The sequence below is a fragment of the Peribacillus aracenensis genome (genome assembly GCF_025175645.1).
In the GTDB taxonomy this organism is placed as follows: domain Bacteria; phylum Bacillota; class Bacilli; order Bacillales; family DSM-1321; genus Peribacillus; species Peribacillus aracenensis.
Genome location: NZ_JANZMJ010000011.1, coordinates 1 through 115,343, shown reverse-complemented (window position 1 = coordinate 115,343; position 115,343 = coordinate 1). Strand labels below are relative to the sequence as shown.

Genomic DNA, 115,343 nt, shown 5'->3' with positions numbered 1-115,343 from the left:
CTGGATAATGATTCAATTTGCTGAAGAAGGTGGCTATAACGGTCACGAATATAATAGCAGGCAGCAAGATTCCGAGAGCGGATGATATGGCTCCTGCTAATCCAGCAGTCGAATAGCCAACGAGAATGGCACTATTGGCTGTAACAGGTCCTGGGGACATCCCGGAAATGGCGATTATATCGGTAAATTGCTGCGACGTCAGCCATCCATGCTGTGAGACTTCCGATTCTATTACGGGAATCATGGCGTATCCGCCTCCGAACGATACAAAGCCGATAATAAAGAAGGTGCTAAACAACTCCCACAATTCCATCATTCTATCACATGCTTTCTTGAAAATTAGTTAGACCCTTTTTGATTTACCTATATGCCAGCACCCATGAAAGGTTCGAAATCATTTTCTTCTTTTGTCATATCTTTTCTGTCCAATTTGACATCGTATCCTAATTTTCTCTTGATGGAGATTGTTACAATACCCACTACAGCTCCTGCCAATATAACGATCACAGGGTGAAGAAAGAAGAGGACCGGAATTCCTGCTAATAAAATACAGAAAGTTGATTTGTCTACAACAGCCGTTTTTCCTATCTTGATAGCCGCATAGGCGATGATCGCTACTATGGAAGCTCTGATCGAAATGAATGCGGATTCTATCTTCGGATTATCCTGAATGAAAAAATACAAAATGCCTAGGAGCAGAACAATTAAAAAGGTAGGTAATGAAACACCGATCATGGCTGCCATTGCCCCCTTCATTCCGGCAATTCGATGGCCGATAAAGGTGGCGGAGTTAATGGCGACAGCTCCCGGTACGGACTGAGATAATGCAAAAACATCCGTAACTTCTTCGCTTTTCATCCATTTCCTCTTTTCGACCACTTCTTTTTCGATTAATGGGATCATCGCAAACCCGCCTCCGAATGTGACAGGTGCTATTTTAAAAAAGGTCCAAAATAAAAGAAAAAGAGTTTTCCATTGTCCTTTCATTGATATCAGTCACTTCCTTTGCCGCTAAGTTTAAATCTTATTACTAACATATCAAAGAAAAAGAAATGGGTAAATTGCAACAAAATCATCGGGTATAACAAAACGTTATACCCAGAAGATTTATCCGTTTTATAAAGAATGCCGCCAATAATTTAATAGCCTCACTTATTCAGGGATGCAGCACTCTTTTTTCATTTCACCATTTACCTTTATGATGCTATCATTTTAATGAACTATCTAAAAACATGGAGGTCGTTTTCTTGAAATTAGAAAATCTAAAAATGTTTTGTTTAGTGGTGGATGAAGGAAGCATAAGCCAGGCAGCGAGGTTAAGTTTCCTATCTCAACCCGCTGTAACAAGACAAATCCATCAACTGGAAAATTACTATAACACTTTGTTATTCGACCGTGAGGAAGGAAGGCTGAGAGTTACAGAGGCAGGAAAGTTGTTATACCCTTTTGCAAAAGCTATTGTAAATGACTTCAACCATTCAAAAGAAGTGATTCAGCAATCAACTGGCAAGTACAATGCAAACCTCATAGTAGGGGCATCCTTGACTATCGGTGAGTATTTGTTGCCGAGCTTGCTTGGAAGATTCAAAAAACAACAGCCTGAAATAAAAGTGACATTAACGATAAAAAATACCCCCCGGGTTCTGCAGGATCTTACAAACGATGTCATTGATTTGGCCTTGGTGGAAGGGCTTGTGGAAAACAGCGATTTTATTGTAGACAAGTTCGCCGAGGACGAATTGATATTGGTATGTCCATCCGACCACCCCTGGAAAGACAGAAAAGAAATTCAGCTTGAGGAATTGGGGAATGAAAGGATGATATGGCGTGAATCCATATCAGGAACACGGCTTATAGTAGAAAACATGTTAAGGGAGCATGGGGTTTTAGAAAAAATAGAAAGCTACATGGAGATTGGCAGCACACAAGCGATAAAAAGTGCGGTTGAAGCTGGACTTGGAATCAGCATTCTGCCCAGGTTGACAGTGGCCAGGGAATTGGAACAAGGCTTTTTGCGGGAAGTGTCAATTTCCAGAATAGATATAACAAGAAATTTATGGCTAGTCAGGAAAAACAATCGTTTTAATAAAATAGGGGTGTCTAAATTTGTTCATTTTCTTCAATAGGGAAGGAAAGCATTATCTTTTTTTATACACTAACCTTTCTTTCATATAAAAGAGATTTTCAATCGTTTTAGGTTAGACTATTTTGGATCGTTTTGTGGTAAATTTAAGGTGAAAGTAATTCTTTTAAGCAGGTGACAAAGTGTTAAAACTATTTTTTGAAAAAACAACTTCGAAAAAACAGGAGTTAAAAAAATTATATTTACTAATACATAAATATGGACCAATTAATAAAAATGAGTTAATCGAGATGACAAACATCAAAAAAACAACGTTAGTTCGTATGATAGATGAGCTTTTAAGAAACAATTTAATCAAGGAAAGCGGATTTGAAGAGACGTCAATTGGCCGCCCACCTATATTGTACGATGTGGAACAAGAAAGTAATTTTATCATTGGTATACACATTTCTAGAATGAAGACTAATGTTGTACTGGTGGATTTACGATACAATCAGATAGACCAAGAGTCGTTTGCCATGACCTCAATCCACACACCAGAATTTGTTATAAGGAAAGTGGAAAATATCATTCAAAGATTTATGGAAATGTTCGATATTGATGAGGAAAAACTTTTGGGAATCGGCATTGTCACAACCGGCCCTCTGAATCGGGATGATGGGATTATCTTGAAACCCGAATCGCTTCTCGAAGCAAACTGGGGTAATGTTAACATTGTGAAAATGATTCAGGAAAAATTCCCAGTAAGAGTAATACTGGAAAAAAGTTCAAATGCGGCTGCAACAGCTGAGTATCATGCGGCAAATTCTGTACATAAAAACATTCTTTATTGCATAAGTGGCGGCTGGGGCATGGATTGCGGGATCATTATGAATGGGGAAATTCTGCAGGAAAATTATGTGAGTACAAACGGCTATGGCCATATGATTATTGATGTGGATGGCAATCTGTGTTCCTGTGGTAAGCGGGGCTGCATTGTTGCATACACATCATTTAAAGGTATATTGAATGAATTGAATAAAGTAAAAGGATTAGTAGGAAACATGAATGACGAGCTTTTTCAGAAAGCATCGCTTAATGATATGATGGAATACTTTCTGCAAGGGGACAAAATAACTGAGGACGTAATAATACGCTCTTCCCAATATTTAGGGATTGGTCTTTCTAATTTAATTAATCTTTTCAATCCTGATTTGGTTATCTTAAATGGGCCGTTTATTTATGACTATAAGGATTATTTTATAAAAGTGATTGAGTATACGAAAAAAAATATTCAGAAAGAAAAAGAGGTGAAATTCACACAGGGGAAACTCAAAGAAAACGCGGCCGCTGTAGGCTCAGCCATTTTGATCTTTGATTCATATTTCCGGGATTAAAATATAACAGCTCGAAAAAAAGATTGATTTTTTGAAAAATTCAAGATAAAGTAGCAATACAGATTATTTAAAACCAAAATGGACTAAAGTTTATGGTAAACGTTAGTCCATTATATATATATGGCCACTTTAATCCATTTTGGTCAAAAATAAAAGAAAGGGAGAGGAATATGAATAACTCAGTAATTATGCTTGGTACAGGAAGTCCTAGATTAAATTCAGAAAGGATATCATCGGCCCAACTGTTAAACATGGGCAATTTGTCAATTTTGGTTGATTGCGGTGAAGGAGCAACGATGCAATTGGTTAAAGCTGGAATTCCTCCGCAGGAGGTGAAGTATCTGTTTTTTACACATCTACATGCTGACCATATTTTGGGATATGCCAACTTTTTAATTAGTGGTTGGGTTGAAGGGAGACGTGAACTGACCATTGTTGGTCCTTTAGGCACAAAAAAGATGCATGAATTGTTATTAGATATGCTGAAAGAAGATATTGCTTATCGCATGTCTCTCGGAAGACCTAGAGCAGGGATATACGATGTGACAATCATTGAAATTGAAGTTCCATCTACTGTCGCTTTAGATTTACCGATTGAAATTACCTGCGCCCGTATGAATCACAATGTCCCGACATTTGCTTACCGGTTCGAAAAAGATGGAAAATCAATTGTTTTTTCTGGTGATACGGCACCACCGACAGACGGTCTTGCCAAGTTGGCAGAGGGAGCTGATATGATTATTCATGACTCAGCTCTCACATTAATTGAGGATGATCAAATGGAAAATGCAGAAAAAATATGGGCGAACCTGCAAAAAGAACACTGTACACCTGCACAGGCTGCTTCAACGGCAGAAAAAGCTAAGGTCAATTCATTGGTATTAACTCATTTCCTGCCTAAGATGAACCCTAAGAAAGTACTAGCTGAAGCTGAGAATGTATTCAGTGGTGATATTTTTGTCCCGAATGATTTAGACGTAATCAAGTTTTAATGACTACCAAAAAGTTGGGTGAAACCCAGCTTTCAGGAGTTTTATAAATTCATCCGACAGAAAATTGACTGAATAAAAAGAGTATTTATTTGTAGCAGCCCTGAACTTAGGTGTTGATTATAAATATCATCCCATCCCTTTTAATTCAGTGAATTTTTCGTACACATCTATTTGCTCTTCCGAAAATAAAAAAGGTTCATTTGTTTTGTAAGCGCTTTAACGGTGTGCCGACAGAATTTCATATAGAAAGATAAAAATCTTGTTAATGAATTTTGTATTTTATGGGAGGGTGAAAAGGAGATGCGTTGGTGTGTATTAGTATTTTTATTTTTTACCATGGCCATTAACTTTGCAGATAAATCAATCATAGGATATGCTGCAGAATCTATTATGAGTGAATTTAATCTCACATATACACAGTGGGGGTTAATAGGAAGTAGTTTTTTCTGGCTCTTTTCAATATCTGGCATCTTAGGCGCAGCATGGTCAGATAGAATTGGAACAAAAAAAATTATTGCAGTAATGTTAGCAAGCTGGTCTATTTTACAATTTGGAGCGTTTGCCATTGCTGGCCTCCCTATGTTGGTTGCCTATCGCGTTTTGCTTGGTATAGGGGAAGGTCCCTTTGCTCCAACAGCTATAAGTCACGTAAGTAAATGGTTTAAGCCTGAATCAAGAGGTATGGCTATTTCAATCGTAAACGCTGGAAGTATGTTAGGAACCTTAGCATCAGCCCCTATTTTAGTTATGCTTATCGAAAAATTTGGATGGCGTATTGGATTTGCTTCTCTTGGATTACTCAGTTTGACTTTTCTGGTTATTTGGATGTTATTACCTGAAACTCATTCTTTAAAAGTGGATGTAAATCATGTAAAATTAGCTCCACCCAAATTTGCATGGTCAGAGTTCTTTGTCATTTTAAGGTCGCCCACATGCCTATTCACATTAATGGCAGCGTTTTCAGGTGTTTGGTTAACGATGTGGCTGGGACTATGGATGCCTAGTTACCTTACTAAAGTCGTAGAGATGAAACCGATGCAAATGGGATATACCGCATTGATTATTGGGATTGGCTCTATTATCGTATCAGTTTTTATTTCAACTCTTTCGGATCGTTTATATAAAAAGAATCACAATTTTCGGACATCACGTATATACTTAGCAGGAATTTCATTAATAGTAGCAGGCATGTTTCTTGCTTCCATCACGATTTTTCATTCCCCTATCTGGATAACAATCGCTCTTAGCATGGCTAAAGGCTGTGCTTATACAATTTTAGCGATTAGTCCTCAGGTATTAATGCAGTTACTGCCTGACCGTTCAGGATTAATGACGAGCCTTAGCACATCGTTTATGAATATAGCAGGGATGATTGGACCTGTTATCACTGGTGTGCTTGTCCAGTCAGCAGGAGAAAACGTATCGCTTGGTTTTGCATATTCCATCTTATTTGCCGCGGGCTTACTTCTAATTTTCGGAATCGTGTTCTCAATCTTCGTTAAACCAGATACAGGGTTATGTTATTCAAATGAATTAATAGATACAAAAGCAAAAACTTCTACAAGGTAAATAGTTAAAGGTTATGCAGTTTATAAAAGCTCTTCTCAATCGGGAGGGGCATTTTTGTATCTGGATATCCAGCTAACGCACCTTTTTTAGTAATGTATAACTAAATGGGCATTAGGAATACACTATAAAAATTATTGATATTTCTTTAACAAGAAAAACTATCGCATATAGTTCTACTTATATGCAAACTACATTGCTTAAATAGCCGAACAAAGGAATTTTATTATGGAAACAAGCAGTTTTTTTATATAAATAAAATTGAAGTTACTATTAGAAATAGGAAATATACTTAATGGTTAATTAATTATAAAATAAATTCATATTATTCTAAAAATTTTTATAATAAGAGAAAGTTTACTTCTTCAACACACGGAATATAGACATGATATCTGCTATTCAAACGAGAAAGGGGTATGATATGTCCAAAGTAACTTTTATTAAAGGCATTGTTTCCGTTCCCATTGTTTTTGCTATACTCACAGGATCTTCTGTTACAAATGCTTCATCTGATGAGCCAATGCCCGCAACATATGCAACTATTTCAGCAAATAAAGCATTTTATGAACAGTTGAATTTTAAAGACAAGGAAGATTTCAAGCATGCACATAAAGGATTCATTGCCCCCTTGAATATGAATCCAATAAAAAATTCAAAAGGTGACGTAGTATGGGATAGTAATCGATATTCATTCATCAAAGAAGATCAGCAGGCAAGTAATACTGTAAACCCTAGCTTGTGGAGACAGGCACAATTACAAAATATAACAGGCTTATTTAAAGTGGTAGATGGCGTTTATCAAGTTCGGGGTCAGGATTTATCAGTGCTTACCATTGTGGAAGGAAAAACAGGATTAATAGTTTTGGATACACTTTCTACAATTGAAACGGCCAAAGCAGCGATGGAGCTTTATTTTGAACATCGACCCAAAAAACCGGTAAGTGCCATTGTTATTAGTCATAGTCATGCGGATCACTTTGGTGGTATAAAGGGCATTGCTCAGTACGCTGAAAATCCAGCTAAGGTACCCATTATTGTTCCCGAAGGTTTTAACGATGAAGCGCTAAGTGAAAACATTCTTTTAGGTAATATAATGTCTCGCCGTGCAGGTTATATGTTCGGAAATCTTTTACCCGCAAATGAAAGAGGGTTTGTTACTTCTGGTATTGGCCCGGGATTAAGTAACGGAACTTTTAGCTATTTACCTCCAACAATGGAAGTAAAGGATGATATTCAAACGGTGGAAATAGACGGAATAGAATTTAAGTTTTTATTGACGCTGGATTCAGAAGCTCCATCTGAGATGCATTATTATATCAAAGATTATAAAACTTTAGTTGTAGCCGAAAACACCGGACACACGTTACATAACATTTATACATTAAGGGGAGCTAAAACCAGAGATACCTTGAAATGGGTGAAAGCACTTGATGAAACGGTCGATCTGTTTGGAAATGAAGATATAGATGCTATGGTTACCGCCCATACATGGCCCATATGGGGAAAAGGCCATGTTCTGGAGCAGTTGGAAAGTCAGCGTGATTTGTATAAATATATTCATGACCAAACGATACGATTAGCTAATTTAGGACTTACACCTGATGAAATCGCGGAAAAGTTAAAGCTTCCTGAAAAGTTGGATAAAGTTTGGGCCAATCGGGGGTATTACGGAACATTGAAACACAACGTAAAAGCGGTGTACAACTTTTATTTAGGATATTTCAACGGAAATCCATCCGACTTGGATACTTTACCACAAGAAGAATCGGGCGCTAAATATGTGGAGTATATGGGTGGGGAAAAGAAGGTCATTAAACAGGCAAAACTTGATTATAAAAAAGGGGAATATCGTTGGGTGGCTCAAGTCTTAAAGCATGTAGTCATGGCTAACCCCAAAAATACAGAAGCAAAAAATTTACTGGCTAATGCTTATGAACAATTAGGATACACTGCTGAATCTTCTGTGTGGCGTAATTTCTATCTAACCGGCGCAGATGAGTTAAGGAATGGTGTGGCAGACTCCAAGGGAACTGGCGGAATGATGAGTCTTGATACGCTGCTCAATATGCCAATGGATGATTTCCTGAAATTCTTGTCCATTAAATTAAACGGAACAAAAGCTGAAAATAAAATTATGACATTCAATTTGACATTGACAGATTCGAAAACCAATTACATGATCAATCTGGATAATTCAGTATTGAATTTCAAGAAAGGGAAAATGGCGTCCAACCCTGATGCAACATTAACATTAGATAGAATGACCTTTTATCAAATTGCTCTAGGACGCGAAGATTTATCTAAGATGGAAGCAGCCGGTAAAGTTTCCATTTCCGGTGATAAAAAACAGTTCGAAGATTTCCTGTCTTTGCTTGATCAATTTCAACCAAAGGTCAATATCGTTACTCCATAATAATCAATTACTTTATAGCATGATGGATCAAGTGACCAATGTTTCAACCCGCGAGTCTACTTATTAGTCTCGTGGGTTGAATGTATCTAATAATCTTGTAGGCATTCCAGTTTCGTTTTTTTAAATCATTATTGTCTTTTAATGAAAACGCTCCTACTAGTCACAGAACAAAAATCAATAAGTGAATAGTGAATTTTCAAGCTTTGCCATTTTGAAAAGAATTGTAAGCGCTTCCCCTATAATTGAAAAGTTTTGTGAAAATATAAAAGATGGAGTGATGAGGAATGCAGCTGTATGCAAGTAAGAAACGAAAATTAGTGATAAGCGGCCTTTTATTTGTTGGAATGATTTTAAGCTTTTTTGATCGCGTTGCCATAAATGTCGGAATTATTCCCATTGCGGATGAGTTTCATCTCAATACGTCCCAGACAGGTTTTTTAATTAGTATATTTTTTGTTAGTTACTCACTCATGCAACCGCTTGGCGGATGGATGACCGATAAATATGGAGCAAGGGTCATGGTAACTGTTTCTTTGTTTAGTTGGTCACTGTTCACTGTTATGTCTGGGTTTGCATGGTCATTCATGTCTTTATTATTCATTCGTTTTCTGTTCGGGTTAGGTGAAGGGCCTTTCTATCCTGCCAGTATGTCCACTATAAGAAATAACTTCCCGGAAGAAGAACGGGGCCGGGCAAATTCGTTTTTCCTGTCTGCCCAGAATATTGGCGGGATATTAGGTACTGCTCTTGCCGCATCGATGGTTGTAGCTTTCGGTTGGCGGGGCATGTTTACCATTGCCGGAGTTCTGGGGATATTAATTTCTTTTGGTATTTGGTTCATTCTAAAGCCTCAAGGAACTCAAGAGGTTAAAAAAGACAACCCGAAACAAAAAAAGGTAGCCCTGAAACTATTATTTAAAATCGAAAACATTTGGAAACTCATAACTTTCAAGTTTATCTCAAATATTATCAACTATGGGCTGATCACTTGGATGCCTATATATTTGGTTAAGGAAAAAGGGGTTGATTTAATAGCCGCAGGGGGTTTATTGGCAATCCCTTATGTTTTTGGTTTCTTGATGTTTAATGTTAGCGGTTGGCTTCTGGATAAGCATATGGCTAACCGGGAGAAGTATCTTGCTGCTGCAGGAGCTTTATTATCGGCAATTTTTCTCTTTCTAATGTCTAACGCCACATCCATAGCACTTTTCATCACTTATCTCACTCTTAACTCCATAGCGCTGTCTTTCTTTGGAACCGTTCTATATACGATTATCATAAAATACTCACCAAAGGAACTTACGGGCTCTGCCTCCGGACTTGTAACTTTTGCCGGTCAAATTGCAGGTGCGGTTTCTCCTTTAGCCCTCGGTTTGATTATCAGTTTGTTTAATGACTCTTATAATGCAGCTTTCCTGTTTTTGGTGATAATGGCGCTATTGGGAACCGTTGTTGCCGTTTCTATTAAAAATAATCGGGCACAGCCCGCTAAAGAATACGAGAAAACGACTACCATAGTATGAAACCGGCACTCTGCTTTTGAGGAGACAGTTCGAGATGTCCTGATTCTTCTTCTCTAAAATTGAAAGGGCTTTCTGTTCGAGGTATGATATGGGTAATAGGCTAGAAGGAGAATGAACAATGAATATAGAACAATTGGAATATATCATAAAGGTGGCCGAGGTAAACTCGATTTCCACTGCTTCAGAGAGCCTCCATATCTCTCAATCTGGAATCAGCATGGCCATTACCAGTTTGGAGAAGGAATTAGGTTTAAAAATCTTCAAGCGGTCACGGTTAGGAACCATACCTACTGAGGACGGAAAGGAAATCATCCAGAAGGCTCTTGAAGTATTAAGCAAATTGGAAGAAATAAGAGACAGTGCGCAAATACATTCAGATACGATGGAAAAAGAGTTACGCCTATCCTCTACACAGGGTTTATTTCTTACGGTTTTGCCTAAATCCTTGGCATTATTTAAGAAGAAGTATCCCGAGGTGAAAATCGTGATTGAAGAAAAAGGGGGACAAGAGATAACCGAAGAAGTACTGAATGATAAGATAGACATCGGGCTCTTGAACATTCCAAAGGTTAAGCCAAAAGAACATGAGTTGGAATTTCAACCTTTAATGGAAGCAAAAGTGATTGTGTCGGTCAGTAAGAATTCCCCTTTAGCCAACCGTAAAAGCATAACCCCACAAGAGCTAATGGACCAAAATCTGGTCGTTTACAATGGACCAAGAATGAAGGCGTTCATCAAAGTTTTTTTTGATCATTACGGTGAGATGAATATTTTGTTTTTCACAAATAATACGGAAATCATCAAAAAAACCGTCGCTGAGGGATTAGCCATTGCCTTTTCCTATGATATTGGAGTGAACAGCGACCCCTATTTCCTAAGCGGGGAACTTGTGGCCATTCCTTTGGTGGAGTTAGAAAATAATACAATGGAATTCGGTTATGTTCGCTCTAAGAAGCAGTATTTTTCAAAAGCTGCCAGGGAATTTATTAAATGTCTCGAATTCTATACTGCTCTTAAATATTAGTTTCCCATGATGAAGGGGAACTAATATTTTTTTATTTACATCAATTTTCCTTATATTAATATCACATATCATTATTTTACTTAAATATTATTTACATTTAAAATTAATTTTATAAGATTATAAATATTCGAACAGTATGACAAGAATCGAAAGATGAAAGGGGAAACTTATGGTAATAACGCAGGAAGAGAAATTAGAGGTACTTCAAGCAAAGTTGCAGGATTTCATTCAAGATGAATTGCTTCCATATGAACAGGAGCATGGATTGAACGCTGAAGAGGATATCCCGATGGAAGCCATTAAATGGGCAAGAAAACGATCCAGGGAATTGGGTTTTTACGGAATTAACCTCCCTGAAAAGTATGGTGGACAAGATGTTAGCTTAAAAGGATTATGCATGTTCAAGGAAGAATTGGCCCGTTCCGGAGCAGTGTTATGGGGGCAGGTTATCGGCGAGATTGGCGGGCCGCTAAGAATTGGTCAGATGTTGGAAAGCTTTACACCGGAGCAAATAGAAAAATATGTGATGCCCGTCGTGAAGGGGGAAGCGAGCTGCTGCTTTGCCCTTACAGAACCAAATGCCGGATCGGACGCCTTTGCTATCGAAACAACAGCCGTTAAAGACGGAAATGTTTATATATTGAATGGAAAAAAACATTTTATCAGTGCTGCACCCTATGCTGATTTCGCCATTGTCATAGCGAAAGAATCTCAGGAAGGAGAAAAAGAAAGAATCACTGCTTTCCTAGTAGATAAAAAAACACCCCAACATTCGGGGTTCGAACTAGGAGACATTCAAGTTCCCCTATCAGGAGAGCGCATACATGCTGAATTGAATTTCAATCAATGTCGAGTGCCTGCCGCCAATATAATTGGAGAACCAGGAAAAGGGTTGCTGCTCGGATTAAAGAGAATAAACACAAATCGCGCTTCCCATGCGGCCGGCTTTATCGGAATGGCTCAACACCTTCTGACTTTATCTATTGAGCATGCTAAAACGCGAATCCAACACGGCCGGCCCATTGGTGATTTTCAGGCAATTCAGCATATGCTCGCAGAAATGGCGACGGAAATCTATGCAGCAAGGTGCATGGTCTATGATGTGGTTGAAAAAATTGATCAAGGAAAAGAGGATCGCGCCGGTACGTCCATGGCAAAGCTGTTTGCTTCAGAAGTAAATAGCCGTGTGGCTGACAAGGCCATCCAAATTTTTGGCTCCAAAGGCTTGGTAAAAGGTCATCCTGTAGAAAAAATGTACAGGAGCGCACGGATGTATCGGATTTTGAGCGGAACCTCGGAAATTCAAAAAAATACAATTGCCAAAGCATTATTAAAAGGGTAAAACCTTTTTCGAAGGAGGAAAAAATACATGCTGCATAAGTTGACATTTCAGTCACTGTTGAATAAAGGAATGAAACGATTCGGCGAACTGCCCGCAATTACCTTGTTGCCAACCGGTGAAACGATAACCTACGACGAGTTATGGAAGAAAACAAACCTTATCTCTTCTTATTTACTTCGCTTAGGTGCGGGAAGGGGTGTCCGCATAGCGACCATCATTCCAAACAGTTTGGAAAGTGTGATGTTTGGTTTGGCCATCCAGCAATGTGGAGCTACCTTAGTGCCATTAAGTGAAAAACTGGGGAAACGAGAAATACAATTCATCCTTAAGGAAGCAAAACCAGAAGTGGTCATAATAGCTACAAAGACGCACTTTGACACCTTCTATGAGTATTTGGAAGAAATGAAGAAGGAAGATGTCCATGTCATTGGGCTTCCTGGCTTTACTATTAATTATCCAGAGGAGTTTGAACGGTTTCAATGGCCCGATGAAATAAATAATTTAGACTTGCCTTTAGCTGAAGCGGAAGACATTGCACTACTGTCATATACAGGCGGAACAACGGGTACACCGAAAGGCGTCATGCATTCCCAGAAGGGACTCGGCGCCGCCATGCTTTCTGCCGCTATCGAAGACCCACTTGACGACCGAGACCGAGTATTGCTAAGTACGCCTATTGTGCATTCAGCCGGTTCATTACTTTGGAGATCCCTTGTTTCGGGCGTCCATGTCTATGTGATGAGATCATTCGACGCTGCAGAATTCATACGGGCGATAAAGGAACATGAAATTACGACTACATTCATGGTACCGACCATGTTATACAGACTACTTGATCAGACAAAGAAGATGGAATATGATATGAGCTCCATGCGCAATATTTTCTACGGCGCATCACCAATTTCACAAAAGCGCCTTAAAGAAGCCTTTGAAGTATTCGGGCCCATTATGCGCCAGCAATACGGCATGACAGAATGTAATATTGTCATTACAAGACTATCGAAAAGCGCTCATGTATGGGCTTATCATAATAATTCGGAAATTTTGAAAAGTTGTGGAAAACCGTGCATGCTTACTGAAGTTCGATTGATTGATGAAGAAGGAAATGATGTAAAACCTTCCGAGCTTGGCGAAATTATCGTAAAATCGCCAGCGATGATGGCAGGCTATTATCAAAGACCTGATCTTACCCAGGAATCCATCCGTGATGGCTGGTTCTACACTGGTGATATTGGCAAATGGGATGAAAGCGGTTACCTTTTTATTGTAGATCGAAAGAAAGATATGATCATTTCAGGCGGGATGAACGTATATTCTTCAGAAGTTGAGCGGGTGGTGAACCTCCACCCTTCTGTTGCATTAAGTGCTTGCATAGGTGTTCCCCATCCAGATTGGGGGGAAGTAGTGTGTGTCGTTGCATCACTGCAAGAAGGGGTGAACTGTACTAGTGAGGAATTAATTGATTTCTGCAAACAAAAAACCTCAAAGTATATGGTTCCTAAAGTAGTCTATTTTCTAGATAAGTTTCCATTAACGCCGATTGGAAAAATTGATAAGAAAGAATTAAGAAAGATGTTTGCACAAGGTATCCTAACCATCTAGGAGAGGCAGAAAAAAGGATATCATAAAAGATTTAATTTCAACATTGAGACCAACAGCTAACCAGAATGTAAGAGAGAAAGGAATGCAAAATAAGCCTCGCACGTTAATCTGGAAACAGGTCGTGTGAGGCTTTTCTATATCCAGGTTGTTTTGATTAGGAATTTTATTAACGTTGTTACAGCGAATGTTAAATGAAGTGAGGATGAAAGATTTTTATCCAAAGGAAATAATATCGAAATAGTATATATTTCGATAGATTACACTAATTCATGAATGAAAAAAATAGTGTGTTAGGATATAATATATAATTGTATTGGAGATTCATTACGGAATTTCCTTTTTTTATGGCTTCATTTGTTTATCTCCCCAATGAATAGGGAAATAAATTATAGCTGTATATGTTTTGTAATAATAATTAGCGTGAAGTAGAGGGGTTTGTTTTAATGGAGATCTTAGAAAATTTTATTAGTGAGACAAATGATGTGTTATGGTCTTCCATATTGATCATCATGTTGATTGGATTGGGTCTTTATTTTTCCGTCCGCACGAAGTTTGTTCAATTCAGAATGATAAGGGAAATGTTCCGGCTATTGGGCGAAGGGGCCACTGCGGAAAAAAAAGGTGTGACATCCTTTCAGGCATTTTGTATTAGTACGGCTTCCCGGGTAGGAACGGGTAACCTTGCAGGTGTTGCCATAGCGATCACGACGGGCGGCCCTGGAGCCGTTTTCTGGATGTGGTTAATAGCACTGATCGGATCTGCTTCGGCTTTCATTGAAAGTACACTTGCTCAAATCTATAAGGTCAAGGATGGGGATGCATTCCGCGGCGGTCCTGCGTATTATATGGAAAAAGCATTGAATGCCCGCTGGATGGGCATCACTTTCGCTGTGTTGATTTCGCTGACATTCGGACTAGCTTTCAATTCGGTACAAGCCAATACGATTACAAGCGCATTCAACGAATCGTTTGGGATTGAAAAGTGGGTTACGGCTGTCATCCTGGCAATCGTCACGGCTGTCATCATTTTTGGCGGGATCAAAATGGTTGCAAAGGTCTCTGAGGTCATCGTTCCGATCATGGCAGGAGCCTATGTGATAGTGGCGTTGATTATCATCATCATGAATATTACCGAGTTACCGGGTATTTTTGTTCTGATCTTTGAAAGTGCATTTAATGGCATAAAAGAAGTGGCTGGTGGAGTACTGGGAGCAGCCATGATGCAGGGAATCAAGCGCGGCCTATTTTCAAATGAAGCCGGGATGGGTAGTGCACCTAATGCTGGCGCGACGGCAGACGTCAGTCATCCCGTCAAGCAAGGGCTCATTCAGTCACTAGGTGTTTTTGTCGATACGCTCATCATTTGCAGTTCGACTGCCTTCATCATTTTGTTTTCAGGTCTTTATACATCGAAGGAAACGGATGGAATCGTCCTTACCCAAAATGCCCTTGGAACGGCATTGGGATCTTGGGCGGGTATTTTCCTTGCCATCATTGTACTGTTATTCGCTTTTAGCTCCATTGTGGGCAACTATTATTATGGAGAGTCGAACATTGGCTTCATCAATGAGAATAAGTTTTGGTTAAACATCTATCGTATCGCAGTCGTAGGGATGGTGATATTCGGTTCTCTTGCCTCACTGGATTTTGTTTGGGGATTGGCTGACTTGCTGATGGCCCTTATGGCCATTATCAACCTGATCGCCATAGCATTACTAGGGAAGATTGCATTTGCTGCATTGGCGGATTATCAAAAGCAAAAGAAAAGTGGGAAAAACCCTGTCTTCCATGTGAACAATATTAAAGGCTTGAAGAATGTGGAATGTTGGGGTGACCCATCCGATAATGTGGATGTGAAGAAGGAAGCCTAAGCTCTCAATAAGCTTACATGTAAAGTCCTTGAAAGGGGATTTTACTTGTAAGCTTTTTTTGCCTTTTCCCCCCTTTTTTTATCATTATTGAATATTGCTTCAGTTTTTACACAAAATACCTATGTCTTAATACTGCTGTCAATGGATGATTCGACAATTTAAAAACTAGGAGTGAAAAAAATGGATAGCAAGCAATCAAAAAATGAATCTTCAGAAATTGCCGGAAGAATATATGATGTTAGTGATTATAAACGGGAAGATAATTTATCTTCTGGACTGGCTACAACACACGAACAAGTTTCAGATACTTATGCGGAAGGGGAGGTAAAAGCAGTCGTTGATGATGTGAACGGAAGAGATATTGAGCTTGCAAAAGAAAGAACTGAGGAAGAAAAGTAATAAATAATAAGATTTTTGGTTTTTTAGGAACAAGAATGATCTCCTGCTATTTTAAAGATTCCCTAGCTTTTGGAAAGAGGAAACAATAGCTAGGGGATGCTTAATTAATAAATCCTTTCAGTCTCCAACATTTGAAGCAATTCTTCCTTCGTTCTTGGGAAAAGGTCCCGTACTAAAGGTTCCCTTGATTGAAGAAGGGCTTGAAACATTTCAAAAACCCACGGCTTCTCCAGATGTGCCTGCTGCAAAACGTCTTCATCATGGAAAGCGGATACGGGATCCCCTTGGTATATGACCTTACCATCGTTCATGACAACGACTTCATCAGCCCATTGATATGCTAAATTAACATCATGAGTTGATAGGATTATCGTTTTGTGATGGTGGTGGATACTGTCAAGCAGAGCCATGATCTGTCTTGAGAAATAAGGATCCAATCCAGCTGTAGGCTCATCCAAGAGCCAGACATCAGGTTCCATGGCGAGTACCCCTGCAATGGCGACTCGTTTTTTTTGCCCGAGGCTCAAAAAATGGGTGGGTCTGTCTTTCAGTTCCGTTATTTCCGTTTCAGACATCGCCCAATTTACTTTCTCCTGGACTGTATTTCTATCCCATCCTAAATTCATCGGTCCAAACGATATATCCTGTTGTACATTAGCGGAAAAGAGCTGCGAGTCGGGATCTTGAAAAACAATCCCGACTTGTTTTCGTAATGATAATAAGGCTTTACGGTCATATTTCATTTTCTTGCCCTTAAATCTGATCTTTCCTGCCGTAGGTTGTAAAAGACCATTTAAATGGAGGAATAAAGTTGATTTGCCGGCACCATTATTGCCTAGTAATGCTATCTTTTTACCGTGTTGGATCGTTAGCGAAAGATCGTTTAAAGCAAACGTTCCATCCGCGAATTGATGGGTGAGGCCTTCTATATGAAAAATATGCTCGTCCATTCTTGGGTTGCCTCCAATTTACAAATATCCATTAATAAAGATTAAGCTTCCTAGTATTACAATCGCGATCAGCCAATTACGTGAGGAATAGGTGTAAGTATCCTCGATATAGGAAAGGTTCTCCTGATAGCCTCTTGCGTTCATGGCCATCGTCAAATGTCCAGAGCGCTGCAATACTCCTAAAAATAATGATGAGGTTAGTAATCCGAGAGATCGAATGCCTTTCCTTAACGAACCATACCCCAGCCGTGAAGCTTGTGATTGGTGAATGGCCAAAGCTGTCTCTAAAAAAATAAAGATGAAGCGATAGGTCAATTCTATTAAATCGACCAATAAGGAAGGCACTTTAAGTTTTCGCATCACCGATAGAATGACGGTAATGGGTGTAGTTAAGGTGAGGAAATATAAACAGCTGATGCTGCCTAATACGACAATGATCAAATCGATCACTGTTCCTATGCTGTCATCGCTGATGAATATCTGCCAGTTCCCGACCTTCCAGGACCACCATATATTCGAAAGCGAAGTAAATTTGCTTGTAAAAGAAAAAAGGATGGTAATGGTTCCTGATAGTATAAAAAATCCCGGTAATAGAAGTAATTTAAGATAATAAGAAAACGGGATTTTTGCCGCAAAAATGATTAAAGCGCTCATCACCGTAAAAGTGATGAGCGAAACGGTCATATCCCTTACCGTTAACGAAAATAGCAAAAGGGAGAGTGCAAAAACCATCTTTTCCAACGGATGTACATCCTTTAGCCCATTGAAATAGGCATATTTATCAATGAGTAACATGCTTCGATTTTCCGGGAATTTCCTGTTTGGTTTGCTTATTCCTTTGTTTCGTTACACCTATGAAATAACCAATGAAACCGGCTCCGATTGCAGCTTGCAGCGCAAATAATAAACTTTCGGTTTCCGCACCTGGCGGCTCCCAAATACTGTTGAACCATGGCTTGTATTCCGGCTGGATTTTAGTGATGGCTTCTTCAGCTTCTCCATCGGCACCGCCAAATTCCGTTCCTTGTTGCGTGATTAACGGTATGGTAGCAAGAACGACGACCAGGAAAAGCAGCAGTAAACTTTTTTTCATGTTAACGGGCCTCCTTAGATAAAACTCGCAGCAACTTCAATTCGCCTAGATTGTATTTTTTTAAGAAATTCATCACGACGACTGTCAATAACCCCTCACTGATTGCCAAGGGAATTTGGGTCAGGGCAAAAATCCCTGCAAATTTACTGAAAGAGGCCATGAATCCTCCTACCTCGGATGGAAAAGCAAGAGCAAGTTGAATGGAAGTTACCACATAGGTTCCCAAATCTCCAAAAGCAGCAGCCAAGAACACGGCAAGTGAAAAGGACCAACCCAATTTAGTTGCGCCCTTGAAGACGAAGTAAGCAATGAGCGGTCCGCAAACGGCCATGGAAAATGCATTGGCCCCTAATGTCGTCAATCCTCCGTGAGCCAGTAAAACGGCTTGAAATAATAGAACGATGGAGCCAACGACACTCATGGCCAATGGACCGAATAAAATGGAGCCCAGACCAACTCCGGTAGGGTGTGAAGAACTTCCCGTAACGGAAGGAATCTTTAGGGCGGATAAAATGAATACAAATGCACCCGATAGTCCAAGCATCATTTTTGTTTCTGGGTTTTCCCTTACTTTGGTTCTAATGGACCGGTAACCCAGGAGTAAAAATGGAAGCGTCACGGCCCACCAGAATATAGCCCATTCAATGGGTAAAAAGCCCTCCATGATATGCATGGCCATTGCCCGTTTTGGGACGAAAAGCAGTAAAATGACAAAATAAATGGTCTTCCAATTGGTTTTTTTCATTCTTTCTCCTTTCAAAACTTTTAATTTTTCTGATCAAACTTGAGAAGAAAGGCGCGCCCAACATAAAAAGCACTTCTTTCAAAGGAAAGAAGTGCGTAATGAACAGGAATTTTGCAGCATAAACCAACAATGGGCCTTTCTGCCTGATCCGCACACCCATCCTCGTAGGTTGAAACAGTTTCACGCTTCATGGCAGGTCTCCTGGCTTTGGTTCAATATCCCATTACATCCTTCCCATCTCATTTGACAGTGGATTAGTTAAAGTAATAGGACTCCCCTTTACAGTGGCGGGACCGCTCCGGATTTTCACCGGCTTCCCTTTTAAGCTGAATTCAAAAAAATTCAACACCATAAAACTTATGTAATTATTTAGAAAATTCTCGTATAGTGTACCATAAAGAAATAATTCCAGCTACACTATCTTTTTTTTTTGACTAAGTTTGTTGCAAGGAAAGGCTTGTTGACAGGATATGCACTATTAAACTTTTCTAAACAGTCGGAATAAACTATTGAATTTTGATAAAGTTGTTATATGATAGATAAAGTTAGTTAGAAATGTATAATAAAACCAAATATTTCATTTTAAAAGTGCCCTTGTGTGAATATACAAGGGATAATAGGGAAATCGGTGAAAGACCGATGCAGCCCCCGCTACTGTAAACGCTGATGAAATTGTCGATAGCCACTGGCATTGTTGCCGGGAAGGGACAAGGTAAAATGAAGCGTAAGCCAGGAAACCTGCTTTTAAAATTGCATGATACTTTTCGGAGGGAAAGGTAGAAGGACTATGACGATTTTAGGAGATTGGGCATTCTTGCCTGGGGCTCCTCATCCATATAGTTTTTTTAAACCTTGACTCTTATGTTAAGGTTTTTTATTTTGCCTTTTCCCTGAACGCAGGAGGAAGAAGATGACTACTTGGAACTTAATGGGTACAAATACACATCTGTTGATTTGTAATGGAAGCAGCTGTATGAAAAAGGGCGGGGAAGAAGTAACCCAGGCGATTCGCGATGAAATTACTTCCAAAGGACTGGACATGAAAATCCATACAACGAGGACACGGTGTAACGGAAGATGTAAAGATGCCTGCGTTGTGATTGCCTATCCTCAAGGAAACTGGTATCGAGTGGAGACGCCTGATTTCGGCCGCCAAATTGTCAGCCATATCGATGATGGGGAGTTTGTTCCACAAATGATCTACCAATTCAATGATGGGGAAATGATATCCAATCCCAATTTTCCTGCTCATACGGGTATTTCAAAGAACAAAGCGTAAAAGGAGATGTCTTAATGAGTACAAACGGTAAATTATTCGTCGTGGGCTTTGGACCTGGGAATTTTGAGCACATTACCAAACGTGCTGTCGAAGCCCTTCAAGAAAGTGACTACATCATTGGTTATAAAACTTATGTTGAACTCATTCAGGGACTGCTTACTGATCAAACGATTATTAGTACGGGGATGACTGAAGAGGTATCACGTGCTCAGGAAGCAGTGAAACAAGCGGAGCTGGGTAAGAAAGTTGCGGTAATCTCCAGCGGGGATGCTGGGGTTTACGGGATGGCTGGGTTGGTTTATGAAGTATTGATTGAAAAAGGCTGGAAAGAAGAAACTGGAGTGGGCATTGAAGTCATTCCTGGCATTTCTGCAATCAACTCTTGTGCATCTTTACTTGGGGCACCAGTCATGCACGATTCGTGTACAATCAGCCTCAGTGATCATTTAACTCCTTGGGAACTGATCGCTAAAAGGGTTGAAGCAGCTGCAATGGCGGACTTTGTCATTGCCCTGTATAATCCGCGCAGTGGCAGGCGGACGAGGCAAATTGTTGAAACACAGAACATTCTCCTTCGCTACCGTTCGCCCGATACACCTGTCGGGTTGGTGAAAAGTGCCTATCGCGATAGGCAGGATATTGTCATAACCAATTTAAAAGAGATGTTGAACCACGATATTGGAATGTTGACCACCGTCATTATTGGTAATTCATCCACCTTTTTATATGATGACAAAATCATTACACCAAGAGGCTATCAGAGGAAATATACATTGAATTCGGAAAAGCAACCATTGAGGCCGCATCAGCGTCTGCAAAAAGAAGCGGAACCGTGGGCATTAGATCAAGAAGCCTTCACCGAATCCTCTGGAGGAGTTGGATTACTTACAAAAGCACCTGAAAAGAAGCCAGCTTCCTTTGAAATGGCAATGGAAGCACTGTCAAGAGTCAAGGGTCAAACCGTTCAGCAATCCATTGAGCCGATTGTTCAGCAAAAAATGGAGTCGGTATTCGAACTTGCCGTTAGTCCAGGTGTGGCGAATAAACAATTCACTCCCAAACAAATGATGACACTTGCGGAAGTTGTCGGGGAAAAAGGCACGATGGAATACACGCCAAATCATAAAATCATATTAAAGATTCCGACAATGGATCCGGAAGTCATTACGGGGAAATTGCAGTCAGCAAACTTTCTATTGTCACCGATTGGAGATGTACTGACATTAAAAGCATGTGATTTCTGTGATGGTGAAAAAACCGAATCCATTCCTTATGCGGATGAAATACATCGGGTGCTTGGCGGAATGAAAATGCCAAAGGAACTTAACATCGGTTTTAATGGGTGTGGGATGGCTTGTTATAGTGCTGTGATGGATGATATCGGAATTGTCTTCCGAAAAGGGAAGTTTGACTTATTTCTTGGAGCTAAACCGGTTGGAAGAACAGCCCATCCAGGTCAGCCTGTTGCGGAAGGCATTGAACCGGAACAGCTTGTTGAACTGATTACCGATATTGTCGCAGAGTATAAGCAAAATGCCCATCCAAATGAGCGGCTTTTTAAATACTTCAAACGTTCGAAAAAGATACAGAATTTCTCTTATCAGGACATCGCTCCCAAAATAAACATAGAGCCTGCGCCTTGTGAAGACTAATCAAGAGGGGGAAAGTAAATGAAAGCAGTTTTGTTCGTAGGACACGGAAGCCGTTTGGCTTCGGGAAACGAAGAAGTCCTTCATTTTATTGAAAATATGATTCCAGCATTGGATGGGCGCTTCCTTGTAGAAACGTGCTTCTTGGAATTTGCGGCACCGAATATATCCAAAGGCATTGATAATTGTGTAAAACGAGGGGCTTCTGAAGTTATCGTCATACCGATCATTTTGTTGCATGCAGGACATTCGAAATTACATATCCCAGCTGAAATAGAGGATGGGAAAACAAAGTATCCAGAAGTGAAATTCACATATGGCCAAACGATCGGGGTCCACCCTGATATATTGACAATCCTGACAGACCGTCTTGAGGAAGCGGGATTCGATACATCTTCTGAACAGGCTGAGACAGCAATATTGCTGATTGGCCGAGGTGGCAGTGATCCTGATGCAAATAGTGATATATATAAAATTTCACGATTATTATGGGAAAAATTGAACGTAAAATGGGTCGAAGCAGCGTTCATGGGTGTAACGGACCCGCACGTTGACGAAGGTATTGAACGATGCATCCGCTTAGGGGCAAAAAAAGTAGTGATGCTGCCATATTTCCTCTTCACAGGTGTGTTGATGGAAAGAATGGAGGATATGCTGAAAGGCTATCAAGAGCAATATCAAGATCAAGAATTCATTTTGGCGAAGTATTTTGGATATCATCCAACATTACAGAACATTCTGCAAGAACGTGTAATTGAAGCTAGTGAGGGCAGATCAAGCGGGGCACGTGATTTGGAAAACTATCGTAAACATGTCGAGGAACATGGACATGCCCACCATCATCACCATCATGACCACGATCACGACCATGATCACGACCATCATCACAATCACGATGGGCAAGTGGTGGGGACGTCAAAATGATTTTGTTTTTGGCGGGTACAAGTGATGCAAGGGAATTAGCGATTGAGATGCAGCAGGTGGGATTCAAGGTTTTGGCAACTGTTGTAACCGGGTCGGCAGCTAAAAGTTTGCAAGATGCAGGCATATCCACCCGGATTGGCCGATTAACTGCAGAGGATATGACATCTTTAATCTCTGAAAAAGGTTTTCAGGCAGTAGTTGATGCAAGTCACCCATTTGCCGAAGAAGCATCCAAGAACGCCCTTAACGGAGCAAAGGCAGCAAATGTCCCTTATATTCGTTATGAGCGTGAAAGTCAACGGTTTCAGAATGATAAATTGATAGTTGTCCGTGATTATGAGGAAGCTGCCAAGCTCGCTGCTGTGAAACGGGGAGTCATCATGCTTACGACAGGAAGTAAAACCCTGGCCGTGTTCGCAAAAGAATTGGTAGGGCTAGAGAATACAAGAGTCATAGCGAGAATGCTGCCACGCATGGACAATATGGAAAAATGTGTGCAGCTGGGCATTGAACAAAAAAATATCGTTGCGATTCAAGGGCCATTTTCCAAAGAATTAAATAAAGCTCTATATGAACAGTATGGGGTCACATTGATGATTACGAAAGAAAGTGGCAAGGTCGGTGCGGTTGACGAGAAATTGGAAGCAGCGTTGGAATGTGGAATAGAGACGATCATGATATCGCGACCGGATGTTGACTATCAAAATGTTCATTCCAGTTTTGATCATGTCATCGCCGAGTTGAATAAACAACTAAATGAAAAATAGGAGGAATGCAAGATGGATTTTAAAACGGATTTTAAACCACTAACGGTAGATCCAGACAAAATATATGATTATAGCTTCTCAATCATTGCTGAAGAAATGGGCAATCATGATTTTTCTGAAGATGAATGGAAGATCGTCCGCCGGGTCATTCATGCTTCAGCGGATTTTGAATTGGGAAGAAGTGTCATCATCCATCCAAATGCCATTCAAGCTGGTGTGGAAGCCATTCGTAAAGGTAGACATGTCATTGCGGATGTGCAAATGATCGAGAGCGGTACAGGCAAAAAAAGATTTCAAAAACACGGCGGGGACGTTCATTGCTATATTTCAGATCCGGATGTGATGGTCGAAGCAAAACGGTTGAATACGACAAGGGCGATCATTTCGATGCAAAAAGCCGTTAAGGAAAATGAAGGGGGCATTTATGCCATAGGCAATGCACCTACAGCTTTACTTGAGCTCATTCGCCTTATTAAAGAAGGGATTGCAAAACCGGACTTAATCATTGGAATGCCTGTTGGGTTTGTTTCTGCAGCGGAATCTAAAGAGGAACTCGCTAAGATCACCGAGGTTCCATTCATTACGAATATTGGCCGAAAAGGCGGAAGTACTGTCACTGTTGCTGCATTGAACGCGATTTCCCTTTTAGCTGATAGTTAAAAATCATGGAAAAGAAAGTAAAAAAAGATCCATCACAAATGCGTCATGGGTATACGACAGGGGCATGTTCGACTGCCGTGACTAAAGCGGCATTGACTGCATTGATCACGGGGGATGCACTTGAGGAAGCGACGATTTCCTTGCCCATCGGGCGAGATGCCACTTTCACTATTGAGAAATATGATATATCGGAAAATGCGGTTAGTGCTGAAACGATCAAAGATGCCGGAGATGATCCCGATGCTACCCATCTGGCACATATTATCTCTACGGTCAGCTGGTCGGAGGCACCTGGGATTATCCTGGATGGAGGGATAGGTGTGGGGCGTGTGACCAAACCCGGGCTTCCTGTCCCTGTAGGAGAAGCGGCCATTAATCCTGTACCGCGCAAAATGATTTTAACCACTGTGGAACAAACATTGGAAGAATTTAAGATCAATAGAGGAGTGAAAGTCGTCATCTCCGTGCCAGCAGGTGAAGAAATAGCGAAAAAGACATTAAATGGCCGCTTGGGGATTGTGGGAGGCATTTCCATTTTAGGAACAAGGGGCACTGTCGTCCCTTTTTCCAGTTCAGCCTATATGGCAAGCATCGTCCAGGCTATCAGTGTCGCCAAAGCGAGTGGTTGCGAGCATCTTGTCTTAACTACTGGCGGGCGCAGTGAAAAGTATGCGATGGGCCTTCTCCAGGATTTGCCTGAGGAAGCCTTTATTGAAATGGGTGACTTTGTGGGCTTCTCACTTAAGCAATGTAAGAGACAGGGAATTAAAAAGGTATCATTGGTCGGCATGATGGGGAAATTCTCCAAAGTGGCCCAAGGTGTGATGATGGTGCATTCAAAAAGTGCCCCGGTCGACTTCGGTTTTCTATCGGAAATAGCCCAAAGCGTCGGAGCTGAAGATGATCTTGTTCTTGAAATCAAGAATGCAAACACGGCGTCCCAAGTCGGGGACATGATGTCAGCGATAAATAATTTTGATTTTTTTAATAAACTATGTGAATCCTGCTGTCACTCTGCCATAAAGCAAGTGAAGGGCGGAATTGAAATGGAAACGGCGATTTATTCGTTGAAGGGACAATTACTGGGAAGGGCTGTTGGAATTGAGTCAATCGATTAAATTAATCGGGATAGGGGATAACGGTCAGGAAAGCTTGCTGCCCCAATATATCCAATGGATAGAAGAAAGTGAAGTGCTGGTCGGAGGTGAACGGGTCTTATCGTTTTTTCCGAACTATTCTGGCAAGAAGATTGTCATAAAGGGCGGTTTGAAAAAGGTGGTGGAACAACTGCGGGATGAAACTCGTCCAACAGTTGTCTTAGCTTCCGGTGACCCATTATTTTATGGAATGGGAGGTTATCTTTCAAGCAAAATCAACATAGAGGTTTACCCATATTTCAGTTCAATTCAGCTTGCTTTTGCAAAAATGGGTGAAAGCTGGCAAGATGCCTTCCTAGTCAGTGTTCATGGCCGCAGTATGAAAGGTCTGGCCCAAAGGATAGATGGGAAAGCGAAAGTAGCTTTGCTTACTGACATCGAAAATAGTCCAAATCAACTTGCTAAATATCTCATTTCATTCGGAATGACTGAATACCGGGCATTTGTGGCTGAAAATCTTCAAGGAGAAACCGAAGACTCTGGCTGGTATGAACTTGAAGAAATGGTGGAGCGGGAATTCTCGCCGTTGAATGTCGTCATTTTGAAAAGAAAATCAGAAGGTCCAAGCTGGGCCTTGGGGATAGAAGATGAAGAATTTTCGCAGCGTAAGCCCGACAAAGGCCTCATAACCAAAAAGGAAATTCGGGTATTAAGCCTGCAAGCGTTGAAACTCAGGAAAAACAGCACCGTTTGGGATGTTGGGACGTGTACTGGCTCAATGGCAATTGAAGCGGCCAAGCTTGCATCCGAAGGCCAAATTTTCGCAATTGAAAAAAATGAGCCTGATTTAGAAAACTGTTATCAAAACCAGCATAAATTCCGTACAGATATAACGGCCATTCATGGAAAAGCTCCGCAAGGACTGGAAACTTTTCCGGATCCTGATGCGATCTTCATTGGCGGGACTGGCGGCGAAATGGCAGATCTCATCCATACATGCTGCAAACGACTGAAAGAAGGCGGCAGAATCGTTCTGAATGCTGCGACGATTGAGAATCTTTACAGGGCTAATGAGGCATTTGCTGAAGCTGGTTTTCACACTTCCATCATGCATGCCCAAATCTCCAGAAGTAAGCCAATATTGGGAATGAACAGATTTGTTCCGCTTAATCCTGTGTATATCATTACTGCACAACGAAAGGAAGACATGAATGAGTAATCTTGGTACATTATTTGGCCTTGGCGTGGGCCCGGGCGATCCAGAGCTTATTACAGTAAAGGCATTTCGCGTGATTCAGGAATCTCCGGTCATTGCGTATCCAAAAAAAAGAAAAGGGAGTAAAAGCTACGCCCATCGCATTGTTGAAGTTTACATTCGTCCTGAAGAGAAGGATATGCTGGGGCTGGTGTTTCCGATGACGAAAGATCAAGCGATTTTGGATCGGGAATGGAACGGAACGGTCGAAAAAGTTTGGCAAAAATTAAATGAAGGTAAAGATGTTGCTTTCGTTACGGAAGGTGATCCGCTTTTATATAGTACGTTCATACATATGATGAAATTGATGCAGGAGTTGCATCCCGAAGTCGAAATCAAGACAGTCCCGGGCATTTCTTCTTTTAATGGGTCAGCGTCAAGGCTGGGCATCGCTTTGGCTGATGGTGATGATCATGTTGCGATAGTTCCTGCAAGGGATGACTATGAAGCGATGAAGAAGGCGATCGAAGATCATGATGCCGTGGTGTTCATCAAAGTGGCAAAGGTCATCGATTTAATGATTGCCGTTTTAAAAGATTTGGACTTGCTTGAAAAGGCCTCGGTCGTAACCAAAGTCACTTCCGATGAAGAAGTGATTTGGAAAGTGAGTGAATTGGAAGGACTTGAACTAGAATACTTAACATTGATGGTGGTGAGAAAATGAAAATATATATTGTAGGCGCTGGCCCGGGTGACCCGGATTTGATAACTGTAAAAGGATTGAACATTCTCCAAACGGCTGATGTGATTTTATATACGGATTCATTAGTGAATGAAGAATTGATTGCTAAGGCAAAACCCGATGCCGAGGTGCTAAAAACGGCAGGTATGCATTTGGAGGAAATTGTTGGCATCATGGTTGAGCGTGTTAGAGAAGGAAAGATGGTTGCTAGAATCCATACAGGGGATCCTGCCATGTACGGTGCAATCATGGAACAAATTGTCCTTTTGAAGAAAGAGGGTATTGGTTATGAGGTGATCCCGGGCGTAAGTTCGGTATTCGCCTCGGCAGCTGCAATAGGAGCAGAGCTGACTATCCCTGATTTAACTCAGACACTCATATTGACGAGGGCTGAAGGACGTACGCCTGTTCCGGAATTTGAGAAGTTACGTGATTTGGCAAGTCACCATTGTACGATTGCCCTTTTCTTGAGTGCGACCTTGACTAAAAAAATCGTTAAAGAACTCCAAGAAGCCGGTTGGAAGGATGATACTCCGATAGCAGTCATTCAACGGGCAACATGGCCGGACCAAAAAATCGTCCGTACCACGTTAGTGAACTTAGATGATGATATGCGTCGAAATGGTATCCGCAAGCATGCGATGATTCTGGCTGGATGGGCGTTGGACCCAACCATCCATGATAAAGATGAATACCGATCCAAATTATATGATGCGAGTTTTACCCACGGTTTCAGAAAAGGTGTTAAGCCATGATCATTGAACTGAAAGAAGCGGAACTTGCTCCCATTAAACGGTCTCATACTTATGCGATCGTGGCGATTACAAAGCATGGTGTCGAGCTGGCACGAAAATTACATACCGTTTTTTCGAATTCCGATTTATATTACATGAGCAAGTTTGAAAAAGGGGACGAAGAGCAAAAACAGATCCAGCTTTTTTCGGGCAGTGTCCGTATGCTATTACCCGCTTTATTCAAGGAATATAAAGGAATCATATTAATTATTTCACTCGGTGCGGTAGTCAGGATGATTGCACCGATTTTGAAGGATAAGAAAACGGATCCGGGTGTCGTTGTCATTGATGATAAAGGGGAAAATGTCATCAGTGTACTGTCAGGGCATCTGGGAGGAGCGAATGAACTGACTAAGGAAGTTGCTGCATCGCTTGACGCAAGAGCTATAATCACCACGGCTTCGGATGTTCAAAAAACGATTCCTGTCGACTTATTCGGACAGCGCTTCGGCTGGATTTGGGATTCTGCAGAAAAATTGACGCCAGTGAGTGCGTCCGTTGTCAATGAAGAGCATGTTGCCGTTGTACAGGAATCAGGTGAACGGAATTGGTGGACTTATGAAACGGCATTACCCGAACGCATAATCGTATACCCATCCATTGAAGAAGCGCTTCAAGCAAAACCGCAAGCAGCGCTGGTCGTAACTCACCGTATTCTTAGCCAGTCGGAAAATGGGATCCTTGAAAATGGTATTGTATATCGGCCAAAAGTCATTGCTCTCGGTATCGGGTGCAATAGGGGAACAGAGGCAGCTGAAATTGAGCAGGTGATTGCAGAAACACTAGCGGAATTATCGTTTTCATTAAAAAGCGTTAAAGCGATCTGTACAATTTCCTTAAAGAAAGACGAAATCGGCTTGATTGAAGTAGTTGAAAAATACGGCTGGGAATTCGTGCATTATGAACCGGAAGAGCTTAATCAAGCCAAAATCGAAGCGCCATCGGAAACAGTATTTAAATACACGGGTGCATATGGTGTGAGTGAACCGGCTGTGAGGATTTATGCTAAAGCTGAACAATTGGAGCTGGTTAAGAAAAAATCGGGTAACGTAACCATTTCAGTTGGCATCATACCTTTTTAAGGAGGAGAAGCAAATATGAACGATAGAAGATTGGTAATTGCGGGTACCGGAAGCGGTGTCGGTAAAACGACATTGACCATCGGAATCATGGCAGCCCTCCAGAAGAAAGGCTATACTGTCCAAGGGTTCAAATGTGGTCCTGACTATATTGACCCTACTTATCATACAGCGGTTACAGGACGGATTTCACGCAATCTTGACAGTTGGATGTTCGAACATGACACTGTCCGGGAAATTCTTACCAAAGCAGGTACCGGATCTGATATATCGATCATCGAAGGAGTCATGGGCTTCTTCGATGGCAAAAGTCCTTTATCCAATACAGGATCGACGGCTGAAATCAGCATCATCACGCAAAGCCCTGTCCTGTTGGTAGTCAACTGTGCCAGCATGGCACGGAGTGCAGCTGCCATCGTAAAAGGATTTCAGGCCTTTTCGACCGGTCCGAATATCATTGGTGTCATTGCCAATCAAGTGGGAAGTGCGGGGCATTACAAAATTGTCAAATCAGCCATTGAGCAAGAATGCGATGTACCGGTGCTTGGTTATATGAAGCGGGAAATGGATATAGATATTCCAAGCCGTCATTTGGGTTTAATTCCAGCTATTGAACGCGGGGAACTAAATCCGTTTTTCGCTAAGCTTGCACAATTAGTCATGGAAACGATCGATATCGATCAGTTGTACCATTTATCCAAGACAAGCCCCGTTTCCAGTGGAAACTCAAATATATTTCAACCCCAAAATGAAAAGGAAGTGTGCATTGCCGTCGCAAAAGATGCAGCCTTCAATTTTTATTATCAGGAAAACCTTGAGTTGCTTGAAGCATTTGGGGCGACCATCAAGTATTTTTCTCCATTGAAAGGGGATGAAGTTCCATTGGATGCTGATGGTTTATACCTAGGAGGCGGTTTTCCTGAGGAGTTTGCAGCTGAACTTTCCGGTAATGTGGGTGCTATCAAATCCATCAGAAGCTCCATTGAAAAAGGGATGCCGACTCTAGCGGAATGTGGCGGTTTCATGTTTTTGAGCAAATCGATTGAAACGACTTCCGGAGAAACGCATCAGATGGCAGGCATTATTCCGGGCAGGATTAAAATGCAGAAAAAACTTGCAGCACTAGGGTATAGAGAAATTACAGGAACTCCAGGCAATTTTTTGATCAATGAAATGGAGCAGGCCAAAGGACATGAATTCCACTACTCGACATTTGAAGCCGATGATGAACTTACACATGCTTATGAAGCTAAAGGCAGATTCGGTTCGAAACAAGAGGGGTGTGTATTGGGTAACCTTGTTGCTGGGTATACGCACTTTCATTTTGCTTCCAATCCAACACTTGCAAAGAACTGGATTGATACTTGCTTAAAACAAAAAAACAAATCTGCCCATGAAACTATCGACAAGTAAAAGATATTTTTTGAAGATTAAGAGGAGGCGCGAGCATGAAACCGGGAAAAGTTCATCTGGTCGGTGCGGGTCCCGGAGATCCGAAACTGATTACGGTATATGGACTGGAATGTATCCAAAAGGCGGATGTCATTGCATATGACAGGCTTGTCAATCCAGAATTATTAACGTATGCAAAAGAAGATGCAGAACTGGTGTATTGCGGGAAATCACCAGGGAAACATCATCTCATTCAAAATGAAATACATGAACTTTTAGTAGAAAAAGCCTTACAGGGGAAAAACGTCACCCGTCTGAAGGGTGGAGATCCGTTTGTCTTTGGGCGGGGCGGTGAGGAAGCGGAGATACTGGCTGCTAACGGGATTGAATATGATATCGTTCCAGGAATCACAGCGGGAATCGCAGCACCGGCTTATGCGGGCATCCCGGTGACCCACCGTGATCATGCCTCAAGTTATGCGATTGTGACAGGCCATGGCCGTGATTACAAGGGGCAGGATAACTTGAATTGGCAGGCATTGGCTCAGGGCATCGATACCATCGCCTTTTATATGGGAATTGGTAATATGCCGTTTATCTGTGAAAAATTGATGGAGCATGGAAGGGATGGCAATACGCCAGTGGCTGTCATTGAATGGGGCACGACAGAAAATCAAAGGACGATTACCGGTACCTTGAGTTCGATTTCTGTGAAGGCTATAAAAGAAGAAATTCAAAATCCATCAATCTTTCTAGTAGGGGATGTCGTCCAATTAAGAGAAAAAATCCAATGGTTTGAAAGAGTGATTGAATCAGAGTCCATTATTGAAGGGAATGAGTCGGAATGTCCATCATTCAAGAACTGAAGGAACGCCGGGCAATAAGGAATTACGAAGAAAAAGAAGTGGAAGACCAAAAAATCAGGCAGCTATTGGAAGCGGCTACCTATGCCCCTAACGATAGATTGCGTGAACCTTGGAGTTTTTATGTAATCAAGGGAGAGGCGAAGCAGCGTTATGAAAGATTGGCAGAAAGGTATTTACATGAACGCTTCCCGACCAAACCGAAATTGATTGAAAGTTCACTGGAAGTTGTAAAGACGACACCGCTTATCGTGGTCGTGACTTCCGATATTTTGCCTGATGATCCGGATTCATCCGAAGACAATGTATTCGCTTCTTGTTGTGCCGTCCATTCGATGTGGCTTGCCGCAAAAGAACTTGGTCTCGGATTCGTATGGCGCACTAGAGGAGTGGGTCTTGTCAGGGATGAACGCCTGCACGAATTTATCGGTTCACCGGAAAACAAAAAAGTGATCGGCACCATTTTTGTCGGATACCCTAAAGGCGATCAACCGGTTCCTGCTACTAAAAGGACTTCATACATAGAAAAAACAGTTTGGCTATGAAAGTAGGTGAGTGAGTGGCACGCAGAGGATTAATGCTTATTTATACAGGTAACGGGAAAGGGAAGACGACTGCCTCATTAGGGGTGACTTTAAGGGCAATCGGCAGAGGAATGAATGTCAAATACCTTCAGTTCATAAAATCTCCAGAGCGTACATATGGGGAAGCATTGGCTTTGAAAAAATTAGGAGTTGAAATGGAACAGCTAGGAATTGGTTTTACATGGACCAAAACTCCAGAAGAGCATCGCAACGCATTATCGTTAGCATGGGAAAAGGCGAGACTGGCCCTTAGTGATCCCGGCATTGATTTACTTGTTTTGGATGAGTTGAACAATGCATTGGCGATTTCCAAATTCCCGATCGAAGATGTCTTGCCATTGACTGAAGTCATCGATGCGATTCGAAGTCGTCCCGCTCATATGCACATAGTCATTACCGGCAGGGATGCCAAGACAGAGCTTATGGAAATGGCCGATTTGGTTTCAGCGATTGAGGCGACCAAGCATTATTATGACGAGGGCATCGGCGCTGTCAAAGGATTGGAGTTTTAAGGGGGTGAATGTAATGAAGGCACGATCCATCATGATACAAGGAACGTCGTCTGATGTAGGGAAAAGTTTGATTTGTACGGCATTTTGCCGGGTATTTTCCAATAAAGGATTACGTGTCGTCCCATTCAAATCACAAAACATGGCTTTGAATTCTTATGTAACCTTGGATGGCGGTGAAATCGGACGGGCTCAGGGAGTACAGGCGGAAGCAGCAAGGATCACGGCAACGACCGATATGAATCCGATATTACTGAAACCAAAGCAGGATATGGTTTCGGAAGTCATCGTGCACGGAAAGCATTTTCTTGATATGAATGCAAAAAGCTATCGGTCCCAATTTGTCCAGGAAGCCATGCCGATCATCCGTAAATCGGTCAAAAAACTTCAAGAAGACTATGACATCATCGTACTCGAAGGGGCAGGAAGTCCGGCTGAAATTAACCTTAAGGACCGGGATATCGCGAATATGCGAATGGCTAAACTCACGGATGCGGCAGTCATTTTGGTGGCCGATATTGATCGTGGTGGAGTATTTGCCTCCATCATCGGCACACTTGCTTTATTGGATCAAGATGAACGAGATAGTGTAAAGGGGATCATCATCAATAAATTTCGTGGCATGCGTGAATTGTTGGACGATGGCATTGAATGGGTGGAAAAGGAAACCGGGATTCCGGTTCTCGGGGTACTGCCCTATCTAGACGTGAATATTGAAGCGGAAGATTCACTTGCCCTCTCTTCCTTACGTTTTAAAAAACCTAAAAAGGCAGAGTTCCCGATCGATGTAGCCGTCTTGAGATTTCCTCGGATCTCCAATTTTACTGATGTGGATCCTTTTTTTGATGAACCCGGAGTAGGTGTCCGCCTAGTAAACAGTGTCCATGAGTTAGGTAATCCCGATCTGGTAATTTTGCCTGGTACAAAAAACACGATGGAAGATTTAGAATGGTTGAATCGTATGGGGTTGGATCGGGCCATCAATGAATTGCGGAAACAAGGTACGATGATTTTTGGCATATGCGGCGGTTTTCAAATGCTAGGGACTAAACTTTTCGATCCTGATGCGGTCGAAGGTGACGGTGAGAACGCGTACGGGCTCTCGCTTCTTCCGGTGGAAACCGTTTTTCAGGCAGAAAAGAAAACGGTACAAATGGAAGGTGTCCTTTCTGCCGGGATAATGGAAGGTCAAATGAATCTTAACGGTTTCGAAATACATTTAGGCAGAACGACATTGAAGTCGCAAGTAAGGCCCTTTCTTTTATTGAAGGATGGAAGAGAGGATGGAGCCATTTCCAATGACAACAAGGTAATGGGAACATATCTTCATGGGATATTCCATAATCGCCTGTTCACTAGATTGCTAGTTAACCAAATTCGACGGAACAAGGGGTTGGAAGAAGTGAAGGAGAACGTCCAAAGCGACTCGGAGCGTAGGGAGGAAGCCTACAATCTCTTGGCTTCCCATTTGGAGGAAAACATTGATATGGATACCATCTATCAATGGCTGCAGCTGGAAACTGCAGGAAGTTAATGTTAATCAAAGCCCATTTATCTTCAAAAAAGCTCGATTTAGAGCTGCAATTCCTTTTATTTAGCCATAATAAGTGACAGGGGCATACAAGATATGTTATGTTGTCTTCTCTACATACTTTATACAAAATAAAAGGATGAGGTGTTCATATGAATAAAACAGAATTAGTGAGCAGTGTTGCAGCACAAGCTGAACTGACAAAAGACGAAGCAAAAAAAGTAGTGGATGCGTTGTTTGAAACAATCACGGCTACACTTGCTAAAGAAGAAAAAATCCAATTAGTTGGTTTTGGTACATTTGAAGTGCGCGACCGTGCTGCCCGTACAGGAAGAAACCCGCAAACTGGCGAAGAAATACAAATTGCAGCTAGTAAAGTACCGGCATTTAAAGCAGGTAAGGAATTAAAAGACGCTGTAAAATAAATGATGAACGACGAAAAAACCTGGCGAAGCAATGCTCGCCAGGTTTTTTATGTTTACAGTCATTTCAACTTACATCTTTAATGGAAAGATTAAAAAACGTTTTATCAACTGGTAAGCATGAAATTGTTTATATAGCACAAAAATTATAGTACTTATTAATAAGGTTTATACTTTGACTATGTTAGGCTAAATGAATAACAAGCTTTAAACCATAATAAAAGAGGTGAAAGATATGCTAAAGAAAATAATGAAAAAAATCAAACAACTTTCCCAAGGAAGCAGTGAGAGAAGACATGGTCATTATCGCCGAGGCAGCAGCAGCAGCAGAGGGTATAAAAGGTATCCCATGAGTGGAAGTGACCGCTACAAGAGAAAGGGGCGTGGCAGCAGCAGTTAATTCAATTTCTGTGACTTCAATGCAGCCTGCAGGTCCATTGAGATTTCTTTAATATCTGAATAAGGTTCTTGGATGCTTAATAATCTTTTCAGTATATGCACGGTTTCTTTTTCTAACGAAAGCTCTTCTGTCCAAGGAAGGGCCTTTTTACTTTTGGAATCATACGTCGTATAAAGTACATAAAGAAGTATTTCCCCCAAGTCGTAAAAATCCTGCCTTTTCAGCTCTAAAATGGAGTCTTTTGCGAGATCGGCCGTATTGATCGTTTTAGACAAACCAAAGTCTATCAAAATGGGCTGATGGTTCTTAAGTAAAATATTTGGTATACGTAAATCTTGATGGCAAATGTCATGGTCATGTAGATAAGCTACTAAACTGACCAGTTCAACCAGAAAAATTAGAGACTCTTTCTCATTGTATGTTAATTGATTCAAGAAAATATGGTCTTCTAAATTATCCCCTTCTATAAAATCCATCACAAAATAAACATTACCGTCATGTGAAAATTGCCCGTGAAATTTGGGGATGTTCGTGTGGTTTAACATTCGTAATATGATCATTTCATTTTTAAACTGTTTCAGCTCTTTTTTGCTGCGGCGTTTACTTTTCCGGAGCTGCTTGATCACTATATTTTCATTCATCTTCAAATCATTGCAAAGGTAAACAATACCGTAGCTTCCTTTACCGGTTACAGCTTTCACCTCGTAACGGTCATTCAAAACCACGCCTTGTTTTAAAGGAATATCCACAAAAAATTGGTAGATCTTTCTTAAGGAACGCAAAATTGAAACTTCCCTCACCACTTTCATATATTCGAGTCGAAATGACCAAAGCTGGAAATACGAATGATCATGGATAGTTTAACACTGATTTTTGTTAATGCGGTAATGAAAGTCTTTTTACGATAATTCACAATTGAAACGAGCTATTAAAAAAAATTCCTTAAATTTCATAATATGAAATTATATGATTTTTAAAATTATTAAGTTTACTATAATGAATTCATAATGAAAGAGTAGGAGGTGATAAGATGGATGAGCGCGAGTTGAGAAGTTGCTTTGGCAAATTCCCAACCGGAGTCACGATAGTAAGCTGGTTTGATGGAAGGGCATCACTGTGAATACATTTACCTAGGTTTCTTGGTTCCCCCGCTCGCTTAGTATCAATTCATAATGAAGCAAAAGCCTGCACTAGCATGAAAGATAAATCTTTTACCATTAATAAATTATCGGATGAACAAGAATCCATTGCAGGGCAATTTGCGGGCAATAAGCAGGAAACACTTTAAAGTGACTGGGAGAACAAGGGAAGAGTTTGAGGCAGGTGATCATGTATTGTTCATCGGTGAGATCCAGGAGTTACATTTCGAAGATTTGGAAGCGCTTACTTTCATCAAGGGAAAATGGGGTCTGCTAAACAACTTGTAAAATAAGGGGGTTTCTTATGGGCATTAAAACCGGTGAAGAATATATTAATAGAATTAAATCCAGAAAGCCAGAAGTCTGGCTTGGTGGAAGAGTGGTTGAGGATATTTATAATGAGCCAATTTTTAAGCAGCCGATACAAGAAATTGCGAGGTTGTATGACATTCAACATGACCCGGAATATCTAGATGAAATCACTCACATTTGCAAAGAAACCGGGGAACGTGTCAATAATGCTTTCTTATTCCCGAAGACATCGGAGGATTTGCAAAAAAGAAGTAAATTATTTGAAGTGTATGCAAGGATGACATATGGACTAATGGGGAGAACGCCGGACTTTTTAAATGTCGTGGTCACTTCCATGGCACATAACTCCTGGTTTCTTGATAAATACAACAAAGACTGGTCAAAGAACATCAAGGACTATTATGCCTATATTCGTCACAATGATTTATTCTTGACGCATGCAATCATTAATCCTCAAAATGATCGAAGCAAGCAATCTCATGAACAAAAAGAAACATATACCCACTTAGGGACCGTTGAGGAAAAAGAAGAAGGAATACTTGTACGCGGTGCAAAGATGTTAGCAACCCTGGCACCGATTACAGATGAGGTGATTATCTATTCTTTCCCAGGATTCACACCAGGCGATGAACGTCACGCGGTAGCATTTGCACTGCCGATCGATACGCCTGGACTGCGCATAATCTGCCGGGAACCAATGCAGGACGGAACACGCTCGATGTTTGACCATCCACTGGCCTCCCGCTATGAGGAAATGGATGCCCTGCTTGTATTCAATGATGTCCTGGTTCCTTGGAATCGTGTCTTCTTATACAACAATGTGGAGGCGGCAAACCGCTTGTATCCAATGACGGGGATCGCGGAACAGCCTGCTCACCAATCAGGCGTACGCGGATATATTAAACTGGCATTTGCCGTTGAAGTAGCTTGTAAAGTGGCAGACTCTATCGGAGTTGATGGATTCCTGCATGTACAGCGTGATTTGGGTGAACTTGTTCAATCCGTCGAAGTCATCCGTTCACTGCTTCGGGTAGCGGAATATGAGTACACGATTAATGATTACGGTGAGGCCCGGCCAAATCCCGATGCATTGGAAACGATTCGCGGCTTCCTTCCGGAGATGTATCCTCGTGCCATCGAAGTTATCCAGACCATTGGAGCCGGCGGGCTGTTGATGTCTCCGACAGGGGCCGACTTTGATAATCCGGAATTGCGCAGTGATATCGATAAATATTATGGAGGGCGAAGCGGGGTTTCGGCAGAAGAGCGTGTTCGGGTGTTTAAACTGGCTTGGGATTTATGCGGGGAAGCATTTGGACAGCGCCTCCTTCAATACGAACGCTATTACACGGGTGATCCAGTTCGGAAAAGAGCGATTTTTTATAATAAATATAAGAAAAACAAAAACTTTGCCATGGTCGATGAAGTGCTTAACAAACCGATGCAAGTAGCCATCGATGCGGTTAGCCAGTAACTTTAATAGTTGAATGGGGAGGGGGGACCGTCATGATTTCGTCTGTTGAGAAGCTGATAAAGATACTTGATTTATTCACAAATGAAGAACCCTCACTTGGAAATAAGGAAATAGCTGAAAAATTGAATATGAGTCCAAGCTCATCTCATCATCTAGTGAAAACGATGTGCAAGGATGGGATGCTGATCCAAGGCAAAGATCGAAAGTATCGGCTTGGATGGAAGTTGCTTGAGTGGAGCAGTAGAGTCATGTATCAGCAGGATATTCATTATGAAGCAGGTCCAATTATAAGTAATCTTGTCCTGCAATTTAGAGGTAATTCTCACATCGGTATGTTTCACGAAGGCGAAGTCAGGTTTGTGATGAAAATGTCGTCCCCTCACGCTGAGCATATGACCACATATATAGGAGCAAGAAAACCAGCTCATTGTACGAGCGCCGGGAAAATATTACTTGCCTTTAACCCATCCTTTATTCAGCCTACGCTGGCAAAAGGGCTATTGAAGCACTCAACTAACACGATTACTAGCATCAACCAATTGAATGAAGAGTTAAAGGACGTCCGCAAACAAGGATTTGCGATTAGTGATGATGAAAATGATTTTGGGTTATATGGCGTTGCAGCACCCATTAAGTCCTATAATGGCCAGGTTATTGCTGCACTTAACCTTGTCGGGGATCGGAATTATATGCTTGGGAAAGAAAAAACGAGAATTATTCAGTCGGTGATTCGTTCGGCACAAATGATTTCAAAACAAGTTGGTTATATGTCACTAATATAAATTTTTTGACTATTATGAAAATTTAAATGGGAGGTAGTTTATTTATGAAAGGACATGCTCAATCTTCAAAATTACAGGCTAGATCATTAAATCTCATGAAAGTTATTGAAGACAATAAAGATTTATTGAAACCGCCGGTTAATAACAAAGTGCTTTGGGAAGATTCCGAATTCATCGTCATGCTTCTGGGTGGTCCGAATTATCGGCGCGATTTTCATGTCGACCCTTCAGACGAGCTATTTTATCAGATAAAAGGATCCTGCTATGTAGAATGCATCAATCAAAGCGGCGAGCGTGAAGTAGTGGAGGTGAAAGAAGGGGAAATATTCATGCTGCCAGCTGACGTACCACATTCCCCTCACCGTGTACCGGATACTTATGGCATTGTCGTAGAGCGCAAGCGTGCTAAAGATGAGCTAGAAGATTTTGTTTGGTTCTGCGGGAATTGTAACCATGAGATGCTCAAAGCTACGATCCAATTGACAAATATTGAGGTCCAGGTGAAAGAGGCGATTGAGGCTTTCAACGGAAGTAAGGAACTTCGCACCTGTAGTGAATGCGGTCATGTCATGTTAGAAAACGTTGAGGCTTGGAAATGCGAATAGATTTCCATACCCATATTCTTCCGTTGGACCTGCCCGACTTAACCGGTAAATTTGGTCAGGGACGCTGGCCAGTGCTAGAGCGGAAATGTTCTTGCGGGGCAGATATCATGGTAAGCGGAAAGCTGTTCAGGAAAGTGACCGACCAGGTGTGGGACCCTGAAAAACGCATTCAGGATATGGATGCGGAAGGAGTCGATATGCAGGTGCTCTCACCTGTGCCAGTGACATTTTCATACTGGGCGCCAATTGACCAGGCGCTATACATGTCCCAGTTCCAGAATGATTTCATCGCCGAGACTGTGAACAGGCATCCAGACAGGTTCATCGGTCTCGGAACTGTACCGCTTCAGGATTTGAAAGTGGCAATCGGGGAAATGGAACGCTGTAAATTTGAGCTAGGCATGGCTGGAATCGAAATCGGTACTAACGTAAATGGAGAAAATCTGGATTCCCCTGTTTTATTGGAATTTTTCCAAATGGCTGAAAAGTGGAATGTCCCACTGTTTATCCACCCATGGGAGACAATGGCAAAAGACCGCACGGAACGGCATAACCTCATGTATACAGTGGCGATGCCGAGTGAAACGGCATTGGCGGCAGCAAGCATTTTATGGAGTGGCGTCATGGAAAAGTTCCCGGATCTGAAAATCTGTTTTGCACATGGCGGGGGCTCATTTCCATATATTTTACCGCGGATCGATCAGGGATGGGAAGTATGGCCTGATTTAAGGAAAACATCAATGCCGCCAAGCTACTATGCGCAAAAGTTTTATTTCGATTCACTGAACTATGATACCCGGAATATTCAGTATCTGATTGACCGTTTTGGATATAAGAAAGTGCTGATGGGTTCCGACTATCCATTTTTATTGAGAGAAAAGCCCCCAGGTCAAGTAATTGATGACACTCTAAATCTATCAGATGAAGTGAAAGCGAATCTTCTAGGGATAAATGCACTAAGATTTTTAAATTTGGAATCACGAGGGGAGAAGCATGGTAAAACAGATAAAAGCACCAGAACAAGTCCTTGAAGAACTTGGAATCATGCTTGAGCCGCCAAGGGAAGCGGTCGGTAACTACGTTAGCCACGTCCGGGTGGGAAATTTGATTTTCACATCCGGACAAGGTGTTGATGAATATCACGGCAAGCTTGGCAAAGAGCTGACGGAAGAGGAAGGGTATCAGGCAGCGAGGCAGTCAATGGTTAATCTTCTGAGGGTGCTGAAGGATGAGCTTGGAGAACTATCCAGAGTGAAGAAGGTAATCAAAATTCTCGGAATGGTTAATTCAGCCGAAAACTTCACAGGACAGCCCAAAGTATTGAATGGGGCATCAGACCTGCTTGTGGCCGTATTTGGAGAGAGGGGTAGACATGCCAGGTCAGCAGTGGGAATGGCCCAGCTTCCAAATAACACTGCAATTGAAATTGAAATGATTGTGGAAATACAAGATTGAGGCGCTTGAACTAAGCGGGTGTCTCAATAAAGGGAGAGGGATGTTTCATGCAAGCAGCAAGAGATAGGATAAATACAACTAAATCAATAGATTGCCGGCACTTTATTAACGGGGAATTCCTGGATCCAGATCAATCAAGGACTTTTGACAATATCAATCCCGCAACGGAAGAAATACTTGGATGGGTTGCAGAAGGAGGAAAAGAGGAGGTGAATCAGGCTGTTTCTGCAGCAAGACATGCGCTTAAAGGGCCTTGGAAATCTTTTACCGATAATGAGCGCTCTGCGGTTCTAAGGCGAATCGGCGATCTCATTTTGGAAAAGAAAGAAGAACTGACAATGTTGGAAACCCTTGATACAGGGAAACCATTTAGCCTTGCACTGGAAATGGATATCAAGCGTTCAGCTCACAATTTCCACTTTTTTGCGGACTATATCACTACACTTGGAAATGAATCCTTCAACCAGAACAATATTGCACTTCATTATTCCATTAGGCGGCCCGTCGGAGTGGTAGGGATGATCAATCCTTGGAATTTACCTTTGCTATTGTTGACATGGAAATTGGCACCATGCCTGGCAGCTGGCAATACAGCGGTTATGAAACCAGCTGAACTGACACCGATGACAGCGACAAAGTTAATGGAAATATGTAAGGAAGCGGGAGTTCCCGATGGAGTTATCAACCTTGTGCATGGATATGGTGTAAATTCAGCTGGAGCTGCTCTAAGTGAGCATCCGGACGTCGATGCGATAACATTCACTGGGGAAACGAAAACGGGAACGGCGATCATGAAAGCTGCCGCGCCCACGTTGAAAAAAATCTCTTTTGAACTGGGCGGGAAAAATCCGAATATTGTGTTTGCAGACTCGAATCTTGATGAAGTAATCGAAACGACATTGAAATCAAGTTTCATGAACCAAGGAGAAGTTTGTTTATGTGGATCACGAATCTATGTTCAGGAAGGATTGTATGACGAATTCCTTGAAAAGATGGTCGCGCGAACAAAAAAATTAAAAGTCGGGAATCCGTTTGATTCCGAAACGGAAGTAGGAGCTGTAATAGGAAAAGAACATTATAAAAAAGTGATGAGTTACATTGACCTGGCGAAAGAAGAAGGAGCGAAAATATTAACTGGAGGAAGAAGAGCCGGACAGTTTGACAAAGGTTTTTTCATTGAGCCGACAATTATTGCCGGAGTTACGCGTGAATCCCGTTGTGTACGGGAAGAAATTTTTGGTCCTGTGGTAACGGTCATGCCTTTTGAAACGGAAGAAGAAGTACTGGAGCACGCTAATGATACTCATTACGGACTGGGGGCAACGATCTGGACCAACGATTTAAGGAGAGCACATCGTGTCGCTTCTAAAATAGAGGCGGGCATTATCTGGGTGAATACCTGGTATTTGCGTGATTTGCGCACACCTTTTGGTGGTATGAAGCACAGTGGCATCGGCCGTGAAGGCGGGTCTCATAGTTTCGAATTTTACAGTGAACTGTCTAACGTCACGATTAAATTATAAAGAAGGTGGGTAGCAACATGAACGTTAGTTTAACAGAATGGTCTGCGAGGTTTTTGGAAGCGGAAAAAACTGGAATTTGGATTCCGGCCCCAACCAGTGAAATTCCGGATTTGGACGTGGAGGATGCCTACCAAATTCAGCTTGAAAGCATTCGAAGGAAAACCCAGTCCGGTTTGGAAGTATCAGGTAAGAAAATAGGCTTGACTTCAAAGGCTATGCAGGAAGTTTTGGGAGTGAATGAACCAGATTATGGGCATTTACTTGATGGGATGAAAATAGAAAATAATGGATGTATTTCGAGTCTGCGGTTGATCCAACCGAAAGTGGAGGCAGAGGTAGCTTTTATTTTAAAGAAAGATCTACATGGTCCCAATATTACGGTTGATGATGTAATCGAAGCCACTGATTATGTGGTTGCTTCAATCGAAGTGGTTGATAGCCGGGTGATGGACTGGAAGATTAAACTTCCGGACACTGTGGCGGATAATGCATCATCGGGTCTATATATTCTGGGAAATCGCAAAATTCATTTGAGTGATATCGACCTCCCTTCCATTCAAATGAGCCTATATAAAAATGGCGAATTCATGAATCAAGGAACAGGTGAAGCAGTACTTGGAAATCCAGCAACATGCGTAGCCTGGCTTGCAAATAAACTGCATGGGTTTAAAGGTTCATTGAAAGCGGGCGAAGTGATTTTGTCCGGTGCGTTATCCGCAGCAATCGAAGCGAGACCAGGTGACCGTTTTTCTGCTGACTTTGGAGAAAAACTTGGAAAGGTTTCGGTTAATTTTGAGTGAAAGGAGCCCAGCGGCCTTGAAAAAACTAAAAGTAGGCATTATTGGATCAGGGAATATCGGCACAGACCTAATGATGAAAATTCATCGGTCGGATGTTCTGGAAATGTCGGTTATGATTGGTATCGACACGGAATCAGAGGGTTTGAAGAAGGCTAGGATGCACGGGCATCATGTCATTGAAAATGGTCTGGAAGGTTTTTTGGAAAGGCCGGAACTTGCAGACATTTTATTCGATGCCACATCTGCGAAGGCACATGTCTTTCACTGCAAAGCCTTGAAAAAGATGAACAAAAAGCTGATAGATTTGACGCCTGCCGCAATCGGACCGTTTATCGTTCCTTCCGTGAATTTAAAAGAAAATTTGAATGAGGCGGTCGTTAACATGATTACATGCGGCGGTCAGGCGACAATCCCCATCGTTCATGCGATCAGTCAAGTGGCCCTGGTCGAATATGCCGAGATAATAGCGACAATATCCAGCAGGGGTGCCGGTCCGGGAACCCGTGCCAATATTGATGAATTCACCCAAACGACGGCAAGGGCCTTGGAACAGGTGGGTGGTGCGAAAAAAGGAAAAGCTATCATTCTGCTAAATCCGGCCGAACCGCCACTCATCATGAGGGATACCATTCATTGTCTGCTTCAATCGGATTCCTTTGATGTGGAAGAAATAACAACGTCCATAACTAAGATGGCGGAAAAAGTCTCTGAATATGTTCCAGGATATCGCCTGAAGACAAATCCAATATTTGATGGGAAACAAATAACAGTCCTTCTTGAAGTGAAAGGGTTAGGGGATTTTCTTCCCGTATATGCAGGTAATTTGGATATAATGACTGCTTCAGCTGTAAAAGTAGGGGAAGAGATCGCTAAAAGCCAATTCGAACAATTTGTTTGAAAAAGGTAATCGGAACTGTAAAGGTGGGGTTCATTTGCGTAAAGATGTATTGGTGACTGAAGTTGCATTGCGGGATGGGAGCCATGTAGTGGCACATCAATTCACTCTCGATCAAGTAAAGAACATGACTGGGAAACTTAGTGCTGCAGGTGTCCCTTATATTGAAGTGTCGCATGGAGATGGCCTGGGAGGATCATCCTTACAATATGGTTTTTCAAAAGTGAATGATATTGAATTGGTGGAAGCTGCTGTTGAAGCTGCAGGCAAATCGGTTATTTCAGTACTTTTAATCCCTGGAATAGGGACTATCGATCAATTAAGGGAAGCTGCACAAGTTGGGGCGAAAATGGCGCGGATTGCAACCCACGTAACGGAAGCGGATGTCTCGAAGCAACATCTGGAAGCAGCGAAACATCTCGGTATGGAAGCAATCGGGTTTTTAATGATGTCTCACATGGCATCACCGGAAAAACTTCTTGAACAAGCCCTTCTAATGGAATCCTATGGAGCGGATGCTGTGTATGTTGTTGATTCCGCAGGATCTTTTTTGCCCCAAGATGTGAAGACGCGGATCCGGTTATTAAGATCAAAGCTGAATATCGATATCGGTTTTCATGCTCACAATAACCTATCGCTGGCTGTGGCAAATTCGCTTATGGCAATTGAAGAAGGGGCGAATAGAATCGATGGCAGCATCCGCTGTCTCGGCGCAGGTGCTGGTAATACCCAGACGGAAGTGCTTGTTGCCGTTCTGGATAGGATGGGTATCCGTACCGAAATTGACTTATATAAAATGCTCGATCTTTCGGAGTTTGTTGGAAATACAATCATGCCCAAGCCCCAGGAAATAACAGACTCGAGTTTAATCATGGGTTATGGTGGCGTATACTCCAGCTTTTTATTGCATGCGAATAAAGCGGCAAAAAAGTATGGAGTTGATGCCCGGGATATTTTGATGGAGCTTGGTCGACAAAAAGTGGTTGGGGGTCAGGAAGATACCATAATTGAAGTGGCTGAGCAAATGGCGTTTCAGAAAGAAGGAACTTTAAGATGAAACTAGATCAACTAGCAAAACGGGTAGCCGAATCGCAAAAAAGCGGACGTGAAATGGATAAGCTTACATTATCCAATCCTGACCTAACGGTAAATCAAGCATATGAAATTCAGAAGTTGAGCATAAATGAGACGATCAATGGTGATAACAGATTCATCGGGTGGAAGATGGGCTTGACGAGCAAAGCCAAACAACAGCAAGTAGGGGTAGAGGAAGCAATCTATGGCAGGTTGACATCTGCAATGGAACTAACTAAACCAGTATTAAAAGTTGGGGAACTCATTCATCCGAGAGTGGAACCTGAATTTGCCTTTTTGTTCAAGTACGAACTGAAAGGTGCAAATATAACGGCGAAAGATGTCTGGCCGGCTGTAGAATGTGTATTTCTTGCACTAGAAGTTATTGACAGCCGTTATAAAAATTTTTCTTTTACACTTACCGATGTAGTAGCGGATAACGCATCCTCAGCAAAAATCCTGCTTAGCAATCAAGCTTATTCTCCGTACCACACGGACTGGGCTCAAGCAGAAGTTACGCTTTATCAAAATGGTGAAATGCAAAAGAGGGGTCTTGGAGAAGCTGTACTCGATCATCCGATTCACTCGATTGTGGAACTTGTAAAAATGATTAGCCGTGAAGGACTTTCCATTCAGGCTGGAATGATTGTATTGGTAGGCGGAATTACAGATGCCGTTTCCATAAAGGCAAACGATGAAATAATAGCAGATTACGGTGAACTAGGGAAACTGACATTGCATGTTATATCATAATATGGCAAAGGGGAGGGAATTAATTGCGTGAAGTTAATGCTTCGGAAGTGGTAGGTAACAGTAGATTTGGCCGTTTTCATTTAATGGTCTTTATGTGGTGTTTGTTTGCGATTACCTTCGATGGATTTGATATAGCCATGTACGGAGTGGGTTTACCCTTGATGATGGAGGAATGGAGCTTGACGCCCGTCGAAGCTGGCGGAATGGCAAGTTATTCATTGTTCGGAATGATGGTGGGAGCCCTTATTTTTGCACCCCTGGCGGATAAACTAGGGAGAAAAAGGGTGCTTGCCACTTGTATATGTATATTCAGTGTCTTTACATTACTTTCAAGTTTTGCCCCGAACCCTGCCTTTTTCACGGTTATGCGATTTATAGCAGCACTGGGAATGGGAGGATTAATGCCAAATGTCATCTCCTTAATGGCGGAATACTCACCCAAAAAGAATAAGGTGCTCATTGTAACCACCATGTACTGTGGTTATTCTATCGGAAGCATACTTGCTTCTTTAATTGGAATGTATGTGATGGAACAAATGAGCTGGAGGGTTTTGTATTGGATAGGGGCGCTTCCCTTACTGGCACTGCCATTCTTTATTAAACAATTTCCTGAATCGCTTTCCTATTATGTTATCCGAAAACAAGGAGCAAAGCTTGCTGGAATCCTGAATCGCATTGACCCAGACGGCGACTATAATGAGTCGGACGATTATGAGTTTGCCAAAGTCCAAGAAAGGGCAAAAGGCTTTCCAGTCAAGAAGCTCTTTGAAAATAAGCGTACTCTTAGCACTTTTGCGTTTTGGGTAGCTGCCTTTAATTGTTTACTTATGGTATACGGACTCAATACATGGTTACCCAAAATCATGCAGCAGTCAGGATACGGCCTTTCATCCAGTTTATCTTTCAATCTTATATCGGGAATAGGACAAATTGGCGGATCGATAATTGGAGGGTACTTAGTTGGGAAAATAGGCCATAGAAGAGTACTTGTATCCCTCTGTGCCATAGGTACGGTCTGTTTTATCATATTAGGGTTGACCTCAAATGTAGTAGCATTATATATTCTGATCGCTATTGGAGGTGCCTGTACAGTGGGCACGATGAATTTGGCCAATACGTATATATCCGAGTATTATCCGCGGGAGATAAGGACCACGGGGATAGGTTGGGCCTTGGCTTTTGGTAGAATTGGAGCGATTGTGGCCCCTACATTAATAGGATTATTGTTGGCTGCAAACTATTCGCCACAAAATGCATTCATGGCCTTCACAGTTCCGAGCATGGTGGCTGCCCTGGCGTTACTCGTTGTGAAAGAGAAGTATGGCAACTATGATAAACCGCAGATCGAGGAAAATATAAAACTAGAAACAACATCGAATGTATAATCGTGTTATTTAATAGATTGCCTATATGTCAGTGGACAGCATGCAGACTTTCCCCTGACATATAGGCGATTTTTGGTAAATAAAACAATTCACGAGTAAAACCACAAACGAACTCCCATTTTATAGTATTTGATTGGAAAGTTATGTATAGTTAGTATTATATTAAAATTGAATATTCTGAAAAAATAAGGAGCGGTGTTATGAGTTTAACAATCACTGATTTGTTCATTGGCCAGGTTGCTAGTATGCAGCGTACATTTAAAGAATCTGACGTAAAATTATGTAATGAATTAACAAAAGACTACAGTCCGATTTATCAAGTGAATAAAGAAGCATGGAAAAGTAATTTCAGCAAGCCGGTTGTACCTGGTTTGTTAACGGAAGGCCTTATCACTCAAGTGATCAGTGAAAAGCTCCCTGGTAGTGCCTGTATACTTTTACAAAAGGAATTGGTCTTTTATCATCCAGTACATATAGGCGACATGATTTCAGCGGAACTGGAGGTCATTGATATTAATTTGAATAGAGATTGGGTTACGCAAAAGGTGACTTGCTTTAATCAGGCAGGAATTGAAGTCATTAAGGGTCAAGTTGTAATCTTTGTTTTAAGTAATCAAGGTATTAGGTGATGTGAATGGAAAATGTTAAAAACGTCATAAGGAATTGGGGATCAATTGAAGTAGATGAAAATGGAAGAATTATAGGCGCAACTGCTGATTTTTATGAATATTTCATGATGATGCCGACTGATTTGATAGGAAAGTCCATTAAGAGAGTCATTCATACTTCTTCCAACTTTTCTTTGAAAGGTCTTGCCCACAAACATGTGTTTTCTGGTGTGATCAGTGGACACTCTTGTTTTATAAGGGTATTTCGACAAGAAGGTATTACTATTTATACCATAATCATCAGACAAGACGAACTGGAATACAACGATTTGGTGTATTTTGCCAAATCTTTGGAGGAGAATAAACCCAAGAAAAATTCCGTGGTTCAAAGTCGATATAGCTTCGAAGAGATTGTTGGAAAGAGTAAGGAGATAGAGAGGGTAAAAGAACTGGCAGCCAAAATAGCTGTAAGCAGTTCAACAGTCCTGCTTACAGGGGAAACGGGAACGGGAAAGGAACTTTTCGCCCAAGCGATCCATAGTTTGAGTACAAGAAAAGCACAGCCATTTGTGCCGGTAAATTGTGCCGCGATTCCAGATGAATTATTTGAATCGGAGATTTTTGGTTATGAAGCTGGCGCTTTTAGCGGGGCGAAAAAAGAAGGTAAGCCAGGAAAAATAGAATTAGCCCAAAATGGTACGTTGTTTTTAGATGAGATTTCTGAATTGCCTTATCAGGCTCAAGGAAAGCTATTACGAGTTTTACAGGAAAGGGAAGTGGAAAGACTAGGGGGGACGGGGACTAAAAATGTTGATATACGTATTATCGCGGCGACGAACAGAGATTTAAGAACCCTTATTCAAGAAGGGAAATTCCGCCAAGATTTATATTATCGACTTTATGTTTTTGAATTGAAAATTCCTACTTTAAGGGAGCGGCACGAAGATATTCTTCCTCTGGCATATCATTTCATCGAGCATTTCAATAACAAGTTAGGGTCCAATGTGAAAGAAATTGATCCTAAACTCCAAGATTGGCTTATCCAATATGATTGGCCTGGTAACATCCGTGAAATCAAAGCGATAATCGAACGCGGAATGAATATCGTAGATGGAGGGACTCTAACTCTGGATTCTTTATATTTTACACCTAATTTCATATTGGAGGTTCCCTCATCGATGGATAATTCTATGTCCGGTACGTTGGATGAAATTGTAGGTAATGCTGAAAAATCCGCCATTCAGCGAGCATTGAAAGATTCGGAAGGTGATCGTTCTTTAGCAGCTCAAAAGCTGAAAATTCATGTTGCTAGTTTATATAGGAAAATTGCCAAATACAAATTGAAATAGCAGTATCATCCAATGAAATGTAATCAGGTTAACCATTAGGGCACACTTATAAAGTGTGTGTTTTTTTGTGAAGTTTCGCAATTTTGCTTTGCAGAAATGAGAAAAAATGCAAAGATGCGAAAGGTTTTGGAAACTATAGCCAAAATTGTAGCGAATTCTAGTTGGCACACAACTTGCAATGATAGTTTGTCATGTAAGAGGTTTCATGTTTCGTAGAATGTTCTAAATATGGTTCAGATAAATTAGTAATTAATCAAGGGGGGAATGATGTGCTGAATTTTTCTTTTACGGAAGAGCAAGATTATTTTCGTAAAATATTGAAAGAATTTGCGAAGGAAGAGTTGCTTCCACATTATACAAAATGGGATCGCGAAGAGATTACTCCAAAACACTTATGGAAAAAGCTAGGAGGAATTGGCGTGAATGGCCTTCGGATTCCAGTGGAATATGGCGGAAGCGGTGCGGATTGTGTGACAACGGGGATAGCTGCTGAGGAGATAGGTCGTGGTGATTTCAATCTAACTTACGCGGTGATGTTGAATGCATTAATCGGTGAAATTATCAATAATCACGCTAGCGAAGAACTGAAAAAGGAGTGGCTTCCCCAAATTTCAAGTGGTGAAAAAATTGTTGGCATTGCCATTACGGAGCCTTCCGCCGGTACGGATGCGGGCGGAATTAAAACAACAGCTGTACATAAAGGAAATAAGTATGTGCTTAATGGAGAAAAGTCTGGAATAAGTTTAGCTATGTGTGGAGATGCCTTTGTTTTATTTGCAAAGACGGAACCTGAATGGGGAAATCGTGGGATAAGTGCTTTCATGGTACCTGCCGATATTCCGGGTGTAGAATGTAGAGGGTACACGGACATGGGGAATATCCCCATTGGAAGAGGTTCGATATATTTAACAAATGTCGAGATTCCGGAAGAGTATATGATCGGTCTTCAAAATAAAGGGTTTTCCCAAGTGATGAATGGGTTCGATTTAAGTCGGCTGTTAATAGGTCTGCAATGTGTGGGCACCGCTTCCCAAAGTATTGATGAAACCATCGAATATGTAAAAATCAGGCATTCATTTGGTAAACCGTTGGCGACATATCAAGGGGTCTCCTTCCCCCTTGTGACCCACCATACCCAATTAGAACTGGTTAAGTGGCAAGCCTACCGAGGCCTTTGGCTTCGTGACCAAGGGCTGAATCATAGTAAAGAATCGGCTTCCGTTAAGTGGTTAGGTCCTAAATATAGTGTAGAAGCTATCCATGAATGTTTACTGTTGAATGGTCATTATGCTTATACGAAGGAAATGCCTCTTGAGCAACGCTTGCGTGATGTGATTGGGTTGGAAATTGGTGATGGCACTGCTCAAGCCAATATGATGGTCATTGCAAAGGACATTATAGGAAAGGAGTTCCGTTCTCATTAATCCAATGGATTGGTATTTTTGCATTCTGTTGAATACGAAGAAACTGAAATTATTCACAGTCGTATTGGGTACCGATTAAGTTTGTAATTAACGGTGAAATGATGGGATACAAGGCAAATCACTAAGATAATGAAGGGAATGAAAACGATGGAATTAACAGATGTAATCTATGAAAAAAATGGTGGGATTGCAAAGATAACAATGAACAGACCTAAAGTTTATAACGCTTTTCGTGCCAGAACCATTCAGGAATTAATTTGGGCTTTCCGGGACGCTTGGGATGATAATCGTGTTGGTATCGTGATTCTGACGGGAGCAGGTGAGAAAGCATTTTGTGTAGGTGGAGATCAAAAAGAAAAGGGAGAAGAAGGAGGATATAATCATTCGGGTGGTTTAGGAGGCGGAATGGGACTGGAAATCGAAACGCTGCACCAAACGATCCGCAACATTCCTAAGCCGGTCATTGCAGCGGTTAATGGGTTTGCCATCGGAGGCGGGCATGTCCTGCATGTCATTTGTGACCTCACCATTGCTTCTGACACGGCAAAATTTGGCCAGAGTGGGCCAAAGGTCGGTAGTTATGATGCAGGTTTTGGTTCAGCTTATTTAGCACGAATTGTCGGAGAAAAGAAAGCAAGGGAAATCTGGTATTTATGTGAACAATATTCTGCACAAGAAGCAAAAGAAATGGGACTTGTGAATAAAATCGTTGCCTCGGAACAATTGCACGAGGCAGCAGAGGAGTGGGCAAGAAAGATCCTTGATAAGAGTCCTACTGCGCTAAAAATGCTCAAATATTCCTTTAATGCAGATAGTGCCAACATTCAAGGGATTTCTCAACTATCGATGGGCAGTTTAGCGATGTTTTACAATACAAAAGAATCGGAAGAAGGAAAAAATGCCTTCCTAGAAAAGAGGCCTGTAGATTTTAAAAAATTCAGAGGTTGATGAGGGGGATGAAAACTGGTGAAATTGGAGACGATTTTGACTCAGGAGTATGTGGGGGAATTTAAAGGCGTTTGGCCGAATCGTACCATCTTGGATTATTTGAATGATGCTATAGTAAAGCATCCAGATAAGATGGCTATTATCGATAAAAAAAGTAGTTTTACTTACAAACAGCTTGGTAAGTTGGTCGATCGGGTCGCTTTGGGTCTCTTGCATATAGGATTGGGTAAGGGGGATGTTGTCTCTTTTCAACTGCCTAACTGGAATGAATTTATAATCATGCATTATGCTGTTACAAGAATCGGTGCCATTAGCAATCCATTGATACCAATTTATCGAGATAGGGAAATTGGCTATATGGTTGGGATGGCAGAATCTAAAATGATTGTTGTACCAGAGTATTTCCGTGGGTTTTATTACCCTGACATGATTGAAAGACTAAGTCATCAATGGCCATCAATGAAACATATATACGTGATGGGTGACAGAGCGCCGAATGGGATGAAACTGTTCTCCTCTTTATTTGAGGAACCTTGGGAAGACCGGATGGATTCATCCATTTTGGATGAAATCACACTTGACCCCAATGATGTGACTGAAATTATCTTTACCTCGGGAACCACAGGAAGTCCAAAAGGAGTTATGCATACCCATAATACTCTTTGTATATCAACGAATTATTGGATTGACCGCTTACATTTAACATCCGATGATGTTCTTTTCATGGCGTCAACGTTCGCCCATCAAACAGGTTTTGGTTATGGAGTTAGGCTCCCTACACATATTGGAGGTACGGGAGTCTATCAAGACATTTGGAATCCGAAAGAGTTTATTGAATGGGTAGAGAGGGAGAAAATAACGTTTACGGCCGGAGCTACTCCTTTTCTGCAAGATACGGTTCAAATGGAGGGGATAGAAAGGTATGACCTTAATTCGCTACGAGTCTTCGTAGCTTTAGGTGCCCCGATTCCCAGGCATTTAGTAAAGGAAGCCATGGAAAAAGTCCCGTTCAAAATATTGTCAGGGTGGGGTCAAACGGAAGATGGCTTGGTAACCTTGACGAGACTTGAAGATCCAGAAGAAAAACTGACGAATACCGACGGAACTCCGTTTCCGGGAATGGAACTAAAGGTCGTAGATTTTGAAGGGGAGGTCTGTGCCCCGAATATAGAAGGCTCTTTATTAGTAAGGGGTCCGGCTCTTTTTGTCGGCTATTTTAAACGGATCGAGGATACTTTAGCTGAATATAGTGACGGATGGTTCATTACCGGTGATCGGGCATTCATTGATGAAGAAGGATATATTCGAATTTCTGGAAGAAACAAAGACATAATCATACGTGGCGGTGAAAATATTCCAGTCGCTTATGTAGAAAATGTATTGTATGAACACCCGGATATTTCTAGCGCTCAGGTTATTGCAGTTCCAGATTCCCGTCTTCAGGAAAAAGCATGTGCATGTATCAGCATGAAAACGGGGAAGAGCCCGATCACGATGGATTCCATGCAGGAATTTCTCTCGCAAAAGGGTTTGGCCAAACAATATTGGCCTGAACTTCTTGAAATAATGGATGACTTTCCTCGTACGGCAAGCGGGAAAATCCAGAAATTCCGGCTCCGGGAAATGATAAATGAAAAGTTAGTCGACAAGATATAAGCAGTTTAAATAAATCCATATTGACTAAATGGTGAAAGTGGAGGGAAATACGATGAATAAAAGAATCGCATTTATTACCGGTGCCGGAAGCGGAATCGGCAGAGAGATTGCAAAAAAATTGGCTTCTTGCAATTTTAACATCATCGTGGCTGATATAAATCATAAAAATGCTGAGGAAACGGTTTCTTTAATCGAAAATTCGGGTTTTGAAGCTAGGGCGATCCATTGTGATGTAACCAAATTAGAAAGTGTTAAAAAGGCCGTTGAAGAAACAGTGAATCATTATCATAAAATAGATATATTGGTTAATAATGCAGGCTGGGATAAGGTGGAACCTTTTTTAAAAAGTGATCCTAGCACTTGGAAAAGGATTATCGATATTAATTTACTTGGGCAGATCCATACTTGCAAGGAAATTTTACCTCTCATGATTGAAAATGGTTACGGAAAGGTAGTAAATATTGCATCTGATGCAGCTAGAGTAGGATCAAGTGGAGAGGCAGTTTATTCGGCTGCTAAGGGAGGGGTGATTGCCTTCACAAAAACGATAGCAAGAGAAATGGCACGTCACAAACTAAACATCAATTGTATTGCACCAGGTCCAGCAGATACACCTCTATTTCAAGAAATAGGCTCGTATAATGAAGGTATAGCAGGTGCCTTGGAAAAAGCGATTCCTTTTCGCCGGCTAGCTCAACCAGAGGACATTGCCAGTGCTGTTGCCTATTTCGTTTCGGAAGATGCAGGGTATATTACGGGGCAAACACTTTCCGTAAATGGTGGATTAACTATGGTCTAATCAATATAGTTGGGTGGTTATGCAAGATTGAAAGGCTAGTAAACCTAAAGCATTAGGTTGAAAATTTTTCTAAAACGTTTGACAATTGGATTTATCGTGTTAATATAAAGGCAAATGAAAATAAAATATACAATTTGTACCACTAGGGGTGCTTTATAGGTAAAAGTTGATTTTACCGCAGAAGCTGAGATTAGAGTATGACTTTAAGACCCTTAGAACCTGATCTGGTTTATACCAGCGTAGGGAAGTGGGGTCTGGAACGATACGTTTCTGTATTTTTTCAAGTACAACCACTTTCTTTACGTTTAAGAAAGTGGTTTTTTGTTTGCAAAAAAAAGGGGTGATAAAAGTTTTTTTCTGTAAGATTCATTGAAAAATACTATTTGGAGGTAATGGACATGAAGTTTTCAGAGGAAATCCGTCGGGAAGTTGATCATATTTGGGAAGCTAGTTTTAATCACCCGTTTGTTGCAGGAATAGGAGATGGCACATTGCCATTGGAATGTTTTCGTTTTTATGTCATGCAAGATGCCTATTATTTATCTCATTTTGCCAGGGTTCAAGCTTTAGGGGCAGTCAAAGCTACAGATTTACATACAACAAGCAGGCTTGCCGGCCATGCACAAGGAACATATGAAGCAGAGTTGAAGCTTCATGAGAATTTCTCTGAGAGATTAGGCATCACAAAAGAAGAAAGGGAAAATTTCAAACCCGCCCCGACCGCTTATGCTTATACTTCCCATATGTATCGTGCAGCTTATTCGGGACATTTAGGTGATGTTATTGCAGCCATCTTGCCGTGTTACTGGCTATATTATGAAATAGGTGAAAAGCTGCAAGGTTGCATACCCGAAGAGCCGATTTATCAAGAATGGATAGCGGCGTACGGAGGAGAGTGGTTCCGCACTTTGGTGGAAGAACAAATTGCGAGGCTTGATGAGATTGCTGAAAAAGTAACGGACGAAGATAAGGAGAGAATGAAAGAGCATTTTATCCTTAGCAGCCAATATGAATACTCATTTTGGGAAATGGCTTATCGTTTAGAGACATGGCCTGTGCACCAGGAAACACTGGAAGTATAAAGGAGAATGAAATAATGAAAAAAGGATTGAAATTAACGGATATATTAGTCACGATCGTGATTTCGGTAGCATTTGGAATCGTTTATATCCTTTGGGGTTCGATTTACTATTCCGCTAAACCATTAGGATTACATCTGGATCAACTTATTTATGGAATGTGGTTTATAGCTGGTCCCGTCGCCTTTTTAATTTTACGGAAACCGGGTGTGGCACTTTTGGCGGAGATTGCTGCAGCTTCCGGGGAATTCTTTCTAGGTTCTCCTTGGGGGCTGACCGTACTGTTATATGGGGTGGTCCAAGGTTTGTTCGCGGAACTGGTGTTCATGGCGTTCAAATATAAAAAATTCAATATTTCGGTGGCCGTTTTAGCTGCGGTAGCTTCCTGCCTTGCATCCGTACTAATGGATTTTGCATACGGGGAAATTGGTGCGCTATCTACTTGGAATCTATCTTTATTCATGATAGCGAGGTTTGTGGGTTCCATTTTCTTTGCAGGTATGACTGCCTATTATCTAGTTAAAGTCCTGGAAGCGACAGGAGTAACCAATCTTGTTCGTCCGGTTTCAAATAAAGATTATGCAGAACTGGATCAAAATTAGGTTGAGGGCCATGGAACCAATCATTTCTGTTGAGAAGTTAAGAATGAAATATCCCGGTGATGAATCTTTGATTTTCAAGGACCTATCCTTATCGTTTGATAAAGGAGAAAAGGTACTATTGTTGGGACCGTCAGGATGTGGTAAGTCCACTCTTTTGCAAGTGTTAAGCGGATTGATTCCGAATTCCATCGAAGTCCCGATGATAGTTGAAGAAATGAAATGCCCTTCTTCATGGGGGTATGTTTTTCAAGACCCTGATAGTCAGTTTTGCATGCCATTTGCCGATGAGGAAATCGCCTTCGTCCTTGAGAATCTTTCCGTCCCTAAAGATGAAATGAAAGGGAAAATCCAATATCATATCCGTAAAGTAGGATTGAACCTAGGCCATACAAGTATAGAAACATTATCAGGCGGGATGAAACAACGTCTGGCAATCGCTTCAGTATTGGCCCTTGAACCAGAAGTGATATTTTTGGATGAACCAACCGCCATGCTTGATCCAGAAGGAACAAAAGAAATCTGGGACTTGTTGAAGGAAGTTGGCCGAGACAAAACGGTTATAATCGTCGAGCATAAAATTGACCATGTTTTAGAATTCATCGATCGAATCGTGCTTTTTAATGATGACGGTCAAATCATGGCTGATGGTCCAAAAGACACCATTCTTTCACAATATAAAAATGAAATGAAAGAATATGGAATATGGTTTCCAGGTGTTTGGGATGAATATGTAAATGAGCATGCACCCATTCGTGAACACCAATTTACAGATGATTCACTCCTTATGTATGTGCAAGGATTTAGCGGTTTTCGGAATAAAGAGGAAAAAATCAAGATTGAAGAGCTGAAGGTTCGTTCAGGGGAATGGATTGTAATCAGGGGAGAAAATGGCGCGGGAAAGAGCACACTTTTGCATGCACTGATGCAGTTCATAAAAACGGATGGTAAGTATGAATTAATGGGGACCCCCATTAAAAGGGTGAAAAATCCAACAAATCATATGACGTTTGTCTTTCAAAATCCTGAGTTTCAGTTCGTTGCAAATACTGTATATGAAGAGATTGCCTATTCATTGCGGATTGACAAACGGCCTCAACAAGAAATAGATGAGAGTGTCCGTACATTGCTTAAAGTGTTCGGCCTCATGGCACATCGGGATAAACATCCGTTTCAATTATCAATGGGTCAAAAGCGTCGCCTAAGCGTAGCTGCTTCAATCGTAATAGATAAAAAAATCATTCTCCTTGATGAGCCGACCTTTGGCCAAGATTCGAAAAATACCTTTGCATTACTGGAATGGTTTGAGGAATATCGAAGGCGCGGAATAACAGTGATCATGGTAACTCATGACGATCATATTTCAAAAAACTTTGCTACCAGGATCTGGACGGTTAAGGACGGAAACGTAATAAGTGATGAAAACATTGCGCAGGCCGGATTTTTGGAGACTGAAGTTTTATCACTTTAAAAGGAGTGTCATGTAGATGAATGTTTCAAATACAGAAACATGGCTCCATAGAATTAATCCAAGCCTTAAACTTGGTGTACTGATTGTGTTATGCATCGTGGCGTTATTCATTCATGACCTGAATTATATGATGAATATCACCATTGGCGTATTACTTTTATTTTTGTTTTTTACCGGGCATTCGATAAAACGAATCTTACTTTTATCGATTCCCTTTTGTTTCATTTTTATATCCACCTCTTCCGCAATGATATTATTCGGGCAAGGTAAGACGCTCTGGTTTGAGTGGGGCCTAATATCGATAACGGAAGAAAGTTTCATGAGGGGAATACTTGTAGGCTTTCGAGCTTTGTTCTTTGCGGCCCTTGGTTTAACTTTTTCCTTAACGACAAGGCCAGTGAACTTGTTTTATTCGTTAATGCAGCAAGTGAAGCTTAAACCGAAATATGCCTATAGTTTCATGGCGGCATTAAGGCTGATTCCCATCATGATGGAGGAGTTCCAAACGATACGAAACGCGATGAAGGTACGCGGTTTCGAAAGGGGAAAAGGGATAAGATCGGTATATTTTAAGATGAAAGCCTATTCCATCCCGTTGTTATCCGGAAGCATCAGACGTGCTCACCGAATCGCGGTTGCGATGGAGGCAAAGCGATTTACAGACACTCGGAATCGAACATACTATTATGAATTTGGGTTTTCAAAAAAGGATCATGGTTTCATTTTGTATTTTATCATCCTGCTGTTGGCCGGCTTTTATCTATCGATTCAATTCCCATTAGTATCTATTTGATTTTATGAGATTGTAATTTTACTAGTTAGGGGTTCTTAGTATGAATGCACATGAATTGCATATTATTTCTACTGGGAAACAGCCAATTGAAAAGTTTGTCGAGATCGCTTCAAACATTCAGGAACATGTTGATTTCTTTTATCTAAGGGAAAAGCAAATGAGTGCATCGGAACTCTATCGAGCAGTGACCCTATTACATGATAATAAGATTCCGCTTTCTAAGATCGTCATTAATGACCGGATGGATGTAGCCTGGGTACACAAAGTATTTGGTGTGCAATTGGCTTTTCATAGTTTAGATGCGGGAGTCGTAAAAGGAGCTTTTCCAGGGATGAATATTGGCTGTTCGATCCATTCCATGGATGAAGCGAAAGCCGCATTCAGCAAAGGAGCCAATTACGCGATTTATGGACATGTTTTTGAAACGGATTCAAAAATCGGACTTCCTCCTAAGGGAGTTAAGGAGCTTCATGCAATCACAAGAAATGTCAATCTTCCGATAATTGCGATAGGCGGAATAACACCTTTCAATTGCCAAGTCGTACTGGATGCGGGGGCACGCGGAATTGCCGTCATGTCAGGTGTGCTTGAAGCTGAAAATCCGATTAAAGCCGTTAAAGAATATTCGAAGTCTTTGGGGAAGGAGACATAAGATGAATTCCATATATGATGCAATCATTGTTGGGGGAGGAGTAATAGGTGGATCCATTGCTTTTCAATTAGCCAAACGAGGCAAAAAGGTCCTTTTATTGGAAAAAGATAGACTCGCCAGTAAAGCATCCAGTGCTGCAGCCGGGATGTTAGGGGCACAATCCGAGTTGGATGCTGATAACCCGCTTTTTACATTGGCAAGCCAAAGCAGAGGGATGTTTCCTGCACTGGCGGAAGAATTAAAAGACATTAGTGGAATAGACATCGAATTAGTGAACAAGGGCATGTTTAAGGTGGCGCTAACGAATGATCAGGTAGCCGAGTTGAAGAACATGATCAGAGTCCAGCAAGATGCGGGACTTGAGGCTGAATGGCTATCCACTGCCGAAATGAGGAAAATGGAACCGCTTCTATCGGATGGGATTAAGGGGGGCATGTTCATTCCGAAGGATGGACAAGTTTCTGCCACTAGGCTATCGCTCGCTTTTACTGAATCTGCAGCTGCCCTTGGTGTAGACATAAAGGAATTCGTTCATGTCTCCGATTTAGTTACGGAAAACGGATGTGTGACGGGAGTGGTCACGAACATAGGTGGATTTTCAAGTGAAAATGTCATCGTGGCAGGTGGGGCTTGGAGTGCTTTTCTCCTTGAAAAATCAGGGATGGGACTCGACAGTTATCCAGTAAAGGGTGAGTGCTTTTCCGTCCGGACCGATCGTCCATTGCTTGAAAAGACAATCTTCTCACATGGCTGTTATCTTGTACCCAAAATTGGCGGAAGGATCATTGTCGGGGCAACGGTTAAAGCGAACACTTTCGATCAAAAGGTAAGTCTTGACGGGATTTCTACGTTAATAGAAAAGGCAACGCAATTGCTTCCGGCGATTAAAGGAACCGAATTGGAAAAGACATGGGCAGGTATACGCCCCCAAACTGGGGACGGCTTGCCGTACTTTGGTGAACATCCAGGATGCAAAGGACTTTTCATTGCAACGGGGCACTACAGGAATGGCATCCTGCTTTCTCCAATTACAGGTGTACTTATTGCTGATCTTTTAGAAAGGAAGACAAATGCCGAATGGTCCGATTTTCGATTGGATCGTTCGACACAGACTCTTTTTTCATAATGGAGGTGGATGAATTGGAATTGATTATTAACGGGGAAAAAATAAGGATTCCTGCTGATGAATCAACAGTTACAGGGCTTTTGCAACACTTTGATTTACATCAAAAAGTGGTGATCGTTGAATTGAATGATGAAATATTGGCAAAAGAAAGTCTAAGTGAAACAATTTTGTCAAATGGAGACAAGGTAGAGATTGTACATTTTGTAGGAGGCGGATGATATGTTAAAGATAGGTTCTTATGAATTTTCTTCAAGATTGTTATTAGGTACAGGAAAGTATCCAAACTTCGATGTTCAAAAGCAATCAGTGGAGGTTTCGGAGACGGAAATATTAACATTTGCGGTCCGGAGAATGAATATTTTTGAAGCCAGTCAGCCCAATTTTTTAGAAAAGCTTGATTTAAAAAAATACACACTCCTTCCCAATACAGCAGGAGCTAAAACTGCCAAAGAGGCAGTGCGCATAGCCCAACTTGCAAAGGCATCTGGCTTATGTGACATGATTAAGGTAGAAGTCATTGGCTGTCAAAAAACACTGCTGCCTGATCCGATTGAAACCTTAAAAGCTGCTGAAGAATTAGTGAAACTGGGATTCACCGTATTACCCTATACTTCTGATGACGTGTTGCTCGCTAAGCGCCTGGAAGAAGTGGGGTGCCATGCAATCATGCCTGGCGCTTCACCAATTGGCTCTGGTCAAGGCATTATAAACCCACTGAACTTACGCTTCATCATGGAACAATCTGAGGTACCTGTAATTGTCGATGCAGGGATTGGAACGCCCTCCGATGCGGCAATCGCCATGGAGTTAGGGGCGGATGGTGTATTGCTTAACACTGCTGTTTCCGGAGCAAAAGACCCCGTCAAAATGGCGAAAGCAATGAAACTTGCCATTGAGGCAGGTCGATTAGGGTATGAAGCAGGAAGAATCGCGAAAAATGATTACGCGATAGCAAGCAGCCCAGTTGAAGGATTGAGCATTGGATGAATGAACGTTATTCACGTCAAGAACTTTTTGGCCCCATAGGGGAAGAAGGGCAATTGAAAATTCGCAAAAAACACGTTTTGGTGATTGGAGCGGGTGCTCTCGGTACGGGAAGTGCAGAAGGTCTTGTACGAGCAGGAATTGGGAAGCTCACCATTGTGGATAGAGATTATGTAGAGTGGAGCAACCTTCAAAGACAACAGCTTTATTGTGAAGATGATGCTAAAAAAAGGATACCGAAAGCAGTGGCAGCAAAGAATCGTTTGACTGCGCTAAATTCGGACGTTATCGTAAAATCGCAAGTGGCGGATGTCTCGGTTGATGAATTGTCTAAGCTTGTTGAAGGCGTGGATCTAATATTGGATGCCACAGATAATTTCGATACCAGGATGCTTATAAACGATACTGCGCAAAAATATAATATACCTTGGATTTACGGGGCCTGTGTAGGGAGTTATGGGATAAGTTACACGATGATCCCAGAGGCGACACCATGTTTGAATTGTTTGCTGGAAACGGTTCCAATTGGAGGACTGACATGTGATACGGCGGGAATCATCAGCCCTGCTGTTCAAACGGTCGTTGCCCATCAACTGGCGGAAGCATTGAAAATCCTTGTGGAAGATTTTGAATCACTAAGAAACAAAATCGTTTCATTTGATCTTTGGAAAAATGAATATTCATCCATAAATGTAGCGCAATTAAAAAAAGATTCTTGTTTGTCATGCGGGGTAAATCGAACGTACCCCCATCTCTCCTATTCAAATCGAACGAAAACAGCCGTTTTATGCGGAAGGGATTCTGTACAGATTCGGCCGGCGATGAATCTTGATAGAGACTTAGCGGAAATCGAAAAAAATCTTCTCGCACAAGGTGGTAAGATCGTCAGGAACCCTTATTTACTTTCATTTACGATCGGAACCCATCGGTTGGTCGTTTTTAAAGATGGGCGGGCGTTGATTCATGGAACAAAAGATATTTCCGAAGCAAAAACGTTATATCATCGTTATATTGGCTGAACTGTAATCATGGAATGACAAAGACTTAAAACGCTAAAATCAGTGGCCCTTATAATAGGAAGAAATCGAAAATTCCTTTTGTGATTTATGTGCTTCACAAACATAAAACGAAAGCGGTGTCTGCCTTTTCCGGGCGGCACCGCTTTTTTTGGAACAATTATTTAAGCAGCCTACATATCATGACTGCTATTGTGCTTCTGACGGGAGTGCTGTCTATTTTTCACCTTATGAGAACCGCTTAACGGTGCAGGCTGACCTGGGTTATTTCCTTTAGGTGCATTTTTTCGAATATCTTTACCATCGTTTTTGTTCATGTGCGATCCCTCCTATCTCTTAAGATAATCAGTCCGTGAAATTTTATTCACATACATATATTTGCAAACCTCGTACATGCTATGGATGGACACTAAATAAGGAGCTGAACCAAATGCAGGATAAACAAGATAAGCGAAGGACTTTCCAGGAAGCCCAGCAAAGTTATCAACAAGTATTTGATGTATACTCATCGATTGAGAAGAGCGCACCGAATTACGGAACGGAATTGAAACATGTGAAGCAGGAAGTGAACGAGGCCTATCAGCAAATACAATCTGCACTAGTCACCGCTTCCGAACACCAGAAAGAACAATTGAAAAAATTCGAACAGGATATTCAGGCAATCGTCAATGAGGTCAATTCAGAGGACTATTGAGTGGCAGGTTCCATCATCGTGAGTATTTCGCGTTTCACTTATGCGTTTCCTGATTTTAGAATGGAATAGGCTTTTTGAAAAATGCAGTACATCTGCCATTTCAAAAAGCCTATCCGATTTAAAGCCTAGAAATGAGGGAAATCATTGGTTTTTCTTTCTTTTTTTATTATTTTGCCTTTGCATTTCCGATAATGGCGGTTCATTTCCCAGTTCATCATTGTAACCTGCTCCATTACCTTGCGCTTTTGCAGCATTCATACCTGGAATAACATGATTTGACTTTTGTTTTGTCATTTCGACACCTCCACCCATAGAATGCGATAATGTTGAATGATTATGTATGAAGTACTAATATGTTTTGCTGGAATAATTTATCAGGCTGCAAATTGGGGTATTTTCAATAAAATGCATATGGGCAAGGCTTCCTAAATGCATTTTAATATGTGGGGAATTTTTTTCTATAAGAGAAACTTATCAAAAACAATAACTTTCTTGTTATTTACTTATACTCATTTCTATATTAGTATTAAGTTGAAGGAAGAGTTAGGGTGGGAGAAGAGAGAGAAAATTCGACAAACTAACTTTTTTACTTATATTTATAGTAAACATGGTTTCAGTGAACCAGGTTTTACTTTTATGTGCAGAATAAGTTCTGACAGTTTAATAGGGGGTAATATTCATGACGAAAAATGACGTATACCAAGCGCGTAAGTCCTTTGAGATTGATGGGCAACGCTACAACTACTACAGCTTAGACGCTATTGAAAAAGCAGGGGACGGCAAAGTATCACGCCTTCCATATTCCATTAAAGTATTACTTGAAGCGGTACTTCGCCAAGTGGACGGAAGAGTAATCACAAAAGAACACGTTGCGAACCTTGCTAAATGGGGAACAAGCGAGCAACAAGATATAGATGTTCCGTTCAAACCATCACGTGTAATCCTTCAAGATTTCACTGGTGTTCCAGTTGTTGTTGACTTAGCTTCTTTACGTAATGCTTTCGCAGCACTTGGTGGGGACCCTGACAAAATCAACCCGGAAATCCCGGTTGACCTTGTAATTGACCACTCTGTACAAGTTGATAAAGCAGGTACAATGGATTCCCTTGATGCCAATATGGATCTTGAATTCGAACGTAATGCAGAGCGTTACCAGTTCCTAAGCTGGGCTCAAAAATCATTCAACAACTATCGTGCAGTTCCACCGGCAACTGGTATCGTTCACCAAGTCAACCTAGAGTACCTTGCAAACGTGGTTCATGCTGTTGAAACTCCAAACGGCGACTTCGAAGTATTCCCTGATTCTGTTTTCGGTACAGATTCACATACTACAATGATCAACGGTATTGGTGTTCTTGGTTGGGGTGTCGGCGGTATCGAAGCAGAAGCAGGCATGCTTGGACAGCCTTCTTACTTCCCAGTTCCAAAAGTGGTTGGTGTTAAACTGACTGGCGAACTTCCTAAAGGTACAACGGCTACTGACCTTGCATTGAAAGTAACACAAGTTCTTCGTGCACACGGCGTAGTTGGTAAATTCGTTGAGTTCTACGGCCCAGGAGTAGGATACCTTCCACTTGCTGACCGTGCAACAATCGCTAACATGGCTCCAGAATACGGTGCTACAGTTGGTTTCTTCCCTGTTGATGCAGAAGCGATCGATTACATGCGCTTAACAGGCCGTGATGAAAAACAAATTAAAGTGGTTGAATCATACTGCAAAGAAAATGGATTGTTCTACTCTCCTGAAAACGAAGATCCAGCATACAATGATGTTGTGGAAATCGACCTTTCAGCAATTGAACCAAACCTTTCAGGCCCTAAACGCCCGCAAGATTTGATTCCACTTTCTCAAATGAAAAAATCTTTCCATGACGCTATCAATGCACCTATGGGCAACCAAGGTTTCGGCATGGACAATTCTGAATTGGATAAAGAAGTAACTGTTAAATTTGCCGATGGTAAAGAAACGGTAATGAAAACAGGTGCGATTGCAATTGCTGCAATCACAAGCTGTACGAACACTTCTAACCCATATGTAATGCTTGGAGCGGGTCTTATTGCTAAAAAAGCAGTTGAAAAAGGCCTAACTGTTCCAGATTATGTAAAAACATCATTGGCACCAGGTTCTAAAGTTGTTACTGGCTACCTTCGTGATGCTGGTCTTCAACCATACCTTGACCAATTAGGATTCAACGTGGTTGGTTACGGTTGTACTACATGTATCGGTAACTCAGGTCCATTGGCTGACGAAATCGAAGCAGCTGTTGCTGATGCAGATCTACTGGTAACATCAGTGCTTTCAGGTAACCGTAACTTTGAAGGGCGTATTCACCCACTTGTGAAAGCAAACTATCTAGCTTCTCCTACTTTGGTTGTAGCTTATGCTCTTGCTGGAACTGTGGACTTTGATCTAAACAACGATTCACTTGGTAAAGACAAAGACGGTAACGATGTATACCTTGCTGACATCTGGCCTTCACAAGAAGAAGTTAACGCTGCTGTTAAATCAACAGTTACACCTGAGTTATTCCGTAAAGAATACGAAACAGTATTCAACGATAACAAACGTTGGAACGAAATCCAAACTAGCAACGAAGCGATTTATGCTTTCGATTCTAAATCAACATACATTCAAAATCCTCCATTCTTTGAAGGATTATCACCAGAACCTGGTTCAGTTAACCCACTTTCCGGTTTGCGTGTAGTTGGTAAATTCGGTGACTCAGTTACAACTGACCACATTTCTCCTGCAGGTGCAATCGGTAAAGATACACCAGCTGGTATCTACCTTCGTGAAAACGGTGTGAAACCGCGTGACTTTAACTCTTACGGTTCTCGTCGTGGTAACCATGAAGCGATGATGCGCGGAACGTTCGCAAACATCCGTATCCGTAACCAAGTTGCTCCAGGTACAGAAGGTGGATTCACAACTTACTGGCCAACAGGCGATGTAATGGCTATCTATGATGCTTGTATGAAATATAAAGCTGATGGCACAGGTCTTGCAGTCATCGCTGGTAAAGACTATGGTATGGGAAGCTCTCGTGACTGGGCTGCGAAAGGTACTAACCTTCTTGGCATCAAAACAGTCATCGCTGAAAGCTTTGAACGTATTCACCGTTCTAACCTTGCATTGATGGGTGTTCTTCCACTTCAATTCAAAGAAGGCGAAAACGCTGAAACGCTTGGATTGACTGGTAAAGAAGCGATCGCAGTTAAAATCGACGAAACAGTTAAACCTCGTGATATCGTAACAGTTACAGCTACTGATGAAGCTGGAAACGTAAAAGAATTTGATGTGCTTGTTCGTTTCGATTCCGAAATCGAAATCGACTACTACCGTCACGGTGGTATCCTTCAAATGGTATTACGTAATAAATTAAAAGGCTAATTTCAGCTTTTAGGAAGCGGTAAACCTACTTGTCAGGTTTACCGCTTTTTTGTGTGTCAAGTTTTTGAAACAAAGCGATATCATGATATGATTTGAATGAATTACACTTTTCCGGATGTCCTTTTATTGTTAAGATGGAATAGGGAAGTTGTTCTATTTCTGGGAATGGACTAATATTTGTATTGTAATGGGACTAGGAGGACGAGTATGCTTAAAAAAATTATTGCTTCGGTGGCCTTACTATCACTTATTACGGTAGCGATCGTGCAGGCAATGGATAATGAACCGAAGGGAAATGACGAAAAAGATGCTTTGGGCGGATTGGAAATTGGAGCTAAAGCACCGAATTTCTCCCTGAAAACTTTGGATGGGAAACAAGTTGAATTATCTGATTATAAGGGTAAAAAGGTAATGTTGAATTTTTGGGCAACGTGGTGTCCGCCTTGCAAGAAGGAAATGCCGGATATGGAGAAATATGCGCAGCAAGCTGGTGATGATGTGGTCGTCCTAGCCGTCAATATTGACCCCGAAAACGATGTACAAGCATTTGTAGAGGATAATGGAATTACTTTTACAATTCCTCTGGACAGTCAAAGTGCCAAGAATCCAGTGAATGAGCGTTACAGGATTCTTAGCATTCCAACAACTTACTTCATAGACAAAGAAGGCATTATCAGGAATAAGGTAATTTCAGCCATGCAACTTAAAGATATGGAACGAAATATAAATAGTATGCAGTAGTATGCAGTAAGAGAAACTTTATGAAGTACTTTCAGAATGGAAGAAATTAGCGTCACTTGGCACAGGCGGCGGTAAGGGAGCAGATATCTGAAAAACAACGGGAACGTTTTTTCAAAACAAAAAGGTGGGTCAATTGGCTTTTTACCGAAATTAGACTACAGTTGGACGGGACCTTTATGAGGTTCCGTTTTATCGTATGTTAACAAAGTTGTCAAAATTTAATTAGAAAATCTAAAAATTTAAAAAATTATGGTTATTATTTATGGAAAAAGGGTTAAAGTATAAAGAGTGGAGAAATGGAACTTAATCGGATTTAAAAATCTGATAATTATGACAATTTTAAGGACGGAAACCATATAGTCATAATTTTACGTTAATTTGGCAATACTGAATAGTATATTAAAATAAGTAGGTGAAAAGCATGAAAAAAAGAAAAAGGACATTTGAAGAATTAATAAAAGAAAACAAAAAGGAATTATTGATGGACGTTAAACAAATGGAGAGAATTGAGGAACGTCTTGAAAAAAAACATATGCAAAAGGCTGAATAAGTTTTGCAAGATATATTAAAAAGAGCCAGTGCCATTAAGGTCCCTTCAAAGTGCTGGCTCTTTTTTCATGGCTTTTTCAAAAACTGGCATTCATGAATTTCCTCTTTTTTATCCATGATAAGAGAAGGAGGCGATAGAATGGGTAATCCAAAAAAAGATTCCAAACACTTTAGACCGAGCCATTTAGGGACACAACCAATAGCAGCGGGTGGGAATAACGGTAAGAAAATGCAGGACAAATCCGGGAAACATCCTCAGGTCATTCAAACTAAAGGCGAATAATCAAGTTATACTAAAGTGATCGTAATAATATTATGTAAATAAAAAATCATGAGGTGAAAATATAATGGGCTCAAATAAACACAATCAGGATAACCGTTTGGATAATGTTGAAAAAATTCAGGATGCAATTCAAAATACAGAAGAAAACATAACCGCTGCAAATGAAACGTTATCATTCTCTTCAGGTGTGGAGAAACAGGCAATTGAGGCCAAAAATGACCGAAGAAGAAAGAGCATTGAAGGAATGAAGGAAGAAATGCAAGATGAGCAAGAAGCACGGGAAAGCGGTTATAGTAACGATAATATGTAAACAACTAAGTAAAGGGGAGAAAGAGGCGCAAAATCTTTCTCCTCTTTATTTTTAGTTTTTCATGGCAGGGGCAGTCAATCAAGACAGCTTAAATGAAAATTGCGCATTTGTTATGGTAGAATGTTTATTGCAATAGAAATGAAAGTGGGGAAACAAAATGTTCATAGCTGAAAACGAAATTGAAGTGCGGTATGCAGAGACAGATCAAATGGGTGTTGTTTACCATGCGAATTATTTGATATGGATGGAACTGGGCAGGACAAAGTTGATAAATGATTTAGGATTTCATTATGCTGATATGGAAGCGGATGGCATCATCTCACCTGTTATGGATATTCAGGCTTCGTATAAAACCCCGGTTAGATATGGTGATAAGGTAAAAGTTAAAACCTGGATTGAAAAGTATGACGGCTTACGGGTCATTTATGGGTATGAGATCGTTAATGGGAAAAATGAAGTGGCGGCTACAGGTCATTCTTCTCACGTATGCGTTAAAAAGGAGAGCTTCCGCCCAATATCCATTAAACGCATGTATCCTGAATGGCATGAGGCCTATGAGAAAAATAAAAAGCAGGATGAATTGGATTAATAATATTTATTGAGGTGATCAAGAAATGGCTTTTGGGATTAAACGGGGAGACGTAGTAGCCTGGAAGCAGAAAATAGATCAAGGTCAAATAGCTTTTTTAACTCATTATTGGCTGGATGACCGATTTCCTGGCTGCAAGACGGTTACTAAAGTGGGATGCAAAGATTTACTGCGTTTATCGGAGTGGGGTAAGAAATACGGTCTAAAAAAAGAATGGATTCACCACAGGAAGGATGGCTATTCTCATTTCGATCTTTTAGGGGACAAGCAAGCGGAAATTTTAAGGGCGGAAGATATAAAAGAGCGCCTGCTCGATTGAACAAGAAAAAACAGCAGTTAACACCGCTGCTTTATTGTCAGGCACTTTTTTCATAATGGAATTCTGGTTCAGTCAGTTTTTCATTAAAAGTAATGAGTAAATCATGATCATCAAAGTACCATAAATCTTTTTCTTCTACATAAAAATTAATTTCATTCATAGTTGTTACTGCTGCTGCTGTTTCAGGTTCTTCTTGCATGATACCTAATGAAAAGCCGCTTTGGACGGTACTATGCCCGCCATATCTTACATAAAAGCGCAAATGAGAGCCTTCTTGAAGCCCCAGCTCATCAATATACCACTTGGCTGCTTGATCGGAAATGGTCAGTTTCATACTAATTCTCCTTCCTAGAGGTTCGTTATTAAAGTATAAAGTAATTATGAAATAGATGCGAATAATGTGCGTTTCAGAAAGGAAACAACCATGGATATTATATATAATATTTGTTTCATAACTCGAAAAAGATCCAACGAAGTTGAAGTGTTGATGCTATTTCGCCAAAAGAATCCGAATAGGCATAAATGGAATGGTATAGGTGGGAAAATAGAACAAGGTGAAACCATCGATGAATCGATGGAACGGGAAATTCTTGAAGAAACTGGATTGAAGGTAAAGGGGATGGCCTTTCGAGGGATCGTGACATGGAATCAGACGGGCGGAATGTATGTTTACCGAGCTGAAGATGCTGGGGGCAGACTATCTGCCTGTGATGAAGGGGAACTTGCCTGGAAGCCATTTAAATGGGTTTTGGAGTCAAATGAAGTTGTGTCCAACATAAAGCATTATCTAAAAGATATATTACAGGATGAACCATCACTACAATTTGCCTGTACCTATGAAAATGAACACTTAATATCAGTCAAAAAGAAGCCATTGCCTGATTTTGCAAAAGAATTGATTTTTACCAATTGAAAACCGCCCAAGTGCGGTTTTTTGCCTATTTTGATGCCTGGAATATTCGGGGAATTGGTATAGGGTAAGCAAAATACGGAAAATTTTAAAGCTAAAAGCAAAATACCATCTGGAGATGCTGATTTGTGGAAACGGAGCTGCAAAAGGGAGTACGGAGATGAGATGTTTCGAACAGCTCAAACTGATGGTTAATTACATTATAAAAGATAGCGGCAGGTTTCCTTAGAAGGGCTGAAAAGGAAATATTTATACGGCGAAATTGGGTATTGCTCAGTTCAAAATCAATGGGCAGGATGGAGCGCCTTTGAAGATATACTCCGAAAGGCCGTTTCGCACACATATGAGTACGCACAAAAATAGCTGCAGATTCCTCTGCAGCTATTTTGTATTTTCTTTTGCTTCTGCTTCGGCAAGCTTTCTCAGCAAGACGGGTGTAGGCATATGCATGATTTGCTCTAAAGGCAAATTTAGTGACTTGGATAACTTTAATGCGGTTTCCGGTGATATTTGCAATGGTTTCATGGCACTTTCTCCTAACGGTATTTAATAGTTAGTTCCAGTGTAGCCTCTGTTCTACAATTATTCAATCCTTACTTGACCATTCATCCATTGCTTCCGTTAAGTAATGGATAGAAAGCGGTCAATATGTCAAAATGCAGAGCGCAACGCGCGCTGAACAATCACTTTGTTCCAAAACATTGGCTGAAGAGGGGCAGAATCTTATGCAGAGATCCTAACGGAAAAGATACAAACCTTGTTATCTTCATGAAAAATGTTGAAGAAAATCTCGTTTTATTAAACCAGTTTTTCCTAAGCATTACCGAGTTTGTTAAGCTTGTACAGGGTTTAGACTACCAGGCAAATTTACTATCATTGAACTCAGCCATCAAGGCGCCACGTGCAGGCGAACATGATGGATTTGCAGTTGTTTCAAATGAGGTCAGGAAACTTGCAGAACAGACTAAAAAAACGATAGCTGAAATAGATGCAATCGTGCAAACATCAAATAAATAAATGAAAGATTTTGTTGATTCCATCCCAAGGGTCAAGGAAGCGGTACAAGCAGGAGAGAAAGAATTGGAGTCAAGAGAAAATATTTTTAATGAAATGATCGGGGTTATCAAAGGGAATATAACCGATTCTGCAGAAAAGGAAATGGGAATTCAGGGATTAGTGTCAAACATTCCGGAAATCGGAAACGATACTGAAAAGGTTTCAAGGCATGCCGGTATCCTGAATCCTGAAAAACACGGCTAATGAATTGCAGAATGGAAAATAGGCCCATGCATAAGGGCCTATTTTCACTTTGATCTTACAACCACTTTACCTTCGGTTCAGTTTTATCGATAATTCGCTTGATGTTTGCGCGATGCCGATAAAAAATGAAGATCGTTATTAAACTGATTACAATAATGAGCGCCGGATCATCAATATGGAAAACTAAACTGTAGATGAGAGCAAGAAGACAAGCAATCATGGATGAAAGCGAGACATATTTGGATATGTATAAGGATATAAAGAAAATGATGACGGCAAAGACAAAAAACCAAGGTTCATAAGCAAGAATGACACCAGCAGAAGTTGCCACCGCTTTTCCGCCCCGAAAATTTGCAAAAATGGGAAACATATGACCGATGACCGCAATAACTCCGGCTAGCAATAAATGCATGTCCACGCCTAGCATATACGGCAGATAAGTTGCTAGGGTACCCTTAAGTATATCCATGATAGTAACGGTTAGCCCTGCCTTGACACCAAGTGTCCTGAAGGTATTTGTCCCGCCCAGATTTTTACTGCCATGCTCCCGGATGTCGATTTTGTAAAATGTTTTACCAATTATTAAACCGGAAGGAATCGAGCCGATCAGGTAGGCAGCCAGTATAGTGATAAATGTAAGCATTCTATTACCCTTTCTTTTAAGAAAAATCTTCTTTTTTTATCACGTTTAAGGGTCGATTAATCCCTTTTTCAAAAATAAACGTGTAGAAATAGCTAAAAACAGCCTTAAAATACCTGTTAAGCTTCTCTTATTGTAACATTTTCGTGACAAAATGGTACGGTTGTCCAAAAAAAATCCATTAAAAAAATGAATATTCCTTGATGAACTTACATCTTTTGATATACGTTAAGTTCATGAAGGGTGAAAGGTTTAGCCTTCCTTATTTTCGTCAATATAAATGAAGGATGCCTCTTTGTATAAATTGTTACAATACGTGGTAGTCTGTATGAACATAAGAAAGTTAAGTGAGTCATGCCTTTTCGAAACTTTTTCTTTCTTGTATAATGGTTTTTCTTAATAATGGTAATAAACAGCTTTTGTCTGTAGATACCTTTGTTAGGAATACTCTTTAGTCAAATATTACATTTTATTATAAAGGGGATTGAAATGAATGATAGAAAATCCGAGCAGGGAAGAAATGGGTAAGATGTTAAAAAAATCTAAGCGCATCGCTGTCGTTGGTTTATCTAATAACCCTGAGCGTACTTCTTATATGGTATCAAAGGCCATGCAGGAAAGCGGATATGAAATCATCCCGGTAAACCCTGCTATATCTGAAGTGCTGGGTGTAAAGGCAGTTAAAGCTCTGAAAGATATTGAAGGGCACGTCGATATCGTCAATGTTTTCCGCCGTTCAGAGTTCCTACCGGAGATAGCCAAGGAATTTGCAGAAATCGATGCAGATATCTTTTGGGCGCAGCTTGGGGTGGAAAATGAAGAAGCCTATAATTTTTTGAAAGAAAAAGGATATACTGTCATCATGAATCGATGCATAAAAGTCGAACACGCCCTTACCAAGTAATATGAAGAGCGGAACTTCCGCTCTTTTTTTAGGCATTGCTGTATCTTAATCGTAGAAAAAACTAAAAGGCAGCCATAGCGGGCACCGAGCGATCGGTAAATTTGGGCCATTAAAGCTTAATTTGATTAAAATAATAAAAGTATATTTGCCAAATGAAAAATTACCGCTACAATTAGAATGGTAGCTATGATACGTTTTGTTCCACACAAATGTGCAAACGCTAATAAAAAGGATAAATAATAGAACACTTGTTCTTTGTTCGGGAAAGTATTATACTTTTTATATGATATTAACGTATTAATGAATTTGTTAAGCTAGTGAGTCATTTCATTGCAGTATGATTTGGCCCGGAAATTGTGTTTAGTAAGGAAAGGGGAATTTCTGTGGCAAAGAAAGTAAAAACAATCGAGTACAATGATGATGCAATTCAGGTACTGGAAGGACTCGAAGCGGTCAGAAAACGTCCCGGTATGTATATCGGCAGTACTGATGCACGCGGACTTCATCATTTAGTGTACGAGATTGTAGATAACTCCGTAGATGAGGCTTTAGCTGGATATGGAGACCAAATAAGTGTGAAAATACATAAAGATAACAGTGTAAGTGTGTCGGATAAAGGGCGCGGAATGCCTATTGGCATGCATAAATTAGGTAAACCGACGCCTGAAGTCATTTTGACGATTCTTCATGCTGGAGGGAAATTTGGACAAGGCGGATATAAAACGAGTGGAGGGCTTCATGGAGTAGGTGCTTCGGTCGTTAACGCGTTGTCTGAATGGCTTGTCGTGACGATCAAAAGGGACGGGTTCATTTACGAACAACGTTTTTTCAATGGCGGAAAGCCAGAAACCACATTGGAGAAAATCGGTAAAACGAATCAAGCTGGGACCAAAATCCACTTCAAGCCCGATCCAAAAATATTTTCGGTGACGACTTTTAATTATGATATCTTATGTGAACGTCTTCGCGAATCGGCTTTTCTTTTAAAAGGCATGAAGATAGAATTGACGGATGAGCGTAACGACCATAATGAAATTTTTCACTATGAAAATGGAATTGAAGCGTTTGTTGATTATTTAAATGAAGAAAAAGAGACCCTTCATAGTGTAGTCAGCTTGGAAGGGGAACAAAATGGGATAGAGGTCGAACTCGCCTTTCAATTCAATGATGGTTATTCAGAAAATATTTTAAGCTTTGTAAATAACGTTCGTACAAAAGACGGAGGCACCCATGAGATTGGTGCAAAAACGGCCATGACAAGGGCATTTAATGATTATGCCAGAAAAATGGGGCTCTTAAAGGAAAAAGATAAAAACCTCGAAGGTACCGATATACGTGAAGGCTTGTCTTCAATCATTTCAGTACGTATCCCTGAAGAACTTCTTCAATTCGAAGGACAAACCAAGAGCAAGCTTGGAACCAGTGAAGCCCGTTCTGCAGTCGATTCCATCGTATCAGAGCACTTAGCCTACTTTTTTGAAGAAGATCCGACAACGAGTACCCTATTGGTTAAAAAAGCGATTAAAGCGTTCCAAGCAAGGGAAGCCGCACGCAAAGCTCGTGAGGACGCAAGAAGCGGGAAGAAACGGAAGAAATCCGATGCCATCCTTTCTGGGAAATTAACACCAGCTCAATCGAAAAATCCCGAACGGAATGAATTGTATCTTGTAGAAGGGGACTCTGCTGGGGGATCCGCTAAACAAGGCCGGGATCGCCGTTTCCAAGCAGTACTGCCATTACGGGGTAAAGTTATCAATACGGAAAAGGCGAAACTAGCCGATATTTTTAAAAACGAGGAAATAAATACGATCATCCATGCCATCGGCGGAGGTGTCGGGGCGGAGTTCAACACGCCGGACACTAACTATGATAAAGTGATCATCATGACTGATGCCGATACGGATGGTGCCCATATCCAAGTGCTGCTGCTGACTTTCTTTTATCGCTATATGAAGCCGTTAATAGAGTCAGGGAAGGTTTACATTGCCTTGCCCCCTTTATATAAAGTGAGCAAAGGGACCGGGAAGAAAGAAGTCATTGAATATGCATGGAGTGACGAAGAACTTCAGGGAGCGATAGACAAGGTGGGGAAAGGCTATATGATTCAGCGCTATAAAGGGCTGGGTGAGATGAATGCCGACCAATTATGGGATACCACCATGAACCCGGAAACAAGGACATTGATACGTGTGAAGATCGATGATGGTGCCCGTGCAGAAAGACGTGTGACAACGTTGATGGGAGATAAGGTTGAACCGCGTCGTAAGTGGATTGAAGCCAATGTCGCTTTTGGTCTCGAAGAGGAATCGAATATTTTAGATAATGAAAATATGTCGATTGAAGAGGAGGTCATTAACGATGGTATTTGAAGAAACGTTTCGAGATTTGCCGCTTGAAGAGGTAATTGGTGACCGCTTCGGGCGTTATAGTAAATATATTATCCAAGACCGGGCACTTCCGGATGCTAGGGACGGCTTAAAACCGGTGCAGCGCAGGATATTGTATGCGATGCATGTCGAAGGAAATACCCAGGAAAAAGGATTCAGGAAATCCGCAAAAACGGTCGGTAATGTAATTGGTAACTATCACCCTCACGGAGATTCGTCCGTTTATGAGGCAATGGTTCGGATGAGCCAAGACTGGAAGCTGCGGAAGGTCATGGTCCAAATGCACGGAAACAATGGCAGTATCGATGGTGATCCTCCTGCTGCGATGCGGTATACGGAAGCAAGGCTTTCATCGATTGCCTCCGAGATGCTGCGGGATATAGAAAAAAGGACGGTCGATTTCGTACCGAACTTTGATGATACATCGGAAGAGCCCATTGTATTACCTGCAATGTTCCCTAACCTGCTTGTAAACGGCTCTACAGGAATTTCAGCCGGCTATGCCACTGAAATCCCGCCACATCAACTTGGTGAAGTCATTGATGCTGCCATTATGCGAATCGATAAACCGGAAGCGACAGTCGCTGATTTAATGACGGTCATTAAAGGGCCGGATTTTCCTACTGGCGGTATCATTCAAGGAATTGAAGGCATTCGTAAGGCTTATGAAACAGGTAAAGGGAAAATAATCATTCGCGGGTTGGCGGAAGTGGAAACGATTCGGGGCGGCAAGCAGCAAATCGTCATCACTGAAATCCCATATGAAGTCAATAAAGCAAACCTTGTCAAGAAGATGGATGAGTTCCGTCTAGACCGGAAAGTGGAAGGCATTGCCGAAGTAAGGGATGAAACCGACCGTACAGGACTGCGCATTGTCATTGAACTGAAAAAAGAAGCAGATGCAAATGGAGTCCTGCATTATTTATACAAAAATTCCGATCTCCAAATCGCTTACAATTTCAATATGGTTGCGATCTATAAAAAACGGCCAACATTGATGAGCCTGCCTAAAATGCTCGATGCATATATCGAACACCGTAAAGAGGTAATCGTGAACCGTTCACGTTATGAGTTGCAAAAGGCACATGACAGGGCACATATCGTCGATGGTTTAGTGAAGGCTTTATCCATATTAGATGAGGTCATCGCTGTCATCCGGGCATCTAAAGACAAACGGAATGCTAAAGATAACCTCATTGCTAAATTCGCTTTTACAGAAGCGCAAGCTGAAGCCATTGTCTCCTTGCAATTATATAGGCTGACAAATACGGATATTACAGCACTTGAAGCAGAGGCAGCGGAATTGAAGAACAAAATAGAGGAATTGACAAAGATTCTTGGCAGTGAAAAAGTTCTTCTTCAAGTAATTAAAAAAGAACTTAGATTCATTAAAAAGGGCTTTGATGACGGACGGCGTTCCAAAATCGAAAAAGAAATTGAAGAAATCAAAATCAATCTTGAAGTCTTGATTGCTAGTGAAGACGTGATGGTTACCGTGACGAAAGAAGGCTATGTCAAACGGACATCGTTACGATCATATGCAGCATCAGGAGGTCTTGATTTTGGCATGAAGGATTCCGACCGCCTGCTCCAGAGGCTGGAGATGAATACAACAGATGTCCTGTTGCTGTTCACATCCAAAGGGAACTACCTATACTGTCCAGTTCATCAGCTTCCTGATATTCGCTGGAAGGAAACCGGTCAGCATATCGCGAACATCATTCCAATCGACAGGGAAGAACAAATCATAAAAGCGATTCCAATCAAAGATTTTACCATGCCGGAATTCTTAGTGTTCATCACGAAAAATGGTATGGTGAAAAAGACAGAATTAGCTTCTTATAAAGCCCAGCGTCATTCAAAACCGCTGGTTGGTGTCAATTTAAAAGGTGACGATGAACTGGTCGATGTCCACCATACCGATGGCCAGGCTGACCTTTTCCTAGTTACTCATAACGGATACGGTTTATGGTTTGATGAAGAAGAAGTAAGTGTTGTCGGTGTCCGGGCAGCGGGAGTCAAAGGGATTAATTTGAAAGAAGATGACTATGTCATTGGCGGAAAGGTTTTGGCCAAGGATAGTAAAGAATCGATCTTTATCGTTACACAGCGCGGGGCCATAAAGAAAATGAAATTAACCGAGTTTGAAAAAACGAGCCGGGCAAAACGCGGTGTCGTGGTCTTGAGGGAATTGAAATCGAATCCTCATAGGGTCATTGGTTTCGATATCATTAACAAAACCGACAGTCTATTCATTCTTTCTGAAAAGGGAACCATTGAAACGATTCATGCCGCTTCATTAAAAAATCATGATCGGTATACGAATGGGTCATTTGTTTTTGATGAAACGGTTAGTGGGAAAGCGAAAGAATTATGGAAAATATCATTGGAAGATGACTCCGCCATAGAGCAGTGAATCATTTTTTGAACGGGATGCTAATCTTATCAGCATCCCGTTTATTTTCCTTTAAATGACTAGTCATATCCTTCCAGAAAAAAATCCGCACCTGCCCCGCACTACAAGTTGATTTCTTTTACGAATTTAATCAATCAATTCAAAAATGACTTATTGAGTCAAATTTAAATTCAAGTATTATGAACCGAATATTATTAAGAGGACAGCAAATAATTCAATTTTGAATTTTACCATTCATTGAATCCATGAAACATAACGATTTATTTTTGGCACACTCCTTGCATATTGTTTAGTATGACTTCTTTATTTTTTGAATGAAGAAAGGGGAGGACCAATGGATAGACCTTGGAAAAAGCATATCCCGCACGGAAATCCAATTGAGATTGATATTCCTGAAATGTCTTTGACAGAACTATTTTATCAATCAGTCGAACAATATTCGAATAAAACAGCGGTTACGTACATGGAGCAGAGGTATACATATTCAGAGTTGGGGAAGTTAGTGAAAAGATGTGCACGCTTGCTTGTTGATGAGGGTGTTGGAAAGGGAGATCGTGTGGCTCTTATGCTTCCCAATTGTCCCCAATATCCAATTGGTTTTTTTGGAACCCTTTTGATTGGAGCCATTGTTGTCCAAGTCAATCCAATGTATAAGGCGAACGAATTAATACATGTCCTGAAAGATTCAGGTGCAAGGCACATCATTGTGCTCGACGATTTATTGCCAATAGTTGAAGCCATTTTAGCTGAAACCGATGTTGAAAAGGTGTTGAGCGTGTCGCTGGAAATGGGCAAATGTGAAATGACAAAAAAGCTACTATCTGTAACAGAGGCGGATTTCACTGTGGAGATTGAACCTGCCGAAGATGTCGCCGTTCTCCAATATACAGGAGGAACGACAGGGCGTTCTAAAGGGGCGATGCTAACCCATCGTAATATTGTTGCCAATACGCTGCAAAGTGCAGCCGCTTCAAGAATCAATACTCAAAAGGGGAAGGAAAGGGTACTTGGCGTTTCCCCATTATTTCATGTTTACGGCATGACTTCAGGAATGAACCTGACGTTTTATAATGGTGGGGAATTAATTCTTGTATCACGGTTTCAGGTGACGGAGATCGTCGATATCATCAATAATCTTAAACCGACTATTTTTCCAGGGGTACCGACGATGTATATTGCTTTATTACAATATTACCAATCCCATCCATTTGATTTGGATACATTGAGATCTTGCGTTTCGGGTTCGTCACCATTGCCATTGAATGTACTGTCAAGATTCAACGAATTGAGTGGAACAAAGATTGCAGAGGGCTATGGCCTGTCCGAGGCGTCACCAGTCACTCACCGGAATCCAGTTAGCGGCCTGCAAAAATCCGGAAGTATCGGGATTCCTATACAAAATACCGATGCCGCCATCATTGACAGTATTACAGGGGAGCCTGCCCTTTTGGTTGATACACCAGGTGAATTGGTCATAAAGGGTCCACAGGTAATGAAAGGCTATTGGGGCATGCCGGAAGAGACGCGGCAGACGATTCAAAACGGATGGCTGCATACCGGTGATATTGCCAAGATGGATGAAGATGGCTTCTTTTACATTGTGGGACGGAAGAAAGAGATGATCATCGCTGGCGGTTTCAATATTTACCCAATTGAAATTGAAGATATACTATACAGCCATCCTAAGGTTCTGGAAGCTGCCGTCTTTGGCGTTCCCGATCAATATCGCGGTGAAACGGTACAAGCTGCGGTAGTTCTAAAACCAAATGAAAGAATAACTGAAAACGAATTGAAGGATTATTGCCGAAAGCAGCTCGCTGCCTTTAAAGTCCCAAAAGCAATCACATTTGAAAGAGAACTTCCGAAGACGGCGGTCGGTAAAATCTTAAAACGCAAACTTCAAGAAAAACATGTCGCTTATTCGGATAAATTATGAAAGCGTTAACACTAATTCGCAGATAAAGGGGAATGCAAATGGACTTTCGCTTAGATGAAGACATCTTGCTATTAAAAGAAAATATACGCCAGTTTATTGAAGAGCAAATCGATCCATTTTCCATGCAGATAGAGGATGAAGATCATATCCCGGAATCCATAATAAATTTATCGAAGGAAATCGGTCTATTCGGACTTAGTATCCCGGAAAGGTATGGCGGGCTCGGAATCGGGATGGTGGGAAAATGTGCTTTATATGAGGAAATCGGCAAAACCCATAATGGATATACCACTCTGATAGGGGCCCACACCGGTATAGGGACGGTGGGGATAGTTGAAATGGGCAATGCAATGCAAAAGGAAAAGTATCTACCAGATATGGCAAGCGGTAATAGAATTGGCGCATTTGCTTTAACTGAGCCTGCAGCTGGGTCCCATGCAACGAATCTCAAAATGACGGCTGTTAAAAATGGTGATAAATATATTCTAAATGGGACCAAGCATTATATAACGAATGCAGATGTAGCTGATATTTTTACAGTTATGGCTGTAACGGACAAAGATAAAGGGGCGAAAGGAATCACCTCATTCATAGTAGAAAAGGATTTTCCGGGTTTTAGAGTTGGCAGCCTGGAAAGGAAGATGGGTCTTCGAGGCTCACATTCGGCCGAATTGGTTTTTGAAGATTGCGAGGTTCCTGCCGAAAATGTACTTGGGGAGGTTGGCCAAGGGTATGTAAATGCATTGAAGATCCTTGCAAATGGCCGCGCAGGCCTTGCTGCCCGTAATTTGGGTTCCTGCCAATACCTGCTCGACCTATCTACTAAATATGCCACAGAACGTGAACAATTCAATGTCCCGATCATTGATCATCAGGCCGTATCCCATATGATTGCCGAGATGGCAATGGAAATAGAGGCACTTCGCTCCTTCACATACCGGGTTGCATGGATGGTCGATCAGCAAGAAAAAATCATTAAAGAAGCGGCAATGCTTAAGTTGTATGGTTCGGAAGTATATAATCGTGTCGCTGATAAGGCCGTTCAGATTCATGGCGGGATGGGATACATGAAGGATTATCCGGTTGAACGTTTCTATCGGGATGCCCGAATCACTAGAATATATGAAGGCACATCCGAAATCCAAAAAAATATCATTACCGGACAATTGAAGAGAAAATATCAAAACTAGTCTAATTGGAAAGCGGAGGGGTTAAGATGGATTTACGACTATCGGATGAACAAAAAATGGTACAAAAAACAATACGCAAGTTCGTGGAAAATGAATTGATTCCCTTGGAAAATGAAGTGCTTCGCAATGAAATGGCAGGAAAACCTAGTTTACCAGAGGGGACATTGAAAGATTTACAGGAAAAAGCAAAAAATGCTGGGTTTTGGGGCATCAATACCCCGGAGGAATATGGAGGGGCGGACCTAGGGCAGCTTATGATGGCAATTGTCTTGATGGAAGTATCAAAAACATTTGTACCATTCAGCTTTGGAGGTTCGGCTGATAACATACTTTATTATGCAAATGAAGAACAGAAACAGAAATATCTGATCCCTACGATTAACGGTGAGAAAAAGTCCTGTTTTGCCATGACGGAGCCGGGGGCTGGGTCAGATACGCGAAATATTAAAATGACGGCTGTAAAAGAAGGGAACGAATGGGTGCTTAACGGTGAAAAAACTTTCATTACCGGAGGAAATGATGCCGATTTTGTCATGGTCATTGCTATAACCGACAAAGAACGTCATCAAGCAACCGGAACGGAAGGGGTAACCTGTTTCATTGTAGACCGTGATATGGGCTGGAGATCAGAGTATATCAATACGATGGGAGAATGGGGACCGGCCGGTTTAGTTTTTGATAATGTCAGGGTACCCGAAGAAAACATCTTAGGGGAAGTGCATGGCGGTTATCAACTAGGCTTGGAATGGATTGGGTTTGCAAGATGGATCGTGGGCGCACGCGCTGTCGGTTCTGCAGAAAGATTACTGCAAATGGCTATAGAATACGCTAAAGAACGAGTCACATTCGGTAAACCGATCGCGGAGCGCCAGGCCATTCAATGGCAAATAGCTGATTCGGCCGTAGAGGTCGAAGCTGCAAGATGGCTCGTATTGAATGCGGCTTTTACACTTGATAATGGGGAAGACAATCGCCATTTAGCTTCAATGGCTAAACTTTATGGAGCCAATATGGGGAATCGGGTCGTTGATCGCGTATTGCAGATACACGGAGGCATGGGCTATACGAAGGAGCTACCCATCGAGCGTTGGTACCGTGAGGCCAGGCTTTGGAGGATTTATGATGGTACGGATGAAATACAGCGTATGATCATTTCCCGAAATTTGATTAAGGGGCATGTTAAATTAGGACAATTCTTATAATAGATTGGGAGGAAACGATTATGACAGGGAGATTTTCAGGCAAAACGGCTTTAGTTACAGGTGGAAGCAGGGGGATTGGCCGGGCGATCGTCGAACTATTTGCCAGTGAAGGCGCAAACGTGGCGATTATCGATATCAACGAAGAGGTTTTGACATCAACGGGTAATGAATTAAGGGATAAGGGTTATACCATTTTTACCAAAGTGGCCAATGTGGTCAATTCCGAAGAGATGGATGCATCCATAAAAGAAATAGCCGATACATTCGGTTCGCTTGATATTCTCGTGAATAATGCAGGGGTCATCCGGGATAATCTACTTTTCAAAATGACCGATTCAGATTGGCAGACGGTAATGGATGTGCATTTAAAAGGTACTTTCAATGCAGTACGTGCCGCCCAGAAGCATATGGTTGCAAATAAATACGGAAGAATCATCAATATATCATCCACTTCGGCCTTAGGTAACCGCGGTCAGGCTAATTATTCAGCTGCTAAAGCCGGGCTTCAGGGGTTAACAAAAACACTGGCGATTGAACTTGGCAAATATGGGATAACGGCTAATTCGGTCGCACCAGGTTTTATCGAAACCGAAATGACGAAAGAAACAGCTAGGCGGGTGGGAGTGAGTTTTGAGCAGTTCATCCAGGATAGGGCAAACAGCATTCCGGTTGCAAGAAGCGGTTTGCCAAGTGATATTGCTCATGCTGTTGCATTCTTTGCCGATGAAGCATCCTCATTCATTAGTGGGCAGGTTTTATATGTTGCGGGCGGTCCAAAAAATTAAGGGAAAAGGCGGGATGTTATGTTCAACGAAAGTATTGGAAAACGATCCAACCCCGTTAAAAATATAGTTGAACGGGGAGCCGTTAAAAAATTCGCATTATCGATTGGTGATCCCCACCCGATTTTCATTGATGAAGAAATAGGCAGGCAATCAAGGTACGGAACGAATATAGCTCCACCAACTTTTCCAAGGGTCTTTGATTTTGGGACGATAGAAAGTTTAAATCTCCCGAATAAAGGATTGATTCATGGTGAGCAGATATATCGCTATAACAGGCCGCTGAAGGTAGGGGAAGAAATCACCTGCTATACGGAAGTGAAAAACTATTATGAGAAAAAAGGGAAACAAGGGGAAATGGGATTTCTAGCCTTTAAAAATTATGGTGCGGATGCGAATGGGGAAATTGTCTTCACTGCTGAACAGCTTGTCATTTTAAATGAAACGATCAGAAGGATGGTGATGATTAAGTGACGACATTAACGGAACTTCATATTGGTGACTCGTTACATTCAATCGAGCTTCCGCCTGTAACGCGATTGGACCTCATTAAATATGCAGGCGCATCAGGTGATTTCAATCCCATTCATACCATTGATGAGGAAGCAAAGAATGCTGGTCTTCCCGGTATCATCGCACATGGAATGTGGACGATGGGAAACCTCGCAAAGCTTTTCAGTAATCTTTATGAAACTGGATTTATCGAAGAATACAAGATTCGCTTCAAAGGAATGGTTTTCTTGAATGATGTCATAACTCTTCATGCGGATCTAAAAGAAAAAGATGGGGATAGATATTTTTTCAATGTAGCGGCCACTAACCAGACAGGTAAGGAAGCAATCAGTGGAGAGGTTATTTTTAAGACTTACTGAGGTAAGGTAAAATTACTTCATCACTTCCTGTCTGTCTACAAAAGGGAGTTTGGAGTGGCTCATCCCGAACCATGAATTTAGAACAAGGTATTTTACTGTTTATGAAACTTTCACTAGATTGAAGAAATTTGCGGCACTACTGCCGAATAACTGGCTAGCCAAGACCCCACAGACGCTTGCTTTGATGAGGCTTGGCAGACAGTCGGCGGAAAGGGAGCGGATTTCTGAAATCAACTAGAATTTTTTTATGGAGAAAACTGTAGGCAAACTGATCTTCTGTTAATTTGTCTAAAGTCTGTAGTGATGAAAATTATTTCATCACTACTTTTTTTAGGAGCGAAATTCGACAATTTTAAAGGAGTTTCGAATTTTATCCAGAATTGTACTTAAAAAGAATTCTTTTTGCGGCGGTGAATAGTAATGAATCAAGTGAAACAGGATTCTCAGATTAATTTGCTCAAAGAGTGGACCTTTCCTGCACTGGTCGTGGATTCTGCAAATCGGATAAAGGATTGGGGCACCTATTTTAATCAGTCATTAAGACAGAATGGTAATAATACACTAACCGAACAATTCGATGAGTGGCAATTTCTAGATAATAAAAGGCTTGCAGCTGCAAGGCTGCATGATAAACGGTATTTATTTTTATTAATGAAACAAATGGGTACTGACAATAATCTATATATAGGCAGTGAAACAGAATTTTTGGACGAATTATTGATTGATGCTCATAAAACGGATAAATTGAATCGCGCTCTGGATGCCATTATCGAAAATTCCTATGATGGGATATACATCACCGATCAAGATGGAGTCACGCTTTATACCAATTCTGCTATTGAACGGATCACTGGCATACCAAAAGAGTATTATATCGGCAAATCGGTGGACCAATTGATTAAACGCGGCATCTTGAATGCTTCGGTGACGCATAAGGTAGTGAAGCTGAGACGAACGGTATCGGTCGTACAGGATAATTTTGCCGGAAAGGAAACATTGATTACTGGAAGTCCCGTTTTTAATGCCGAAGGGGAAATAGAGCAAGTCGTTACGAATATAAGGGATTTATCTGATTTAAATGAACTGATGCATGAGTTGACGAAAGTTAATGAGCTGAATAATCAATATAAGCAGGAAATTGAGAAACTGCGGAAGATAACAAGCAAGGATGGAGTCGTATTTGTCAGTGATAAAATGAAAATGATCTATGAGATTGCTGAAAGAATATCGGATATCGATGCGACCGTACTCATTCTGGGGGAAACGGGTGTTGGAAAGGATGTCCTTGCCCGCAATATTTATAATCGGAGCATCCGATCTAAAAAAGGGGACTTCATCAAAATAAATTGCGGGGCAATTCCAGCCGATTTATTGGAATCCGAGCTTTTTGGATATGAAGGAGGGGCATTTACCGGAGCCAATCAAAAAGGCAAACCAGGGATGTTTGAGCTGGCAGAGAGTGGGATTTTATTCTTGGATGAGGTCGGTGAACTTCCCTTGCAACTTCAAGTGAAGCTGCTTCGTGCGCTTCAGGAAAGGGAGATTCAAAGAATCGGAGGTACAAAGCCAAAGAAAATCGATGTTCGGATAATAGCAGCCACGAATCGAAATTTATCGGAGATGGTCAAATCGGGTGATTTTCGCGAAGATCTCTTCTACAGGCTGAATGTCATTCCAATCACAATTCCTCCTTTAAGGGAAAGAAGAGAGGATATCTTGGCATTGATTGACTTATTTTTAACAAAGGCAAACGAACAATATAAATTCTCAAAAGAAATAGATTCGCGGTTGAAGGAGTATTTTTATCAACATGATTGGCCAGGAAATGTCCGTGAATTGATTAATATAGTGGAGAGGCTCGTCGTGCTGACGGATAATCAAATATTATCGATTAACGACCTTCCGGAAGAATATCAGCCGGAAAACCGGAATCAGCCGGACCTCAATGCTACCCTAACTTTAAAAGAAGCGGTGGAAAGGGCCGAAAAGGAAATCTTGACGAAAGCGGCTCAAACCTACCAAACTACATATGAAATCGCGGAAGCCCTTGATTCCAGCCAGGCAACAATTGTGAGGAAACTTAAAAAATATCGATTAAAGGTCAGTGGAAAAGAATAGGTAAGTATGAACAGCACCTGCATTGTTGGACATTATTCAACAATGCAGGTGCTGTTTTTTTGACTGAAATTCCTAATTATATGTACGCGTTTTTGGGGGACTGGCTTTATTACTTTTTGGGTTTTTAGAAATTTATTGGTTGTAAAGTTGGTCTTTCACCTGCTATTGCGTGAAATGATTGTAGTTATAAAGGAGATTCTTGAATCCTTTTCATTTTATGTCTACAAATAATTCTTTTATTGATTCAGAAATGACTTTTTCAGTCAATAGTGAATGACGGACATCCCATATGGAATCGATACTTTTGATTTTTACAATTCAATAATGAATTCACTGACTGGTGAATAGCCTTATTGACAGTGATTTAATGTTTGGCACGGCACTTGCATTTATTAACAGGAATAACAGATAACTAACAGGAATAACAGATAACAGAAAATTAATCTACGGAATGATCCTTCTATAGAAGGCGCGGGGGGAAAGGGGTGAACGAACCAGAAATACCATGGGTAAACCGTTATTAAAGAGAGGATGGAATCATTGGCTATCCCTAAAAACAGCATATGCTTGTCAGCATACCACTTAATCCTTAAGTATTATTAATGAAACTATGATGATATCCAATTAAATTAAGTGGTCATCAAAAATGAAAGCGCTAACAACTGATCGTTGGGCTTTTTGAGCTACACCCTAAGCTATATCTGTTATTGAAAATATAGGGAAATAAAACTTGCTGTTCCTCTCCGGGAGGTTGAGCCTGTGGGGAAATAAGTGAAGGTGCTTTTCGTCGCAGATGTATGCTTTCAAAATATGGACAGGATTGCGGTACAGGGGATGGTACAGCAAAGTGAAACTCAATAATTTTCAAGGAGGAAGTAAATGGAAATTTTGATCCAGCAGCTTTTCAATGGTTTGACGATTGGCAGCGTATATAGTCTTGTTGCCCTGGGATTGACGTTAGTATATGGAATTTTGCATATCCCGAACTTTGCCCACGGTGCCCTATATATGTTGGGTGGATACATCACATTGTCAATGATGACATTATATGGGGCCAATTACTGGATTGCCATGTTCGTATCCATTATCGTTGTTGGTTTGTTGGGAGTCCTTTTGGAACGTTTCGTGTTCCGCCTGTTAAGGGAGGCACCTCCATTGCACGATAAGATTGCAGCAATCGGAATTCTCCTTTTTCTTGAAGCATTTGCCCAATTTGTCTGGGGTGCCGACTTCCATACAATGAATTCCCCATACGGCCAAGTGGTCAATATCATGGGCCTGACATTCACGCTTCAGCGATTATTGATCATCGTGTCAGCTATCGCAGTGATGGTTTTACTTTACCTTTTCCTTAAGAAAACTTATGCCGGTTCAACGATAATAGCGATGTCCCAAAGCCGTGAAGGGGCGTCTTTAGTGGGAATCAACATTAATAAAGTCGCGATGCTTACCTTCATGATATCGGGTGGATTAGCAGCGATCGCTTCATCCCTTGCATCACCGATTAACCTTGTCTTTCCAGGAATGGGGCATTTAGTCATCCTAAAAGCATTCGTCATTATCATCTTGGGAGGGATGGGGAGCATACCGGGGGCGATTGTAGGTGGATATATCCTAGGTTTCAGTGAGAGCTTGGGCGCAACTTATATTTCAAATGACTATAAGGACATCATTGCATTCATTCTTTTAGTCGTAATATTAACCGTGAAACCAACAGGTCTTTTTGCCAAGGGGGAGAGGTAGCGTGAAGGTATTAACAAAAAGAAATGGGATTATCGCACTTATCATCTTTGCTTTTTCATTCCCCTTTATCGCGCAAAACGACTATTATCTCCATATGCTGACACTTTCGTTCATCTGGGCGATAGCTGTATATGGAATCAATCTATTATCAGGCTATACTGGATATCTCTCGCTTGCACATGCTGGTTTTTTTGCGATTGGAGCATATTCACTAGGCCTTCTGACGGTAAAAGCAGGAATGAACTTTTGGCTGGCACTTGTAGTGGCATGTATAATCACATGTACAATTGGGTTTTTGATCGGCTTGATCGCGCTGAGGACAAAGGAACACTTTTTTGCGATTTATACCCTATGTGTGGGTTACATTATATACCTGATCATCGATAAATGGGAGGGACTTACAGAGGGGGTTAGGGGATTGATCGGTATACCTGCTCCTGGAAATATAGGGCCGATCACATTCGATACGGCAGCATCCCAATATTATCTAGTCCTCATTTTCCTGCTTGCAGTGATTTTAATTGTGTATCGAATTATACGCTCGTTGACAGGCAGGACGTATATGGCCATCAGGAACAGTGAGGACCTTGCTCAAACGATTGGTATATCCACAATGAAGAATAAGTTAACGGCATTTGTCCTATCCACATTCTTTGCAGGATTGGCAGGTGCCTTGTATGCTTCATTCATTCGTTTCATTGGACCTGATATCGGATCAACTGCCATCATGTTCGATCTATTGATGTATTTATTGGTTGGTGGAATTGGGACACTCTCAGGCCCGTTGGTAGGAACTTTATTGCTAGTAATCCTTTCGCAGAATTTGCAATTCCTTCAAGAATATCGAATGTTGATATTCGGGCCTTTGCTTACGGTGATCATTATCTTTTATCCGCGCGGAATCGCAGGTGCCTTTTTTGATTGGCAAAGAAAGCGAAAAGATAATGAGCTGTCCGGGGTGAGGAGCGAAATGCACATAAAAGCTGAGGAGGGATGAAATTGCTAATCGAAACGAGGAATTTGACAAAGCGATTTGGAGGATTGGCGGCCGTAAATAATGTGGATTTTACGATTGAGAAAGGTAGAATCAATGCAATAATCGGACCAAATGGTGCAGGGAAATCAACTTTTTTTAACTTGATCAGCGGCTTTCATCGGCCAACTTCTGGGACGGTCCTTTTTAAGGGGATTGATATCACCAAACTTCCTGCAAATGAAATAGCGGGGCTCGGAATTTCAAGAACCTTTCAAACGACAAGCCTTTTTGATCAATCGACCGTATTGGATAATGTCATTGTCGGACATAGACTGCGAACCAAATCAAATCTGGTGGACGCCATTCTAAGAACGAAACGATTAAAACGGGAGGAAGCGGCATGCAGGGATAAGGCAATGGAGGTACTTGATATTGTTGGATTGACGGAATCGGCTGACAGAATGGTCTCCAGCATCTCCCAGGAGGAAAAGAAACGGACAGCCATTGCTCTTGCCCTTGCGACGGAACCGGAAATTATCTTTCTTGATGAACCTGCTGCGGGAATCAATCCGGATGAAACGGAAGGCTTGACAGAACTGATTAAAAAATTGAATCGATCGGGACTGACCGTTTGTTTAATCGAGCACAAAATGCATATGATCATGAACTTGGCAGATCACATCATGGTCCTTAATTACGGAGAAAAAATCGCCGAGGGCACACCTAAGGAAATCCGCGGAAATGAAGCGGTGATTAAAGCCTATTTGGGAGGTAGTGCCAGTGCTTAAGTTAACGGATGTCGTCGTGAATTATGGGAGTTTCACTGCGATAAATCATGTGAATATCGAAGTTGCCAAGGGGGAGATCGTTGTTTTGTTAGGAGCGAATGGGGCAGGAAAAAGCACGACTTTTCGTTCCATAAGCGGAATCAGTAAGCTGTCCAAGGGGGAAATTCATTTTCTGGGCATGCCGATAGGGGGCCGGGCCCCGGATAAGAATGTTCGGGAAGGAATCGTCCAGTGTGCCGAAGGACGTAAACTGTTTCCACAGATGACTGTCTCGGAAAATTTGAGGATGGGTGCTTATGTGCACCGAAAGAAGAAAGCGGAGATTAAGGATTCCTTGGAATACGTCTATCACTTATTCCCGATTTTAAAAGAAAAACATCATGATGAAGCGGGAAGCCTGAGCGGAGGCCAACAGCAAATGCTCGCAATTGGAAGAGCCTTGATGTCAAAACCGAAATTGTTGATGCTTGATGAGCCTTCGGTGGGACTCGCTCCACTTATTGTAGAGCAAATGTTTCGGGTCATCGAAGAAATAAATCGCGAAGGAATCACGGTCCTGCTAGCTGAACAAAATGCGAATGCCGCTCTCGGCATTGCAGATAAAGGATATGTTTTTGAAAATGGGGAAATTGTCGTTCAAGGGACAGCAAGTGAGTTATTAGCAAATGATGAAGTAAGGAAAGCATATATTGGGGCCTGAAAAATTGAATGGGGGATCATTATGAAAAAACTGAAAGTATTACTTGTTTTTCTCTTGCTAATCATCACTGTTTTGACCGGCTGCAATAAAGGGGATAGCCCTGTATCAAGCAGTGGCAGTAAAGGCAAAAGTGAAAATGTCGTTAACATCGGTTTTAGCGGTCCTTTAAGCGGGGCAGCAGCCTTATATGGGAAACGGACATTGAATGGTGTCGAAATGGCCGTGAATGAAATTAACGATGCTGGCGGGTTTGAAGTAGATGGTAAGAAATACACGCTGAATTTAGTATCGTTGGATGATAAATACTTACCTAATGAAACAGGGTCGAATGCTAAACGATTGATTCAGGAATATGATACGCCGATCATTTTCACGCCTCATAGCGGAGGTGTGCTGGCACTTCAGGTTTTTAATGAACAAGAGGAATTCATCATTGGGGCATATACGAGTGAGCCGGCAGTGACCGAGAGCGGAAATTCCTTAACCGTTCGGATTCCACCGAATTACGAGGGGTATATCGAACCTTTTACAACATATGCAATGGAACATTTCGGCAAGAAAATTGCCGCTTTGCCAACATCTTCGCAATACGGTAAAGACTGGACCGAAGCTGTGCTTCCACATTGGGAAAAGCAAGGCGGAAAAGTCGTTTATAATTCCTCGATTGATTTTGCTAAAGAAACCGATTTCTTTACAATTGTCACCAATGCCTTGAAAAAAGACCCTGATGTTCTATTTATCGGTGGTGCTTCGGAACCTACGGCAAAAGTAGCGAAGCAAGCTCGGGAGCTAGGATTTAAGGGCGGTTTCATCATCATGGATCAAGCAAAGCTGGATCAAATGAAGCCGATTGCAGGGTCATATGAAACATTGGAAGGCTCGATTGGCGTTCTGCCGCTGATAGACTCGGATGAAGAAGCAGTGCCTGCTTTCGTTGAGAAATATCAAAAGAATTATAAGGAAGATCCAAGCTCCGAAGTAGGATTGAATTATATCGCCATGTATGCGTTTGTGGAAGCGATGAAATCTGCAGGCAGCGTTGATGATGCGAAGGCCATCCGTAAACATATGCAAGATGGACTTTCCAATATAGGGCCAGATCAAAAAATATACAATATTCCCTCGATTGATGAAAATGGGGGATTTGCATCAACGATTGTCGTCGGTGCAGTAGAAAAAGGGAAAGTAGTTCCTGTCCGTTAACTGGTTCCGGATAGTAGACTAGTTTAACATTTTGTTAAATATTTGTTCGTGTATCGTTCCTGATCATAAGGACGGTGCACGTTTTTTTATTGTTGAAAAAATCTACACCTAAAAATAGTAGGCTCCTAAAGCGGCCATAGATTCATATTTTATTTAATAAGGAGTTCGTCGGCATTGGAGTTTGAGGAAAGAAACATGATAATTAACAAATTTTACAAAATATCTTGTATCCGAGTAATGAAAACGCTATCATTGAATATAATATGAAATATAATTTCATTATTTTCTATTAATAAATGAAATTATATTTAAGTAATTGTTTATAGGAGGATTTAATTGTCTATGGAGGAACATTTGCGTTCATTAACGACTGAATTACGGAACGAAAAGACGATGAATATCGATAGTGTAAATACGATGGAAGTCATTTCTGCAATCAATAAGGAAGATTTTAAAGTGGCAGCAGCGGTCCAGGAGGTATTGCCAGAGATTGAAACGGTAGTTGAATGGGCTTGTGAATCATTAAAGAACGGAGGGAGACTCATTTACATCGGAGCGGGAACGAGCGGAAGACTCGGCGTTCTGGATGCCGTGGAATGTCCCCCGACTTTCAGCACACCACCTGATAGGGTGCTGGGAATAATCGCAGGAGGGGAAAAGGCGTTTGTTCGGGCTGTTGAAGGAGCAGAGGATAAAGAAGAGTTTGGGGAATGTGATCTGATTGACGTGGAACTTACAGCAAATGATACGGTTATTGGCATAGCGGCTAGCGGCCGTACCCCTTATGTGAGGGGGGCTTTACGTTATGCGAGAAAAGTTGGGGCTAAAGCGGCGGCATTATCATGCAATAAAAACGCGAGCATCACGGAAGCAGCTGATATAGGGATCGAAGTGGTGGTCGGACCGGAAGTGTTAACAGGATCCACGAGAATGAAAGCGGCAACTGCACATAAAATGGTACTCAATATGATTTCAACTGCAACCATGATCCGGTTGGGAAAAGTCTATGAAAATCTGATGGTCGATGTTAATGTCAGTAATCAAAAACTGAAGGACCGTGCAATAAGCATCATAGAAACTGTAACGAATGCTGAATATGATCAAGCTTTGAATACACTTGAAAAGGCAAATAATCAAGTTAAACCAGCGATTGTCATGATAAAAACGGCAACAGATTATGAAAAAGCAATGGAGTTACTGGAGAATGCGGATGGAGATGTCAGAAAAGCCATCTCGATCCATGAAGATTAAGGAGGGAAGCAATGGCTACAGGAGGATTATCCATCATACAGACGATGTTGAGCAAGCTGCCGCAATCAGAACAAAAACTAGCAGAATATATACTACAAAATCCTCATGAAGTTGTGAATAGCACTGTACAGGAATTAAGTACCTCTGCCCAAACTAGCGGGGCCGCTGTTATTAGGTTGTGTAAATCGCTTGGAATAAAAGGGTTTCAAGATTTGAAAATAAGGATTGCTGGAGATTTGATGAAAACCGTCGAACAGGGTTATCGGGATATCGAGCCTGCCGAATCACTGTATCGGATTGTGGAGAAAACAACGAGTAATTCGATTCAGTCCATTAGGGATACATCTGAAATAATCGATCACGATAATCTCAAACATGCGATACAGCTGATGCTGAATGCTAAAACCGTCCACTTTTGCGGTGTGGGTGCTTCGAATATAGTTGCTGCTGACGCTCAGCAAAAATTACTTCGCGTCAATAAAGGGGCAACGGCTTTTACGGATATGCATTTAGTTGCAACCCTGATTGCAAATGCTGATGAAAATGACATCGTTTTTGCCGTTTCATTTTCAGGGGAAACACTTGAAGTTATCAATATATTGAAGCTGGCAAAGGAACGTGGGGTCAAGACAATCGGGCTGACTCATTATGGCCAAACAACGGTATCATCCTTGTGCGACGTCACAATGTATACATCCTATTCGAATGAAGCACCATTTCGAAGTGCAGCAACATCCTCACGATTGGCGCAATTATATATGATTGACATTTTGTTTTTGGGGATGGCTTCAGAACAATATGAAGAGACTGTCCAATATATCGATAACACCAGGTCTGCCATTAAATCGATGACAGATCGATATAAATGATTCATACGAGATTTGACAAAGGGAGGGCTTTTGAATGGGTAAGGGGGATAAGTACGCCAACTTAGCAGAAGAGTTATTGGGGAAATTAGGTGGGGCATCTAATGTTGCCGATGCTGCACATTGTATGACCAGACTCAGGGTACTGCCAATCGATCGTTCGAAAGTGAAACTGGAAGATATAAAAAATACGGAAGGCGTTTTTGGCGTCATTGAAGAGGAAACGATCCAAATCGTCCTCGGACCAGGCGTGGTGAACAAGGTTCATACAGAATTTGAAAAGCTTCTGGAGGAATCCTCTGGCGATTTGAACCTAAAAGAAGTAGCCTCGAAGAATAAATCTGAGATTGATAGGAAAAACGCAAAACCGTTTAAACTTTTTTTACGCAGGATTGCAAGTATTTTCATTCCTTTAATTCCCGCCTTAGTGGCATCAGGTTTGATTACCGGCATTACAAAAGCAATCGTTCAAGCGGGCTGGCTTGCAGCTGAATCGCAATTAGCCATCATTTTAACCGTTATCGGATCGGGGCTGTTTGCCTACTTGGGGATTTTGGTTGGGACCAATGCAGCAAAAGAATACGGTGGATCACCTGCACTTGGTGCACTTGCAGGTATCTTGGTCATAAACCCGGCCGTCGGCGACATTTCATTGTTCGGTGAAAATTTGCTCCCCGGTCGCGGTGGGTTAATAGGAGTCCTTTTTGCAGCTATTTTCATAGCCTTGGTGGAAAAACAGGTCAGGAAATTCATTCCTCAATCACTGGATATCATTTTGACGCCAACCATCGCTTTACTCATTACTGGGATTGTCACTTACATTATATTTATGCCGGTAGGAGGGTTTTTATCGGATGCGATTACGACTGGGTTATTGAATGTTTTGGATTTCGGTGGTGTCGTAGCTGGATTCGTGCTTGGTGCGGCCTTTCTCCCTCTCGTCATTACTGGTTTACATCAAGGTTTAACGCCTGTCCATCTAGAATTGATCAATTCGATTGGTGATGATCCACTGCTTCCCATTTTGGCGATGGGCGGCGCGGGCCAAGTTGGAGCGGCATTTGCCATCTATATGAAAACCAAGAAAGCAAGTTTGAAGCGAGCTATTGGAGGGGGCCTTCCTTCCGGGATACTAGGTATAGGTGAACCCCTTATATTTGGAGTGACCCTGCCATTGGGGAGGCCTTTCTTAACTGCATGTTTAGGTGCAGGAGTAGGTGGAGCCTTCCAAGCTCAATTCGGAATCGCAACGTCGTCCATCGGTGTGTCCGGACTGCCGCTTACCTTTTTAGTTCATCCAAACCAAATCGGACTGTTCCTTGCTGGCTTGTTCATTTCCTATATAGCAGGTTTTATTTTTACGTATTTGTTTGGATTCAAAGATGAAATGGCGGTTGAATTCAAGTGATCGGAATTTCTTTTTATCTACAAGATCCGCATGCAGAAACACAAATCATCCATGCTGCTAACCTGGGAGTGAAAAAAGCATTCACCTCGCTTCATATTCCTGAAGAAAAGGGTGATCTCGTGAAAAGGATGATTACGCTTTTAAAGCTTTCAGAGGACTATGGAATGGAAATCCATGCAGATGTCTCATTAAACACGCTTGATCATTTGGGGATTAGTAAATTCACGGATTTATGGCCATTAGGTATTAAAGGTATTCGCCTTGATGATGGGTTTGATAAAGAAACGGTCATATCTTTATCTAAGGTGTTTTCGCTCTCACTAAATGCAAGTACATTGAATGAAGAAGAACTTTTAGCCATACTTGGGGGCGGTGTGGAAACGGAAAGTCTGATAGCTTGGCACAACTTTTATCCGAAGCCTGAAACGGGCCTTGAGGAAGGGTTCTTTCATCAACAAAATCGAATGTTCAAGAAATACGGCATACCGATCTTTGCTTTCATCCCAGGTGCAGGAAGCAAACGCGGTCCCCTTCATGAGGGTCTTCCAACACTCGAAAAACACAGGTTGATGAATCCTTACGCTGCCGGTATTGAGCTGATTCAGCATGTGGAAGGAGTTTACGTTGGAGACCAAGGAACGGAGAATAATCTGCTTGAGAATCTAACCGCCTATAAAAATCTAAATATTCTAACTGTTAGAATGGAATCCCGAATCTTGCAAAGCGGTCAGTATAAATTAAGGCCAGATGTTTCTCAAGATGTTTTCCGGATGCAGAATACCCGGGTCACAGCAAATGTTGAGCCGAGTAATACAGTTGCACGCAGCCTTGGATCCATAACGATGGACAATGATGCTTACGGAAGGTATCGGGGAGAGGTCCAAATTTGCAAGAGAGACCTAGGGGCAAATCACCGTGTTAATGTGATAGGTCGAGTTATAGAAGAAGATATTCCCTTGCTGTCCCTTCTAAAGCCTGGTCAAACGATAAACCTTATAATTGAGTGACCATTTGATTCGATTATACAGCGGGTAAATGGATATATTTCATGAAGGCTTATTAAAAGAGGCGGCTGCTGGGTTTCCATTGCTGCCTTGTTTTCTTTATAGGATCTATATAGTTCATTTCCATTCATTTTTCCCCCTTCATGAAAGTGGATATGGAATTGTTGCTAACGGAACTAAAAAGTATACAAGGGAGGAAACACTAAATGATAAAAAGGATATGTGCCCCTGCTGGAATCGCATTATTCTTTGTTTTATCCATTTTGGGAGGGAATGCAACAGCAAAGGGATCAGAGAATGAAAAATCTGTATCGGATATCCAGGAAATCGTAGAAAACATGACAATCGATGAAAAAGTCGGTCAAATGCTAATGCCGGATTTTCGTAATTGGCAAAAACAAGGAGAAGCGAAGGCGACCGGGTTTATTGAAATGAACTCAGAAGTTGCAAGCATCATCCAAAAATATCATCTGGGCGGTGTGATTTTGTTTGCTGAGAATGTAGTCGATACCGAACAAACGGTTCGGCTAACAGATGGTTTGCAAAAGGCAAGCCCGGGCCTGCCGCTGTTCATAACGATCGATCAGGAAGGAGGAATCGTAACTCGCCTTCAAACTGGAACGAACCTTCCTGGTAATATGGCACTTGGTGCAGCCAGAAATGAGAGTTACGCTTATCAATCTGGAGAAATCATTGGCAAGGAACTGTCGTCACTTGGCGTAAATGTCAATTTCGGGCCGTCTGTCGATGTCAATAATAATCCAGGAAATCCTGTTATTGGCGTTCGTTCCTTCAGTTCAGATCCGGAACTTGTATCAAAGCTTGGCATTCAGACGATAAAAGGGTTGCAAAATCAGAACATGATAGCGACGACCAAGCATTTTCCCGGCCATGGAGATACAGCAGTCGATAGTCATTATGGTCTTCCCCTTGTTTCTCATGATAAAGAACGTTTGCGTTCCATTGAGTTGGTTCCTTTCCAAAGGGCCATCGATGGTGGAGTTGATATGATGATGACAGCACATGTTCAATTTCCTGCTTTCGATGACACTAAGTATATCAGTAAAAAAGACGGTCAAGAAATAATGGTTCCTGCAACGTTGTCACAAAAGGTCATCACGGGTCTATTACGTGAGGAAATGGGTTTTAACGGTGTTGTGGTTACAGATGCTTTGAATATGAATGCCATTGCGGACAACTTCGGACAGGAAGAAGCTGTGGTCCTTGCCCTGAAATCTGGCGTTGATATTGCACTGATGCCTGCACAGGTTAACTCGCTTCAAATGGAAAAGAATATAACCTCTGTATTCAATGCAGTGAAGGCAGCAGTGGAAAGTGGGGAAATTCCTCTAGGTCAAGTCAATCAATCTGTAACGAGGATACTTGAACTGAAAGTGAAGAGAGGGATATTAAACCCTGATGACACTCCGATCGATAAAAAGATCGAAACCGCGCTTAAAGTGGTTGGGAATGAAGATCATTTGAAAAAAGAAAGGAAAATGGCGGAAGATGCCATCACTCTTTTGAAAAATGAAGACAAAATATTGCCTTTCAAACCTAAGAAGAATGATAAAGTTTTAATTCTTGCTCCTTTTGATGATCAAGTTGAATCCATGTCCAGGAGCATCGTCGAATTAGCTGATAATAAGAAAATCAAGAAAGTCCAAATAACGGGTATGAGTTTTTCAGGAAAGTCATTTTCCGATCAAGTGGCCAGACTCATTGATGAATCGGATTTTGTCATAACTGGTTCCTATATTGTCAAAAACGATCCAGCTGTCAATGATGGAGTGATAGATGATAGTATTCAAGATTCGTCGAAGTGGGCAACAGCCTTCCCTAGGGCGGCCATGAATCATGCTAAGAAGAAAGATAAAAAGTTTGTTTTAATGAGTTTAAGAAACCCTTATGATGTTGCAAACTTTGAAGAAGCGAAAGCGGTTCTTGCTGTTTACGGGTTCAAAGGGTATTCGAATGGGCGTTATAGACAGCCAAATATCCCGGCAGGCATCTCGACAATTTTTGGAGAATCAAAGCCTAAAGGCACGTTGCCGGTCGATATACCATCAGTAACCAAGCCCAATCAAAGCCTTTATAAATTTGGATATGGATTAGATATTAAATCTGGAAGACCCATTAAAAAATAGGGAGGGATGCAATTTGAAAAGAATGATAATCCTATTTACCATTTGTCTGTTGACTTTCGGCATCGTTTCCTCAAAAAGTGTAACCGCTGTTAAAGAGAAGAAAAAACAAAAGGTCAGCCCCGGTATTGAAATTCTTTTAAAAGAAGAAAAGGACGTGTTAAGCGGAAAAAAAGTCGGCTTGATTACGAATCCAACTGGCATCGATTCTAAATTAACCAGCATCGTCGATCTACTTAATGATGATCCGGATATTAATTTGACAGCGTTATTTGGTCCTGAACATGGAGTGCGTGGAGATGCGCAAGCTGGTGCAAGCGTTGAATATTATATGGATGAAAAAACGGGGTTGCCCGTTTATAGCTTATATGGCAAAACGAAAAAACCGACGCCTGAAATGTTAAAGGATGTCGAGGTGCTTGTTTTTGATATCCAGGATGTAGGAACACGCTATTACACCTATATCTACACGATGGCTTATGCAATGGAAGCAGCCAAAGAAAATGATATCCCCTTTATCGTGCTGGACCGGCCTAACCCACAAGGCGGGGAATCGGTAGATGGGCCTGTACTTGAACCTGAATTCTCATCGTTTGTTGGTATGTACCCAATACCTCTTAAGCATGGGATGACTGTTGGGGAACTGGCTACCTTGTTCAATAAGGAATTTAAAATAGGTGCAGATCTAAAGGTCATCAAGATGAAAGGCTGGAAGCGGGATATGGATTATGAAGAAACTGGTCTTCCTTTTGTCTTGCCGTCACCGAATATGCCGACAGTTTCCACTACGTTCGTATATCCGGCTACAGGCTTGATCGAGGGAACGAATGTCTCGGAAGGCAGAGGAACGACTAAACCATTCGAATTGATTGGTGCTCCTTATATAAACAGTGATGAGCTTGCTGGGAAATTAAATGCATTAAGGTTACCTGGCGTAAAATTCAGGGCAGCCTCCTTTACACCTACATTTTCAAAACATGCAGGTAAACTTAGCCATGGAGTGGAAATTTATATAACCGATAGAGAGGAATTCAAGGCTGTCCCTACCGGACTTCACATCATCAAGACCATTCAGGATCTATATCCTGCAGATTTTGAATTCCTTGCAGCCAAAAATTTCAATTTATTGATTGGCAATGGATGGGTAATGTCAAGAATTGAAGAAGGTTCATCAGTAAATGAAATCATGAAAGAATATCAAGCAAAGCAGGATGCTTTTAAAAAGGTTCGTAAAAATTACTTGCTCTATAAATAAGAGAAAAAAGAAAAGTCCGGTTGGACTTTTCTTTTTTTAATGCACTTTCAAAGGAGGAGAAAATCGCTAAGACTTTATTCCTGAATAAAGCCAAATTTATAAGTTCTAAAATGGGAGGAACCGTTGTCTAATAGAATATAGGGTTTGCCCTAAATCAGTAATTGTCAGGGGGAAAGCGGGATGAAAAAATATCTTCAAAAAATTGGACGTTCCTTGATGCTGCCAGTAGCCGTATTGCCGGCAGCCGCCATATTAATGGGGATCGGTTATTGGATAGATCCAGCAGGATGGGGAGCGGGAAGTCCGTTAGCGGCTTTCTTAATTAAAGCGGGTTCTTCGATCATTGATAATATGGCTATCTTGTTTGCTGTTGGAGTGGCGTTGGGGATGTCGAAAGGGAAAGATGGAGCCGCCGCTTTGAGCGGCCTGGTAGCCTATCTAGTCGTAACGACATTGCTTTCCACAGACTCGGTAGCCATGCTGCAAGGAATGGATGTAAAAGATGTAAATCCAGCATTTGAGAAAATAGAAAATGCATTTGTCGGAATCCTCTCGGGCCTTATAGCGGCAGCTATGTATAATCGGTTCAGTAAGGTCGAGCTGCCGGATGCACTCGCTTTTTTTAGCGGTAAACGTCTTGTCCCGATCCTTACTGCGGTTGTCATGTTACTCGTTTCCCTTATATTATTCTTCGTATGGCCACTCATCTACTCCTGGTTAGTTATATTTGGGGAAGGAATTAGTGAATTAGGTGCAGCTGGAGCAGGACTCTATGGATTTTTCAATCGGCTTTTGATACCAACAGGTTTACATCATGCTTTAAACTCCGTATTCTGGTTCGATGTAATTGGACTTAACGATATTGGTAAATTCTGGGCTGGAACAGGAATAAAAGGAACCACGGGCATGTATCAAGCCGGATTCTTTCCCGTCATGATGTTCGGTTTACCGGCTGCTGCTCTGGCCATGTACCATTCGGCAAAATCACGGAAGAAAAAACAAGTAGCCTCATTAATGCTCGCAGCCGGTTTCGCTTCATTTTTTACAGGCGTTACTGAACCGTTGGAATTTGCTTTCATGTTTGTTGCACCAGCCCTGTTTGTTGTGCATGCCTTATTAACAGGGATATCATTAGCTATTGCTGCGACTTTCCATTGGACAGCAGGGTTCGGTTTTAGTGCAGGATTCATTGACTTTGTTTTAAGTTCAAGATTGCCATTGGCAAATGAACCTTATATACTACTTCTTCAAGGACTGGCTTTTGCTGTCATTTACTATTTCTTATTCCGATTCTTGATAAAAAGGTTCAATTTAATGACTCCAGGCAGAGAAGATGATACAGAAGATGAGCTTGATGGTGGAGGAGTGATTGCGGAAGCAGACAGCAGTCAAGGCGGGAATGATGAGAGTAAATTCTTTGGAATGGCTTCCGCTATTTATGAAGGTTTAGGCGGAGACGCTAACGTAATATCTGTAGATAACTGCGTTACCCGATTAAGGGTGGAGGTAGAGAATATGGGAGCTGTGGATCAGAATAAAATCAAATCAACAGGGGTTGCTGGAATCAATATCGTGGGTCCCCAAAGCATTCAAGTCATCGTAGGGACACAAGTACAATTCATAGCTGATGAAATTGAAAAGATCAGGAGGCAATAGCTGATACACTAAAAATCTACGATCAGGATTATATTTTCTGATCGTAGAGATTTTTATGATATTGATTTTATTAACTCTGCTCATAAAATAGAATAAAACGAATCAATGTTCTATAATATATAAGGGTATTGAGTGAAGGATTTGCCATGAAGCTTGGAGAATTAGTAATGAAGCTCGTCCGCCAATCATTTGAGTAATTAGGATATTAGCAGTAATGAAGGCTGTATACATATACGTCAAACTAAAAACACGATCATATAGTGTACTAAGTTTTGAGCAAGGGATATCTTTTGCATTTTTCAAACTTTTAGTATGGGGAGGTTCCGGTCTTGTATAAACAAAAAACCAAAGAAACTGACAGTAGTGTCATTGAGTTCATTGAGAACGTCGATAATCCAAAAAAGCGTGAAGATGCATATGAATTGCTGGATGTTTTCACCAAAACGACAGGTTATGAGGCAAAGATGTGGGGACCGAGCATCATTGGGTTCGGTATCTATCATTATAAATATGAATCAGGCCACGAAGGAGATGCCCCTCTGGTAGGCTTTTCCCCTCGAAAAGCAAAAATCAGTTTATATTTCTCTCCAGGGGATAAAAAAAGGGAAGAATTGTTACAGGCATTTGGAAAACACACTTCCGGAAAAGGGTGTGTGTACATCAATAAAGTGGCAGATATCGATATTAATGTATTGAAAGAATTGATTAATCAGTCTGTCAAGTTTTTGAGAGATAAGTACCCGGACAATGAAATATAAGAGAACGGATGATCAATTTATAATTGTTTAAGAGGAACAAGAAAGCGAGTGGGAACGAAAATGAGAAAAATTAAAGTGGGCATAGTTGGGTACGGATTGTCAGGAGCTACATTTCACGCTCCATTACTAAGTGTTTTAGGGCAGTTTCAAATAACGAAAGTTGTCAGCTCCAAGAAGGAAAAAGTCCAAAAAGATCTGAAAGATGTGGAAGTGGTAAGCAGCTTAGAGGATATTCTTGAGGACGCGTCCATTGATTTGGCAGTTATTACGACACCGAGTGGTTTGCATTATGAAATGGCCAAGCAAAGCTTGTTGGCCGGGAAGCATGTCATCCTTGAAAAGCCGATGGTGGTGGAAGGTTGGGAGGCAGAGGAGCTAATTAAGATTGCCGAGGAAAAGAATCTGCTATTAAGTGTCTATCATAACCGGAGATGGGATAATGATTTTTTGACCGTGAAAAAACTTATGGATGATGGAGTGCTTGGGGAAATCAATACATACCAAGTCCATTATGATCGATACAGACCTGTGGTCAGGGATAGATGGAGGGAAAAACCAGGCCCGGGATCAGGCATGCTATATGATTTAGGATCACATCTCATCGATCAAGCACTGCATTTGTTTGGATTGCCGCAATTCGTTTGGGCAGATGTATTTTCCCAAAAAGAAAATGCAGAAACGGATGATTATTTCCATGTGATATTAGGATATGAAAAGCTGAGAGTTATCTTACACTCAGGCTCAATCGTTCCGAATAATGGACCGCGGTATCAGGTGCATGGAAGTAAAGGATCATTTATCAAGTACGGTCTTGATTGCCAAGAGGCGGCCCTGAGTGAGGGGAAAAAACCGCTGGATGACTCTTGGGGTGCAGATGATCCCGAATTCTATGGGAAGCTGGTTACGGTTGAAGGAGAAAATGAGATACATGAAACCATTGAAACACTGCATGGTTCTTATTTAACGTATTACCAGGCAGTTGCCGATAGTATATTGAGCGGGAAGAAAGCTCCAGTCACTGCCCAAGAAGGGTTATCGGTCATTAAAATCATTGATGCGGCTTTTGAAAGCAGTAAAGGAAAGAAAGCCATTTATATTAAATGAAATTCAATTTCCCCTCATAACAATATGAATGGAGAAAACTGAATGCTAAGCGGCCTTATTTTCAGAAATAAGGCCGCTTTTAATTTTGGTCAAATGCATGATTTCCCTCGTGACTGTGAATGTTACGCAAGATTTAGAACTGTTTTTGCATGAAATTGGAGCGAATATTCGAGAGATTGAGTGTTTACTCGTGAATTCATGCCATTTACTCGTGAATTTGGAGCAAATACTCGTGAAATTCATACATTTACTCGTGAATTTGCCGCATTTACTCGTGAATTCAAATATGACACAAAATTTTGAGCGGTTTACGCATGAATTTGAGTGTTTGCTCGTAAATTCGAATATTACGTAAAAATTTGTTCCGCATAAAATTGGAGCGAATATTCGAGAGATTGAAGTATTTGAACCGTGGATATTCTGTATTGGAGGATTTAATTTGAAATGAAAACCCCCGAATGGCGGCTGCTATTCGGGGGTTTCGTTAAGATATATAACTTGAAATGCCTTTTAAGCTCTAGGATAATGCCTTTGCATGAAGAGATCGCTTTTGCCAAGCCATGGTAATCATCAAAGTAATGAATAAGAGGATAAGGCCCAACATGAAAGGATAGGTGATGTGGATATCATACATCATTCCGGCAAGTGTAGGTCCGAGCACATTTCCGATGCTCATATATGCATTATTCATACCCATTGCAAAGCCCTGCTCATTTCCTGCCATCTTGGAAATCAGTGTGTTAAGAACTGGACGTAAGATGGAGGTGGAAAGGAAGATGACCAGTGAAATTAAAAAGAAAATCAGGTAACTTGAAGCAAAAAGGGATAGAAGGAAACCGATGGCTGCAACACTGATAAAGATATTCAGCACATTCACTTCCCCGAAACGCTGTACAATCCGGTCGACGACAAACAGTTGTACAATTACACTGACGATACCTGTGGCTGTAACCATGACGGCGATGTCCTTAGGGCTTGAATTGAATTGATTATCAAGATAAAGACCAATGACAGATTCATATGCCATTAAGCCAAAGCTCATTACAAGAGTAATGATGAGTGGAATGAAATAGGGCATTTTCACGGATAAGGCAATCTTCCGAACCATCGTTTCGGTTTTTGCATCCATGCCTTGAGTAACCTGTGCCGTTTCGCTTTCTTTTAAAACAAAAATCGAAAATACTACAGCTGATAGGGATACCAGCGCAGAGATCAAAAAGGGAAACTTCAGGCCAAAGTCAGCTAAAAAACCTCCAATTCCTGGACCGACTACAATGCCCAGTGACATGGCGGCTGATACTAAACTATTGCCTTTAGCGCGTTGATCAAATGTGGTGATATCGGCTACATAAGCAAAAATTGCGGGGATAAGCAAAGCTGCCCCAATCCCGCCAATGATGCGTGAAGCATATAATAACCAAATGGAATTGACTGCATAAAAAATAAACATGGATAATGTCAAACCGACCAATCCATAAATAATCATTTTTCTGCGCCCGAATTGGTCAGTCCATTTTCCGGCAATTGGTGAAAAGATAAGTTGTGCACCTGCGAAAATGGCAATCATTAGGCCAGCGGCGGTTCCTCCTTGATTAATGGAGGCCAGGTATGCTGGTAAAATGGGAATGATGATACCGAAACTTCCTATTGCTATAAACATATTGATCATAAGGATAATGATCTTCTTGCGTTGTTCTGCTGACATGGGCAGCCTCTCTCTCTCTTTAAAAATCAATAACCAATTTAATTCGCATGGTTAATTTTTTGATACGTTAATTATGTTATAGTTTTAGATAGATAGTGTCAATAAGAAAGGATTGTCAAACATGCATTCAAGTGAATTGTATAATTTACATCTAGAAATCAAGGAACTAAGCAGCCTCTCACAGGAATTGGTGGAACCTTTTTTGGTTAAATATGATTTAACTTCTGTACAGTATCGCGCATTGCAATTAATTGTCTTGACTGAATCCATAGCAGTTAAAGATGTTTCGAATCATTTAAAAATCAAACCTGCAGCAGGAACTGCACTAATTGACCGTCTTGAACGGAAGAAGTTGATTGAGAGGGTACACAGTGAGGATGATCGGCGGTTCGTTTTTATCCAATCCACCGAAAGTGGAAGGAGAACCTATCATTCCATAAATAAGTGTTTTGCCAAGATCTTTCGTGAATTTTATGGCGTCCTAAATGAAGAGGAAACGCAAGGGCTCAAACAAATCGTCGGGAAACTGACCGAACATGCATCGTCTTGCATAGAGAATAAAATATAGTCTTCCTGACGTCTATAGTTTCCATTATAATAGAAAGAAGAAGGCTCTTTTCGTAAAGATTGTTGTTTTTAAAATGAAACGATTTAAGGTTGATTGGAGCGGAAGTGCGAGACTCCTGCGGGAGCAGCGGGACAGGTGAGACCCACAGGCGTTTACGCCGAGGAGGCTCACCGCCCGCCCCGCGGAAAGCGAGCATCTGGAGGGAAAATCAACCACACCTCACTACTTGGTAAATAGCAACAAAGAGTATGCGAAAACAGCCAAGAAGAAAGACCTAATATTTACTAAAGCAGTGAATACCACTGCTTTTAGGGGATTAATTGTCAGAATAATTAAAAAATAAATAAGTCATTCCCCTGAGTATAACGGTTAGGTTTATACAATGATTCATGATGTAAGAAATCCATTAAAGAAGATACGGCTTTTGGAAAATGAATCTGTATCAAAAAAGTTAAGAAAATTTTTTCTCAATGACTCATCATGACGAAACAGGCAGAGGTAGTGTACTAGAAGCAGAGAATCCCAAAAGAAGGAGATGGTAAAATGTTTTCGCCATTAACCCCAATGGATTGGAAGCGCAGGGCCGTAAAATATTATCCCCATAAAGTGGCAGTCATCGATGAAGAGAAAGAGTTTACATACAAGGAATTCGGGCAGCGGACAGATCAACTTTCCAAAGCACTGTATTCTTCGGGAATTGAAAAAGGCGACCATATTGCAGTAATGTTGCCAAATACGCATTATATGTTGGAATGTTTTTATGGCATTTGTCAAATGGGAGCGGTAATGGTTCCATTGAATTATAGACTGGCTGCAGAGGATTTGGAATATATCATCAAGCATAGCGATTCAAAAATGTTGATAGTCGATGAGGAATTCACCGCCCCGATCGAAAAGATCATTACTAGACTTTCATTGGAAAAAATCATTATCGTGCCTGTTGAAGGACATGAAACCACTTTACCTGGAATAGACTATGAGAATTTCATTTTGCATGCAATTGATGAAGCACTGCCAGAGGTTATAATCGATGAAAATCAACTTTTGACTATAAATTATACGAGTGGAACGACTTCAAAACCAAAAGGGGTAATGTTAACCCATCGCGGGAATTACATGAACGCCGCTAATTTCATTTATCACCTTGGAGTGAATCATGACGATGTATACTTACATACCCTGCCAATGTTTCACGCTAATGGCTGGGGAGGTGTATGGTCGGTAACGGCTACAGGCGGGACTCATGTATGTTTAAGGAAAGTCGATCCCCCTCTTATCCTCAAATTATTCGCCCATCATAATATTACATTATTATGTGGGGCGCCGACTGTCGTCAATATGCTAGTGAATGAACCTAAAGCAAAAGAAACAAATATCAAAGTTCGCCCAAGGATGGCAACAGCAGGTGCACCTCCAGCAGCAGCGCTTATACAAAAGGCACAAGAAATCCTTGGTTTGAATATGATTCACGTATATGGGTTAACAGAAACTTCCCCTTTCATCCTATATAACGAGTGGAAGGATGAGTTTGAAGCTAAATCGGCGGACGAACAAGCAATAATAAAGGCAAGACAAGGGATTGAATTGGTTTTCAATGGGGAAACGATGGTAGTCAATCAAGATGGGAAAGAAGTCGTTTGGGATGGAAAGGAACTGGGGGAAATCATTACCCGTGGCAATGTTGTAATGGAAGGATATTATAAGGATCCGGAAAAAACGGCCGAAGCAATTAGGGATGGCTGGTTTCATACAGGAGATCTGGCAGTGACCTATCCTGATGGATATATTGAAATACAGGACAGGGCTAAGGATTTAATCATTTCCGGGGGAGAAAATATTTCTTCAACAGAGGTGGAAGGGGTATTGTATAAACATCCAGATGTTTTGGAGGCGGCGGTCATTGCCATCCCAGACGATAAGTGGGGAGAAACGCCTAAGGCAATCATTGTGTTGCACCAAAATGCAAAAGTGACAGAAAATGAGATCATAACCTTTTGCCGCTCTAAAATGGCTCACTTTAAAGCACCGACAACAGTTGAATTCGTCGAGTCATTACCGAAAACGGCAACAGGTAAGCTACAAAAGTACCGTTTGAGGGAAATCCATTGGAAAGGAACGAAAAAGGTAAATTAAAGGCTTCATTATATGAACGGGACTATAGTAAAGGTTGTCATAATAAGTAAAAATCAAATAAAATACGGCAAATAACAAGACCAAGAATGCTTTTAAAATAGCATTCTTGGTCTTTATTATTATGGAAAGCAGCATTTCCTCTGTAACCAGGTAGTTAAATTAACTAGGGCTTCCCAATGAAAGGTTTGACTTAGTGCAATATAGATAAACTTGGTTTTTTACCCTTAGCATCGACTGATAGATGAAAAGCGTGATTTACCGGAATAATATGCTGCTCTTAAACTATATGGAATGCCAGCGAGTGCTGATGCCGGTGCAGGATACGGGAAGTACAAATAAAATAAGTAAACTAAGGAAAAAGTTTTAAAACAATGATAATTGTACTTATTTCAATAGTTTTCTTTAAAAGCCTTATTTCTGGATAATTAGAGTAGAGGCTTACATCAATCGTTATTTTGTAAAAATTCGTAAAGAATAGAACGGTAAATTTTAAAAAAACTAAATGAAATTACATTATAAGGAAGAAACTATTGAAAAATAAGTGATAATCCATTAAAAATTCTGTAAATTTAATCAAACATTATAACGTTATATTGATTAGTTCGAAAAAATATGATAATCTATTTTTGTAAAGAGAAATGAAATGAATTCTCACACAATTCAGTGTAACCGTATACAAAGTACTTGCAATCGATAGGATGTACCGAAAAGGATGAGGGAAATGGCAGATACGTTAGTTCTGAAGAATGTAAAGATGTTAGAGGGAAATGCAGCGGATATCATACTGGAAAATGGGATGATTAAAGAAATCGCATTTCCCGGAACTGCAACAGGGGATAAGATAATAGATTATGATCAAAAAGTTTTTGTTTCCAGCGGATGGATTGATATGCATGTACATGCTTTCCCGGAATTCGATCCTTATGGTGATGACGTTGATGAGATTGGATATAAAACGGGTGTAACAACGGTCATTGATGCGGGAAGCACGGGGGCAGACAGGATATCTGATCTCGTTAACAGCTGTGAAAATTCCAAAACGAATGTTTTCGCCTTTCTGAATATTTCGCGGATTGGCTTGAAAAGGATTGATGAGTTATCGGATATTTCATGGCTGGACGAAGTGGAATTAAGGAAGGCAATTTCCAAGTACGGGGATTTTGTCGTTGGACTTAAAGCGAGAATAAGTAAAAGCGTGGTTGGTCCAAATGGTGTCGAGCCATTAAAAATCGCTAGGAAGTTCTCGGCTGAAACTGGTTTACCATTAATGGTCCATATCGGTTCAGGGCCGCCTGATATTAAAGATGTCCTTGAATTACTTGAGGAAAAGGACATTATTACACATTTCTTAAATGGTAAAGCGAATAATTTATTTGATGAAAGAGAAGAGCCGCTGCCTGAGCTCAGTAAGGCGATTGAACGTGGTGTCCATTTGGATGTAGGTCATGGAACGGCAAGCTTTTCATTTAAAACTGCAGAAATGGCGAAAAAGCGGGGAATACGCTTCAATACGATCAGTACGGATATATATCGGAAAAACAGAGAGAATGGGCCAGTTTTTAATATGGCTAATGTGCTTACAAAATTTTTGTATCTCGGTTATCCATTAAACGAAGTAATAGATGCCGTTACGGTCAATGCAGCAGCTTGGTTGCATAAACCCGAGCTTGGCAGGATTTCAGCTGGGGATATTGCGAACTTGACCTTATTCTCGATCAAGAATGAGCCGACCCTTTTAATGGATTCCGAAGGAGAAAAAAGGATGGCAGAAAAAAGGGTTGTAGTAAAAGGAGTGGTTATAAATGGAGAATTCATTGAATGCTAAATACGGCTTGAAAAGAGTCATAAATGCAAGCGGAAGAATGAGCATATTGGGGGTTTCTGCCCCAACTGACACAGTGATGGACGCGATGAAAAAAGGTGGGCAAAATTATGTTGAAATTTCTGATTTAGTCGATAAGTCAGGCCAGCATATAGCGAAATTGCTTCATTCTGAAGCAGCTGTCGTCGTAAACTCAGCTTCAAGTGGGATTGCGCTTTCAGTAGCGGCGATCGTTACGGAAGGAAATAGAAGGAAAAGCGAAAGGCTTCATCAAGATCTTATACAAAAGAATGAAATCATCATGCTGAAAGGCCATAACGTTCAGTATGGTGCACCGGTTGAAACCATGATTTACCTTGGTGGCGGGAAATTGGTTGAAGTTGGATATGCAAACGAAGGGAAGGCAGAACATATTGCGGATGCCATAAATGAAAATACTTCTGCCATTTTATACGTGAAATCGCATCATGCCGTTCAGAAAAATATGATATCGGTCGAAGAAGCATGGGAAGTGGCCAAAACGAATAATATCCCTCTGATTGTCGATGCAGCTGCGGAGGAGGATTTGGAAAAATACGTTCAATTCTCCGACTTGGCGATTTATAGTGGATCAAAAGCCATTGAAGGACCCACATCCGGTATCGTTGCTGGCAGAAAAAAATATATCGAATGGGTAAAGGTTCAATTGCACTGTATCGGAAGGAGCATGAAGGTTGGAAAGGAAACTACCTTTGGGCTGCTTCAGGCATTGGATGAGTATTTCGTCAAGACGGATAATAGCGAAAATGAAAAAGCTAGTTTACAAGCTCTCACATCACTTGAATCCATTGAGGGCGTAAAAGTAACGATAGTTCAGGATGAAGCCGGCCGTGCCATATATAGAGCACGTATTTCCATTGATCCTTTAATAACGGAAACGACGGCGAAGGAAGTGAACGAGCAGCTCAGAAATGGGGATATTGCCATTTACACACGTGATTATGGGATACGGCAAGGCTTTTTCGATATAGATCCGCGTCCATTGCAAGGTGATGATATACATGTCATTGAAGCACAATTAAGCGCCATATTAGGAGGAAAACAAGGATGACAAACATAAACAAACGGTTATTGAATGATCGTGTAGCCTTAAATGTACTTGCAAATAGTGTAGAAAATGCAGTGGAAGTCTTTGAAGCGGCGGAAGGCCATGTATTGGTTGGTGTACTTTCAAAGGATTATCCAACTGTGGAAGCTGGTGTTACAGCAATGAAAGAATACGGGGAAGCCATTGATGAAGCCGTTTCAATAGGATTGGGCGCAGGCGATAATAGACAGGCAGCGGTTGTCGCAGAAATAGCAAAATACTATCCAGGCAGTCATATTAACCAGGTTTTTCCTGCCGTTGGTGCTACGAGGGCCAATTTAGGCAATAAGGACAGCTGGATAAATTCACTTGTTTCTCCAACTGGGAAAGCGGGTTATGTGAATATCTCCACTGGTCCAGTAAGTGCTGGTGCAAGTGAAACGGCCATTGTGCCTATTAAAGCTGCCATTGCGCTGGTTCGCGATATGGGGGGAAATGCTCTGAAATACTTCCCGATGAAAGGCCTGAAGCATGAAGATGAATATCGTGCTGTGGCAAAAGCTTGCGGTGAAGAAGGATTTGCTTTGGAACCAACAGGTGGAATTGATTTAAATAATTTCGAGACTATACTAGAAATCGCATTAGAAGCAAAAGTGCCTAAAGTCATTCCCCATGTATATTCTTCCATCATCGATGAAGAGACTGGAAAAACGAATGGGGAGGATGTACAAAAATTATTGGCCATAACAAAAAAATTGGTTGAAAAATATGCCTAAAAGGATTGTGGCATTCGGGGAAGTAATGATGCGTTTGCAGGTACCAGGGCATGAATTGCTATCACAGGCCAGCACTCTGCAATACTCCTTTTCAGGCACGGGGGTAAACGTTGCTTCTGCGATGGCAAAGCTCGGACATGAGGGGTTTCTTGTGACAAAGTTACCGGATAACCCACTTGGGGATTCCGCGATTTCATCTTTGCAGCGCTTAGGGATTGGAAGGAACTTCATCTCTAAAGGTGGCAAGTACTTGGGGATGTACTTTTTGGAAAATGGTTTTGGCCAGCGGGCGAGCCGTGTCACATATTCCAATCGACTGGAAAGCAGTTTCAATACAGCCTCCTTATCCGATTATGACATGGATTTGATTTCGGAAAGTACGGATATCATCCATTTTTGCGGAATCACGCTTGCAATGGCGGAAAATGTACGGGAAAGTATGAAGGTGCTGGCTAGAAAAGTCAAAGAAAAAGGCGGTACAGTCTGTTTCGATTGCAACTACCGTCCCTCTTTATGGGAGGGAGGTTATGCCGACGCACAGCCCCATTATGAAGAAATGCTTGCTTTGGCTGATATCGTCATGATGAATGAGAAAGACGCCCTATACATTTTAGGAATGAAGTCTGAAGGCTCCACAAGGGAAGAACAGCTAAACGAGTTGATCCCTGAGGTGGCGAAAAAATTCAATATTCGGTCGATAGCAGGGACACACCGTTCAATCAACAGTGATAATAGCCATACATTGAGGGGGTATATATACAAGGAAGAAACATTTTACTTTTCCGATATCCTATCATTTTCTGTATATGATAGAATAGGTTCAGGCGATGCTTACACCAGCGGAATCTTACATGGCGAAATACGAGGATATTCCCCTGAAAAGACAGTTCGGTTTGCGGCTGTTTCAGGAATGCTGGCATGTACTGTCGTTGGAGATACTCCTTTGGCAACCGAAAAGGAGATACTCTCGGCAATGGAAGGTAAAATGGAAGATATTAAGAGATAAAAGGCAGGAGATTAGGAATGAATGTGAACAGAAAAAATGGACCGATGTATTTACAGATAAAAGAAATATTAAAGGATCGTATTTTACATGGGGTTTATGCCATCGACACAAACATTCCCTCTGAGCCTCTTTTGGAAGAAGAATTTAACGTAAGTAAGGTCACTGTCCGTAATGCAATCAAAGAACTCGTGCAAGAGGGGTATGTTGAAAAGAAAAGCGGCAAAGGCACTAGGGTCATAGCTAATGGTTCGATTGTCAAACTTTCCAAAGGTAAGCGTTTCACAGAACTGTTGGTGGAGGAAGGGCACTCCATTTTAAAAAAGGTGTTAAACATAAGTCATGTTGACCTTTCTTCAGACTCGAAGCTGCATTCTTTATTTGGTGAGCATTGCATAAGTATCGAACGGATATATTTATTGGACAATGAACCTTATATTTACTTTACACATTATGTTTCACTCGATATGAACGAAGAAGATATGAAAGAGCTCCAGATCAATTCTTTGTACCGTTTTTTGGAAGACCAAAACGTCAAACTTGAAACATTCAGAGATGAATTTGCCGTTGCTATCGCTCCGGATCACATTTGCGAAACACTTAAAATCGAAAACAATAGTCCTGTATTAAAAAGGATTCGGATTTCCAGTGATGGGGACGGAAATGTTATGGAATACAGTGAAGGGTATTACAACACGGCTAAACAGAACTACATCGTGACATATAATGAGCCGGTACAATAATCCAATTATTGTATCGTATTGATTGTAAGCGATTTCAATAGGGTGGGGAGAACATATGGATCTATATTTATTAGGAATCACGCTGATAGCCATCGTAATTGTTATTTTGGGGGTATCCTGGTGGAAATGGCATGCATTCATTAGTTTGACTGTAGCCAGTTTATTTTTAGCGGTTTTTTCAGGACTGCCGATGGACAAGATTGTAGGAGCATATGAAACGGGTGTCGGAGCGGTCCTTGGTCACCTTATTGGAATATTGGCTTTAGGGACCATTTTAGGAAAGATGATGTCCGACTCTGGAGCCGGTATGCAGGTTGCTGACTTTTTCATTAATAAATTCGGCGTGAAGAACCTGCCGTGGGCCATGCTTTTATCTGGTTTCATCATAGGCATTCCGGTATTTTTCGAGGTTGGTTTAGTAATATTGCTGCCTTTGGTGATTTCCATTCGGAAATCAACCAAAGTGAACATCTTGTTAATTGGTATTCCAGTACTTGCTGGTTTATCGATCGTACATGGGCTGGTACCTCCGCATCCTGGAGCCATGACAGCTATTGGAATCTATAATGCAAACATGGGACACGTACTTCTGTACTCATTGATCATCGCATTCCCGACTGCTGTAATTGCCGGACCGCTATTCGCAAAATGGGTTCAAAAACGGGTTATTCCTGTTGGTGAACCGGAATTGATCCGGGTGGTAACAAAGTCTAGTGGGTTACCAGGGACTGGAGTTTCGTTCTTCATCATCCTTTTGCCTGTATTGTTGATGGTTTTAACTGTCTTGGCGCCATATTTGCCGCTACCGGGATCCATTGAAAAATTCTTATTGTTTATCGGAAGTCCGGTGATTGCCCTATTAATCTCCTGTTTTGCAGCTTACTATTTCTTGGGTTACAGACAGGGAATGGACAAATCGCTAATTAAAAAATTGACGGAAGAATGCTTATTGCCATTAGCCTCCATAATCCTTATTATCGGTGCTGGCGGAGGATTCAAGCAAATTTTAATTGATAGTGGCGTTGGGACTGCAATTGCTTCCATGTCTGAAGAAATTTCTTTATCCCCGATCGTTCTTGCATTCCTTGTGGCCGGATTGATTCGGATTGCCACAGGTTCTGCAACCGTCGCTTTGACCACGGCAGCAGGGATCGTTTCACCGGTCGTTGCCAATATGACGGGTGTTAATCTAGAATTGCTCGTAATTGCCACGGGAGCAGGCTCACTTATGTTCTCCCATGTTAATGATGCCGGTTTCTGGTTAGTAAAAGAATATATGGGACTAACCGTTAAAGAAACATTCAAAACATGGACAGTCATGGAAACCTTACTTTCCTTCGTGGCATTCGGTTTGGTTTTAATTTTCGATATATTCATTTAATTAAAGAAAATTTCTCAATGTCTGAATAAGTAACATTTACCTCCGTGAACTGTCTTGGGGTGACAGGTCACGGAGGCTTTTATTTAGTCATGGAACATACTGGGGATGGAGAAAATGACCGGTTTTACTCTTAACGAGAGGTCATTGCGGAAACCAGAAACAAAATTCATTCACAATCGGAAGTAGTTAGACTATTGACAAGGGTGCAGTTTCATCCAGAAGACGTTTGTTTTGCTCCTCGAAGATATAAGTCCTGACAGAGACTTCTATATTGGAAGATTGATAGCTTCCCGTTTACATATTCATTCTGAATATAATCGAGTAATTCATTGGCATGGTTAGGCTTTTGACGTTTTTCCTGAATATAATGGAGAATTAAAACTTCTATATTCACACACTCACCTTACTTGACAAGTATTTTTTTCCATTAACAATATAACATGGGCATTCAAAAAAATATCATTTTTTGAATATTTTAACTATCGACATATTTATACAAATAAAGGATTGATTCGGAATAGCGGTGGGAAATTTTATCGGGAAATGCAAAAAAAGAGCGATATTGTACGGACTTACTTTTAAGTCGGCACAAGAAAAACCCTTGATAATTCAAGGGTTGGATTGTTAATTTAGGTGACGAAACTGATTTTACAAGACTTCATGCTTGTATCTTTTGTACAGGTATAGGTGATAAGCGCAGCTCTGCGGCTTCTCTCTTAATGGAGAATAAATAAGCTGCCAAACCTAAGATGGCTGTAAAAATCAGCATGGCGATCGATGAACTGAAATCCCCGCCAGACAAGTCACGAAGCCATCCCATGATATAGCTCGAAAAGCCGCCCATGATATTCGTGAATCCAATTAGACCAGCGGCCCGTCCTGCCGTTTCAGGTGTTGAGTATTTTACCATGAGCATATTACTTAAATGGAACACACCGCCTTGACATCCCATTGCCAGTCCCATACATAGTCCGGCCAAAATAGGATTGGGAATGAAGACAGCAACAGTCAAAAAGACAGCCGTCAATGAAAATAGAATCGTGGCCATCAAACTTGGACGTCTGGTTTTGTCTGCCAGAAAACCGCATGCCAAGACAAATCCTAAAGCGAATAGCCAGGAAAGTGAAGTGATGCTCGACATCCCTTCCCTTTCGAATCCTTTTGCTTCAATGAGATATGTAGGAAGCCAAATGCTGATTCCGAAAAATAAGAAGGAGCATACGAGCATACCGAACCAAACGATCCAGAAACGATAATCTTGGGCGAAACTTTTGTTCTCGGAGGGGGCGGTTTCTTTAATTTCATCATCCGTTTGGCGAATGAAAGCCAATTCCTCCTTACTTATACGGGGGTGCTCTTCTGGTGTATTCCTTGTCATAAAGATGAACATCGGGATATTTATAAATAAGTTGAAAGCTGCAAGCATAAAGAAAGCTGCTTGCCAGTGGAGTAAAGATATTAAGAGCACCAAAACAACGGCTCCCATTGCCGGTCCTAAATAGTTTCCGGTAAGCCAAGATGCCTGGGCCCTCCCCAATTCGCGTTTATTAAACCAGTTAGAAATGAGTTTTCCGGACACCGGAATCATCATCCCTTCACCAAAACCAAGAATGACCCTGCTTATTAAAAATATTTCATATGAATTTGCCAGGCCTGACATAATCATCGTGAATGTCCAAACAAATAAACCGGCGATGGCTGTTTTGCGGGCACCTAATTTATCAATGATGAAGCCCCAAAAAAGATTCGATACACCATAGGCAATGGTGAATACAAAAGAAAGAAGACCGATCTTTGCATTTTTGTCATCGCCTGTCATACCGAGTGCATGCAAGAATTCAGGATCTGTTTGAATGATGGAAATGCCAACCTTATCAATTTGTCCGAAAAACCAAAAGAAAAAAATTGGAACGGCAATAAACAACCATCTTTTCTGCCCATTTAGCATAATACCATCTCCTTGTCGCTTTTTAGCATTCCCTAAAAACACTTACCATTGCGAATAAGTGAATTACGGTTACCCCTTTAGAAAGGTACTAGTTTTGATTTTTCATTTAAGCGCTTAATCCCGCCTTTCTTTATAATTTTGATAGATAAAAAGTCACGGAAATGTTTTGTAAGGAAAACAAAGTTTTACTTTCTTAACGATAAATTAAAATAATTTGATTGTCAATTTAATATTTTGATAATTTTTTATCTTTAGAATAAACAAAAATATAAGCGCTTTCAC

115 protein-coding genes, 1 pseudogene and 3 riboswitches (1 of these 119 running past the window's edge) are annotated in these 115,343 nt (G+C 41.3%); of the genes and pseudogenes, 100 read left to right on the top strand and 16 right to left on the bottom strand.

What is annotated here, in order from left to right; all coding sequences use genetic code 11:
* Both N0M92_RS13340 and N0M92_RS13335 read right to left on the bottom strand, forming a co-directional pair.
* Positions 1-316, bottom strand: partial view of a chromate transporter gene (locus tag N0M92_RS13340; protein WP_260286214.1) — the 5' portion only. 230 nt of this gene lie to the left of the window's left edge; 316 of the gene's 546 nt are visible here — the first part of the coding sequence; the start codon lies at positions 314-316; the stop codon falls past the left edge of the window.
* 47 nt (positions 317-363) lie between these two features.
* Complete coding sequence (locus N0M92_RS13335) at positions 364-987, bottom strand: chromate transporter (RefSeq protein ID WP_260286213.1); 624 nt, start codon at positions 985-987, stop codon at positions 364-366.
* A gap of 260 nt (positions 988-1,247) precedes the next feature.
* Here N0M92_RS13335 and N0M92_RS13330 point away from each other — a divergent pair, with 260 nt between their 5' ends.
* From N0M92_RS13330 to N0M92_RS13280, 11 genes are all read left to right on the top strand, one after another.
* Positions 1,248-2,126 (top strand): LysR family transcriptional regulator, encoded by an 879-nt coding sequence (locus tag N0M92_RS13330; protein WP_260286212.1) that lies wholly within the window; start codon positions 1,248-1,250, stop codon positions 2,124-2,126.
* Between the two features lie 247 nt (positions 2,127-2,373).
* Positions 2,374-3,459 carry an ROK family protein gene (locus tag N0M92_RS13325; protein ID WP_260286211.1) on the top strand — a complete coding sequence of 362 codons (1,086 nt, stop codon included), beginning with the start codon at positions 2,374-2,376 and terminating at the stop codon, positions 3,457-3,459.
* Between the two features lie 170 nt (positions 3,460-3,629).
* A complete protein-coding gene (locus N0M92_RS13320) occupies positions 3,630-4,451 on the top strand; it encodes an MBL fold metallo-hydrolase (RefSeq protein ID WP_260286210.1) in 822 nt (273 codons plus the stop codon).
* Positions 4,452-4,751: 300 nt separating this feature from the next.
* A complete protein-coding gene (locus tag N0M92_RS13315) occupies positions 4,752-6,020 on the top strand; it encodes an MFS transporter (protein ID WP_260286208.1) in 1,269 nt (422 codons plus the stop codon).
* A gap of 418 nt (positions 6,021-6,438) precedes the next feature.
* Positions 6,439-8,430, top strand: coding sequence for an alkyl/aryl-sulfatase (locus N0M92_RS13310; RefSeq protein WP_260286207.1), 1,992 nt, complete (start codon positions 6,439-6,441; stop codon positions 8,428-8,430).
* A gap of 284 nt (positions 8,431-8,714) precedes the next feature.
* Positions 8,715-9,953, top strand: coding sequence for an MFS transporter (locus N0M92_RS13305; protein WP_260286206.1), 1,239 nt, complete (start codon positions 8,715-8,717; stop codon positions 9,951-9,953).
* Between the two features lie 118 nt (positions 9,954-10,071).
* Entirely contained in the window at positions 10,072-10,977 is a 906-nt protein-coding gene (locus N0M92_RS13300; RefSeq protein WP_260286205.1) for a LysR family transcriptional regulator, read from the top strand.
* Positions 10,978-11,146: 169 nt separating this feature from the next.
* Positions 11,147-12,319 (top strand): acyl-CoA dehydrogenase family protein, encoded by a 1,173-nt coding sequence (locus tag N0M92_RS13295; protein ID WP_260286204.1) that lies wholly within the window; start codon positions 11,147-11,149, stop codon positions 12,317-12,319.
* A gap of 27 nt (positions 12,320-12,346) precedes the next feature.
* Positions 12,347-13,921, top strand: a complete 1,575-nt coding sequence (locus N0M92_RS13290; RefSeq protein ID WP_260286203.1) for a class I adenylate-forming enzyme family protein — start codon at positions 12,347-12,349, stop codon at positions 13,919-13,921.
* Between the two features lie 443 nt (positions 13,922-14,364).
* Positions 14,365-15,792 (top strand): alanine/glycine:cation symporter family protein, encoded by a 1,428-nt coding sequence (locus tag N0M92_RS13285; protein ID WP_260286202.1) that lies wholly within the window; start codon positions 14,365-14,367, stop codon positions 15,790-15,792.
* 180 nt (positions 15,793-15,972) lie between these two features.
* On the top strand, positions 15,973-16,191 hold the full coding sequence (locus N0M92_RS13280) for a YozQ family protein (protein WP_192204527.1): 219 nt from the start codon (positions 15,973-15,975) through the stop codon (positions 16,189-16,191).
* Positions 16,192-16,295: 104 nt separating this feature from the next.
* On the opposite strand, the gene N0M92_RS13275 is transcribed toward N0M92_RS13280, so the two are convergent.
* The 5 genes from N0M92_RS13275 to N0M92_RS13255 all read right to left on the bottom strand — a co-directional run bounded on the left by N0M92_RS13275 (position 16,296) and on the right by N0M92_RS13255 (position 19,170).
* A complete protein-coding gene (locus N0M92_RS13275) occupies positions 16,296-17,141 on the bottom strand; it encodes an energy-coupling factor ABC transporter ATP-binding protein (RefSeq protein ID WP_260286201.1) in 846 nt (281 codons plus the stop codon).
* 18 nt (positions 17,142-17,159) lie between these two features.
* Positions 17,160-17,936, bottom strand: a complete 777-nt coding sequence (gene cbiQ, locus N0M92_RS13270) for a cobalt ECF transporter T component CbiQ (RefSeq protein ID WP_260286200.1) — start codon at positions 17,934-17,936, stop codon at positions 17,160-17,162.
* Positions 17,923-18,234: an energy-coupling factor ABC transporter substrate-binding protein gene (locus tag N0M92_RS13265; protein ID WP_260286199.1), complete on the bottom strand. Its 312-nt coding sequence runs from the start codon at positions 18,232-18,234 to the stop codon at positions 17,923-17,925. The genes cbiQ and N0M92_RS13265 overlap by 14 nt, the downstream gene beginning before the upstream one ends.
* A gap of 1 nt (position 18,235) precedes the next feature.
* Entirely contained in the window at positions 18,236-18,979 is a 744-nt protein-coding gene (locus N0M92_RS13260) for an energy-coupling factor ABC transporter permease (RefSeq protein ID WP_260286197.1), read from the bottom strand.
* A 20-nt stretch (positions 18,980-18,999) separates the two neighbouring features.
* The gene (locus tag N0M92_RS13255) at positions 19,000-19,170 is read right to left on the bottom strand and encodes a hypothetical protein (protein ID WP_260286196.1); all 171 of its coding nucleotides are present in this window, start codon (positions 19,168-19,170) and stop codon (positions 19,000-19,002) included.
* Positions 19,154-19,347: riboswitch (cobalamin riboswitch) on the bottom strand. Its footprint overlaps the gene before it by 17 nt.
* Before the next feature lie 201 nt (positions 19,348-19,548).
* Positions 19,549-19,739: riboswitch (cobalamin riboswitch) on the top strand.
* Between the two features lie 150 nt (positions 19,740-19,889).
* Here N0M92_RS13255 and N0M92_RS13250 point away from each other — a divergent pair.
* From N0M92_RS13250 to N0M92_RS13170, 17 genes are all read left to right on the top strand, one after another.
* Positions 19,890-20,258 carry a (2Fe-2S) ferredoxin domain-containing protein gene (locus tag N0M92_RS13250; RefSeq protein WP_260286195.1) on the top strand — a complete coding sequence of 123 codons (369 nt, stop codon included), beginning with the start codon at positions 19,890-19,892 and terminating at the stop codon, positions 20,256-20,258.
* Positions 20,259-20,272: 14 nt separating this feature from the next.
* A complete protein-coding gene (gene cobJ / locus N0M92_RS13245; RefSeq protein ID WP_260286194.1) occupies positions 20,273-21,910 on the top strand; it encodes a precorrin-3B C(17)-methyltransferase in 1,638 nt (545 codons plus the stop codon).
* Positions 21,911-21,928: 18 nt separating this feature from the next.
* Entirely contained in the window at positions 21,929-22,831 is a 903-nt protein-coding gene (locus tag N0M92_RS13240) for a sirohydrochlorin chelatase (protein ID WP_260286193.1), read from the top strand.
* The gene (cobK, locus tag N0M92_RS13235) at positions 22,828-23,598 is read left to right on the top strand and encodes a precorrin-6A reductase (RefSeq protein WP_260286192.1); all 771 of its coding nucleotides are present in this window, start codon (positions 22,828-22,830) and stop codon (positions 23,596-23,598) included. Before N0M92_RS13240 ends, cobK begins: the two co-directional genes overlap by 4 nt.
* A gap of 12 nt (positions 23,599-23,610) precedes the next feature.
* Positions 23,611-24,258 carry a precorrin-8X methylmutase gene (locus tag N0M92_RS13230; RefSeq protein WP_034312499.1) on the top strand — a complete coding sequence of 216 codons (648 nt, stop codon included), beginning with the start codon at positions 23,611-23,613 and terminating at the stop codon, positions 24,256-24,258.
* Positions 24,259-24,263: 5 nt separating this feature from the next.
* Positions 24,264-25,376 carry a cobalt-precorrin-5B (C(1))-methyltransferase gene (locus N0M92_RS13225; protein WP_260286191.1) on the top strand — a complete coding sequence of 371 codons (1,113 nt, stop codon included), beginning with the start codon at positions 24,264-24,266 and terminating at the stop codon, positions 25,374-25,376.
* Entirely contained in the window at positions 25,360-26,574 is a 1,215-nt protein-coding gene (gene cbiE / locus N0M92_RS13220; protein ID WP_260286246.1) for a precorrin-6y C5,15-methyltransferase (decarboxylating) subunit CbiE, read from the top strand. Before N0M92_RS13225 ends, cbiE begins: the two co-directional genes overlap by 17 nt.
* The gene (gene cobI, locus N0M92_RS13215; protein ID WP_260286190.1) at positions 26,567-27,274 is read left to right on the top strand and encodes a precorrin-2 C(20)-methyltransferase; all 708 of its coding nucleotides are present in this window, start codon (positions 26,567-26,569) and stop codon (positions 27,272-27,274) included. Before cbiE ends, cobI begins: the two co-directional genes overlap by 8 nt.
* Entirely contained in the window at positions 27,271-28,047 is a 777-nt protein-coding gene (gene cobM, locus N0M92_RS13210; protein ID WP_260286189.1) for a precorrin-4 C(11)-methyltransferase, read from the top strand. The genes cobI and cobM overlap by 4 nt, the downstream gene beginning before the upstream one ends.
* Positions 28,044-29,168, top strand: coding sequence for a cobalt-precorrin 5A hydrolase (locus tag N0M92_RS13205; RefSeq protein ID WP_260286188.1), 1,125 nt, complete (start codon positions 28,044-28,046; stop codon positions 29,166-29,168). Before cobM ends, N0M92_RS13205 begins: the two co-directional genes overlap by 4 nt.
* Positions 29,169-29,183: 15 nt before the next feature.
* The gene (locus N0M92_RS13200) at positions 29,184-30,578 is read left to right on the top strand and encodes a cobyrinate a,c-diamide synthase (RefSeq protein WP_260286187.1); all 1,395 of its coding nucleotides are present in this window, start codon (positions 29,184-29,186) and stop codon (positions 30,576-30,578) included.
* Positions 30,579-30,613: 35 nt separating this feature from the next.
* A complete protein-coding gene (gene cobA, locus N0M92_RS13195) occupies positions 30,614-31,423 on the top strand; it encodes a uroporphyrinogen-III C-methyltransferase (RefSeq protein WP_260286186.1) in 810 nt (269 codons plus the stop codon).
* Positions 31,402-31,965 carry a nitroreductase family protein gene (locus N0M92_RS13190; RefSeq protein WP_260286185.1) on the top strand — a complete coding sequence of 188 codons (564 nt, stop codon included), beginning with the start codon at positions 31,402-31,404 and terminating at the stop codon, positions 31,963-31,965. The genes cobA and N0M92_RS13190 overlap by 22 nt, the downstream gene beginning before the upstream one ends.
* Before the next feature lie 14 nt (positions 31,966-31,979).
* A complete protein-coding gene (locus tag N0M92_RS13185) occupies positions 31,980-32,516 on the top strand; it encodes a cob(I)yrinic acid a,c-diamide adenosyltransferase (protein WP_260286184.1) in 537 nt (178 codons plus the stop codon).
* A gap of 13 nt (positions 32,517-32,529) precedes the next feature.
* Positions 32,530-34,047 carry a cobyric acid synthase gene (locus N0M92_RS13180; protein WP_260286183.1) on the top strand — a complete coding sequence of 506 codons (1,518 nt, stop codon included), beginning with the start codon at positions 32,530-32,532 and terminating at the stop codon, positions 34,045-34,047.
* Between the two features lie 149 nt (positions 34,048-34,196).
* Positions 34,197-34,469: an HU family DNA-binding protein gene (locus N0M92_RS13175; protein ID WP_076371466.1), complete on the top strand. Its 273-nt coding sequence runs from the start codon at positions 34,197-34,199 to the stop codon at positions 34,467-34,469.
* Positions 34,470-34,701: 232 nt separating this feature from the next.
* Positions 34,702-34,866: a hypothetical protein gene (locus N0M92_RS13170; protein WP_170974019.1), complete on the top strand. Its 165-nt coding sequence runs from the start codon at positions 34,702-34,704 to the stop codon at positions 34,864-34,866.
* Here N0M92_RS13170 and N0M92_RS13165 read toward each other — a convergent pair.
* Positions 34,863-35,648: a serine/threonine protein kinase gene (locus N0M92_RS13165; RefSeq protein WP_260286181.1), complete on the bottom strand. Its 786-nt coding sequence runs from the start codon at positions 35,646-35,648 to the stop codon at positions 34,863-34,865. The two genes, N0M92_RS13170 and N0M92_RS13165, sit on opposite strands and share 4 nt — an antisense overlap.
* Positions 35,649-36,155: 507 nt before the next feature.
* On the opposite strand from N0M92_RS13165, the gene N0M92_RS13160 reads away from it, so the two are divergent.
* From N0M92_RS13160 to N0M92_RS13030, 27 genes are all read left to right on the top strand, one after another.
* Complete coding sequence (locus tag N0M92_RS13160; protein ID WP_260286180.1) at positions 36,156-36,293, top strand: flavin reductase family protein; 138 nt, start codon at positions 36,156-36,158, stop codon at positions 36,291-36,293.
* A gap of 16 nt (positions 36,294-36,309) precedes the next feature.
* On the top strand, positions 36,310-37,791 hold the full coding sequence (locus N0M92_RS13155; protein WP_260286179.1) for a 4-hydroxyphenylacetate 3-hydroxylase family protein: 1,482 nt from the start codon (positions 36,310-36,312) through the stop codon (positions 37,789-37,791).
* Between the two features lie 32 nt (positions 37,792-37,823).
* Positions 37,824-38,573 carry an IclR family transcriptional regulator gene (locus N0M92_RS13150; RefSeq protein WP_260286178.1) on the top strand — a complete coding sequence of 250 codons (750 nt, stop codon included), beginning with the start codon at positions 37,824-37,826 and terminating at the stop codon, positions 38,571-38,573.
* 44 nt (positions 38,574-38,617) lie between these two features.
* The gene (locus tag N0M92_RS13145) at positions 38,618-39,178 is read left to right on the top strand and encodes a 3-hydroxyanthranilate 3,4-dioxygenase (protein WP_260286177.1); all 561 of its coding nucleotides are present in this window, start codon (positions 38,618-38,620) and stop codon (positions 39,176-39,178) included.
* Entirely contained in the window at positions 39,163-40,209 is a 1,047-nt protein-coding gene (locus N0M92_RS13140; RefSeq protein WP_260286175.1) for an amidohydrolase family protein, read from the top strand. Before N0M92_RS13145 ends, N0M92_RS13140 begins: the two co-directional genes overlap by 16 nt.
* Positions 40,172-40,633 carry a RidA family protein gene (locus N0M92_RS13135; RefSeq protein WP_260286174.1) on the top strand — a complete coding sequence of 154 codons (462 nt, stop codon included), beginning with the start codon at positions 40,172-40,174 and terminating at the stop codon, positions 40,631-40,633. Before N0M92_RS13140 ends, N0M92_RS13135 begins: the two co-directional genes overlap by 38 nt.
* A 47-nt stretch (positions 40,634-40,680) precedes the next feature.
* Positions 40,681-42,156 (top strand): aldehyde dehydrogenase, encoded by a 1,476-nt coding sequence (locus N0M92_RS13130; RefSeq protein WP_260286173.1) that lies wholly within the window; start codon positions 40,681-40,683, stop codon positions 42,154-42,156.
* Positions 42,157-42,173: 17 nt separating this feature from the next.
* Positions 42,174-42,956 (top strand): 2-keto-4-pentenoate hydratase, encoded by a 783-nt coding sequence (locus N0M92_RS13125; RefSeq protein ID WP_260286172.1) that lies wholly within the window; start codon positions 42,174-42,176, stop codon positions 42,954-42,956.
* Between the two features lie 16 nt (positions 42,957-42,972).
* On the top strand, positions 42,973-43,854 hold the full coding sequence (locus N0M92_RS13120) for an acetaldehyde dehydrogenase (acetylating) (RefSeq protein WP_260286170.1): 882 nt from the start codon (positions 42,973-42,975) through the stop codon (positions 43,852-43,854).
* A 34-nt stretch (positions 43,855-43,888) separates the two neighbouring features.
* Complete coding sequence (gene dmpG, locus N0M92_RS13115) at positions 43,889-44,908, top strand: 4-hydroxy-2-oxovalerate aldolase (protein WP_260286168.1); 1,020 nt, start codon at positions 43,889-43,891, stop codon at positions 44,906-44,908.
* On the top strand, positions 44,905-45,678 hold the full coding sequence (locus N0M92_RS13110) for a 2-keto-4-pentenoate hydratase (RefSeq protein ID WP_260286167.1): 774 nt from the start codon (positions 44,905-44,907) through the stop codon (positions 45,676-45,678). Before dmpG ends, N0M92_RS13110 begins: the two co-directional genes overlap by 4 nt.
* A gap of 23 nt (positions 45,679-45,701) precedes the next feature.
* A complete protein-coding gene (locus tag N0M92_RS13105; protein ID WP_260286166.1) occupies positions 45,702-47,063 on the top strand; it encodes an MFS transporter in 1,362 nt (453 codons plus the stop codon).
* A 200-nt stretch (positions 47,064-47,263) separates the two neighbouring features.
* Complete coding sequence (locus N0M92_RS13100) at positions 47,264-47,692, top strand: MaoC/PaaZ C-terminal domain-containing protein (protein ID WP_260286165.1); 429 nt, start codon at positions 47,264-47,266, stop codon at positions 47,690-47,692.
* 5 nt (positions 47,693-47,697) lie between these two features.
* Positions 47,698-49,020, top strand: coding sequence for a sigma-54 interaction domain-containing protein (locus N0M92_RS13095; protein WP_260286164.1), 1,323 nt, complete (start codon positions 47,698-47,700; stop codon positions 49,018-49,020).
* Between the two features lie 269 nt (positions 49,021-49,289).
* A complete protein-coding gene (locus N0M92_RS13090; protein WP_260286162.1) occupies positions 49,290-50,444 on the top strand; it encodes an acyl-CoA dehydrogenase family protein in 1,155 nt (384 codons plus the stop codon).
* A gap of 147 nt (positions 50,445-50,591) precedes the next feature.
* Entirely contained in the window at positions 50,592-51,392 is an 801-nt protein-coding gene (menB, locus tag N0M92_RS13085) for a 1,4-dihydroxy-2-naphthoyl-CoA synthase (RefSeq protein ID WP_260286159.1), read from the top strand.
* 18 nt (positions 51,393-51,410) lie between these two features.
* Complete coding sequence (locus N0M92_RS13080; protein ID WP_260286156.1) at positions 51,411-53,048, top strand: AMP-binding protein; 1,638 nt, start codon at positions 51,411-51,413, stop codon at positions 53,046-53,048.
* A 52-nt stretch (positions 53,049-53,100) separates the two neighbouring features.
* Positions 53,101-53,847 (top strand): SDR family NAD(P)-dependent oxidoreductase, encoded by a 747-nt coding sequence (locus tag N0M92_RS13075; protein ID WP_260286154.1) that lies wholly within the window; start codon positions 53,101-53,103, stop codon positions 53,845-53,847.
* Between the two features lie 134 nt (positions 53,848-53,981).
* Positions 53,982-54,110, top strand: a riboswitch (TPP riboswitch).
* Between the two features lie 135 nt (positions 54,111-54,245).
* Positions 54,246-54,929 carry a thiaminase II gene (gene tenA / locus N0M92_RS13070; protein WP_260286153.1) on the top strand — a complete coding sequence of 228 codons (684 nt, stop codon included), beginning with the start codon at positions 54,246-54,248 and terminating at the stop codon, positions 54,927-54,929.
* A 14-nt stretch (positions 54,930-54,943) separates the two neighbouring features.
* Positions 54,944-55,528, top strand: a complete 585-nt coding sequence (locus N0M92_RS13065) for an ECF transporter S component (RefSeq protein ID WP_260286151.1) — start codon at positions 54,944-54,946, stop codon at positions 55,526-55,528.
* Between the two features lie 10 nt (positions 55,529-55,538).
* Positions 55,539-56,996 (top strand): ABC transporter ATP-binding protein, encoded by a 1,458-nt coding sequence (locus N0M92_RS13060; protein WP_260286150.1) that lies wholly within the window; start codon positions 55,539-55,541, stop codon positions 56,994-56,996.
* Positions 56,997-57,012: 16 nt separating this feature from the next.
* Entirely contained in the window at positions 57,013-57,789 is a 777-nt protein-coding gene (locus tag N0M92_RS13055; RefSeq protein ID WP_260286149.1) for an energy-coupling factor transporter transmembrane component T family protein, read from the top strand.
* A gap of 40 nt (positions 57,790-57,829) precedes the next feature.
* The gene (locus N0M92_RS13050; RefSeq protein WP_260286148.1) at positions 57,830-58,441 is read left to right on the top strand and encodes a DUF561 domain-containing protein; all 612 of its coding nucleotides are present in this window, start codon (positions 57,830-57,832) and stop codon (positions 58,439-58,441) included.
* A gap of 1 nt (position 58,442) precedes the next feature.
* Positions 58,443-59,567 carry a glycine oxidase ThiO gene (gene thiO / locus N0M92_RS13045; RefSeq protein WP_260286147.1) on the top strand — a complete coding sequence of 375 codons (1,125 nt, stop codon included), beginning with the start codon at positions 58,443-58,445 and terminating at the stop codon, positions 59,565-59,567.
* A gap of 14 nt (positions 59,568-59,581) precedes the next feature.
* Entirely contained in the window at positions 59,582-59,785 is a 204-nt protein-coding gene (gene thiS, locus N0M92_RS13040; RefSeq protein WP_260286144.1) for a sulfur carrier protein ThiS, read from the top strand.
* Between the two features lies 1 nt (position 59,786).
* A complete protein-coding gene (locus tag N0M92_RS13035; protein ID WP_260286143.1) occupies positions 59,787-60,554 on the top strand; it encodes a thiazole synthase in 768 nt (255 codons plus the stop codon).
* Positions 60,551-61,570 (top strand): thiazole biosynthesis adenylyltransferase ThiF, encoded by a 1,020-nt coding sequence (locus N0M92_RS13030; RefSeq protein ID WP_260286142.1) that lies wholly within the window; start codon positions 60,551-60,553, stop codon positions 61,568-61,570. The genes N0M92_RS13035 and N0M92_RS13030 overlap by 4 nt, the downstream gene beginning before the upstream one ends.
* 170 nt (positions 61,571-61,740) lie before the next feature.
* Here the strand turns inward: N0M92_RS13030 and N0M92_RS13025 are convergent, their stop codons facing one another.
* Positions 61,741-61,884, bottom strand: a complete 144-nt coding sequence (locus N0M92_RS13025; protein ID WP_083450736.1) for a small acid-soluble spore protein P — start codon at positions 61,882-61,884, stop codon at positions 61,741-61,743.
* 113 nt (positions 61,885-61,997) lie between these two features.
* Here N0M92_RS13025 and N0M92_RS13020 point away from each other — a divergent pair, with 113 nt between their 5' ends.
* Positions 61,998-62,261 (top strand): hypothetical protein, encoded by a 264-nt coding sequence (locus N0M92_RS13020; protein WP_048678629.1) that lies wholly within the window; start codon positions 61,998-62,000, stop codon positions 62,259-62,261.
* Between the two features lie 141 nt (positions 62,262-62,402).
* On the opposite strand, the gene sspO is transcribed toward N0M92_RS13020, so the two are convergent.
* A complete protein-coding gene (gene sspO / locus N0M92_RS13015; protein WP_260286141.1) occupies positions 62,403-62,555 on the bottom strand; it encodes a small acid-soluble spore protein O in 153 nt (50 codons plus the stop codon).
* 385 nt (positions 62,556-62,940) lie between these two features.
* Here sspO and acnA point away from each other — a divergent pair, with 385 nt between their 5' ends.
* From acnA to N0M92_RS12980, 7 genes are all read left to right on the top strand, one after another.
* A complete protein-coding gene (gene acnA / locus N0M92_RS13010) occupies positions 62,941-65,652 on the top strand; it encodes an aconitate hydratase AcnA (protein WP_260286140.1) in 2,712 nt (903 codons plus the stop codon).
* A gap of 207 nt (positions 65,653-65,859) precedes the next feature.
* Positions 65,860-66,393, top strand: a complete 534-nt coding sequence (locus N0M92_RS13005; protein ID WP_260286139.1) for a TlpA disulfide reductase family protein — start codon at positions 65,860-65,862, stop codon at positions 66,391-66,393.
* Positions 66,394-66,814: 421 nt separating this feature from the next.
* Positions 66,815-66,943: an FbpB family small basic protein gene (locus N0M92_RS13000; protein WP_192204573.1), complete on the top strand. Its 129-nt coding sequence runs from the start codon at positions 66,815-66,817 to the stop codon at positions 66,941-66,943.
* Positions 66,944-67,081: 138 nt separating this feature from the next.
* Positions 67,082-67,225, top strand: a complete 144-nt coding sequence (locus N0M92_RS12995) for an acid-soluble spore protein N (protein ID WP_057275900.1) — start codon at positions 67,082-67,084, stop codon at positions 67,223-67,225.
* 64 nt (positions 67,226-67,289) lie between these two features.
* Complete coding sequence (gene tlp, locus N0M92_RS12990) at positions 67,290-67,535, top strand: small acid-soluble spore protein Tlp (protein ID WP_260286137.1); 246 nt, start codon at positions 67,290-67,292, stop codon at positions 67,533-67,535.
* Between the two features lie 157 nt (positions 67,536-67,692).
* Positions 67,693-68,124, top strand: a complete 432-nt coding sequence (locus N0M92_RS12985) for an acyl-CoA thioesterase (RefSeq protein ID WP_260286136.1) — start codon at positions 67,693-67,695, stop codon at positions 68,122-68,124.
* 25 nt (positions 68,125-68,149) lie between these two features.
* Positions 68,150-68,443 carry a hypothetical protein gene (locus N0M92_RS12980; RefSeq protein ID WP_230302657.1) on the top strand — a complete coding sequence of 98 codons (294 nt, stop codon included), beginning with the start codon at positions 68,150-68,152 and terminating at the stop codon, positions 68,441-68,443.
* Positions 68,444-68,480: 37 nt separating this feature from the next.
* Here the strand turns inward: N0M92_RS12980 and N0M92_RS12975 are convergent, their stop codons facing one another.
* Complete coding sequence (locus tag N0M92_RS12975; RefSeq protein WP_098371891.1) at positions 68,481-68,777, bottom strand: HesB/YadR/YfhF family protein; 297 nt, start codon at positions 68,775-68,777, stop codon at positions 68,481-68,483.
* A 90-nt stretch (positions 68,778-68,867) separates the two neighbouring features.
* Between N0M92_RS12975 and N0M92_RS12970 the strand changes: the two genes are divergently transcribed.
* Positions 68,868-69,356 (top strand): NUDIX hydrolase, encoded by a 489-nt coding sequence (locus N0M92_RS12970; RefSeq protein WP_260286135.1) that lies wholly within the window; start codon positions 68,868-68,870, stop codon positions 69,354-69,356.
* 378 nt (positions 69,357-69,734) lie between these two features.
* On the opposite strand, the gene N0M92_RS12965 is transcribed toward N0M92_RS12970, so the two are convergent.
* Positions 69,735-69,878: a YycC family protein gene (locus N0M92_RS12965; protein WP_098371894.1), complete on the bottom strand. Its 144-nt coding sequence runs from the start codon at positions 69,876-69,878 to the stop codon at positions 69,735-69,737.
* 123 nt (positions 69,879-70,001) lie between these two features.
* Between N0M92_RS12965 and N0M92_RS12960 the strand changes: the two are divergent.
* Together N0M92_RS12960 and N0M92_RS12955 are read left to right on the top strand one after the other, a co-directional pair.
* Positions 70,002-70,332 (top strand): annotated as a pseudogene (locus N0M92_RS12960) (methyl-accepting chemotaxis protein); the annotation flags it as partial.
* Positions 70,333-70,433: 101 nt separating this feature from the next.
* Complete coding sequence (locus N0M92_RS12955; RefSeq protein ID WP_260286134.1) at positions 70,434-70,613, top strand: hypothetical protein; 180 nt, start codon at positions 70,434-70,436, stop codon at positions 70,611-70,613.
* Between the two features lie 55 nt (positions 70,614-70,668).
* Here N0M92_RS12955 and plsY read toward each other — a convergent pair whose 3' ends face one another.
* On the bottom strand, positions 70,669-71,256 hold the full coding sequence (gene plsY / locus N0M92_RS12950) for a glycerol-3-phosphate 1-O-acyltransferase PlsY (RefSeq protein WP_260286133.1): 588 nt from the start codon (positions 71,254-71,256) through the stop codon (positions 70,669-70,671).
* A gap of 490 nt (positions 71,257-71,746) precedes the next feature.
* Between plsY and N0M92_RS12945 the strand changes: the two genes are divergently transcribed.
* From N0M92_RS12945 to N0M92_RS12820, 26 genes are all read left to right on the top strand, one after another.
* The gene (locus N0M92_RS12945) at positions 71,747-72,157 is read left to right on the top strand and encodes a CoA-binding protein (RefSeq protein ID WP_098371897.1); all 411 of its coding nucleotides are present in this window, start codon (positions 71,747-71,749) and stop codon (positions 72,155-72,157) included.
* 383 nt (positions 72,158-72,540) lie between these two features.
* Complete coding sequence (parE, locus tag N0M92_RS12940; RefSeq protein WP_141994290.1) at positions 72,541-74,526, top strand: DNA topoisomerase IV subunit B; 1,986 nt, start codon at positions 72,541-72,543, stop codon at positions 74,524-74,526.
* Entirely contained in the window at positions 74,516-76,960 is a 2,445-nt protein-coding gene (gene parC, locus N0M92_RS12935; protein ID WP_098371899.1) for a DNA topoisomerase IV subunit A, read from the top strand. The genes parE and parC overlap by 11 nt, the downstream gene beginning before the upstream one ends.
* 334 nt (positions 76,961-77,294) lie before the next feature.
* Positions 77,295-78,896 carry a long-chain-fatty-acid--CoA ligase gene (locus N0M92_RS12930; protein WP_260286132.1) on the top strand — a complete coding sequence of 534 codons (1,602 nt, stop codon included), beginning with the start codon at positions 77,295-77,297 and terminating at the stop codon, positions 78,894-78,896.
* A gap of 38 nt (positions 78,897-78,934) precedes the next feature.
* Positions 78,935-80,086: an acyl-CoA dehydrogenase family protein gene (locus N0M92_RS12925; RefSeq protein WP_260286131.1), complete on the top strand. Its 1,152-nt coding sequence runs from the start codon at positions 78,935-78,937 to the stop codon at positions 80,084-80,086.
* 26 nt (positions 80,087-80,112) lie between these two features.
* Positions 80,113-81,288, top strand: a complete 1,176-nt coding sequence (locus tag N0M92_RS12920; RefSeq protein ID WP_260286130.1) for an acyl-CoA dehydrogenase family protein — start codon at positions 80,113-80,115, stop codon at positions 81,286-81,288.
* 20 nt (positions 81,289-81,308) lie between these two features.
* Positions 81,309-82,073 (top strand): SDR family oxidoreductase, encoded by a 765-nt coding sequence (locus N0M92_RS12915; RefSeq protein ID WP_192204585.1) that lies wholly within the window; start codon positions 81,309-81,311, stop codon positions 82,071-82,073.
* Between the two features lie 18 nt (positions 82,074-82,091).
* Positions 82,092-82,544, top strand: a complete 453-nt coding sequence (locus tag N0M92_RS12910; RefSeq protein WP_260286128.1) for a MaoC family dehydratase N-terminal domain-containing protein — start codon at positions 82,092-82,094, stop codon at positions 82,542-82,544.
* Positions 82,541-82,942, top strand: coding sequence for a MaoC/PaaZ C-terminal domain-containing protein (locus tag N0M92_RS12905; RefSeq protein WP_260286127.1), 402 nt, complete (start codon positions 82,541-82,543; stop codon positions 82,940-82,942). Before N0M92_RS12910 ends, N0M92_RS12905 begins: the two co-directional genes overlap by 4 nt.
* Before the next feature lie 49 nt (positions 82,943-82,991).
* The gene (locus tag N0M92_RS12900) at positions 82,992-83,180 is read left to right on the top strand and encodes a hypothetical protein (RefSeq protein WP_260286124.1); all 189 of its coding nucleotides are present in this window, start codon (positions 82,992-82,994) and stop codon (positions 83,178-83,180) included.
* 182 nt (positions 83,181-83,362) lie between these two features.
* The gene (locus N0M92_RS12895) at positions 83,363-85,060 is read left to right on the top strand and encodes a sigma-54 interaction domain-containing protein (RefSeq protein ID WP_260286123.1); all 1,698 of its coding nucleotides are present in this window, start codon (positions 83,363-83,365) and stop codon (positions 85,058-85,060) included.
* An 879-nt stretch (positions 85,061-85,939) separates the two neighbouring features.
* On the top strand, positions 85,940-86,803 hold the full coding sequence (locus N0M92_RS12890) for a branched-chain amino acid ABC transporter permease (RefSeq protein ID WP_260286121.1): 864 nt from the start codon (positions 85,940-85,942) through the stop codon (positions 86,801-86,803).
* Between the two features lies 1 nt (position 86,804).
* On the top strand, positions 86,805-87,800 hold the full coding sequence (locus tag N0M92_RS12885; protein ID WP_397443849.1) for a branched-chain amino acid ABC transporter permease: 996 nt from the start codon (positions 86,805-86,807) through the stop codon (positions 87,798-87,800).
* A gap of 2 nt (positions 87,801-87,802) precedes the next feature.
* Entirely contained in the window at positions 87,803-88,567 is a 765-nt protein-coding gene (locus N0M92_RS12880) for an ABC transporter ATP-binding protein (protein WP_230303162.1), read from the top strand.
* On the top strand, positions 88,560-89,267 hold the full coding sequence (locus tag N0M92_RS12875; protein ID WP_260286120.1) for an ABC transporter ATP-binding protein: 708 nt from the start codon (positions 88,560-88,562) through the stop codon (positions 89,265-89,267). The genes N0M92_RS12880 and N0M92_RS12875 overlap by 8 nt, the downstream gene beginning before the upstream one ends.
* Positions 89,268-89,288: 21 nt before the next feature.
* The gene (locus N0M92_RS12870) at positions 89,289-90,470 is read left to right on the top strand and encodes an ABC transporter substrate-binding protein (protein WP_260286119.1); all 1,182 of its coding nucleotides are present in this window, start codon (positions 89,289-89,291) and stop codon (positions 90,468-90,470) included.
* Positions 90,471-90,812: 342 nt separating this feature from the next.
* A complete protein-coding gene (gene murQ / locus N0M92_RS12865; RefSeq protein WP_260286243.1) occupies positions 90,813-91,721 on the top strand; it encodes an N-acetylmuramic acid 6-phosphate etherase in 909 nt (302 codons plus the stop codon).
* Between the two features lie 11 nt (positions 91,722-91,732).
* The gene (locus tag N0M92_RS12860; RefSeq protein ID WP_260286118.1) at positions 91,733-92,590 is read left to right on the top strand and encodes a MurR/RpiR family transcriptional regulator; all 858 of its coding nucleotides are present in this window, start codon (positions 91,733-91,735) and stop codon (positions 92,588-92,590) included.
* A 34-nt stretch (positions 92,591-92,624) separates the two neighbouring features.
* Complete coding sequence (locus N0M92_RS12855) at positions 92,625-93,995, top strand: PTS transporter subunit EIIC (protein WP_260286117.1); 1,371 nt, start codon at positions 92,625-92,627, stop codon at positions 93,993-93,995.
* On the top strand, positions 93,992-95,002 hold the full coding sequence (locus N0M92_RS12850) for a MupG family TIM beta-alpha barrel fold protein (RefSeq protein ID WP_260286114.1): 1,011 nt from the start codon (positions 93,992-93,994) through the stop codon (positions 95,000-95,002). Before N0M92_RS12855 ends, N0M92_RS12850 begins: the two co-directional genes overlap by 4 nt.
* A gap of 203 nt (positions 95,003-95,205) precedes the next feature.
* On the top strand, positions 95,206-97,146 hold the full coding sequence (locus N0M92_RS12845) for a glycoside hydrolase family 3 protein (protein ID WP_311202552.1): 1,941 nt from the start codon (positions 95,206-95,208) through the stop codon (positions 97,144-97,146).
* A 13-nt stretch (positions 97,147-97,159) separates the two neighbouring features.
* Positions 97,160-98,398: an exo-beta-N-acetylmuramidase NamZ family protein gene (locus tag N0M92_RS12840; RefSeq protein WP_397443848.1), complete on the top strand. Its 1,239-nt coding sequence runs from the start codon at positions 97,160-97,162 to the stop codon at positions 98,396-98,398.
* A 180-nt stretch (positions 98,399-98,578) separates the two neighbouring features.
* Positions 98,579-100,054, top strand: coding sequence for an N-acetylglucosamine-specific PTS transporter subunit IIBC (nagE, locus tag N0M92_RS12835; RefSeq protein WP_260286112.1), 1,476 nt, complete (start codon positions 98,579-98,581; stop codon positions 100,052-100,054).
* 329 nt (positions 100,055-100,383) lie between these two features.
* On the top strand, positions 100,384-100,812 hold the full coding sequence (locus tag N0M92_RS12830; protein ID WP_260286111.1) for a DUF1801 domain-containing protein: 429 nt from the start codon (positions 100,384-100,386) through the stop codon (positions 100,810-100,812).
* A gap of 60 nt (positions 100,813-100,872) precedes the next feature.
* Positions 100,873-101,916: an oxidoreductase gene (locus N0M92_RS12825; RefSeq protein ID WP_260286110.1), complete on the top strand. Its 1,044-nt coding sequence runs from the start codon at positions 100,873-100,875 to the stop codon at positions 101,914-101,916.
* Between the two features lie 180 nt (positions 101,917-102,096).
* The gene (locus N0M92_RS12820) at positions 102,097-102,219 is read left to right on the top strand and encodes a hypothetical protein (protein ID WP_260286109.1); all 123 of its coding nucleotides are present in this window, start codon (positions 102,097-102,099) and stop codon (positions 102,217-102,219) included.
* Positions 102,220-102,433: 214 nt separating this feature from the next.
* Here the strand turns inward: N0M92_RS12820 and N0M92_RS12815 are convergent, their stop codons facing one another.
* On the bottom strand, positions 102,434-103,621 hold the full coding sequence (locus tag N0M92_RS12815; protein ID WP_260286108.1) for an MFS transporter: 1,188 nt from the start codon (positions 103,619-103,621) through the stop codon (positions 102,434-102,436).
* Between the two features lie 121 nt (positions 103,622-103,742).
* Here N0M92_RS12815 and N0M92_RS12810 point away from each other — a divergent pair, with 121 nt between their 5' ends.
* The 8 genes from N0M92_RS12810 (at position 103,743) to N0M92_RS12775 (ending at position 113,113) form a co-directional block, all read left to right on the top strand.
* Entirely contained in the window at positions 103,743-104,189 is a 447-nt protein-coding gene (locus N0M92_RS12810) for a MarR family winged helix-turn-helix transcriptional regulator (protein ID WP_260286107.1), read from the top strand.
* A gap of 543 nt (positions 104,190-104,732) precedes the next feature.
* Complete coding sequence (locus N0M92_RS12805) at positions 104,733-106,322, top strand: long-chain-fatty-acid--CoA ligase (RefSeq protein WP_260286106.1); 1,590 nt, start codon at positions 104,733-104,735, stop codon at positions 106,320-106,322.
* Positions 106,323-107,043: 721 nt separating this feature from the next.
* Entirely contained in the window at positions 107,044-108,147 is a 1,104-nt protein-coding gene (locus tag N0M92_RS12800) for an amidohydrolase/deacetylase family metallohydrolase (protein ID WP_260286105.1), read from the top strand.
* Entirely contained in the window at positions 108,125-109,234 is a 1,110-nt protein-coding gene (locus N0M92_RS12795; protein ID WP_260286101.1) for a DgaE family pyridoxal phosphate-dependent ammonia lyase, read from the top strand. The genes N0M92_RS12800 and N0M92_RS12795 overlap by 23 nt, the downstream gene beginning before the upstream one ends.
* Positions 109,231-109,986, top strand: a complete 756-nt coding sequence (gene dagF, locus N0M92_RS12790) for a 2-dehydro-3-deoxy-phosphogluconate aldolase (protein ID WP_260286100.1) — start codon at positions 109,231-109,233, stop codon at positions 109,984-109,986. Before N0M92_RS12795 ends, dagF begins: the two co-directional genes overlap by 4 nt.
* Positions 109,979-110,992: a sugar kinase gene (locus N0M92_RS12785; RefSeq protein WP_260286099.1), complete on the top strand. Its 1,014-nt coding sequence runs from the start codon at positions 109,979-109,981 to the stop codon at positions 110,990-110,992. The genes dagF and N0M92_RS12785 overlap by 8 nt, the downstream gene beginning before the upstream one ends.
* Before the next feature lie 17 nt (positions 110,993-111,009).
* Positions 111,010-111,732 (top strand): GntR family transcriptional regulator, encoded by a 723-nt coding sequence (locus N0M92_RS12780; RefSeq protein ID WP_260286098.1) that lies wholly within the window; start codon positions 111,010-111,012, stop codon positions 111,730-111,732.
* 55 nt (positions 111,733-111,787) lie between these two features.
* Positions 111,788-113,113 (top strand): GntP family permease, encoded by a 1,326-nt coding sequence (locus N0M92_RS12775; RefSeq protein WP_260286097.1) that lies wholly within the window; start codon positions 111,788-111,790, stop codon positions 113,111-113,113.
* Positions 113,114-113,324: 211 nt separating this feature from the next.
* On the opposite strand, the gene yppF is transcribed toward N0M92_RS12775, so the two are convergent.
* Together yppF and N0M92_RS12765 are read right to left on the bottom strand one after the other, a co-directional pair.
* On the bottom strand, positions 113,325-113,507 hold the full coding sequence (yppF, locus tag N0M92_RS12770; protein WP_081112928.1) for a YppF family protein: 183 nt from the start codon (positions 113,505-113,507) through the stop codon (positions 113,325-113,327).
* Positions 113,508-113,771: 264 nt separating this feature from the next.
* Entirely contained in the window at positions 113,772-115,061 is a 1,290-nt protein-coding gene (locus N0M92_RS12765) for an MFS transporter (protein WP_260286095.1), read from the bottom strand.
* Between the last annotated feature and the right edge of the window lie 282 nt (positions 115,062-115,343).

Coding starts and splice junctions, on each gene's coding strand:
- N0M92_RS12995 (WP_057275900.1), top strand. CDS start 67,082: ATGGGTAATCCAAAAAAAGATTCCAAACACTTTAGACCGAGCCATTTA.
- N0M92_RS13150 (WP_260286178.1), top strand. CDS start 37,824: ATGATTTCGTCTGTTGAGAAGCTGATAAAGATACTTGATTTATTCACA.
- N0M92_RS13315 (WP_260286208.1), top strand. CDS start 4,752: ATGCGTTGGTGTGTATTAGTATTTTTATTTTTTACCATGGCCATTAAC.
- thiO (WP_260286147.1), top strand. CDS start 58,443: ATGAATTCCATATATGATGCAATCATTGTTGGGGGAGGAGTAATAGGT.
- N0M92_RS13035 (WP_260286143.1), top strand. CDS start 59,787: ATGTTAAAGATAGGTTCTTATGAATTTTCTTCAAGATTGTTATTAGGT.
- N0M92_RS12920 (WP_260286130.1), top strand. CDS start 80,113: ATGGATTTACGACTATCGGATGAACAAAAAATGGTACAAAAAACAATA.
- tlp (WP_260286137.1), top strand. CDS start 67,290: ATGGGCTCAAATAAACACAATCAGGATAACCGTTTGGATAATGTTGAA.
- N0M92_RS13030 (WP_260286142.1), top strand. CDS start 60,551: ATGAATGAACGTTATTCACGTCAAGAACTTTTTGGCCCCATAGGGGAA.
- N0M92_RS12800 (WP_260286105.1), top strand. CDS start 107,044: ATGGCAGATACGTTAGTTCTGAAGAATGTAAAGATGTTAGAGGGAAAT.
- N0M92_RS13190 (WP_260286185.1), top strand. CDS start 31,402: ATGTCCATCATTCAAGAACTGAAGGAACGCCGGGCAATAAGGAATTAC.
- N0M92_RS13170 (WP_170974019.1), top strand. CDS start 34,702: ATGCTAAAGAAAATAATGAAAAAAATCAAACAACTTTCCCAAGGAAGC.
- N0M92_RS13155 (WP_260286179.1), top strand. CDS start 36,310: ATGGGCATTAAAACCGGTGAAGAATATATTAATAGAATTAAATCCAGA.
- N0M92_RS13145 (WP_260286177.1), top strand. CDS start 38,618: ATGAAAGGACATGCTCAATCTTCAAAATTACAGGCTAGATCATTAAAT.
- nagE (WP_260286112.1), top strand. CDS start 98,579: ATGAAAAAATATCTTCAAAAAATTGGACGTTCCTTGATGCTGCCAGTA.
- N0M92_RS13255 (WP_260286196.1), bottom strand. CDS start 19,170: ATGAAGCGTGAAACTGTTTCAACCTACGAGGATGGGTGTGCGGATCAG.
- N0M92_RS13200 (WP_260286187.1), top strand. CDS start 29,184: ATGAACGATAGAAGATTGGTAATTGCGGGTACCGGAAGCGGTGTCGGT.
- N0M92_RS12970 (WP_260286135.1), top strand. CDS start 68,868: ATGGATATTATATATAATATTTGTTTCATAACTCGAAAAAGATCCAAC.
- N0M92_RS13125 (WP_260286172.1), top strand. CDS start 42,174: ATGAACGTTAGTTTAACAGAATGGTCTGCGAGGTTTTTGGAAGCGGAA.
- N0M92_RS13075 (WP_260286154.1), top strand. CDS start 53,101: ATGAATAAAAGAATCGCATTTATTACCGGTGCCGGAAGCGGAATCGGC.
- parC (WP_098371899.1), top strand. CDS start 74,516: ATGGTATTTGAAGAAACGTTTCGAGATTTGCCGCTTGAAGAGGTAATT.
- N0M92_RS13025 (WP_083450736.1), bottom strand. CDS start 61,884: ATGAACAAAAACGATGGTAAAGATATTCGAAAAAATGCACCTAAAGGA.
- N0M92_RS12775 (WP_260286097.1), top strand. CDS start 111,788: ATGGATCTATATTTATTAGGAATCACGCTGATAGCCATCGTAATTGTT.
- N0M92_RS13205 (WP_260286188.1), top strand. CDS start 28,044: ATGATCATTGAACTGAAAGAAGCGGAACTTGCTCCCATTAAACGGTCT.
- N0M92_RS13280 (WP_192204527.1), top strand. CDS start 15,973: ATGGATAGCAAGCAATCAAAAAATGAATCTTCAGAAATTGCCGGAAGA.
- N0M92_RS13175 (WP_076371466.1), top strand. CDS start 34,197: ATGAATAAAACAGAATTAGTGAGCAGTGTTGCAGCACAAGCTGAACTG.
- N0M92_RS13305 (WP_260286206.1), top strand. CDS start 8,715: ATGCAGCTGTATGCAAGTAAGAAACGAAAATTAGTGATAAGCGGCCTT.
- N0M92_RS13225 (WP_260286191.1), top strand. CDS start 24,264: ATGGAAAAGAAAGTAAAAAAAGATCCATCACAAATGCGTCATGGGTAT.
- N0M92_RS13295 (WP_260286204.1), top strand. CDS start 11,147: ATGGTAATAACGCAGGAAGAGAAATTAGAGGTACTTCAAGCAAAGTTG.
- N0M92_RS12890 (WP_260286121.1), top strand. CDS start 85,940: ATGGAAATTTTGATCCAGCAGCTTTTCAATGGTTTGACGATTGGCAGC.
- N0M92_RS12805 (WP_260286106.1), top strand. CDS start 104,733: ATGTTTTCGCCATTAACCCCAATGGATTGGAAGCGCAGGGCCGTAAAA.
- N0M92_RS13275 (WP_260286201.1), bottom strand. CDS start 17,141: ATGGACGAGCATATTTTTCATATAGAAGGCCTCACCCATCAATTCGCG.
- N0M92_RS13020 (WP_048678629.1), top strand. CDS start 61,998: ATGCAGGATAAACAAGATAAGCGAAGGACTTTCCAGGAAGCCCAGCAA.
- N0M92_RS13300 (WP_260286205.1), top strand. CDS start 10,072: ATGAATATAGAACAATTGGAATATATCATAAAGGTGGCCGAGGTAAAC.
- N0M92_RS13005 (WP_260286139.1), top strand. CDS start 65,860: ATGCTTAAAAAAATTATTGCTTCGGTGGCCTTACTATCACTTATTACG.
- N0M92_RS13135 (WP_260286174.1), top strand. CDS start 40,172: ATGGTAAAACAGATAAAAGCACCAGAACAAGTCCTTGAAGAACTTGGA.
- N0M92_RS12910 (WP_260286128.1), top strand. CDS start 82,092: ATGTTCAACGAAAGTATTGGAAAACGATCCAACCCCGTTAAAAATATA.
- cobJ (WP_260286194.1), top strand. CDS start 20,273: ATGAGTACAAACGGTAAATTATTCGTCGTGGGCTTTGGACCTGGGAAT.
- N0M92_RS12870 (WP_260286119.1), top strand. CDS start 89,289: ATGAAAAAACTGAAAGTATTACTTGTTTTTCTCTTGCTAATCATCACT.
- sspO (WP_260286141.1), bottom strand. CDS start 62,555: ATGACAAAACAAAAGTCAAATCATGTTATTCCAGGTATGAATGCTGCA.
- N0M92_RS12860 (WP_260286118.1), top strand. CDS start 91,733: ATGGCTACAGGAGGATTATCCATCATACAGACGATGTTGAGCAAGCTG.
- murQ (WP_260286243.1), top strand. CDS start 90,813: ATGGAGGAACATTTGCGTTCATTAACGACTGAATTACGGAACGAAAAG.
- menB (WP_260286159.1), top strand. CDS start 50,592: ATGGAATTAACAGATGTAATCTATGAAAAAAATGGTGGGATTGCAAAG.
- N0M92_RS13335 (WP_260286213.1), bottom strand. CDS start 987: ATGAAAGGACAATGGAAAACTCTTTTTCTTTTATTTTGGACCTTTTTT.
- dagF (WP_260286100.1), top strand. CDS start 109,231: ATGACAAACATAAACAAACGGTTATTGAATGATCGTGTAGCCTTAAAT.
- tenA (WP_260286153.1), top strand. CDS start 54,246: ATGAAGTTTTCAGAGGAAATCCGTCGGGAAGTTGATCATATTTGGGAA.
- N0M92_RS13325 (WP_260286211.1), top strand. CDS start 2,374: ATGACAAACATCAAAAAAACAACGTTAGTTCGTATGATAGATGAGCTT.
- N0M92_RS12845 (WP_311202552.1), top strand. CDS start 95,206: ATGATAAAAAGGATATGTGCCCCTGCTGGAATCGCATTATTCTTTGTT.
- acnA (WP_260286140.1), top strand. CDS start 62,941: ATGACGAAAAATGACGTATACCAAGCGCGTAAGTCCTTTGAGATTGAT.
- N0M92_RS12980 (WP_230302657.1), top strand. CDS start 68,150: ATGGCTTTTGGGATTAAACGGGGAGACGTAGTAGCCTGGAAGCAGAAA.
- cobK (WP_260286192.1), top strand. CDS start 22,828: ATGATTTTGTTTTTGGCGGGTACAAGTGATGCAAGGGAATTAGCGATT.
- cbiQ (WP_260286200.1), bottom strand. CDS start 17,936: ATGTTACTCATTGATAAATATGCCTATTTCAATGGGCTAAAGGATGTA.
- N0M92_RS13290 (WP_260286203.1), top strand. CDS start 12,347: ATGCTGCATAAGTTGACATTTCAGTCACTGTTGAATAAAGGAATGAAA.
- N0M92_RS12985 (WP_260286136.1), top strand. CDS start 67,693: ATGTTCATAGCTGAAAACGAAATTGAAGTGCGGTATGCAGAGACAGAT.
- N0M92_RS12815 (WP_260286108.1), bottom strand. CDS start 103,621: ATGTCAGCAGAACAACGCAAGAAGATCATTATCCTTATGATCAATATG.
- N0M92_RS13055 (WP_260286149.1), top strand. CDS start 57,013: ATGAATGTTTCAAATACAGAAACATGGCTCCATAGAATTAATCCAAGC.
- N0M92_RS12930 (WP_260286132.1), top strand. CDS start 77,295: ATGGATAGACCTTGGAAAAAGCATATCCCGCACGGAAATCCAATTGAG.
- N0M92_RS12925 (WP_260286131.1), top strand. CDS start 78,935: ATGGACTTTCGCTTAGATGAAGACATCTTGCTATTAAAAGAAAATATA.
- cobA (WP_260286186.1), top strand. CDS start 30,614: ATGAAACCGGGAAAAGTTCATCTGGTCGGTGCGGGTCCCGGAGATCCG.
- N0M92_RS12785 (WP_260286099.1), top strand. CDS start 109,979: ATGCCTAAAAGGATTGTGGCATTCGGGGAAGTAATGATGCGTTTGCAG.
- N0M92_RS12965 (WP_098371894.1), bottom strand. CDS start 69,878: ATGAAACCATTGCAAATATCACCGGAAACCGCATTAAAGTTATCCAAG.
- N0M92_RS13265 (WP_260286199.1), bottom strand. CDS start 18,234: ATGAAAAAAAGTTTACTGCTGCTTTTCCTGGTCGTCGTTCTTGCTACC.
- N0M92_RS13320 (WP_260286210.1), top strand. CDS start 3,630: ATGAATAACTCAGTAATTATGCTTGGTACAGGAAGTCCTAGATTAAAT.
- N0M92_RS13130 (WP_260286173.1), top strand. CDS start 40,681: ATGCAAGCAGCAAGAGATAGGATAAATACAACTAAATCAATAGATTGC.
- N0M92_RS12915 (WP_192204585.1), top strand. CDS start 81,309: ATGACAGGGAGATTTTCAGGCAAAACGGCTTTAGTTACAGGTGGAAGC.
- N0M92_RS13310 (WP_260286207.1), top strand. CDS start 6,439: ATGTCCAAAGTAACTTTTATTAAAGGCATTGTTTCCGTTCCCATTGTT.
- N0M92_RS13180 (WP_260286183.1), top strand. CDS start 32,530: ATGAAGGCACGATCCATCATGATACAAGGAACGTCGTCTGATGTAGGG.
- N0M92_RS13050 (WP_260286148.1), top strand. CDS start 57,830: ATGAATGCACATGAATTGCATATTATTTCTACTGGGAAACAGCCAATT.
- N0M92_RS12780 (WP_260286098.1), top strand. CDS start 111,010: ATGAATGTGAACAGAAAAAATGGACCGATGTATTTACAGATAAAAGAA.
- N0M92_RS13230 (WP_034312499.1), top strand. CDS start 23,611: ATGGATTTTAAAACGGATTTTAAACCACTAACGGTAGATCCAGACAAA.
- N0M92_RS13240 (WP_260286193.1), top strand. CDS start 21,929: ATGAAAGCAGTTTTGTTCGTAGGACACGGAAGCCGTTTGGCTTCGGGA.
- N0M92_RS12825 (WP_260286110.1), top strand. CDS start 100,873: ATGAGAAAAATTAAAGTGGGCATAGTTGGGTACGGATTGTCAGGAGCT.
- N0M92_RS12945 (WP_098371897.1), top strand. CDS start 71,747: ATGATAGAAAATCCGAGCAGGGAAGAAATGGGTAAGATGTTAAAAAAA.
- N0M92_RS12795 (WP_260286101.1), top strand. CDS start 108,125: ATGGAGAATTCATTGAATGCTAAATACGGCTTGAAAAGAGTCATAAAT.
- cobM (WP_260286189.1), top strand. CDS start 27,271: ATGAAAATATATATTGTAGGCGCTGGCCCGGGTGACCCGGATTTGATA.
- N0M92_RS13260 (WP_260286197.1), bottom strand. CDS start 18,979: ATGAAAAAAACCAATTGGAAGACCATTTATTTTGTCATTTTACTGCTT.
- N0M92_RS13000 (WP_192204573.1), top strand. CDS start 66,815: ATGAAAAAAAGAAAAAGGACATTTGAAGAATTAATAAAAGAAAACAAA.
- N0M92_RS12765 (WP_260286095.1), bottom strand. CDS start 115,061: ATGCTAAATGGGCAGAAAAGATGGTTGTTTATTGCCGTTCCAATTTTT.
- plsY (WP_260286133.1), bottom strand. CDS start 71,256: ATGCTTACATTTATCACTATACTGGCTGCCTACCTGATCGGCTCGATT.
- N0M92_RS12855 (WP_260286117.1), top strand. CDS start 92,625: ATGGGTAAGGGGGATAAGTACGCCAACTTAGCAGAAGAGTTATTGGGG.
- N0M92_RS13100 (WP_260286165.1), top strand. CDS start 47,264: ATGAGTTTAACAATCACTGATTTGTTCATTGGCCAGGTTGCTAGTATG.
- cobI (WP_260286190.1), top strand. CDS start 26,567: ATGAGTAATCTTGGTACATTATTTGGCCTTGGCGTGGGCCCGGGCGAT.
- N0M92_RS13285 (WP_260286202.1), top strand. CDS start 14,365: ATGGAGATCTTAGAAAATTTTATTAGTGAGACAAATGATGTGTTATGG.
- N0M92_RS13065 (WP_260286151.1), top strand. CDS start 54,944: ATGAAAAAAGGATTGAAATTAACGGATATATTAGTCACGATCGTGATT.
- N0M92_RS13250 (WP_260286195.1), top strand. CDS start 19,890: ATGACTACTTGGAACTTAATGGGTACAAATACACATCTGTTGATTTGT.
- N0M92_RS12895 (WP_260286123.1), top strand. CDS start 83,363: ATGAATCAAGTGAAACAGGATTCTCAGATTAATTTGCTCAAAGAGTGG.
- N0M92_RS13095 (WP_260286164.1), top strand. CDS start 47,698: ATGGAAAATGTTAAAAACGTCATAAGGAATTGGGGATCAATTGAAGTA.
- N0M92_RS13060 (WP_260286150.1), top strand. CDS start 55,539: ATGGAACCAATCATTTCTGTTGAGAAGTTAAGAATGAAATATCCCGGT.
- N0M92_RS13110 (WP_260286167.1), top strand. CDS start 44,905: ATGAAACTAGATCAACTAGCAAAACGGGTAGCCGAATCGCAAAAAAGC.
- N0M92_RS12810 (WP_260286107.1), top strand. CDS start 103,743: ATGCATTCAAGTGAATTGTATAATTTACATCTAGAAATCAAGGAACTA.
- N0M92_RS12975 (WP_098371891.1), bottom strand. CDS start 68,777: ATGAAACTGACCATTTCCGATCAAGCAGCCAAGTGGTATATTGATGAG.